The 113678-nt window shown below is 72.5% G+C and carries 106 protein-coding genes, 3 tRNA genes, 1 pseudogene and 1 riboswitch (1 of these 111 running past the window's edge); of the genes and pseudogenes, 29 read left to right on the top strand and 81 right to left on the bottom strand.

From position 1 onward, the window contains the following. From C4U44_RS36720 to C4U44_RS36685, 8 genes are all read right to left on the bottom strand, one after another. Positions 1–539, bottom strand: the 5' portion of a protein-coding gene (locus C4U44_RS36720) for a GNAT family N-acetyltransferase (RefSeq protein WP_103890468.1). 307 nt of this gene lie to the left of the window's left edge; only the first 539 of its 846 coding nucleotides appear in the window; its start codon is at positions 537–539; the stop codon falls past the left edge of the window. 133 nt (positions 540–672) lie between these two features. Beyond that, positions 673–1827 carry a flavodoxin-dependent (E)-4-hydroxy-3-methylbut-2-enyl-diphosphate synthase gene (gene ispG, locus C4U44_RS36715; protein ID WP_103890435.1) on the bottom strand — a complete coding sequence of 385 codons (1155 nt, stop codon included), beginning with the start codon at positions 1825–1827 and terminating at the stop codon, positions 673–675. Between the two features lie 101 nt (positions 1828–1928). Continuing rightward, the gene (locus C4U44_RS36710) at positions 1929–3248 is read right to left on the bottom strand and encodes a M50 family metallopeptidase (protein WP_103890434.1); all 1320 of its coding nucleotides are present in this window, start codon (positions 3246–3248) and stop codon (positions 1929–1931) included. Beyond that, on the bottom strand, positions 3245–4495 hold the full coding sequence (gene dxr, locus C4U44_RS36705) for a 1-deoxy-D-xylulose-5-phosphate reductoisomerase (RefSeq protein ID WP_103890433.1): 1251 nt from the start codon (positions 4493–4495) through the stop codon (positions 3245–3247). Before dxr ends, C4U44_RS36710 begins: the two co-directional genes overlap by 4 nt. Positions 4496–4839: 344 nt before the next feature. Beyond that, complete coding sequence (locus tag C4U44_RS36700) at positions 4840–6762, bottom strand: acyl-CoA dehydrogenase family protein (protein ID WP_103890467.1); 1923 nt, start codon at positions 6760–6762, stop codon at positions 4840–4842. 200 nt (positions 6763–6962) lie between these two features. Then, positions 6963–8423 (bottom strand): aldehyde dehydrogenase family protein, encoded by a 1461-nt coding sequence (locus tag C4U44_RS36695; protein WP_103890432.1) that lies wholly within the window; start codon positions 8421–8423, stop codon positions 6963–6965. A gap of 182 nt (positions 8424–8605) precedes the next feature. Continuing rightward, positions 8606–10171 (bottom strand): PucR family transcriptional regulator, encoded by a 1566-nt coding sequence (locus C4U44_RS36690; RefSeq protein WP_103890431.1) that lies wholly within the window; start codon positions 10169–10171, stop codon positions 8606–8608. 79 nt (positions 10172–10250) lie between these two features. Next, the gene (locus tag C4U44_RS36685) at positions 10251–12263 is read right to left on the bottom strand and encodes a type IV secretory system conjugative DNA transfer family protein (RefSeq protein WP_235032621.1); all 2013 of its coding nucleotides are present in this window, start codon (positions 12261–12263) and stop codon (positions 10251–10253) included. A 421-nt stretch (positions 12264–12684) separates the two neighbouring features. Here C4U44_RS36685 and gabT point away from each other — a divergent pair, with 421 nt between their 5' ends. Beyond that, a complete protein-coding gene (gabT, locus tag C4U44_RS36680; RefSeq protein ID WP_103890429.1) occupies positions 12685–14016 on the top strand; it encodes a 4-aminobutyrate--2-oxoglutarate transaminase in 1332 nt (443 codons plus the stop codon). Positions 14017–14468: 452 nt separating this feature from the next. After that, positions 14469–15167: a phosphatase PAP2 family protein gene (locus C4U44_RS36675; RefSeq protein ID WP_160145183.1), complete on the top strand. Its 699-nt coding sequence runs from the start codon at positions 14469–14471 to the stop codon at positions 15165–15167. A 60-nt stretch (positions 15168–15227) separates the two neighbouring features. Here C4U44_RS36675 and C4U44_RS36670 read toward each other — a convergent pair whose 3' ends face one another. Then, a complete protein-coding gene (locus C4U44_RS36670; RefSeq protein ID WP_103890427.1) occupies positions 15228–16727 on the bottom strand; it encodes a CoA-acylating methylmalonate-semialdehyde dehydrogenase in 1500 nt (499 codons plus the stop codon). A gap of 240 nt (positions 16728–16967) precedes the next feature. On the opposite strand from C4U44_RS36670, the gene C4U44_RS36665 reads away from it, so the two are divergent. After that, positions 16968–17462 (top strand): hypothetical protein, encoded by a 495-nt coding sequence (locus C4U44_RS36665; protein WP_103890426.1) that lies wholly within the window; start codon positions 16968–16970, stop codon positions 17460–17462. Between the two features lie 99 nt (positions 17463–17561). Beyond that, positions 17562–18542: a hypothetical protein gene (locus C4U44_RS36660; protein WP_200823534.1), complete on the top strand. Its 981-nt coding sequence runs from the start codon at positions 17562–17564 to the stop codon at positions 18540–18542. 13 nt (positions 18543–18555) lie between these two features. On the opposite strand, the gene C4U44_RS36655 is transcribed toward C4U44_RS36660, so the two are convergent. Next, positions 18556–19128: a TetR/AcrR family transcriptional regulator gene (locus C4U44_RS36655; protein ID WP_103890425.1), complete on the bottom strand. Its 573-nt coding sequence runs from the start codon at positions 19126–19128 to the stop codon at positions 18556–18558. A gap of 105 nt (positions 19129–19233) precedes the next feature. Between C4U44_RS36655 and C4U44_RS36650 the strand changes: the two genes are divergently transcribed. Both C4U44_RS36650 and C4U44_RS36645 read left to right on the top strand, forming a co-directional pair. Next, on the top strand, positions 19234–19878 hold the full coding sequence (locus tag C4U44_RS36650) for a class I SAM-dependent methyltransferase (RefSeq protein WP_103890424.1): 645 nt from the start codon (positions 19234–19236) through the stop codon (positions 19876–19878). Between the two features lie 66 nt (positions 19879–19944). Continuing rightward, positions 19945–20376: a DUF2218 domain-containing protein gene (locus C4U44_RS36645; RefSeq protein ID WP_103890423.1), complete on the top strand. Its 432-nt coding sequence runs from the start codon at positions 19945–19947 to the stop codon at positions 20374–20376. Here the strand turns inward: C4U44_RS36645 and C4U44_RS36640 are convergent. The 6 genes from C4U44_RS36640 to C4U44_RS36615 form a co-directional block, all read right to left on the bottom strand. Next, positions 20373–20825, bottom strand: coding sequence for a hypothetical protein (locus C4U44_RS36640; RefSeq protein ID WP_103890422.1), 453 nt, complete (start codon positions 20823–20825; stop codon positions 20373–20375). The two genes, C4U44_RS36645 and C4U44_RS36640, sit on opposite strands and share 4 nt — an antisense overlap. 210 nt (positions 20826–21035) lie before the next feature. Next, positions 21036–22430: an NAD(P)/FAD-dependent oxidoreductase gene (locus C4U44_RS36635; RefSeq protein WP_103890421.1), complete on the bottom strand. Its 1395-nt coding sequence runs from the start codon at positions 22428–22430 to the stop codon at positions 21036–21038. 1 nt (position 22431) lies between these two features. Then, entirely contained in the window at positions 22432–23229 is a 798-nt protein-coding gene (locus C4U44_RS36630; RefSeq protein ID WP_103890420.1) for an ABC transporter permease, read from the bottom strand. Continuing rightward, a complete protein-coding gene (locus C4U44_RS36625; RefSeq protein WP_103890419.1) occupies positions 23229–24176 on the bottom strand; it encodes an ABC transporter permease in 948 nt (315 codons plus the stop codon). The genes C4U44_RS36630 and C4U44_RS36625 overlap by 1 nt, the downstream gene beginning before the upstream one ends. After that, positions 24173–25459: an ABC transporter ATP-binding protein gene (locus C4U44_RS36620; protein ID WP_103890418.1), complete on the bottom strand. Its 1287-nt coding sequence runs from the start codon at positions 25457–25459 to the stop codon at positions 24173–24175. The genes C4U44_RS36625 and C4U44_RS36620 overlap by 4 nt, the downstream gene beginning before the upstream one ends. 36 nt (positions 25460–25495) lie before the next feature. Beyond that, complete coding sequence (locus tag C4U44_RS36615; RefSeq protein ID WP_103890417.1) at positions 25496–26725, bottom strand: polyamine ABC transporter substrate-binding protein; 1230 nt, start codon at positions 26723–26725, stop codon at positions 25496–25498. 320 nt (positions 26726–27045) lie between these two features. On the opposite strand from C4U44_RS36615, the gene C4U44_RS36610 reads away from it, so the two are divergent. Beyond that, on the top strand, positions 27046–28146 hold the full coding sequence (locus tag C4U44_RS36610) for an adenosine deaminase (protein ID WP_103890416.1): 1101 nt from the start codon (positions 27046–27048) through the stop codon (positions 28144–28146). A gap of 36 nt (positions 28147–28182) precedes the next feature. Next, positions 28183–28875 carry a glycerophosphodiester phosphodiesterase gene (locus C4U44_RS36605; protein WP_103890415.1) on the top strand — a complete coding sequence of 231 codons (693 nt, stop codon included), beginning with the start codon at positions 28183–28185 and terminating at the stop codon, positions 28873–28875. A 79-nt stretch (positions 28876–28954) separates the two neighbouring features. Here the strand turns inward: C4U44_RS36605 and C4U44_RS36600 are convergent, their stop codons facing one another. After that, a complete protein-coding gene (locus C4U44_RS36600) occupies positions 28955–30400 on the bottom strand; it encodes a gamma-aminobutyraldehyde dehydrogenase (RefSeq protein WP_235032620.1) in 1446 nt (481 codons plus the stop codon). Positions 30401–30606: 206 nt separating this feature from the next. Between C4U44_RS36600 and C4U44_RS36595 the strand changes: the two genes are divergently transcribed. The 5 genes from C4U44_RS36595 (at position 30607) to C4U44_RS36570 (ending at position 35991) form a co-directional block, all read left to right on the top strand. Then, positions 30607–31068 (top strand): Lrp/AsnC family transcriptional regulator, encoded by a 462-nt coding sequence (locus tag C4U44_RS36595; protein ID WP_200823537.1) that lies wholly within the window; start codon positions 30607–30609, stop codon positions 31066–31068. Positions 31069–31070: 2 nt separating this feature from the next. Continuing rightward, a complete protein-coding gene (locus C4U44_RS36590; RefSeq protein ID WP_103890413.1) occupies positions 31071–32450 on the top strand; it encodes an aspartate aminotransferase family protein in 1380 nt (459 codons plus the stop codon). Between the two features lie 245 nt (positions 32451–32695). Further along, positions 32696–33418 carry an ABC transporter ATP-binding protein gene (locus C4U44_RS36580; RefSeq protein WP_103890411.1) on the top strand — a complete coding sequence of 241 codons (723 nt, stop codon included), beginning with the start codon at positions 32696–32698 and terminating at the stop codon, positions 33416–33418. 91 nt (positions 33419–33509) lie between these two features. Next, on the top strand, positions 33510–34622 hold the full coding sequence (locus C4U44_RS36575) for a hypothetical protein (RefSeq protein ID WP_103890410.1): 1113 nt from the start codon (positions 33510–33512) through the stop codon (positions 34620–34622). A gap of 250 nt (positions 34623–34872) precedes the next feature. Then, on the top strand, positions 34873–35991 hold the full coding sequence (locus tag C4U44_RS36570) for an LOG family protein (protein WP_103890409.1): 1119 nt from the start codon (positions 34873–34875) through the stop codon (positions 35989–35991). A gap of 163 nt (positions 35992–36154) precedes the next feature. Here C4U44_RS36570 and C4U44_RS36565 read toward each other — a convergent pair whose 3' ends face one another. The 4 genes from C4U44_RS36565 to rlmN all read right to left on the bottom strand — a co-directional run bounded on the left by C4U44_RS36565 (position 36155) and on the right by rlmN (position 41354). Continuing rightward, complete coding sequence (locus C4U44_RS36565; RefSeq protein WP_103890464.1) at positions 36155–37177, bottom strand: ABC transporter ATP-binding protein; 1023 nt, start codon at positions 37175–37177, stop codon at positions 36155–36157. Positions 37178–37185: 8 nt separating this feature from the next. Next, the gene (locus C4U44_RS36560; RefSeq protein WP_103890463.1) at positions 37186–38946 is read right to left on the bottom strand and encodes an ABC transporter permease; all 1761 of its coding nucleotides are present in this window, start codon (positions 38944–38946) and stop codon (positions 37186–37188) included. Between the two features lie 47 nt (positions 38947–38993). After that, the gene (locus C4U44_RS36555) at positions 38994–40094 is read right to left on the bottom strand and encodes a thiamine ABC transporter substrate-binding protein (RefSeq protein ID WP_103890408.1); all 1101 of its coding nucleotides are present in this window, start codon (positions 40092–40094) and stop codon (positions 38994–38996) included. Beyond that, positions 40087–40223: riboswitch (TPP riboswitch) on the bottom strand. Its footprint overlaps the gene before it by 8 nt. Positions 40224–40247: 24 nt before the next feature. Next, positions 40248–41354 (bottom strand): 23S rRNA (adenine(2503)-C(2))-methyltransferase RlmN, encoded by a 1107-nt coding sequence (rlmN, locus tag C4U44_RS36550; protein ID WP_103890407.1) that lies wholly within the window; start codon positions 41352–41354, stop codon positions 40248–40250. Positions 41355–41633: 279 nt separating this feature from the next. Here rlmN and C4U44_RS36545 point away from each other — a divergent pair, with 279 nt between their 5' ends. Then, positions 41634–42158 (top strand): hypothetical protein, encoded by a 525-nt coding sequence (locus C4U44_RS36545; protein ID WP_146088429.1) that lies wholly within the window; start codon positions 41634–41636, stop codon positions 42156–42158. A gap of 28 nt (positions 42159–42186) precedes the next feature. Here the strand turns inward: C4U44_RS36545 and C4U44_RS36540 are convergent, their stop codons facing one another. From C4U44_RS36540 to rpsB, 6 genes are all read right to left on the bottom strand, one after another. Beyond that, positions 42187–44139 carry a hypothetical protein gene (locus C4U44_RS36540; RefSeq protein WP_146088428.1) on the bottom strand — a complete coding sequence of 651 codons (1953 nt, stop codon included), beginning with the start codon at positions 44137–44139 and terminating at the stop codon, positions 42187–42189. Positions 44140–44388: 249 nt separating this feature from the next. Next, complete coding sequence (locus C4U44_RS36535) at positions 44389–45390, bottom strand: phosphatidate cytidylyltransferase (protein WP_103890404.1); 1002 nt, start codon at positions 45388–45390, stop codon at positions 44389–44391. A gap of 160 nt (positions 45391–45550) precedes the next feature. Next, positions 45551–46108 carry a ribosome recycling factor gene (gene frr / locus C4U44_RS36530; RefSeq protein WP_103890462.1) on the bottom strand — a complete coding sequence of 186 codons (558 nt, stop codon included), beginning with the start codon at positions 46106–46108 and terminating at the stop codon, positions 45551–45553. A gap of 108 nt (positions 46109–46216) precedes the next feature. Continuing rightward, the gene (gene pyrH, locus C4U44_RS36525) at positions 46217–47038 is read right to left on the bottom strand and encodes a UMP kinase (RefSeq protein ID WP_103890403.1); all 822 of its coding nucleotides are present in this window, start codon (positions 47036–47038) and stop codon (positions 46217–46219) included. Between the two features lie 244 nt (positions 47039–47282). Beyond that, on the bottom strand, positions 47283–48119 hold the full coding sequence (tsf, locus tag C4U44_RS36520; RefSeq protein ID WP_103890402.1) for a translation elongation factor Ts: 837 nt from the start codon (positions 48117–48119) through the stop codon (positions 47283–47285). 115 nt (positions 48120–48234) lie between these two features. Further along, complete coding sequence (gene rpsB, locus C4U44_RS36515; protein WP_103890401.1) at positions 48235–49188, bottom strand: 30S ribosomal protein S2; 954 nt, start codon at positions 49186–49188, stop codon at positions 48235–48237. A 782-nt stretch (positions 49189–49970) separates the two neighbouring features. Between rpsB and C4U44_RS43535 the strand changes: the two genes are divergently transcribed. After that, positions 49971–50417: a M23 family metallopeptidase gene (locus C4U44_RS43535; protein WP_322973725.1), complete on the top strand. Its 447-nt coding sequence runs from the start codon at positions 49971–49973 to the stop codon at positions 50415–50417. Between the two features lie 40 nt (positions 50418–50457). Here C4U44_RS43535 and C4U44_RS36505 read toward each other — a convergent pair whose 3' ends face one another. The 18 genes and pseudogenes from C4U44_RS36505 to proS form a co-directional block, all read right to left on the bottom strand. Further along, positions 50458–51330 (bottom strand): LLM class F420-dependent oxidoreductase, encoded by an 873-nt coding sequence (locus tag C4U44_RS36505; protein WP_103890400.1) that lies wholly within the window; start codon positions 51328–51330, stop codon positions 50458–50460. Positions 51331–51358: 28 nt separating this feature from the next. Then, positions 51359–51958: a TetR/AcrR family transcriptional regulator gene (locus tag C4U44_RS36500; protein ID WP_103890399.1), complete on the bottom strand. Its 600-nt coding sequence runs from the start codon at positions 51956–51958 to the stop codon at positions 51359–51361. A gap of 23 nt (positions 51959–51981) precedes the next feature. Further along, the gene (gene whiG / locus C4U44_RS36495; RefSeq protein ID WP_103890398.1) at positions 51982–52821 is read right to left on the bottom strand and encodes an RNA polymerase sigma factor WhiG; all 840 of its coding nucleotides are present in this window, start codon (positions 52819–52821) and stop codon (positions 51982–51984) included. 279 nt (positions 52822–53100) lie between these two features. Continuing rightward, positions 53101–54270: a DNA-processing protein DprA gene (gene dprA / locus C4U44_RS36490; protein WP_235032625.1), complete on the bottom strand. Its 1170-nt coding sequence runs from the start codon at positions 54268–54270 to the stop codon at positions 53101–53103. Positions 54271–54434: 164 nt separating this feature from the next. Next, entirely contained in the window at positions 54435–56114 is a 1680-nt protein-coding gene (locus tag C4U44_RS36485) for a YifB family Mg chelatase-like AAA ATPase (protein ID WP_103890397.1), read from the bottom strand. Next, positions 56114–56516: pseudogene (locus tag C4U44_RS36480) on the bottom strand (YraN family protein). Before C4U44_RS36480 ends, C4U44_RS36485 begins: the two are co-directional and overlap by 1 nt. A gap of 198 nt (positions 56517–56714) precedes the next feature. Beyond that, a complete protein-coding gene (locus C4U44_RS36475) occupies positions 56715–57041 on the bottom strand; it encodes a DUF2469 domain-containing protein (protein ID WP_103890395.1) in 327 nt (108 codons plus the stop codon). 88 nt (positions 57042–57129) lie between these two features. Continuing rightward, on the bottom strand, positions 57130–57873 hold the full coding sequence (gene lepB / locus C4U44_RS36470) for a signal peptidase I (protein WP_103890394.1): 744 nt from the start codon (positions 57871–57873) through the stop codon (positions 57130–57132). Between the two features lie 34 nt (positions 57874–57907). Continuing rightward, entirely contained in the window at positions 57908–58834 is a 927-nt protein-coding gene (gene lepB / locus C4U44_RS43025; protein WP_407642942.1) for a signal peptidase I, read from the bottom strand. A gap of 136 nt (positions 58835–58970) precedes the next feature. Beyond that, the gene (gene lepB, locus C4U44_RS36460) at positions 58971–60119 is read right to left on the bottom strand and encodes a signal peptidase I (protein ID WP_103890393.1); all 1149 of its coding nucleotides are present in this window, start codon (positions 60117–60119) and stop codon (positions 58971–58973) included. After that, complete coding sequence (gene lepB, locus C4U44_RS36455) at positions 60112–60819, bottom strand: signal peptidase I (RefSeq protein ID WP_103890392.1); 708 nt, start codon at positions 60817–60819, stop codon at positions 60112–60114. Before lepB (C4U44_RS36455) ends, lepB (C4U44_RS36460) begins: the two co-directional genes overlap by 8 nt. Positions 60820–60864: 45 nt before the next feature. After that, positions 60865–61215: a 50S ribosomal protein L19 gene (gene rplS, locus C4U44_RS36450; RefSeq protein WP_103890391.1), complete on the bottom strand. Its 351-nt coding sequence runs from the start codon at positions 61213–61215 to the stop codon at positions 60865–60867. Positions 61216–61360: 145 nt separating this feature from the next. Continuing rightward, positions 61361–62182, bottom strand: coding sequence for a tRNA (guanosine(37)-N1)-methyltransferase TrmD (trmD, locus tag C4U44_RS36445; RefSeq protein WP_103890458.1), 822 nt, complete (start codon positions 62180–62182; stop codon positions 61361–61363). A 1-nt stretch (position 62183) separates the two neighbouring features. Continuing rightward, positions 62184–62801: a ribosome maturation factor RimM gene (gene rimM, locus C4U44_RS36440; protein WP_103890390.1), complete on the bottom strand. Its 618-nt coding sequence runs from the start codon at positions 62799–62801 to the stop codon at positions 62184–62186. A 120-nt stretch (positions 62802–62921) separates the two neighbouring features. Then, positions 62922–63161 (bottom strand): RNA-binding protein, encoded by a 240-nt coding sequence (locus tag C4U44_RS36435; protein WP_103890389.1) that lies wholly within the window; start codon positions 63159–63161, stop codon positions 62922–62924. A gap of 2 nt (positions 63162–63163) precedes the next feature. Beyond that, a complete protein-coding gene (gene rpsP, locus C4U44_RS36430) occupies positions 63164–63610 on the bottom strand; it encodes a 30S ribosomal protein S16 (protein ID WP_103890388.1) in 447 nt (148 codons plus the stop codon). Positions 63611–63757: 147 nt separating this feature from the next. After that, positions 63758–64348 carry a hypothetical protein gene (locus tag C4U44_RS36425; protein ID WP_103890387.1) on the bottom strand — a complete coding sequence of 197 codons (591 nt, stop codon included), beginning with the start codon at positions 64346–64348 and terminating at the stop codon, positions 63758–63760. 243 nt (positions 64349–64591) lie between these two features. Beyond that, positions 64592–66004, bottom strand: a complete 1413-nt coding sequence (gene proS / locus C4U44_RS36420; RefSeq protein ID WP_103890386.1) for a proline--tRNA ligase — start codon at positions 66002–66004, stop codon at positions 64592–64594. Positions 66005–66241: 237 nt separating this feature from the next. On the opposite strand from proS, the gene C4U44_RS36415 reads away from it, so the two are divergent. Continuing rightward, positions 66242–67141: a class I SAM-dependent methyltransferase gene (locus C4U44_RS36415; protein WP_103890385.1), complete on the top strand. Its 900-nt coding sequence runs from the start codon at positions 66242–66244 to the stop codon at positions 67139–67141. Positions 67142–67187: 46 nt separating this feature from the next. Further along, entirely contained in the window at positions 67188–67691 is a 504-nt protein-coding gene (locus tag C4U44_RS36410; protein ID WP_103890384.1) for a DUF402 domain-containing protein, read from the top strand. 57 nt (positions 67692–67748) lie between these two features. Here the strand turns inward: C4U44_RS36410 and C4U44_RS36405 are convergent, their stop codons facing one another. The 6 genes from C4U44_RS36405 to nsdA all read right to left on the bottom strand — a co-directional run bounded on the left by C4U44_RS36405 (position 67749) and on the right by nsdA (position 76039). Then, the gene (locus C4U44_RS36405) at positions 67749–68291 is read right to left on the bottom strand and encodes a GNAT family N-acetyltransferase (protein ID WP_103890383.1); all 543 of its coding nucleotides are present in this window, start codon (positions 68289–68291) and stop codon (positions 67749–67751) included. A gap of 120 nt (positions 68292–68411) precedes the next feature. After that, on the bottom strand, positions 68412–69971 hold the full coding sequence (ffh, locus tag C4U44_RS36400; RefSeq protein ID WP_103890382.1) for a signal recognition particle protein: 1560 nt from the start codon (positions 69969–69971) through the stop codon (positions 68412–68414). Positions 69972–70077: 106 nt separating this feature from the next. Continuing rightward, positions 70078–72510 carry a [protein-PII] uridylyltransferase gene (locus C4U44_RS36395; protein ID WP_103890381.1) on the bottom strand — a complete coding sequence of 811 codons (2433 nt, stop codon included), beginning with the start codon at positions 72508–72510 and terminating at the stop codon, positions 70078–70080. A 49-nt stretch (positions 72511–72559) separates the two neighbouring features. After that, the gene (locus C4U44_RS36390) at positions 72560–72898 is read right to left on the bottom strand and encodes a P-II family nitrogen regulator (protein WP_093787538.1); all 339 of its coding nucleotides are present in this window, start codon (positions 72896–72898) and stop codon (positions 72560–72562) included. Next, complete coding sequence (locus C4U44_RS36385) at positions 72895–74217, bottom strand: ammonium transporter (RefSeq protein WP_103890380.1); 1323 nt, start codon at positions 74215–74217, stop codon at positions 72895–72897. The genes C4U44_RS36390 and C4U44_RS36385 overlap by 4 nt, the downstream gene beginning before the upstream one ends. Before the next feature lie 373 nt (positions 74218–74590). Beyond that, on the bottom strand, positions 74591–76039 hold the full coding sequence (gene nsdA / locus C4U44_RS36380; protein ID WP_103890379.1) for a transcriptional repressor NsdA: 1449 nt from the start codon (positions 76037–76039) through the stop codon (positions 74591–74593). Between the two features lie 205 nt (positions 76040–76244). Between nsdA and C4U44_RS36375 the strand changes: the two genes are divergently transcribed. Further along, positions 76245–76967, top strand: coding sequence for a bifunctional DNA primase/polymerase (locus tag C4U44_RS36375; RefSeq protein ID WP_103890378.1), 723 nt, complete (start codon positions 76245–76247; stop codon positions 76965–76967). A 143-nt stretch (positions 76968–77110) separates the two neighbouring features. Here the strand turns inward: C4U44_RS36375 and ftsY are convergent, their stop codons facing one another. The 5 genes from ftsY to C4U44_RS36350 form a co-directional block, all read right to left on the bottom strand. Next, positions 77111–78319, bottom strand: a complete 1209-nt coding sequence (gene ftsY, locus C4U44_RS36370; protein ID WP_103890377.1) for a signal recognition particle-docking protein FtsY — start codon at positions 78317–78319, stop codon at positions 77111–77113. 78 nt (positions 78320–78397) lie between these two features. Beyond that, positions 78398–79828, bottom strand: a complete 1431-nt coding sequence (locus C4U44_RS36365; protein ID WP_103890376.1) for a sugar porter family MFS transporter — start codon at positions 79826–79828, stop codon at positions 78398–78400. Positions 79829–80055: 227 nt separating this feature from the next. Next, positions 80056–83985 (bottom strand): AAA family ATPase, encoded by a 3930-nt coding sequence (locus tag C4U44_RS36360; protein ID WP_103890375.1) that lies wholly within the window; start codon positions 83983–83985, stop codon positions 80056–80058. A 406-nt stretch (positions 83986–84391) separates the two neighbouring features. Beyond that, the gene (locus C4U44_RS36355; protein ID WP_103890374.1) at positions 84392–84595 is read right to left on the bottom strand and encodes a hypothetical protein; all 204 of its coding nucleotides are present in this window, start codon (positions 84593–84595) and stop codon (positions 84392–84394) included. Between the two features lie 310 nt (positions 84596–84905). Beyond that, positions 84906–85187 carry an acylphosphatase gene (locus C4U44_RS36350; protein ID WP_103890373.1) on the bottom strand — a complete coding sequence of 94 codons (282 nt, stop codon included), beginning with the start codon at positions 85185–85187 and terminating at the stop codon, positions 84906–84908. Between the two features lie 144 nt (positions 85188–85331). On the opposite strand from C4U44_RS36350, the gene C4U44_RS36345 reads away from it, so the two are divergent. The 4 genes from C4U44_RS36345 to C4U44_RS36330 all read left to right on the top strand — a co-directional run bounded on the left by C4U44_RS36345 (position 85332) and on the right by C4U44_RS36330 (position 88310). Beyond that, on the top strand, positions 85332–86198 hold the full coding sequence (locus C4U44_RS36345) for a CAP domain-containing protein (RefSeq protein WP_103890372.1): 867 nt from the start codon (positions 85332–85334) through the stop codon (positions 86196–86198). A gap of 172 nt (positions 86199–86370) precedes the next feature. Beyond that, positions 86371–86574 (top strand): hypothetical protein, encoded by a 204-nt coding sequence (locus tag C4U44_RS36340; protein WP_103890371.1) that lies wholly within the window; start codon positions 86371–86373, stop codon positions 86572–86574. Positions 86575–86752: 178 nt separating this feature from the next. After that, complete coding sequence (locus C4U44_RS36335) at positions 86753–87685, top strand: NAD-dependent epimerase/dehydratase family protein (protein WP_103890370.1); 933 nt, start codon at positions 86753–86755, stop codon at positions 87683–87685. A 196-nt stretch (positions 87686–87881) separates the two neighbouring features. Then, positions 87882–88310 carry a winged helix-turn-helix transcriptional regulator gene (locus C4U44_RS36330; protein WP_103890457.1) on the top strand — a complete coding sequence of 143 codons (429 nt, stop codon included), beginning with the start codon at positions 87882–87884 and terminating at the stop codon, positions 88308–88310. Here C4U44_RS36330 and mutM read toward each other — a convergent pair. The 9 genes from mutM to C4U44_RS36285 form a co-directional block, all read right to left on the bottom strand. Next, complete coding sequence (gene mutM, locus C4U44_RS36325) at positions 88265–89131, bottom strand: bifunctional DNA-formamidopyrimidine glycosylase/DNA-(apurinic or apyrimidinic site) lyase (protein ID WP_103890369.1); 867 nt, start codon at positions 89129–89131, stop codon at positions 88265–88267. The genes C4U44_RS36330 and mutM overlap by 46 nt on opposite strands. A gap of 100 nt (positions 89132–89231) precedes the next feature. After that, positions 89232–89990 carry a ribonuclease III gene (rnc, locus tag C4U44_RS36320; protein WP_103890368.1) on the bottom strand — a complete coding sequence of 253 codons (759 nt, stop codon included), beginning with the start codon at positions 89988–89990 and terminating at the stop codon, positions 89232–89234. A gap of 19 nt (positions 89991–90009) precedes the next feature. Then, positions 90010–90183, bottom strand: a complete 174-nt coding sequence (rpmF, locus tag C4U44_RS36315; protein ID WP_069465182.1) for a 50S ribosomal protein L32 — start codon at positions 90181–90183, stop codon at positions 90010–90012. A gap of 2 nt (positions 90184–90185) precedes the next feature. Beyond that, the gene (locus C4U44_RS36310) at positions 90186–90797 is read right to left on the bottom strand and encodes a YceD family protein (RefSeq protein ID WP_322973727.1); all 612 of its coding nucleotides are present in this window, start codon (positions 90795–90797) and stop codon (positions 90186–90188) included. 191 nt (positions 90798–90988) lie between these two features. After that, positions 90989–92257 carry an ATP synthase F0 subunit B gene (locus C4U44_RS36305; protein ID WP_103890366.1) on the bottom strand — a complete coding sequence of 423 codons (1269 nt, stop codon included), beginning with the start codon at positions 92255–92257 and terminating at the stop codon, positions 90989–90991. 11 nt (positions 92258–92268) lie between these two features. Then, on the bottom strand, positions 92269–92748 hold the full coding sequence (coaD, locus tag C4U44_RS36300) for a pantetheine-phosphate adenylyltransferase (protein WP_200823532.1): 480 nt from the start codon (positions 92746–92748) through the stop codon (positions 92269–92271). Positions 92749–92859: 111 nt separating this feature from the next. Beyond that, positions 92860–93441: a 16S rRNA (guanine(966)-N(2))-methyltransferase RsmD gene (rsmD, locus tag C4U44_RS36295; protein ID WP_103890364.1), complete on the bottom strand. Its 582-nt coding sequence runs from the start codon at positions 93439–93441 to the stop codon at positions 92860–92862. Between the two features lie 57 nt (positions 93442–93498). Next, the gene (gene recG, locus C4U44_RS36290; RefSeq protein ID WP_103890363.1) at positions 93499–95724 is read right to left on the bottom strand and encodes an ATP-dependent DNA helicase RecG; all 2226 of its coding nucleotides are present in this window, start codon (positions 95722–95724) and stop codon (positions 93499–93501) included. Positions 95725–95809: 85 nt separating this feature from the next. After that, positions 95810–96754: an AraC family transcriptional regulator gene (locus tag C4U44_RS36285; RefSeq protein WP_103890362.1), complete on the bottom strand. Its 945-nt coding sequence runs from the start codon at positions 96752–96754 to the stop codon at positions 95810–95812. A gap of 159 nt (positions 96755–96913) precedes the next feature. Between C4U44_RS36285 and C4U44_RS36280 the strand changes: the two genes are divergently transcribed. Further along, complete coding sequence (locus tag C4U44_RS36280) at positions 96914–97996, top strand: aldo/keto reductase (protein WP_103890361.1); 1083 nt, start codon at positions 96914–96916, stop codon at positions 97994–97996. Positions 97997–98014: 18 nt separating this feature from the next. Here the strand turns inward: C4U44_RS36280 and C4U44_RS36275 are convergent, their stop codons facing one another. Further along, positions 98015–99865: a DAK2 domain-containing protein gene (locus tag C4U44_RS36275; protein WP_103890360.1), complete on the bottom strand. Its 1851-nt coding sequence runs from the start codon at positions 99863–99865 to the stop codon at positions 98015–98017. A gap of 211 nt (positions 99866–100076) precedes the next feature. On the opposite strand from C4U44_RS36275, the gene rpmB reads away from it, so the two are divergent. After that, positions 100077–100262, top strand: a complete 186-nt coding sequence (rpmB, locus tag C4U44_RS36270) for a 50S ribosomal protein L28 (protein ID WP_093737864.1) — start codon at positions 100077–100079, stop codon at positions 100260–100262. A gap of 111 nt (positions 100263–100373) precedes the next feature. Here rpmB and thiD read toward each other — a convergent pair whose 3' ends face one another. Both thiD and C4U44_RS36260 read right to left on the bottom strand, forming a co-directional pair. Further along, a complete protein-coding gene (gene thiD, locus C4U44_RS36265) occupies positions 100374–101198 on the bottom strand; it encodes a bifunctional hydroxymethylpyrimidine kinase/phosphomethylpyrimidine kinase (protein ID WP_235032619.1) in 825 nt (274 codons plus the stop codon). Further along, positions 101195–102160 (bottom strand): thiamine-phosphate kinase, encoded by a 966-nt coding sequence (locus tag C4U44_RS36260; RefSeq protein WP_103890359.1) that lies wholly within the window; start codon positions 102158–102160, stop codon positions 101195–101197. The genes thiD and C4U44_RS36260 overlap by 4 nt, the downstream gene beginning before the upstream one ends. A gap of 170 nt (positions 102161–102330) precedes the next feature. Here C4U44_RS36260 and C4U44_RS36255 point away from each other — a divergent pair, with 170 nt between their 5' ends. Next, positions 102331–102564: an Lrp/AsnC ligand binding domain-containing protein gene (locus C4U44_RS36255; protein ID WP_103890358.1), complete on the top strand. Its 234-nt coding sequence runs from the start codon at positions 102331–102333 to the stop codon at positions 102562–102564. Between the two features lie 44 nt (positions 102565–102608). Then, positions 102609–103094, top strand: a complete 486-nt coding sequence (locus tag C4U44_RS36250) for a DUF3515 domain-containing protein (RefSeq protein WP_235032618.1) — start codon at positions 102609–102611, stop codon at positions 103092–103094. Between the two features lie 72 nt (positions 103095–103166). Here the strand turns inward: C4U44_RS36250 and C4U44_RS36245 are convergent, their stop codons facing one another. The 3 genes from C4U44_RS36245 to C4U44_RS36235 are packed head-to-tail and all read right to left on the bottom strand — an operon-like array spanning position 103167 to position 106198. Then, positions 103167–104339 (bottom strand): D-alanine--D-alanine ligase family protein, encoded by a 1173-nt coding sequence (locus tag C4U44_RS36245; protein WP_103890357.1) that lies wholly within the window; start codon positions 104337–104339, stop codon positions 103167–103169. Between the two features lie 12 nt (positions 104340–104351). After that, the gene (locus tag C4U44_RS36240; RefSeq protein WP_103890356.1) at positions 104352–105353 is read right to left on the bottom strand and encodes an NAD(P)H-dependent glycerol-3-phosphate dehydrogenase; all 1002 of its coding nucleotides are present in this window, start codon (positions 105351–105353) and stop codon (positions 104352–104354) included. Next, positions 105350–106198, bottom strand: coding sequence for a lysophospholipid acyltransferase family protein (locus C4U44_RS36235; RefSeq protein WP_103890355.1), 849 nt, complete (start codon positions 106196–106198; stop codon positions 105350–105352). The genes C4U44_RS36240 and C4U44_RS36235 overlap by 4 nt, the downstream gene beginning before the upstream one ends. Positions 106199–106373: 175 nt before the next feature. Here C4U44_RS36235 and cofC point away from each other — a divergent pair, with 175 nt between their 5' ends. After that, a complete protein-coding gene (gene cofC / locus C4U44_RS36230; protein ID WP_103890354.1) occupies positions 106374–107039 on the top strand; it encodes a 2-phospho-L-lactate guanylyltransferase in 666 nt (221 codons plus the stop codon). 37 nt (positions 107040–107076) lie between these two features. Further along, positions 107077–107316, top strand: a complete 240-nt coding sequence (locus C4U44_RS36225) for a hypothetical protein (protein ID WP_103890353.1) — start codon at positions 107077–107079, stop codon at positions 107314–107316. Between the two features lie 72 nt (positions 107317–107388). On the opposite strand, the gene C4U44_RS36220 is transcribed toward C4U44_RS36225, so the two are convergent. The 4 genes from C4U44_RS36220 to leuC all read right to left on the bottom strand — a co-directional run bounded on the left by C4U44_RS36220 (position 107389) and on the right by leuC (position 110642). Next, positions 107389–108009, bottom strand: a complete 621-nt coding sequence (locus tag C4U44_RS36220) for an HU family DNA-binding protein (RefSeq protein WP_103890352.1) — start codon at positions 108007–108009, stop codon at positions 107389–107391. Positions 108010–108142: 133 nt separating this feature from the next. Beyond that, positions 108143–108367 carry an SCO5555 family protein gene (locus C4U44_RS36215; RefSeq protein WP_103890351.1) on the bottom strand — a complete coding sequence of 75 codons (225 nt, stop codon included), beginning with the start codon at positions 108365–108367 and terminating at the stop codon, positions 108143–108145. A gap of 229 nt (positions 108368–108596) precedes the next feature. Continuing rightward, positions 108597–109202 carry a 3-isopropylmalate dehydratase small subunit gene (leuD, locus tag C4U44_RS36210; protein WP_103890350.1) on the bottom strand — a complete coding sequence of 202 codons (606 nt, stop codon included), beginning with the start codon at positions 109200–109202 and terminating at the stop codon, positions 108597–108599. A 6-nt stretch (positions 109203–109208) separates the two neighbouring features. Then, positions 109209–110642, bottom strand: a complete 1434-nt coding sequence (gene leuC / locus C4U44_RS36205) for a 3-isopropylmalate dehydratase large subunit (RefSeq protein WP_103890349.1) — start codon at positions 110640–110642, stop codon at positions 109209–109211. A gap of 126 nt (positions 110643–110768) precedes the next feature. Between leuC and ndgR the strand changes: the two genes are divergently transcribed. Next, complete coding sequence (gene ndgR / locus C4U44_RS36200; protein ID WP_093737876.1) at positions 110769–111485, top strand: IclR family transcriptional regulator NdgR; 717 nt, start codon at positions 110769–110771, stop codon at positions 111483–111485. A gap of 72 nt (positions 111486–111557) precedes the next feature. Here the strand turns inward: ndgR and C4U44_RS36195 are convergent. From C4U44_RS36195 to C4U44_RS36170, 6 genes are all read right to left on the bottom strand, one after another. Continuing rightward, positions 111558–111630, bottom strand: a tRNA-Glu gene (locus C4U44_RS36195). Positions 111631–111634: 4 nt separating this feature from the next. Continuing rightward, a tRNA-Glu gene (locus tag C4U44_RS36190) sits at positions 111635–111707 on the bottom strand. A gap of 20 nt (positions 111708–111727) precedes the next feature. After that, a tRNA-Gln gene (locus C4U44_RS36185) sits at positions 111728–111799 on the bottom strand. Between the two features lie 177 nt (positions 111800–111976). Further along, complete coding sequence (locus C4U44_RS36180) at positions 111977–112555, bottom strand: GTP-binding protein (protein ID WP_103890348.1); 579 nt, start codon at positions 112553–112555, stop codon at positions 111977–111979. Further along, positions 112536–113210 carry a DUF742 domain-containing protein gene (locus C4U44_RS36175; protein ID WP_103890347.1) on the bottom strand — a complete coding sequence of 225 codons (675 nt, stop codon included), beginning with the start codon at positions 113208–113210 and terminating at the stop codon, positions 112536–112538. The genes C4U44_RS36180 and C4U44_RS36175 overlap by 20 nt, the downstream gene beginning before the upstream one ends. A 77-nt stretch (positions 113211–113287) precedes the next feature. Continuing rightward, the coding region (locus C4U44_RS36170; protein ID WP_103890346.1) for a roadblock/LC7 domain-containing protein at positions 113288–113678 on the bottom strand (391 nt) is incomplete at its 5' end.

The raw sequence follows: 113678 nt of genomic DNA, 5'->3' as shown, positions 1-113678 counted from the left end.
GCCTGGTAGAGCAGCCCGCCGTCGCCGGCCATCGGCGAGATGCCGACCTCCTCGGTGAACATGGCGACGCAGGCCGGCATGATCACCTCCATCTCGTTGCGCCGGACGCGGCGCACGAGCGGGTCGGGGGCCACGTCGGCGGGCAGCGCGCGGGTGCTCATCAGCGGCTGCCGGGTGCGGACCTCGCGGGCCGGCCCCCAGTACGGCTCGAGCCGCGCCCACAGGTCGGCGGTGGCCTCGGCCGGTCCGACGATGGACGAGCAGCGGCGGCCGGCCCGCCGGGCCCGGTCGGCGAAGGCGCTGACCGCCTCGGGGGTGGCGCAGATCGGTACGAGGTTGGCGCCCGCGTAGCACAGCGAGGTGAGGCGGGTGCCGGAGTACCAGCCCCACATCTCACCGCCGAGCCGCCACGGGTCGAGGCCCGCGATGGTGACCCGGGAGGTGACGAAGGCGTTGGCGACCGGGTCGCTGTCCAAAACCGCGAGGGCGGCGTCGAGGTCGGCCGGTTCGAGGATGCGCGCGGTCGGTTGGGTCAGCACGGGCATCCCTCACCGTACGGGCGGAACTCCCCGGCGGGCGCCGGGTCGTGCGGGGACCCTCCGGGTCGGGGTTGCGGAGTGCCGTGTGCCGCGCCGGACGCGCCGGGCACGGCACACGGCCGGAAGCATGCGGTCAGGAGACGCTCACCTGCGGCTCACCGGACGCGGCGCCGGCCGCCTCCATCTGCTCGGCCAGCTTCATGGCCTCCTCGATCAGGGTCTCGACGATCTGCGACTCGGGCACGGTCTTGATGACCTCGCCCTTGACGAAGATCTGCCCCTTGCCGTTGCCGGAGGCGACGCCGAGGTCGGCCTCGCGGGCCTCACCCGGTCCGTTGACGACGCAGCCCATGACGGCGACCCGCAGCGGGACCTCCATGCCGTCCAGGCCGGCGGAGACCTGGTCGGCGAGCTTGTAGACGTCGACCTGGGCGCGGCCGCAGGACGGGCAGGAGACGATCTCCAGGCGGCGCTGGCGGAGGTTCAGCGACTCCAGGATCTGGATGCCGACCTTGACCTCCTCGGCGGGCGGCGCGGACAGCGAGACCCGGATGGTGTCGCCGATGCCCTCGGCGAGCAGCGCGCCGAAGGCGACCGCGGACTTGATGGTGCCCTGGAAGGCGGGACCGGCCTCGGTGACGCCGAGGTGCAGCGGGTAGTCGCACTGCTGGGCGAGCAGCCGGTAGGCGTTGACCATGACGACCGGGTCGTTGTGCTTGACCGAGATCTTCAGGTCGCGGAAGTCGTGCTCCTCGAAGAGCGACGCCTCCCACAGCGCGGACTCGGCCAGCGCCTCCGGGGTCGCCTTGCCGTACTTCTCCAGCAGCCGGCGGTCGAGCGAGCCGGCGTTGACACCGATCCGGATCGGGACGCCGGCCGCCGAGGCGGCCTTGGCGATCTCCTTGACCTTGTCGTCGAACTGCTTGATGTTGCCGGGGTTGACGCGCACGGCGGCGCAGCCCGCGTCGATGGCCGCGAAGACGTACTTCGGCTGGAAGTGGATGTCGGCGATGACCGGGATCTGCGACTTCTTGGCGATGGTCGCGAGCGCGTCGGCGTCGTCCTGGGTCGGGCAGGCGACCCGCACGATCTGGCAGCCGGACGCGGTCAGCTCGGCGATCTGCTGGAGGGTCGCGCCGATGTCGGAGGTGCGGGTGGTGGTCATCGACTGCACCGAGACCGGCGCGTCGCCGCCCACCGCGACACTTCCGACCTGGATCTGACGGCTTTTGCGGCGTTCGGCGAGTCTGGTCGGAACATCCGGCATACCGAGCGAAATCGCGGTCATTTGCGTGGCATCCCCAAGGTGTGGAACGAGGTCCCGTCGTGGGCGGGCTCCAGCATCGAGATTACGACACCCCGCCCACGACTCTCACCCGGCTCGGGGCATCACGAACTCAGTTTGACCGGGTTGACCACATCCGCGATCAGAACCAGCAGCGTGAAGCACACGAAGATTCCGGCCACGACATAGGCGATCGGCATGAGCTTGGCCACGTCGAACGGTCCGGGGTCGGGGCGGCGGAAGACCCGCGCGGCGTGCCGCCGGATCGCCTCCCACAGCGCGCCCGCGATGTGGCCGCCGTCCAGCGGCAGCAGCGGCAGCATGTTGAACAGGAACAGCGACAGGTTGAATCCGGCCACGAGCAGGACCATCGTCACCACCCGGTCGATGGCGGGCTCCTTCAGCGCGAAGACCTCGCCGCCGACCCGGGCCGCGCCGACCACGCCCATCGGCGAGTCGGCCTTGCGCGGGGCGTGGTGGAAGGCGGCGTTCCACAGGTCGGGGATGCGCTGGGGCAGCGAGACCAGCGAGTCGACGCCCTGCCGGGCCATGTCGCCCATGTGGTCGACGGAGTCGGCGAAGCCGAGCGGCTGGATGTGGCTGGCCGGGCTGAAGCCGAGGAAGCCGGCCTTCACCGGGTCGCCGTCGGTCGGGTTCCCGTCGCTGTCTGTCCTGGCCACCATGTTCGTGGTGATGTCCGGGTGCAGGGTGACCCGCTGGCCGTGCCGGAGCACCACCACGGTGGCGGGCCCGGCGCCCTTGCGGATGTCGTCGGACAGCTGCGACCAGCTCTTCACCGGCTTGCCGTTGAACTCGACGAACTTGTCGCCGGCCTTGAGCCCCGCGGTCTTGGCCGGCGCGACCGGGTCGGTGGGGCGGCACGGGTTGTTCTGGTCGCGGTGCGAGGTGTCGGACTGCGAGATCACGCAGTCGCTGACCTGGCCGACGGAGGTGGTCGACATGTTGACGCCGAAGCCCATGAAGACGGTGAGGAACAGCGCGACGGCCAGCACCAGGTTCATGAACGGCCCGGCGAACATGACGATGACGCGCTTCCACGGCTTGCGGGTGTAGAACATCCGCGTCTCGTCGCCCGGTTGCAGTTCCTCGAACGCCGCGGAGCGCGCGTCCTCGATCATGCTGCGCCACGGGGAGGTGGAGCGGGCGGTGACCCGGCCGTCCTCACCGGGCGGGAACATGCCGATCATCCGGATGTAGCCGCCGAGCGGGATCGCCTTGAAGCCGTACTCGGTGTCGCCCTTCTTGCGCGACCACAGGGTGGGGCCGAACCCGACCATGTACTGCGGCACCCGGATCTTGAAGACCTTGGCCCAGGTGAGGTGGCCCAGTTCGTGCCACGCGATGGAGATCATCAGACCGACGGCGAAGACGACTATGCCGAGGACCGTCATGAGAGCCGTCATACGCCTGCTGCCTCCGATGCTTGCGCCAGTTCCCCGGCCCGGGCCCGCGCCCAGGTCTCCGCTTCGAGGACGTCCTCGACGGTCAGTCGAGTTCCCGATGCCGGCGTGCCGTGCTCCTCGACGACCCGGGCGACGGTGTCCACGATCCCGGTGAACGGCAGCCGGCCGGTGCGGAAGGCTTCGACGCATTCCTCGTTGGCCGCGTTGAACACCGCGGGCGCGGTGCCCCCGAGGCTACCGACATGTCGGGCCAGTGCGACGGAAGGGAACGCGTCGTTGTCGAGCGGGAAGAACTCCCAGGTGGCCGCCTTCGTCCAGTCGACGCCCGGCGCGGCGTCCGGTACCCGCCGCGGCCAGCCCAGGCCCAGCGCGATCGGCATCCGCATGTCGGGCGGGCTGGCCTGCGCGAGGGTCGAGCCGTCGGTGAACTCCACCATCGAGTGAATGTAGGACTGCGGGTGCACGACGACCTCGATCCGGTCGAACGGGACGTCGAAGAGCAGGTGCGCCTCGATGACCTCCAGCCCCTTGTTGACCAGCGTCGCGGAGTTGATCGTCACCACCGGTCCCATGTCCCAGGTCGGGTGCGCCAGCGCCTGCTCGACGGTGACACCGGCCAGCTCGGCGCGGGTGCGGCCGCGGAAGGGACCGCCGGAGGCGGTGACGACCAGCTTGCGGATCTCGCTGCGGCTGCCGCCGGCCATCGCCTGGAACAGCGCGGAGTGCTCGGAGTCGACCGGCACCACCTGGCCGGGCTTGGCGAGGGCCTTCACCAGCGGGCCGCCGACGATCAGCGACTCCTTGTTGGCGAGGATCAGCACCCGCCCGGCGGCCAGCGCGGCCAGCGTGGGGCGCAGCCCGATGGAGCCGGTGATGCCGTTGAGCACCGAGTGGCACTCCAGGCCCGCGGCCTCGGTCGCGGCCTGCGGCCCGGCGAGCAGCCGCGGCTGCGGCCGGCTGCCGTACCGCTCGGACAGGGCGGCGCGCAGCGCCGGCACCGCGCTCTCGTCGGCGACGGCGACGGTGTGCACGTTCAGCTGGTGCGCCTGGTCGGCCAGCAGCGCGACACGGCCGCCCGCGGCGGACACCGCGACCACGCGGAACCGGTCGGGGTTGCGCAGCACCACGTCGATCGCCTGGGTGCCGATCGACCCGGTCGAGCCGAGGATCACGATGTCCCGGGGCCCGTCGTCGGGTCCTGCGGGCTCGTACGGGCGGTAGTGCGGGTCTGCGAGAGCGTCCGTCATGGGGTCATTCTGTCCTGCCTGGAACCCGGTCCACGCACGGGCCCGGGTCGGGCGGCGTCGCGGCGGGTTGCGGGCGGTGTACGGGGGGTGGTCGGAACGCGCCCCCGGGTGCGGGTCGGTGCGCCGGTCCGCGCGGGGGGCGCTGGTCAGGTTACGCCCGGCGGCTGTGTGCTCCCGGGTACGCGGGGAGGGTGCGCGAGCGTGCCCTGCCGGGACGCGCGTGCGGGAGGCGGTGGCGGCACGCCGGGTTGACGGGGCGGCCGCGTGCGGGGCCGCCGTGCCGGTGGGCGGGCCGGCCGCCGGGAGGCGGTCCGGCCCGCGCGCACCGGGTCGGTGCGGCCGGCTCAGCCGAAGGGGCGCCGTACGTTGTCGCCCTGGGACGGTCCGGGGGTCGCGTCGGCGATCCACGCGCCGTCCCGGCTGGGGTCGACGATGCCCTCCTCCAGCCAGCCGACCTTGCCGTCGAGGACGGCCTTGGCCAGCTGCCGGTCGCTGCCGTCGGAGTTGGTCCACAGCCGGGCGAACAGCTCGTCCACCCGGACCCGGGACTGGCGGCAGAACGCGTCGGCGAGGCCGCGCGCGGCCGGGCCGTGCTCGCCCTGGCCGGCCAGGTGCTCCGCGCGCACGCACGCGGCGCTCATCGCGAACAGCTCGGCGCCGATGTCCACGATCCTGGCCAGGAAGTTCTGCTTCAGCTCCATCCGGCCCTGCCAGCGGGACATGGCGTAGAAGGTGCTGCGGGCGAGCTTGCGGGAAGTGCGCTCGACGTACCTCAGGTGTCCGGCGAGTTCGCCGAACTCGGTGTAGGAGGTGGGGAGCTGCCCGGGTCCGGCGACGAGCTTGGGCAGCCAGCGCGCGTAGAAGCCGCCCGCCTTCGCGCCCGCCCTGGCCTTGTCGGACAGGGTGCTGTCCGGGTCGATGAGGTCGCCGGCCACCGACAGGTGGGCGTCGACGGCCTCCCGGGCGATCAGCAGGTGCATGATCTCCGTGGAGCCCTCGAAGATCCGGTTGATCCGCAGGTCGCGCAGCATCTGCTCGGCCGGGATCGCGCGCTCGCCGCGGGCGGCGAGCGAGTCGGCGGTCTCGAAGCCGCGGCCGCCGCGGATCTGCACCAGCTCGTCGGCCATCGTCCAGGCCGCCTCGGAGCCGAAGAGCTTGGCGAGCGCGGCCTCGATCCGGATGTCGTTGCGGTCCTCGTCGGCCATCTGCGAGGACAGGTCGACCACGGCCTCCAGCGCGAAGGTGGTGGCGGCGATGTAGGCGATCTTCGCGCCGACCGCCTCGTGCTCGCCGATCGGCTTGCCCCACTGCTCGCGGGCCGCCGACCACTCCCGGGCGACCTTCAGGCACCACTTGCCCGCGCCGACGCAGCCGGCCGGCAGCGACAGCCGTCCGGTGTTGAGGGTGCTCAGCGCGATCTTCAGGCCGGCGCCCTCGGGGCCGATCCGGTTCGCCGCGGGCACCCGCACCTGGTGGAGGCGGGTGACGCCGTTCTCGATGCCGCGCAGCCCCATGAAGGCGTTGCGGTTCTCCACGGTGACGCCCTCGGCGGTCGCCTCGACCACGAAGGCGCTGATGCCGCCCTTGTGGCCCTCGGACTGCGGCACCCGGGCCATGACCACGAGCAGGTCGGCGACGACCCCGTTGGTGGTCCACAGCTTGACGCCGTCGAGCAGGTAGTCGTCGCCATCGGGCACGGCGGTGGTCGCCAGCCGGGCCGGGTCGGAGCCGACGTCGGGTTCGGTGAGCAGGAAGGCGCTGATGTCGGTCCTGGCGCAGCGCGGCAGGAACGCCTCCTTCTGCTCCTTGGTGCCGAACATCTTCAGCGGCTGCGGCACGCCGATGGACTGGTGGGCCGACAGCAGCGCGCCGACGGCGGGGCTCGCGGAGCCCACCATGGCCAGCGCCTTGTTGTAGTACACCTGGGTGAGGCCCAGGCCGCCGTAGGACTCGTCGATCTTCATGCCCAGGGCGCCCAGGTCCTTCAGGCCGCGCACCACCTCGTCGGGGATGCGCGCGTCGCGCTCGATGCGCGCGCCGTCCACCTGGGTGCGCAGGAAGTCGCCGAGCCGGGCGAGGAACGTCTCGCCCTTCTGCACCGCCTCCGGCGAGGGCAGCGGGTGCGGGTGGATCAGGTCGAGCCGGAAGCGGCCGAGGAACAGTTCCTTGGCGAAACTGGGCTTGTGCCAGTCCTGCTCGCGGGCGGCCTCGGCCACCTGTCGGGCTTCGCGTTCTGAGACCTTGCGTGTTGCGGCGGGTGCGGACACGGTTTGCGTCACCTCCGGGTAGGCCGGCTACCGACCGGTGCTCCTTGTCCGTATTACCCGACATCCGGCAATCCAGCCAGACGACTTCGGCCGGGTCGCTGACGAGGTGTCAACGGCCCGGCCGCGTGTCGCCGGCCGCGCGGGGTGCCCGCCGGCCGTTCCCGGTCGCGGACGCGCCACGTCCGACCTGCTCGGGGGTCCTACAGGTCCAGCCCGGTCAGGACCAGCACCCGCTCGTAGGTGTAGTCCTCCATCGCGAACTTCACGCCCTCGCGGCCGTGCCCGGAGTCCTTCACCCCGCCGTACGGCATCTGGTCGGCGCGGTAGGACGGCGCGTCGCCGATGATCACCCCGCCGACCTCCAGGGCGCGATGGGCCTTGAAGGCGACCTGGAGGTCGTGCGTGAACACACCGGTCTGCAGGCCGAACCGGGAGTCGTTGACGGCCGCGAACGCCTCCTCGGCGCCGTTCACCCGGTGCAGTGACAGCACCGGGCCGAACGCCTCCGCGGTGGCCAGCACCGCGTCGGCCGGCAGGTCCGCGAGCACCGTCGGCGCGTACGTCGCACCCTCCCGGGCGCCACCGGTCAGCAGCTTCGCGCCCTTGGCGACGGCGTCGTCGACCCACTGCGCGACCCGCTCGGCGGCGGCCTCGCTGACCAGCGGGCCGACGTCGGTGGCGGCGTCGGAGGGGTCGCCGGTGACCTGGGCGCGGACCTTCGCGACGACCTTCTCGGCGAGCGCGTCGAACACCGACGCGTCGGCGATCACCCGCTGCACCGAGATGCAGGACTGGCCCGCCTGGTAGTTGGCGAAGGTGGCGATCCGGGAGGCCGCCCACTCCAGGTCCTGCTCGCTCGACCAGTCCGCGAGCACGACCGCCGCCGCGTTCCCGCCCAGTTCCAGCGTGACGTGCTTGCGGGGCACGGAGTCCACGATCTGGTAGCCGACGGTGTCGGACCCGGTGAAGGAGATCACCGGCAGCCGGGGGTCCTGCACCAGCGCGGGCATCTGGTCGTTCGGCACCGGCAGGACGCTCCAGGCGCCCTCGGGCAGCCCTTCGGTCTCCGCGAGCAGTTCACCGAGCAGCAGCGCGGACAGCGGCGTGGCCGGGGCGGGCTTGAGGACGATGGGCGCGCCGACCGCGATCGCCGGGGCGACCTTGTGGGCGACCAGGTTCAGCGGGAAGTTGAACGGGGCGATGCCCAGCACCGGGCCCCGGGTGAAGCGGCGGGTCAGCGCGAGCCGGCCGACGCCGCCCGGGTCGGTGTCCAGGCGCTGTGCCTCGCCGCCGTTGAAGCGCCGCGCCTCCTCGGCGGCGAGGCGGAAGACGGACACCGCGCGGCCGACCTCGCCGCGCGCCCACTTCAGCGGCTTGCCGTTCTCCACGGTGATCAGCCGGGCCACTTCCTCGGCCCGCTCGGCCAGCCGCTTCGACACGTGGTCCAGGGCCGCGGCCCGCACGTGCGCCGGTGTCGCCGCGAACGCGTCCTTCGCCGCGGCGGCCGCCGCGACGGCCTGCTCGACCTGGTCCGCGGTCGGCGTCGAGACCCGGCCGACCAGGCCGCCGTCCCACGGGTTGGTCACGTCGAAGGCGTCCTCGCCGCGGGCCGCGCGCCCCGCGAGCCAGAACGCGTACGGGGCTGCGTCAGTGGTGGTCACGGTCTTTCCGCCCTTTCCTCGGCTGCGGGCTCCAAGGTAGTTCGCGGGGGCGCGGCGCTCCGTTGTCCACGGCGGAGCGCCGCCCGAGCGGTCCGCTCCATGTTGGCCAGGGTGCGCCGGCCCTCCGGGGGGCAGGACGAGCCTCGGACGTCAGGGGTGATCGGGGCCCCGGCGGACCCGGTTCACGACTCCGTCTTGAGGGCGAGCCAGAGCTCCATGCGGACGTCCGGGTCGTCCAGCGAACGGCCCAGGATCTCCTCGACCCGCCGCATCCGGTAGCGGAGGGTGTGCCGGTGGACGCCCAGGTCGGCGGCGGCGGCATCCCACTGGCCGTGATGGGCGAGCCACGCGGAGAGCGAGGCGACGAGGTCGCCGCGGGACGTCGCGTCGTGCTCCCGCAGCGGCCGCAGCAGCCCCTCGGCGAAGGCGCGCACCGCGTCGTCGGCGAGCAGCGGAACGACCGAGCCGACCCCGATCTCGCCGTGCTCGACCAGGTTCACCCCGCGCCGCCGGGCGACCGCGAGGGCGCGTTCGGCCTGGCCGTGGGCGGTGGGCACGTCGGCGGGATCGACCGGCGCGGACAGGCCGAGCGCGACCCCGTCCGCTTCCTCGGCCAGCTCCGCGGCCGAGGTGAGCGCGGCGGCGCCGTCGGCGGCGAGTACGGTCAGCCGCCCGTCCGTGGTGACGACCAGCAGCCGTTCACCGGCGCGGACGGCCGTCGTCTCCGTGCGTTCGGCCAGCCGCGTCAGGACGTCCGGCTGCGAGGCGCCCCCGGTGGTTCCGGGGGTTCCGGGGGCCCCGGTCGGCTCGGCGATGAGCAGCCGCACCGGCGCGTCGAGGAGCGGGCCGTACAGCCGCCCGGCGGTGCTGCGGGCGTGCTCCGCCTCCCCCGCCAGCAGCATCCGCAGCACCGCCGCGGAGAGCCGCCCCTGCGCGTCGACGAGGGCGCGGGACTGTTCCAGCGAGAGCGTGAGCAGCGCGACCGCCGCGTGCACCACGTAGCGGGCGGAGGTGTCGAGGCGCTCCTCCGTGCCGACCGCGAGGAAGCCGCGCGGTCGGCGGCCGGTGCCCAGCGACTGCAGCTCGACCCGGTCCTCGGTGCCCGCGGGCCCGGCCACCGCGGCGCTGGCCGGCGCCGGGAGGTCCCGCAGCCGGTCGATCTCGCCGCCGAGCCGCGCTGCCCTGCGTCCCGCCCACTCCGGCGCCGCGGCCAGCACCGCGCCCGACGCGTCGTACAGCGCCGCCCAGCCGTCCACGTGCGCGGCCAGCCGCGCCAGCAGCCTGCCGGTGCCGTCGGGGGCCAGCGCGGCGCGGGTCAGCTCCCGTTGCGCCTCGAACCCCGCGGTCACCGCCTGGTACTGGTCCGCGGCCACCGCGGCCGACACCGCCTTGCTGATCGCGATGAACGGCGTCGCCCGGGGCACCTCCAGCAGCGGCAGCTGCGCGTCGTCCGCCGCGGCGACCAGCGCCGCCGGCACCTCGTCGTGCCCGACCCCGACACCGAAGCCCAGCCCCACCACACCGGCGGCCGCCAGCCGCCGCACGTACCCGGCCACCGCCGCCGGGTCCCCGGTGGCCAGCTTCAGCCCCGTGGTCAGCAGCAGCTCGCCGCCCTCCAGATACGGCCCCGGGTCCTCCAGCTCGCTGGTGTGCACCCAGCGCACCTCCGAGCCCAGCCGGTCGCCCGCGGCGAGGACGCGGAGCCTGAGCGACGTGTGGTGCGCGAGCGACGCGAGCGTAAGGGGCATACCTACCTGGTGCCGTTCAGAGACGTTCTGCCGACCGGTCGCCGACACCCTCGATTCCCCCGCACCGTACCTCACTCCCTCAGGCCCGCAGGTCGACCAGCACGGGCGGCGCATGCTCCCCCGCGGTCGTCGTCAACGACACCACCGCGTGCCCCGCGGGAACCTGCTGCGCCAGATCCGAGGCGGACCACCGCTCCCGCTCCACACTGCGCACGGTGACGGATTCGGTCGTCGCCCGCTCACCGGTCACCAGCCGCCGCACGCCACGCGTCGTACGGCGCAGCATGCCTCCGGTCTGGTCGGGCGTGCGTGTCACGTCCCTGGCCTCCACCCACGTGGTGCCCCACGCCTCGGCGAAGCGCTTGCCGTCCCATGTGGTGATCCCCGACAACGCCATGCGGCAACCGACCGCGCCGAGCAGCGCGCTGCGCAGGTGGTCCGGCACGTCGTCGAGAGTCCGCAGGGTCAGCACCACGCCGGCGTTCGCCGATCGCAGCCGGGCCAGCCCCCGGACGGCATCCGGACTGATGGTGTGCGTGGCGTCGTCCATGACCAGGCAGGCGAACAGCGAGCGATCGCGGCGGGCGGTGATCGCCGCGGTGAACTGCGCCAGCACCAGCCTGGCCAGGATCCGGGCGGCCTCCGCGTGACCGTGCTCGGGCAGGTTGATGCGGACGCGCAGCGGATGTTCGAGCGCGTACATCGAGAACGGCCGGGTCCGCCCGGTGACGTCGAAGAAACCGGCGAAGGCGGGTCGCTCCAGCAGGGCGACACGATCGGCCAGGCGCGGCCCGATGTCACCGGGCCGGTCGGCCTGTCGTTCCCGCGCGTCGAGCTCCCGGGCCATGCCAGGCTGGCCGGCCGCGTCGAGCGCTTCACGGAGTCCGGCATAGGCGTGCGCGGTGCCGTCGAGGAGCTCCCGCAGCTCGCTCACCGAAGGGAAGCGGCGGTGCGCGGCCGCGTAGGGCCCGAGGATCTGGCTGAGGGCGGTGGTGGCGCGGCGGAGTTCGTCCTGGTCGGCACTGTGGCTGTCGAGCAGGGCCTCCGCCAGGGTCGCGGCCGCCGAGTCGGGGTCGGTTCCCCCGTAGAGGTCGAGGTCGTAGCGGGACGAGGGATCGGCGAGCGTGATGACCACGTCGAAGGCGTCCGCCGGGCCGAGGTCGGCGCCGGCCGTGCCCACCGCAACGACCGCGGCCTGTCCGGTGAGTGCCTGCAGGCACAACGACTCGACGACGGGCCGTACGACCGCGCGGGTCTTCCCCGAGCCGGGCGGGCCCACGGCCAGCAGGCCCGTGCCGAGCAGGCCGGGGTCCAGGGCGACCCCCGAGCCGCGGTGCTGGTACGGATTGCGCTCGTCCTCCGTGCCCCGGCCGATCCGCACCTGCCGGGTGAACAGGTCGTGCAGGGCGCTGCGGGCAGGCAGATCACGCTGCCCGGAAGGGTGCAAGCACGCCGCGGACCCTTCGCGCATCACGCCGTCACCGAACGCCTCCAGGCCCCGAGGAGCCGTCCGTGCCCGCGCCCACGCCTGGTGCACCCGGCTGTAGTCCACGTCGTTCATCCGCCCGGAGCGCACCTCCGCGGTGAGCCGGTCGGCCAGCACGTGCTGTCCCGCTTCTCTCAACTCCGGCCACACGACCGGATCGGACGCGCCCTCGGGCACGGTTCCGGGTGCCGGCTGCTCCTTGAGCTGTTCGACGACGGGACGTCCGTAGCGGCGCCACACCTCGGCCCACTGCCCCTTGCGCCCGAGGACCAGGATCAGTACGGCGAGCACGGCGGCGTACCAGCTGTAGCCGAGCAGGGTGGAGAAGAGAAAGCTGTGGACAACGGCGTGCGGGAGGACCGCCTTGCAGATCGTGTACACGATCTCGAAGGGGAGGTTGACGCCGTTGAACAGCAACGACCACAGGAACACCGCGGCAACTGCGGTCAGGCCCGCCAGGCCGAGGAGCTGGCGCGTGGTCAGCCGGTCGGGATCGGGCTTCGGGCGCGGTGTGTGCCCGTACCCGTAGATCCCGGGTGCGTCGATGGTCCTGGAGGCGCGCAGCCACACCTCCAGCGCCGACGCCGGCGGGGGCTGTGCCGGCATCGGCGGCGGAACCACGGGCCGCGGGACCGGGGTGGTGGGGGGTGGAGGGGACTGAGGGGGGTGGGTGTTGTGGTCCCTGGCATCCATCGCGCGCCCGCCCCTCACCCCTGATCGCCGCCGATGCGCACAATGTAGTCGAGCCGCTACGCCGGTAAAAGGATCTTGGCGTTTTACGGCGCCGCCGTCCGCACTGTCCGAACCGGCGAAACCGCGCCGGGCACTGTGACCGATCGGAGTATGCGGCGCCGCCGGGGCCCGGCCTAGCCTGCGGGAGGACCCGGAAACCGGGAAGGACCGGAGGGGCGGAGGAGCCGGAGGAACCGGACCGACCCGAGGACCGGAGGGCGCCCCGAAGACTCCGGGGGGATCCCGAGGACCCTGAAGAAGCCGCCACGTCGCCGTACGAGGGAGAACACCCGTCATGACCGAAGTGCCCCAGGAGCGCAGGCTCGTCACCGAAGTACCAGGACCGAAGTCGCGGGAGCTGGCGGCGCGGAAGTCGGCCGCGGTGGCCGACGGGGTGGGGGTGACCCTGCCGGTGTTCGTGTCCCGCGCGGGCGGCGGCGTCGTGGAGGACGTCGACGGCAACCGCCTGATCGACTTCGGCTCGGGCATCGCCGTGACCTCGGTGGGCAACAGCGCCGAGGCAGTCGTGCGGCGGGCCTCCGCCCAGCTCGCGGACTTCACCCACACCTGCTTCATGATCACCCCGTACGAGGGCTACGTGGAGGTGTGCGAGGAGCTGGCGCGGCTCACCCCGGGCGACCACGCGAAGAAGTCCGCACTGTTCAACTCCGGCGCCGAGGCCGTCGAGAACGCGGTGAAGATCGCCCGGGCGTACACCAAGCGCCCGGCGGTGGTGGTGTTCGACCACGGCTACCACGGCCGGACCAACCTGACGATGGCGCTGACCGCGAAGAACATGCCGTACAAGGAGGGCTTCGGACCGTTCGCGCCCGAGGTGTACCGGGTGCCGCTGGCGTACGGCTACCGCTGGCTGACCGGGCCGGAGCACGCGGCGGAGGAGGCCGCGGCGCAGGCGATCGACATGATCACCAAGCAGATCGGCGCCCACCACGTCGCGGCCATCGTGATCGAGCCGATCGCCGGCGAGGGCGGCTTCATCGAGCCGGCGAAGGGCTTCCTGCCGCGGATGGCGCAGTTCGCGAAGGACAACGGCATCGTGTTCGTGGCGGACGAGATCCAGACCGGCTTCTGCCGGACCGGCCAGTGGTTCGCGTGCGAGGACGAGGGCGTGGTGCCCGACCTGATCACCACGGCGAAGGGCATCGCGGGCGGGCTGCCGCTGGCGGCGGTGACCGGGCGCGCGGAGATCATGGACGCGGCACACTCCGGCGGCCTCGGCGGCACCTACGGCGGCAACCCGGTGGCGTGCGCCGCCGCGCTCGGCGCGATCGAGACGATGCGCGAGCTGGACCTGCCGGCCAGGGCCCGGCGGATCGGCGAGGTGATGACGCCGCGGCTGCGGGCGATGCAGGAGAAGTTCCCGGTCATCGGCGAGGTGCGCGGCCGGGGGGCGATGATCGCGGTCGAGCTGGTGGAGCCGGGCACGAAGGAGCCGAACCCGGCGGTGACCGCCGCGGTCGCCAAGGCGTGCCACGCGGCGGGCCTGGTCGTGCTGACGTGCGGCACGTACGGCAACGTGTTGCGCTTCCTGCCGCCCCTGGTCATCGGGGAGGATCTGCTGAACGAGGGCCTGGACATCATCGAGGAGGCCTTCGCAGGCGTGTGACCGTGCGATTGTGTGACGAATGGGGCCCGTGGGATGCGGGGGACGGGGTCGTGAAGAAGGTGTGCGAGCCTGATGGCGGACGGGTGATCGACGACCCTGATGGGCCCCCTGTGACGTACGGTTTCCGAGGAACACCCCGCACGTGGCCGAATCCCAGTGAGGAGGCTGCGGGCGACACCGCGCCGATGAATCCCCATCACCGGCGCAGCAGTGCCCTCGCGCACGAAACCGCCGGGACCTTTGGCTCCGGCAATCCTCGCCGATCGGCTGGCCGTTCGTCCCAAACCCCCCGGGACGGACGGTACGGCGGTCGCCCTGGCCGCCCCGGAACTCTCCCCCCTGTTCCGGGGCGGCCGACTCCTTTCCGGCCCTCGTTCCGGCTGCGCCTGCGGCCCCCCTCCGGGTCCGCCGCAAGGACGCTCACCGGGCTCCTCGTCACCTTCGCCCTCGCCGTGACCGCCTTCTGCCTGCTGACCTGGCAGGTGTCCGCCGGCGGCCGGCTGGTCGCCGACGACGGGCGGCTGCTGCGGCACGTACGGAACACCGCCGCCGATCACCCCGGGTACGACACGCTCGCCCACGTCCTGTGCGACCTCGGCGACATCGCGGTGGCGGTACCGGTGCTGCTGGTCGCCCTGGTGCTGGCCGCCCACCTCGGGCGGCGCGCGGGGCTGCCGCGCTGGTGGGTGCCGCCGGCCGCGGCCGCGCTGGCGATGTGCCTGCTGCCGGTGGTGGTGGGCGCGGTGAAGTCCGCGGTGGACCGCCCGGCACCCGGCCGGATCCATCCCGACCCGGACTACGGCTACTTCCCCTCCGGGCACACCGCGACGTCGTCGGTGGGCTTCGGGCTGGCGGCACTGGTGCTGCTGCCGTTCGTCCGGCGCGCGGCGGCCCGGGTCGCGCTGGCCGCCGGCACCGCGCTGCTGGCACTGCTGGTGGGTGCGGCGCTGGTGTGGTGCGACTACCACTGGCCGCTGGACGTGCTGGCGAGCTGGTGCCTGGCGGTGGCCCTGCTGTCCGCCGCGGCGGCCGCGCGGCTGGTGCCGGGAGCGGCCGCCCGCGACGGGGATGCCGAGAGCAGCAGGGACGGCGACGGCGACGGTCACGAAGGCCACGGCGCCCGCGGGGATTCCACGGACGCCGCGGGGTAGGCGCGGGCGGACCGAGATCGAGCAGGGGTCCGAGCACGGAGCCGAAGACGGCGCCGGGACTCAGGAGTTCGTCGGGAAGCCCAGGTTCAGTCCCCCGTGCGAGGGGTCGGGCCACCGCTGGGTGATCGCCTTGCCGCGGGTGAAGAACCGCACACCGTCCTCACCGTACGCGTGCGCGTCGCCGAACAGCGAGGACTTCCAGCCGCCGAAGGAGTAGTACGCGACCGGCACCGGAATCGGCACGTTGATGCCGACCATGCCCACCTCGACCTCGTGCTGGAAGCGCCGCGCGGCCCCGCCGTCGTTGGTGAACAGCGCGGTGCCGTTGCCGTACGGGTTGGCGTTGATCAGTGCCAGGCCCGCGTCGTAGCTGGGCACGCGGACCACGGAGAGCACCGGGCCGAAGATCTCGTCGTCGTACACGGACATGCCGGGCCGGACATGGTCGAAGAGCGTCGGGCCGAGCCAGAAGCCGCCGGGGTCGCCGTCGACGGCGTGCTTGCGACCGTCGGCGGCCAGGACGGCGCCGTCCGCGGTGCCGGAGTCGAGGTAGGAGGTGACCTTGTCGCGGTGCGGACCGGTGACGAGCGGGCCCATGGCGGAGCCCGGCGCCGAACCGGGGCCGACGGTGAGGGTGGCGATGCGCTGCTTGATCCGCTCCACCAGGTCGTCGCCGACCGGGTCGACGGCGACCAGCACGGACACCGCCATGCAGCGCTCGCCGGCGGCCCCGTAGCCCGCGTTGACGGCCGCGTCGGCGGCGAGGTCGAGGTCGGCGTCAGGGAGCACCAGCATGTGGTTCTTGGCGCCGCCGAGGGCCTGCACCCGCTTGCCGTGGCGGGTGCCGTGCTCGTAGACGTAGCGGGCGACGGGGGTGGAGCCGACGAAGGAGACCGCCTTGATGTCCGGGTGCTCCAGCAGCCGGTCGACCGCGGCCTTGTCGCCGTGCACGACGTTGAAGACGCCGTCGGGCAGGCCCGCCTCGCGCCAGAGGCCGGCGAGGTGGTTCGCGGCGGAGGGGTCCTTCTCCGAGGGCTTGACCACGACGGTGTTGCCGGTGGCGATGGCGAGCGGGAAGAACCACATCGGCACCATGGCCGGGAAGTTGAACGGCGAGATGACCGCGACCGGGCCGAGCGGCTGGCGCAGCGAGTAGACGTCGACACCGGTGGACGCCTGCTCGGTGTAACTGCCCTTGGCGAGCTGGGGGATCCCGCAGGCGTACTCCACCACCTCCAGGCCGCGGGCGACCTCGCCGAGGGCGTCGGAGTGCACCTTGCCGTGCTCCGAGACGATCAGCGCGGCCAGCTCGTCGCGCCCGGCGTGCAGCAGTTCGCGGAAGGCGAAGAGCACACCGGTGCGCTTGGCGACGGAGGTGTGCCGCCACTCGCGGAAGGCGTCCAGGGCGGCGGCCACCGCCTCGTCCACGACCTCGGGCCCGGCGAAGTCCACCTGGGCGGTGACGCGGCCGGTGGCCGGGTCGTAGACGTCGCCGTGCCGCTCGGCGGTGCCGGTCCAGGGGCGTCCGGCAATCCAGTGGGTGAGGTGCGAGGTCGTCACGGGGTGAACCCTTCCGTCGTCGTCTGCCGCCAGTGTCGCCACGTGCGGCGCGATGCCACAAGCACCCGGGCGGTGCGAGGGCGTGTCCACGACGAGGCGACCGGTGCGTTTCGCGGGTGGATCGGCCGGGGACCGGTGGTCACGCCGGCGGGGGCGCCGTATACCCGGGCGGGGTACTCTCGCAATCCACCGCGGTCCTCGGACGCGGGCCGGTCGGGACGAGAGCGGGAGGCGCGGGCCGTGGAGGGCAGCAGGCGGGTCGGCAGGTCGGGTATCCCCCGGCTGCTGGCGGTCTGCGCCCTCCTGGCCGGGCTCTTCCTGATGCACGGCTCTCCGGCTGCCGCCGCCGGGGGCTGCCATGGCGCGATGCCGTCCACCATGGCGGCACCGATGTCCGCGGGGGGTGCCTCCGGCGCGGCACCGGCGTCCTTGCCGTCGGGCGGTCACGCACCGGCCGGGCATGCGGCGGGCGGCCATGAACCGGGGTCGCCTTCCTGGACCGGACCGGCCGTACGCGCGGCCGCGCCGTCGATGGCGCACGGCGGCTCGTGCGTGTCCACCCCCGCCCGCGAGCACTCCGCGCTGCCGATCGACGGGCTCGTGGTGGTGGTTGCGGCGCTTGCGGCGGCCGGAATTGCCGAGCTCGTGGTGGTGCGGGGCAGGACGAGGCGCCGCGGGCCACCGCCACCAGGCGGGCGCGGCCTCCTCCTCCAGGTGGGCGTCGCGCGGACCTGATCAGGGCCGCCGTTCCGGCCAGGACGCCGGACGGCCCCTGCCGCCCTGATCACCTCCGCGCGCCGGTCCGGCGCGCCCACCCGGAAAGACCTGATCGCCATGTCAGTTTCTGCACGTTCCGCACGTCCCGCACGTTCCGCACGTCCCGGCCGCCCCGCCCTGCGCCGCCGCGCTCTCGTCTCGGCCGGCCTGTCCGCCGCGCTCGCCCTGACCCTGGCGGCCTGCGGTTCGTCGTCCCAGGGCTCCCCGTCCCTGCCCGGCACGGATCACGGCGCGATGCCGTCGGCCGGCGCCTCGATGCCGTCGCCCGGCGGTTCCGGGCACGAGGACCCGTCCATGCCGGGCATGGACGGGATGCCCGGCGACGACGGTCTGTCCGACTCCCTGGACGGCTACCGCCTCACCAGCAGTGACGCCGCGCTCCCGTCAGGACGGCCGGCCGCCTACCGCTTCGCGGTGACCGGCCCGGACGGCAGGCCGGTGACGGCGTTCGCCGTGGACCAGACCGAGCGGCTGCACTTCTACGCCATCCGCTCGGACCTGACGGGCTTCCAGCACCTCCACCCGACCATGGCCGAGGACGGCACCTGGACCGCGTCGCTGAGCACGCTCGCGCCGGGTTCCTGGCGGATGTTCGCCACGTTCACGCCGGCCGGCGGTCCGGGCGGGAGCAAGGACTTCGTGCTGTCACGAACCGTCACGGTCCCCGGCACGTCCCGGACCACCACCCTGCCCGCGGCCGCCGGCACCACGACGGTGGACGGCTGCACCGTGACCGTCCAGGGCGACTTGACGGCCGGCATGGAGCACCCGCTGACGGTCCGTCTCACCAGGAACGGTGAACCGGTCACCGATCTCCAGCCGTACCTCGGCACCTACGCCCACCTGACGGCCTTCCACGCGGGCGACGCCGCGTTCGCCCACCTGCACCCGACCACGCCGGCGAGCGGGGATGAAGGCGGCCCGGACCTGTCCTTCCACGCGGAGTTGCCGGCTCCGGGGAACTGGCGGCTCTTCCTCCAGTTCCGGACCGCGGGAAGGGTGCACACCGCCGCACTGACCCTCCACGTGGCGGGCTGACGCGGCGGACTCGTCAGGGTGCGGGCCGCAGGCCGGAGAGGGTGACGTCGACGAGCCGGCGGACGGCCGCCTCGGAGGGCATCGCTCCGGCGGCGGACAGCGCGTGCAGGCAGTAGTCCGCCAGCTCGCCGGGGGCGACGTCGTCGCGGACCGCACCCGCCGCGGCGGCCTCCGCGACGGCCTCGCGCACCAGGTCGTGCAACTGCCGCTGGGCCCGGGTGACATGGGGGTCCCGGTGGACGAAAGCGGCGATCTCGCCGTCCTGGGGCCGCCGGTGGGTGATGTGCGCGTACCCGCGCAGGATCGCCCCGAGCCGTTCGGACGGCCCGTGGGCCCGGTCGCGGGCGCCGGCGAGCGCGGCGAGATGGGCGGCGACATGGCGGTCGTGCCAGGCGAGCAGGATCGACGGGACGTCCGGGAAGTACTTGTAGAGCGTCGCGCGCCCGATCCCGGCCTCCTTCGCGATCTGCGACATCGTCACCGACGCCAGGCCGTGCTCGGTCACGAGCGCGACGGTGGTCTCCAGGACCGCGTCCCGCACGGCGCGGCGATGCCCGTCGATCGTCTCGTTCCACAGCTTCGGCATGCCTGGAGGATACACAACGCCAGCACTCCGACACTCTGCCTTGACGAAGACACAGTGTCTCGATAAAGCTGAGGAGGTCGATCCGACCGGAGATGAGGGGTTCCCGTGTCCGACGCACCGCCCACCCATGCCACCGCCCCGCCCGCCGCCGGGCCGGACTCCCTGGATGCCCTGTACGCGGCCCCGCCGCCCTGGGACATCGGCCGGCCCCAGCCGGCCCTGCTCGCCCTCGCCGAGGGCGGCATCCTCCGCGGCCCGGTACTCGACGTCGGCTGCGGGACGGGCGAGCACACCCTGATGGCCGCCCGGCTGGGCCTGGACGCGACCGGGGTCGACCTCGCCGCCACCGCCCTGGCCGCGGCCGAACGCAAGGCGGCGGAGCGCGGCCTGACCGCGCGCTTCCTGCGGCACGACGTGCGGGACCTGGCCGAACTCGGCGAATCGGCGGGGGGTTTCGCGACCGTGCTCGACTCGCTGGTCCTGCACGGGTTCCACGGCGAGGACCGCGCCCGCTACGTGGCCGGTCTGCGCCAGGTGACCGCACCGGGCGGGCAGTGCTTCGTGCTGTCCTTCCGCGACGAACCGCCGAACCGCTCCGGACGCGTGCACCGGCTGACTCCGGACGAGATCCGCGGCAACTTCGCCGACGGCTGGCAGATCCACGCCATCGACCCGGTGACGATCGACAGTTCCCTGCCCGCCCTCAGCGGCGGGATCCGCGGCTGGCGCACCCACCTGACCCGCGGGTGACGCGCCACCACCACGCAGCACCACCACGCGGCACGACCACGCGACACCACCACGAAAGGAGCGGTCATGCCGACCGCCGAAGCCCGCCTCGCCACCGACCGCGCGAGCCGCTACCTCGTCCAACTCTGCAGCCACCTGGGCCGGATGGACCGCATGGACCACCATCCGCACGGCGGCCACGGCGCTCACGGCGGACACGCGCAGGACCCGACCGCGCCCGCGGTCCAGCACGTCGACCACACCGACACGCACGGGATCGTCCGGTTCGCCGACGGCCGGTGGACCCTGCACGCCACCGCGGACACGCTGACGCTGCGCGTCGACGCCGACGACGAAGCGGCCCTGTCACGCCTGCGGGACGGGATCTCCGAGCGGATCACGCGGATCGGCCGACGCGACGGGCTGAAGGCGCACTGGCACCCGGTCGCGGCCGACGACCGGTCGCCGGCCGAGCCCGACGGCGCTGGTGGAACCACGGACGCGAGTCAGTGCGGCTAGGACAGGTCGGAGAGCCGGGCCGCGGCCTCGTGCATCGCCAGTTCCAGCACCACCGGGTCGGTGAGGTGGCCCGAGCCGTCCGGGGGGACCAGCCAGCGCACTCCCCCGGTCGGCCGCCCGGGATACGGCACCACGATCCAGGTGCCGAGCCCGGCCGCCCGCACCCCGGTGCCCAGCCAGCGGGTCGCGGTGCCCGGCGGGACGAAGAAGCCCATCCGCTGGTCACCGAAGTCCGCGAGCACCGGCCCGGACCGGCCCGCCAGCCGGGTCAGCACGTCGAGGGTGGCGTAGCCGATCCGGCCGGCCAGGATCAGCACGTCCCACTGCCGCCCGGCCGGCAGCAGCGCCACCCCGAGCGGGCTGCGCTCCCACTCCCACCTGCACTCCCGAGGGTCGTCCGCGGCCGACGCCAGCCATTCCACCGCGCCCTTCGCGCCCGTGCTCGCCATCCTGTGCCCCCTCCGCTACTCCTGTGACGCATGAGTCGTTCACAGGAGGGACAGGGATGGGGCCGGATCATTACGCGGGTTTCCCTTACCGGCCAGTAGTGATCCGGATCACACTCCGGTCCCCGCCCCCGTCCGCGGACCGCAACGGCAGAACCTGTACGCGGACCGGCACACCCGCGGACCGCACCGACGAACGGCACCCGCGAACCCCTACGAGTCGAAGCCCAACCCCACCCGGTCCAGCGCCCGCAGCCACAGGTTGCGGCGCCCCGCGGAGCGGTCCGCGCGGGCCAGCGACCACTGGGTGAGCCCGATCCCGGCGGTGGCCAGCGGCTCGGGCGGGAAGGGCAGCGGGCGGCCGCGCACCATGGCGAGCGCGGTGCGTTCGGTGGGCCGCCCGGCCAGCAGGTCGAGCATCACCTCCGCGCCGAACCGCGTCGCGCCGACCCCGAGCCCGGTGTACCCGGCGGCGTACGCGACCCGCCCGCCGTACCCCGTGCCGAAGAACGCGGCGAACCGGGTGCAGGTGTCGATGGCCCCGCCCCAGGCGTGGCTGAACCGCACCCCTTCCAGCTGCGGGAAGCAGCGGAAGAAGTGCCGGGCCAGCCGCAGGTACGTCTCCGGGCGGTGCTGGTAGCCCGCGCTCATCCGGCCGCCGCGCGGGTAGACCGCGTCGTAACCGCCCCACAGCACGCGGCCGTCGGCGGTCGGCCGGAAGTAGTGGAAGCGGTTGGCGCTGTCCCCCAGGCCCTGCCGGCCGCGCCACCCGATCGCGGCGCGCTGGTCGGCGGTGAGGGGTTCGGTGGTCAGGGCGTAGTCGTAGACCGGCACGGTGTACTGGCGGGTCCGGCGCAGCAGCGAGGGGAACACCCCGGTGCCGAGGGCGACATGGTGGGCGAGCACCCTGCCGTACGGGGTGCGGGCGGCGAGCGCGGCGCCGTGCCGGGTCAGGGACGTGGCGGGGGTGTGCTCGTAGATCCGCACGCCGGACCGGACGGCCGCGCGCTTCAGGCCCCAGGCGAGCTTGGCCGGGTGCACCAGGGCGACGCCGCGCCGGTCGTACAGCCCGGCGAGGAAGGTCGGCGAGTCGACCTCCGCGCGCACCTGGTCGCGGTCGAGGAGTTCCAGGTCCAGGCCGTGCCGGACGGCGGCCTCGTGCGCCTCGCGCAGTTCGCCGACCTGGTGCTCGGCGGTGGCCACGTCGATCTCGCCGGTCCGCTCGAACTCGCAGTCCAGGCCGTAGTGGTCGACGGCCGCCTCGATGGCGTCGAGGTTGCGCTCGCCGAGCCGCTGCAGCGTCGCGAACTCCCCGGGCCAGCGCGCCAGTCCGTTGGCGGTGCCGTGGGTGAGGCTGGCCGCGCAGAAGCCGCCGTTGCGGCCGGAGGCGGCGGCGCCGATCCTGCCGCCCTCGACCAGCACCACGTCGCGGTCCGGATCGCGTTCCTTGGCCAGCAGCGCTGTCCACAGCCCGCTGTAGCCGCCGCCGACCACCAGCAGGTCGCAGTGCTCGGCGCCGGCCAGCGCGGGTTCAGCGTCCGGCCGGGCCGGGTCGTCGAGCCAGTACGGCACCGGGCGGGCGGCGGCGAGGCTGCGGGCCGGGTCCATCTCAGCCACGGGCCTTCCTGCGTCCGCCGGCCAACTGCCCGGCCAGCACCAGCAGGACGGCGATCACGAACATCGCGGTCCCGATCACGTTGACCTGGACCGGGGTGCCGCGCTGCGCCGAGCCCCAGACGAACATCGGGAAGGTGACGCTGTTGCCGGCGTTGAAGCTGGTGATGATGTAGTCGTCGAAGGACAGCGCGAAGGACAGCAGCGCCCCCGCCGCGATGCCGGGTGCGGCCAGCGGCAGCGTGACCCGCAGGAAGGTCTGCGCCGGGGTGGCGTAGAGGTCCTGCGCGGCCTGCTCCAGGCGCGGGTCCATGCTCATCACGCGGGCCTTGACCGCGGTGACCACGAAGCTCAGGCAGAACATGATGTGCGCGATGAGGATGGTCCAGAAGCCGAACTGGATGCGCATGTTGAGGAAGAGGGTGCCGAGCGAGGCGCCCATCACCACCTCGGGCATCGCCATCGGCAGGAAGATCAGCATGTTGGTGGCGCCCCGGCCGCGGAAGCGGTAGCGGGCGAGCGCGAAGGCGGTCATGGTGCCGAGCACGGTCGCGGCGACGGTCGCGTAGACCGCGATCTTCAGGCTGAGGGTGAGCGAGCCGCACATGCCGGCGACGCCGCAGGGATGCTGCCAGGCGTCGGTGGAGAAGTGGTTCCAGGTGTAGTTGAAGCGGCCCTTGGGCTGGTTGAAGGAGAACGCGAGCACCACGAGGTTGGGCACGATGAGGTAGACGAGGGCGAGGACGCCCGCGATCACCACGAGGTTGGCGCGCAGCCGGCGGATCAGTCGCATCAGACCAGCTCCTCCGTTCCGGCCCGGCGGATGTAGAGGGTGACGACGGCCAGGATGACCGCCATCAGGATGAAGGACAGGGCCGCCGCCGTCGGGTAGTCCAGCACCCGCAGGAACTGCGACTCGATGACGTTGCCGATCATCTGCTGGTTGGTGGAGCCCAGCAGTTCGGCGTTGATGTAGTCGCCGGAGGCGGGGATGAAGGTGAGCAGGGTGCCGGCCACCACGCCCGGCATGGACAGCGGGAAGGTTACCTTGCGGAAGACGGTGAACGGCGTGGCGTACAGGTCGCCGGCGGCCTCGTGCAGGCGCCCGTCGACCCGCTCCAGCGAGGTGTAGAGCGGGAGGATCATGAACGGCAGGAAGTTGTAGGTCAGCCCGCACACCACGGCCAGCGGGGTGGCCAGCACCCGGTCTCCCTCGGTGATGCCGAGCCAGGACGTCACGTCCAGCACGTGCAGGTCGTTCAGGAAGGACACCACGGGGCCCTGGTCGGCGAGGATCGTCTCCCACGCGAGGGTGCGGATCAGGAAGCTGGTGAAGAACGGCGCGATCACCAGGATCAGCACCAGGTTGCGCCAGCGCCCGGCCCGGAAGGCGATGGTGTACGCCAGCGGGTAGCCGATCACCAGGCACAGCACGGTGGCGATCCCGGAGTAGACCAGGGAGCGGACGAAGTGCGGCCAGTACTCGGTCAGCGCGTCCCAGTAGGTGGCGAAGTGCCAGGTGACCTTGAAGCCGTCCTCCAGGGTGCCGGTCTGCACCGAGGTCGACGCCTGGTAGACCAGCGGCGCGACGAAGAAGACCAGCAGCCAGGCCACGCCGGCGAGCAGCAGCAGGTACGGCACCCGCCGGCGGCGGGCGGCGGCCCGGCGCTGCGCCTTCCCCGGCTCGGCGGGCGCCGGGGCGGCGGGCGGTGACAGGGGTCCGGCGGCGGCAGCGGTCATACGGCGGCCCCCTCGGCGCTGTCGGTGCTGTCCGTGCTGCCGGTGCTGTCGCCGGGCCCGGTCCCCGGTTCGGTACGGCCGCGGGCCGCCCCGCCGCCGTGGCCGGAGCCGCTGCCGGTGTCGGTGTCGGAACCCGCGTCGAGACCGGCGTCGATGTCCTGCTCCGCGTCGAGCCCGAAGGTGTGCTCGGGGTTCCAGTGCAGGACGACCGGCGCGCCCGGCACCAGCCGGGTGTCGCGCTCCACGTTCTGCACGAACACCTCCAGGTCCGGGCCGACCGGGCTGTCGACCACGTACTGGGTGGACACGCCGATGAAGCTGGACGCCGTGATCCGGCCGGATATCCGGTTCCGGCCGGCGGGCACCGCCTCCGCGTCGTCGCCGTGCACGAGGGTGATCTTCTCCGGGCGGACCCCCGCCAGCACCCGGTCGCCGGGGGCGGCCCCGGTCCGGCAGCGGGCCGCGGGCAGGGTCAGTTCCTGCCCGGCGCGGGTGAGCCGCAGGATGCCGTCGGCGGCGCCGGTGACCTCGGCCTCGATCAGGTTCGACGTGCCCAGGAAGTTCGCGACGAAGGTGGAGGCGGGGTTCTCGTAGAGGTCGGCCGGCGCGCCCATCTGCTCGACCCGGCCGGCGTTCATCACCGCGACGGTGTCGGCCATGGTCATCGCCTCCTCCTGGTCGTGGGTGACGTGGACGAAGGTGATGCCCACCTCGGTCTGGATGCGCTTGAGTTCGAGCTGCATCTGGCGGCGCAGCTTCAGGTCGAGCGCGCCGAGCGGCTCGTCGAGCAGCAGCACCTTCGGGCGGTTGATCAGCGCGCGTGCCACCGCGACGCGCTGCTGCTGCCCGCCGGAGAGCTGGTGCGGCCGGCGTCGCGCCAGGGGGCCCAGCTGCACCAGGTCGAGCATCTCGCCGACCTGCTTCCGCACCGACTTGATGCCGCGCCGGCGCAACCCGAACGCGACGTTCTCGTAGACGTCCAGGTGCGGGAAGAGCGCGTAGTTCTGGAAGACGGTGTTGACCGGGCGCTTGTACGGCGGGAGGGCGGTGACGTCCTGGCCGCCGAGGTGCACCGTCCCGGTGCTGGGCGTCTCCAGCCCGGCGATCATCCGCAGGGTGGTGGTCTTGCCGCAGCCGGACGCGCCGAGCAGCGCGAAGAAGGAGCCGGCCGGCACGGCCAGGTCGAGCGGGTGGACGGCGGTGAACGCGCCGTAGGCCCGGCTGATCCCGGTGAGGCGGACGGCGTCGTCGGACTCTGCTGTGCTCGTGCTGGGGGTCGTCATGGAGGTGTCCTCGGGGGGTGCGGGGAGCAGACCGGGTCAGGCGCCGATGAGCTTGGAGAACGTGTCCTCGTACCGCGAGTCCTCGGCGTCGCTGAGCGAGCGGAACTCGTGCGTCTTGGCGTCCATGGCCGCGTCGGGGAGGATCAGCGGGTTGCTCGCCAGCCCGGGGTCGATCTTCGCCAGGTACGGCTTGACCCCGGCGACCGGGCACACGTAGTTGATGTACGCCGAGAGCTGGGCCGCGACCGGCGGCTCGTAGTAGTAGTCGATCAGCCGCTCGGCGTTCGTCTTGTGCCGGGCCTTGTTGGGGATCAGCAGGTTGTCGGTGGACGACAGGAAGCCCGAGTCGGGAAAGACGTACTCGATGTCGGGGTCGTCGATGCGCAGTTGGACCAGGTCGCCGGCCCAGGCGACGCAGGCGGCGATGTCGCCCTTGCTGAGGCCGTCGGTGTACTCGTTGCCGGTGAACTTCCGGATCTGCTGGCTGTCGACGGCCTTCTGGATGCGGGCGACGGCCGCGGCGAAGGTGTCGTCGGTGACCTTCTCGGGCAGCTCGCCCATGTCGAGCAGGGTCATCCCGATGGTGTCGCGCATCTCGGAGAGCATGGCGACCTTGCCCTTGAGCGAGGTGTCGTCGAGCAGTTGGGAGATCGAGGTGACCTTCCGCCCGCCGGTGGCCTTCTTGTTGTAGGCGATGCAGGTGGCGATGCCCTGCCAGGGATAGGAGTAGGCGCGGCCCGGGTCCCAGTCGGGGCTGCGGAAGCGCTGCTCCAGGTTCGCGTAGGCGTGCGGCAGGTTCGCGGAGTTCAGCTGCTGCACCCAGCCGAGCCGGATCATCCGGCCGGCCAGCCAGTCGGTGAGGACCATCAGGTCGCGGCCGGTGTCCTGGCCCGCGGCGAGCTGCGGCTTGATCTTGCCGAAGAACTCGATGTTGTCGTTGATGTCCTCGGTGTACTTGACCTTGATGCCGGTGCGCCGGGTGAAGGCGTCCAGGGTCGGACGGTGCTTGCCGTCGTCGCTGACGTCGATGTACTCGGTCCAGTTGGAGAAGTCGACCACCTTCTCCTGCGCCGAGTGGTCGGTGGAGACCGTGCCGCCCTTGCGGCCGGCCGCGGGTATGCCGCACGCGGTGAGCCCGGCGGTGCCGATCACGCCGAGCCCGGCGGCCCGCAGCAGCGAGCGGCGGGCGAGCGCGCCCCGGCCGCTGGTCATGCTGCGCGCCATGGCCGCGCGCTGGGGCGGGGAGAGGGTCTCGAACTGCTCCATGGGTGGTGCCCTTCCGAGGGATCGGCCGGGGGACGCCGGGCGGGGTGAGCCGGAGGGGTCGGCCGGGAGGACCGGCCGGGGGGGTGGCCGGGGCGCCTTGCCGGGGTCGCGAGTCCATGCACCAGCGTGGTCAAAGCCTGGATTGATGGCCGATCCTGGCAGAGCGGACCGCCTCCAACAAGGGATTCCGTTGTTGCCTTTTGGTTACGCGACGAAATCTGTGCTCTGACCATCACGGAGTGGCCGGAGGGGATCGCGGGCGGCGCACATTACGATGAACGCCACTGGCCCAACGCCCCGCGCACCACCGGAGGACCCGCATGCCCGAGACCGCACCCGGCCGCTCCCCCGTCGCCGCCCCGGGCGGCGGCTCCGGCCTGGACGCCTTCATCGCCGGGCTGCCGAAGGCCGAACTCCACGTCCACCACGTGGGTTCCGCCTCGCCCCGGATCGTCTCGGAGCTGGCCGCCCGCCACCCCGACTCGAAGGTGCCGTCCGACCCGGCCGCGCTCGCGGAGTACTTCACCTTCCGGGACTTCGCCCACTTCATCCAGGTCTACCTGTCCGTGGTGGACCTGGTCAGGGACGCCGAGGACGTACGCCTGCTGACGTACGAGGTGGCCCGCGACATGTCCCGGCAGGCGATCCGCTATGCCGAGTTGACCGTCACGCCGTACTCCTCGACCCGGCGGGGCATCCCCCCGCAGGCGTTCATGGAGGCGATCGAGGACGCCCGCAAGGCCGCCGAGGCGGAGCTGGGCGTGGTGCTGCGCTGGTGCTTCGACATCCCCGGCGAGGCGGGCCTGGAGTCGGCCGAGCAGACCGCCCAACTCGCCGTGGACCTGCGGCCGGAGGGCCTGGTCTCCTTCGGGCTCGGCGGGCCCGAGATCGGGGTGCCGCGGCCGCAGTTCAAGCCGTTCTTCGACCGGGCCAGGGCGGCCGGGCTGCACAGCGTGCCGCACGCCGGGGAGGCCACCGGACCGCAGACCGTCTGGGACGCGCTGAACGTCCTGGGCGCCGAGCGGATCGGGCACGGCACCAGCTCCGTGCAGGACCCCCGGCTGCTGGACCATCTCGCGGAGCACCGCATCCCGTTGGAGGTCTGCCCGACCTCCAACATCGCGACCCGGGTGGTGCCCACCATGGAGGAGCACCCGATCCGGCAGATGGTCGAGGCGGGCGTCCTGGTCACCGTGAACAGCGACGACCCGCCGATGTTCGGCACCGACCTGAACACCGAGTACGCGGTCGCCGCCCGGCTGCTGGAGCTGGACCGCGCCGGTGTCGCCGACCTGGCCAGGAACGCGGTGCACGCGTCCTTCCTCGACCCGGCGGGCAAGGCGCGGCTGGCGGCGGAGATCGACGCCTACACGGCGTCGTTCGACGGGTCCGGTGGCGCCGTCCCCGCCGCTCGGGGCTGACGCGTGGCTCCGCGCCGGTCCGGTCCGCTGGGCGGGATGAGCCCGGTAACGGTCGTCGCCCACAGAGGCGACCCTTACGTGCACCGGGAGAACACCCTCCCGTCGGTCCGATCCGCGCTGCTCAAGGGCGCCGACGTGGTCGAGGTGGACATCCGCCTCACCGCGGACGGCGTGCCGGTGCTGCTGCACGACGCGACGCTGGAGCGGCTGTGGGGCCACCCGGTGCCGGTGACCTCGCTGACCCGCGAGGAGCTGGTCGAGACGACCGGCGGCGGCGTGCCGGCCTTCGCCGACGCGCTCGCCGAACTCCTCCGGCACGACGTCCCGGCCCGGATGCTGGTCGACCTCACCGAGCCCGCGCAGGTGGCGGCCGCGGTCGCGGCGGTACGGGACGCGGGCGCGGCCGACCGGGTCTACTACTGCGGGGCGCTGGCCGCGATGCGCGAGGTGCGCGCCCTGGAGCCGTCGGCGGAGGTCGCCATGACCTGGAAGACCTCCTCGCGTCCCGCCGACGCCCTGCTCGACGGCCTCGCCCCGCGCTGGCTCAACCTCCGCTTCGGCCTGGCCGATCCGGCGACCGTCGCCTGGGCCCACGACCGCGGACTGCTGGTCGCCGTCTGGACCGCGGACTGGCAGCGCTCGATGTCCCGGCTGATCGCGGCGGGCGTGGACTCGATCACCACGAACCGGCTGGACACCCTGCTGCGACTGGTCGCCCACCGCTCCTGACGGCCCGGCCGAGCGGGCAGGGCGGGCGGGCCGGGAAGCCCCGGCTCCGCCCCGGCCCGTGCGCTCGGCCGAGACCCGATCAGGCGTCGAGCGACGTCATGACGTGCTTGATGCGGGTGTAGTCCTCGAAGCCGTACGCGGACAGGTCCTTGCCGTAGCCGGACTGCTTGAAGCCGCCGTGCGGCATCTCGGCGACCAGCGGGATGTGGGTGTTGATCCACACGCAGCCGAAGTCCAGGCTCCTGGACATCCGCATGGCCCGGCCGTGGTCCTTGGTCCACACCGAGGAGGCCAGCCCGTAGTCGATGTCGTTGGCCCAGGCGACCGCCTGCTCCTCGTCGGTGAAGGACTGGACGGTGATGACCGGGCCGAACACCTCGCGCTGGACCGCCTCGTCGTCCTGCCGCAGCCCGGAGACCACGGTCGGTGCGTAGAAGTAGCCCTCCTCGCCGACCCGGTGGCCGCCGGCCTCGACCTTGGCGTGCGCGGGCAGCCGCTCGATGAAGCCGGCGACCTGGGCGAGCTGGTTGGCGTTGTTGAGCGGGCCGAAGAGCACGTCCTCGTCGTCGGGCAGGCCGGTCCTGGTGCCGGCGGCCACCTTGGCGAGGGCCTCGGTGAACTCCTGGCGGACGCCTTCCTGCACCAGCACCCGGCAGGCGGCGGTGCAGTCCTGGCCCGCGTTGAAGAACCCGGCGACTGCGATGTCCTCGGCGGCCTTGGCGAGCGCGGCGCTGTCGAGGTCGTCGAAGACCACCACGGGCGCCTTGCCGCCCAGCTCCAGGTGCACCCGCTTGACGTCCTTGGCGGCCGATCCGGCGACCTCGATGCCCGCGCGGACCGAACCGGTGATGGACGCCATCGCCGGCACCGGGTGCTCCACCATCAGCCGCCCGGTGTCGCGGTCGCCGCACACCACGTTGAAGACGCCCTTGGGCAGGATCGCGGCCATGATCTCGGCGAGCAGCACCGTGGAGGCCGGGGTGGTGTCGGACGGCTTGAGCACCACGGTGTTGCCGGCCGCGATGGCCGGGGCGAACTTCCACACCGCCATCATCATCGGGTAGTTCCAGGGCGCGACCTGTGCGCACACCCCGACCGGCTCGCGCCGCACGATGGACGTCAGGCCCTCCATGTACTCGCCGGCCGAGCGGCCCTCCAGCATCCGGGCGGCGCCGGCGAAGAAGCGGATCTGGTCGACCATCGGCGGGATCTCCTCGCTCGCGGTCAGCGCGAGCGGCTTGCCGGTGTTCTCGCTCTCCACCGCGACGAGCTCGTCGGCGCGGGCCTCGACGGCGTCGGCGATCTTGAGCAGCGCCTTCTGCCGCTCGGCGGGTGTGGAGTCGCGCCAGCCCGGGAACGCCGCCTTCGCGGCGGCCATGGCCGCGTCCACGTCGGCCTTGCCGGACAGCGGAGCGGTCGCGTACGCGCGGCCGGTGACCGGGCTGACCACCTCGGTGGTACGCCCGTCGGCGGCGTCGCGGAATTCTCCGTCGATGTGGTTGCGCAGAGTACGGAGTTCGGTCACGGCGCTTGCTCCCTGGTCCTTCTGGTCCTTGTCCATGTGCTGAGACGCAGCCCAGCTTAGCGCCAGAACTGCCGTATTCGACACACCTGCCCGGTCACAACAACCGATTCGGTGTTACAGCCGCCTTGACGCAACGGAATTCATCGTCCAGGGCTTGCGGGACCGTCGACCTCTCCTGCACAGTGGTGCGCGTGGCCACTCGTGACATGAACGGCGCCTCCGCGTCGATCGACGCCGTGTCGAAGGCGATCATCGAACAGCTCCAGGAGGACGGCCGGCGCCCCTACGCGGCGATCGGCAAGGCGGTGGGGCTGTCCGAGGCCGCGGTGCGCCAGCGGGTGCAGAAGCTGCTCGACCAGGGCGTGATGCAGATCGTCGCGGTGACCGACCCGCTCACCGTGGGCTTCCGCCGCCAGGCGATGGTCGGCGTCAACGTCGAGGGCGACCTCGACCCGGTCGCCGACGCCCTCGCGGCACTCGACGAGGTCGAGTACGTCGTGCTCACCGCGGGCTCCTTCGACCTGCTGGTGGAGATCGTCTGCGAGGACGACGACCACCTGCTGGAAATGATCAACAAGCGCATCCGCGCGCTGCCCGGCGTCCGCACGACCGAGACCTTCGTCTACCTCAAGCTCCGCAAGCAGACCTACACCTGGGGAACCAGATAGCCATGACCGCTCCGAACCCTGATCTGCCCGATCTGTCGAGGTCCGCGTACGACCACCTGTGGATGCACTTCACCCGCATGTCGGACTACCAGGACGCCCCGGTGCCGACCATCGTCCGCGGTGAGGGCGCCTTCATCTACGACCAGCGCGGCAAGCGCTACATCGACGGCCTGTCCGGGCTCTTCGTGGTGCAGGCCGGGCACGGGCGGCACGAACTGGCCGAGACCGCCTACAAGCAGGCGCAGGAACTGGCGTTCTTCCCGATCTGGAGCTACGCCCACCCCAACGCGGTCGAACTCGCCGAACGGCTGGCCGGCTACGCCCCCGGCGACCTCAACAAGGTCTTCTTCACCACCGGCGGCGGCGAGGCGGTGGAGACCGCCTGGAAGCTGGCGAAGCAGTACCACAAGCTGACCGGCAACCCCGGCAAGTACAAGGTGATCTCGCGGGCCGTCGCCTACCACGGCACCCCGCAGGGCGCCCTGTCCATCACCGGACTGCCCGCGCTCAAGGCCCCGTTCGAGCCGCTGGTGCCCGGCGCCCGCAAGGTGCCCAACACCAACATCTACCGCGCCCCGATCCACGGCGACGACCCCGAGGCGTTCGGCCGCTGGGCCGCCGACCAGATCGAGCAGGAGATCCTCTTCGAGGGCGCCGAGACCGTCGCCGCGGTCTTCCTGGAGCCGGTGCAGAACGCCGGCGGCTGCTTCCCGCCGCCGCCCGGCTACTTCCAGCGGGTCCGCGAGATCTGCGACCGGTACGACGTCCTGCTCGTGTCCGACGAGGTGATCTGCGCGTTCGGGCGGCTCGGCACGATGTTCGCCTGCGACAAGTTCGACTACGTGCCCGACATGATCACCTGCGCCAAGGGCATGACCTCCGGGTACTCGCCGATCGGCGCGTGCATCATCTCCGACCGGCTCGCCGAGCCCTTCTACAGCGGCGACAACACCTTCTTGCACGGCTACACCTTCGCCGGCCACCCGGTCTCCGCCGCCGTGGCGCTGACCAACCTCGACATCTTCGAGCGCGAGGGGCTCAACCAGCACGTGCTCGACCACGAGGCCGGCTTCCGCGCCACCCTCGACCGGCTGCGCGACCTCCCGATCGTCGGCGACGTCCGCGGCAACGGCTTCTTCTACGGCATCGAGCTCGTCAAGGACAAGGCGACGAAGGAGACGTTCACCGACGAGGAGACCGAGCGGGTCCTGTACGGGTTCCTGTCCAAGGAGCTGTTCGACAACGGGCTGTACTGCCGCGCCGACGACCGCGGCGACCCCGTCGTCCAGCTCGCCCCGCCCCTCATCTCCGAGCCGCCGCTCTTCGACGAGATCGAGTCCATCCTGCGCGGCGTCCTCCAGGACGCCTGGGCCAAGCTCTGAGCCACCCCGCGGCCGGCCGGGCACCGCGCCCGGCCCCGCGGAGGACGGCGCGCCCCGGTCCGGCCCGCGCCCGGGCCGCGCTCGGCCGAACGGGGGGCGCGCCGTCGTGTCTGCGCCGTGCCGGGGGCGCGGCATGCCTACCGTGCCGGGGAGTGACCGCACACTCCCCCGGCTCGTTGCCCGAGTGAACGCTCAGCGCAGCGCACCGCGCCGGGGGAACGACTCGCGACTCGCGGAGGTACGGCATGGAGGCCCCGCCCGACAACGACGTGCTCTGGGCCCGCGCATTGCGCCACTCCTACCAGGGCTCGCCCGCACTGCTCGGCGTGTCGATCAACGTGCGGGCCGGCGAGATCCTCGCACTGGCCGGCCCCCGCGGCTCCGGGAAGTCGACGCTGCTGCGCTGCCTGTCCGGGCAGCTCGTCCCCGACGAGGGCGAGGTGTGGTTCAACAGCGGCCCGGTGCACACGCTGCCCGAACCCGCCCGTGAACGGCTCCGCCGCGACCGCTTCGGCTGGATCGGCGCCGACCCGCAGCTGCTGCCCGAGCTGAACGTGTGGGAGAACGCCGCGCTGCCTTTGCTGCTGCGCGGCGAGGGAAGCAGGACCGCCCGCGCCGCCGCCCGCGAGTGGCTGGACCGCCTCGACATCGGCGACATCGCCCGCCGCCGCCCGGCCGGGCTGCCCGCCGCCAAGCGCCAGCGCGTCGCCGTGGCCAGGGCGCTGGTCACCGCTCCCGCGGTGGTCTTCGCCGACGAGCCGACCGCGCCGCTGCACCACAGCGACCGCGCCCAGGTGCTCCGCACCCTCACCAGCGCGGCCCGCACCCACGGCATCACCGTCATCCTCGCCACCAGCGACCCCGACATCGCCCGCCACGCCGACCGCGTCATCCCCTTCAGCGACGGCCGCGCCGGCACCCCCGCCCAGGACCAGGATCTGTCCGCTCCCCGCCCGGCCGTCGTATGAAGGGCCGCGACGGAGGCGCCGGCGACGCAGGCGCGCACGGCAGACGGGCCGAGCCGGGCCGGCGTGCGACCGCCGCACCGCGGAGCGGATCGTGCTGAGCCTGCGGCTGCTGCGCGGGGCGCGTCCGGCCGCACTGGCCCGCTGGGCCCTGGTGGCGCTCGCGTCGTGGGGTACGGGCCTGCTCCTGCTGGCCGCGCTCGGCTGGGCCCTCGCGCACCCGAAGGGCGGCGCGTCGGACGCGGTCGTACGGCTCGGCTGGTGCGTGGTGCCCGTCGTCGTCACGGTGCAGCTCGCCGTCGCGGTGGGCCGCGCGCAGCCCGGTGCCTGGCCGCGCCCGGGCCTTGCCGCGGTCGGCCTCGGCCGGACCGGCGTGGTGCTGCTGGCCGCGGCGACCGCGACCCTGGTGTGCGCGTTCGGCAGTGCCCTGGCCCTGGTCACCTTCCTCCAGTTGCGCGGGGACATCACCGGCGTCCCGTATCACGGTGTCGGGCCCGGGCTGCTCGCGACGGGCCGCAGCCTGCCGGCGGCCGGGGCGGTGACGCTGCTGGCGCTGGTCCCGGTCGCGACCGGCGCCGCCAGCGCCGCGCGGCTGCGCACCGGCGGCGAGGCCGCCGACGGGGTGCCGGGCGGGCTGCCCTGGGGCGTCGCGCTGGTCGCGACCGGCCTGGCGATCGAGGTGACCGCGCCCGACGGGCACACCCTCGCGCTGCCCAGCGGCATGGGCGCGATCGCGCCGGCCGCCGTCGGCGGCTGGGTGCTGACCGCCGCCGGACTGGTCCTGGCCGGCCCCGGCCTGGTCCACGGGTGCGGCCGGCTGCTCGCGGCCTTCCGCCCCGGCGGGCTGCGGCTGCTGTCCGGCCGCGGCCTCCAGCACGAGGCACGCCGGCTCGGCCGCCCGCTCGGCCTGCTGTCGGCGACCTCGGCGGCGGCCCTGTCCGGGTACGGCCTGCAGCAGCACACCGGCCGCACCCTCGGCCCGGTGACCACCTTCGCGGCGACGCTGGTCGCGGTGTGCGTGCTGGCCTCGGCCGCGGTGGCCGCCGTCGAGTCCCGCAGCGCCCGCATGCCGTCCAACACCGCGCTGCGCGAGCTCGCGGCCCCGGCGTCCCTGCTGCGCGCGTCCGCGGCGATCCGGGTGGGCATCCTGGTGGTCGCCTTCCTCGCCCCGACACTGCTGGTCGCCGCGCTGTCCCCGCGGCCGTAGACCCGCTGCCCGTCGCCTGATGCGCCGCCGACGCGGCGCCGTGTGCGGTCCCCGTGCACGGCGCCACGTCAACGGCCTGGACCCGAGGTCAGCCCCCTCCCGCCACCTCGTGCTCACCTGACCGCGCTATCGTGCAGGCGTGCCCGTACCCACTCCCCCCGATTCGCCCCATCCACCCGTTCCGCACCTGCCCCGCCCGGCGCGCGCGTCCCAGCTCCCGCAGCAGTGGCCCGAGCCGCCCGAGGCACCGGTGGATGCCGCGCCGCCGGAGGGGAACCGCCGGCCCCGCGACGTGGAGACGCTGGAGGAGTTCGACGCGGTGGCGATCAGCGGGTCGTTCGCGGGCTGCCGGCTCCAGGCCGTGGACCTGACCTCGCGGACCTTCGCGCTGCTGGTCACCGACACCTCCGAGGCGGTGTTCCTCGGCTGCCCGATGGAGCCGCAGGCCCTGGCGCATGTACGGGCAGGCGGCGCGCTGGTCTTCCCGCCGGTGCCCGGCCTGCCCTTCGACCCGTACCGCGCGGCACCGTACCGGCCCGACGAGCTGTACGCGGGCCTGGCCGAGCACGGCTACCGGGCGACCCCCGACGCGCGGACCCACGCCTGGTCGCTGCGGACCGCGGAGGACGGCGACGTGTTCGCCTCGATGCTCCGCTCCATCCACGACGACGCGGTCTCCGACGCGCTGGACGAGCGGCTCGGCGGCCTCCAGGTCGTCGGGGTGATGGGCGGCCACGCCATGGAGCGCGGCACGGACGCCTACGCGGGCGCCGCGCGGCTGGGCCGCTCGCTGGCCCGGGCCGGACTGACAGTGGCGACCGGTGGTGGCCCCGGGGCGATGGAGGCGGCCAACTTCGGCGCGTACGCCGCCCCGTACGACGACGTGATGCTCGGCAAGGCGCTGGACGTGCTGGCCGGCACCCCGACGTTCGGCCCCTCCGTCGACGCGTGGGCGGCCACCGCGTTCGACGTGCGCGACCGGTGGCCGGACGGCGGGCCGTCCTACGGCCTGCCCACCTGGTTCTACGGCCACGAACCGACGAACCCGTTCGCCGCGCACATCGCGAAGTTCTTCGCCAACGCCACCCGCGAGGACGGGCTGCTGTCGCGCTGCTCGGCGGGAGTGGTGTTCCTGCCGGGGGCGGCCGGGACGGTGCAGGAGATCTTCGACGCCGCCACCGCCAACTACTACGGCTCGCGCGGCGAGCCGGCACCGATGGTCCTGGTGGACCGGGCGCACTGGACGGACGAGTTGCCGGCCTGGCCGCTGCTGCAGACGCTGGCGGCGGGGCGCGCGATGAGTCGGCGGATCGCCTTGGTGGACGGTGTGGACGAGGTGCCTGCGGCGCTGGAGCAGCTCAGCGTGTAGCGGGCTGCTTTCGGGGCGGGCCGCCCGCACGGCCCGACGCGGTCGCGCCCGGGCCTTCCCCCGTCGGGGGCCGGCCGCGCGGCTCCCCGCGCCCCTGTGTGCTGACGTCCTCCGTGTCACTGGCCGACCGACCACCGGGCCGGCCGGGCGCACCCGGCGGACGTCACTCGCGGTCGAGCACGACCACGTCCTCGGCCGCGAAGCCCGCCCCCACCACCGCACCCTCCTCCGGGGTCTCGCGCAGCACGCACTCCGCTTCGAGGTCGGGGCCGCGCTCGGGTCGCAGCAGCACGCCGACGTGGCCGCCGCGGAAGGTCCGGGAGACCACCTCGCAGCGCAGCCCTCCCCCGGGCGGGCCGAGCCGCACCCCGGAGGGCCGGACCAGGAGCTGGTGCTCGCCCTCGGGGGTGCCGGCGGGAACCGGCAGCGTGCCCCAGGCGGTGTCGGCGACCGCGCCGTTGACGGTGGCTGCGGTGATGTTGTCGAAACCGAGGAAGCGGGCCACGAACGCCGAACCGGGTTTCTGCCAGACCTCAAGAGGCGTGCCGCTGCGCTCGATCCGCCCGTCGCGCATCACCACCACCCGGTCCGCGAGCGCGAACGCCTCGCCCTGGTCGTGCGTGACGGCCAGCACGGTGGTGCCCAACGTCCCGAACAGCCGGCGGAGTTCCACCACCAGGCGCTCGCGCAGCGAGCGGTCCAGCTGGCCCAGCGGCTCGTCGAGCATCAGCAGCCGGGGTTCGGGGGCGAGCGCGCGGGCCAGTGCGACCCGCTGCTGCTCGCCGCCGGACAGCGTGGCGACCGGCCGGGCGGAGGCGCCGGGCAGGCCGACCAGGTCGAGGAGTTCGGCGGTGCGCCTGTCGCGCGCGTCCCGCGGCATCTTGTGCATGCGCGGCCCGAAAGCCACGTTGCCGCCGACGTCGCGCTGCGGGAAGAGCTGGTGGTCCTGGAACATCAGCCCGACCCCCCGGCGGTGCGCGGGCACGCCGTCCTGGTCGGCGCCATCCAGCAGCACCCGGCCGCCGTCGAGCTGTTGGAGCCCGGCGACGGCCCGCAGCAGCGTGGACTTGCCGCTGCCGCTGGGCCCGAGCACGCAGACGATCTCGTGCGCGGCGGCGTCCAGGCTCACGGCGTCCAGCGCGGCGCGCGCCCCGAACCGTACGGTGACGGCGTCCAGGCGCAGCAGGGGATCGGTCATCGGTGGCTCTCCGAGCGGGCGGGGACGGAGGGGGTCGCGGGGAGTTCCGGGTCCCCGGCGCCGGGCCTCTCCCCGGCGGACGGGACGGCACCGGCAAGGGCGCTGCCCTCGCTGGGCGCGACGGGAAGCACCTCCTTGCGGCCGGTGGCCCGGCGGCGCCGCCCTGACAACGGGTACTCCAGGAGGAGCAGGCTGGCCGCGCACACCACCATGAGGATGGTGCTCAGGGCCATCGCCTGGCCGTAGTTCATCGCGCCGGCCCGCCCGAGCAGGCGGGCGACGGCCACCGGCAGGGTCGGGCTGTCGGGGCGGGCGATGAAGACCGTCGCGCCGAACTCGCCGAGCGACACGGAGAACGCGAACCCGGCGGCGATGCCCAGCGCCCGCCCGACCAGGGGCAGTTCGACCTCACGCCAGACCCGCAGCGGGGACGCGCCGAGCACCGCGGCGGCCTCCCGCAGCCGCTGGTCGACCGCCCGCAGCACCGGGAGCATCACCCGCACCACGAAGGGCGCGCCCACCAGCGCCTGCGCCAGCGGCACCAGCAGCCAGGAGTCGCGCAGGTCGAGCGGCGGCCTGTCGAGGCTGATCAGGAAGCCGAAGCCGACGGTGACCGCCGAGGTGCCCAGCGGCAGCATCAGCAGCCCGTCGAAGCCGCGCATCAGCCGCCCGGTGCGGCGGGTGAGGGCGGCCGCGGCCAGCCCGCCGACCACCAGGGCGATCACGGTGGCGGCCGCCGCGTAGCGCACCGAGTTCGCGACCGTGTGCAGCGGCGAGACCAGGAAGGTGCCGTCGGCGCTGGTGGAGCCGAGCGCGCGGTAGAAGGTGAGGCCGTAGCCCGTCGGGCCGTCGAACGAGCGGGCGGCGAGCACGCCGAGCGGCAGCAGGATCAGCAGCGCGATCACCGCGAGCACGCCGGCCAGCAGGGCCCGCTCGCCGATCCCGCGTGGACGGTGCGCGGTGCCCGCCGGATCGACCAGCCGCAGCGCGGACTCGCGGCGCCGCGCCGTCCACGCGTGCACGGCCAGGATCGCGACGACGGCGAGGAGTTGGAGCAGGGTGAGCACGGCGGCGGTCGGCAGGTCGAAGATCTCGGCGGTCTCCCGGTAGATCTCGACCTCCAGGGTGGCCCGGGTGGGGCCGCCGAGGATCTGGATCACGCCGAAGGAGGTGAAGGTGAACAGGAAGACCATCACCCCGGCCGACGCGACGGACGGGGCGAGGGCGGGCAGCGTCACGCGGCGCCAGGCGGCAAGGCGGCCCGCGCCGAGCATCCGGGCGGCCTCCTCCTGGCGCGGGTCGAGCTGCGCCCACAGCCCGCCGACGGTGCGGACGACCACCGCGTAGTTGAAGAAGACGTGCGCGATGAGGATGGCCCACACCGAGGTGTCCAGCCGCACGCCGAACAGGCTGTCGGTGAAGCCGCCCTGCCCGAGCAGCGCGAGGAACGCCGAGCCGGCGACGACCGTCGGCAGCACGAACGGCACCGTGACCACGGCCCGCAGCAGCCGCTTGCCGGGGAAGTCCAGCCGGGCGAAGGCGTACGCCCCGGGCAGCGCGACCGCGAGGGTCAGCGCGGTGGAGGCGGCGGCCTGCCAGCAGGTGAACCACAGCACGTGCCGCACCGAGCCGTCGCCGAGCACGTCGCCGATCCGGCCGAACCGCCAGTGGCCGCCCTCGTGGAGGCCGCGGCCGACGATGGACGCGACGGGGTAGGCGAAGAAGGCGGCGAAGAACGCCGCCGGCAGCGCGGCCAGGGCGAGGCCGGTCGCGGTCGCGCGCCGGTGCCCCGCCCCGCGAGCCGTTACAGGACGATGGAGTTCCACGACTTCACCCAGTCGTCACGCTTCGCGGCGATCTTGTCGGGCGGGAGCGTCGTCGGATGCGCGACCTTCGCGCCGTACGTGGTGAACAGCGACGGTTCCTTGGCGCCGTTCACGACCGGGTCCACGTACATCTGGAGCGGCATGTCCTGCTGGAAGGTCCGGGTGAGCATGAAGTCGATGAAGGCCTTGGCGCCCGCCGGGTTCTTCGCGCCGTGCAGCACCCCGGCGAACTCGATCTGGCGGAAGCAGGTGCCGGTGGCCACCCCGACGGGCGACTGCGCGGGCGGCGGGTTGACGCCGACCACCTCGGCGGGCGGGCTGGAGGCGTACGAGACCACCAGCGGCTTGCTGCCCTTGGCCTTCTTCCCGGCGGCCGACCCGGAGAACGCGCTGTCGTACGCCTGCTCCCAACTGTCCACGACCTGGACCCCGTTGGCCTTGAGCTTCTTCCAGTACGCCTGCCAGCCCGAGTCCCCGTAGGTGGCCGCACTGCCCAGCAGGAAGGCCAGGCCGGGCGAGGAGGTGGAGACGTTCTCGGTGACCAGCAGGTTCTTGTACTGCGGCTTGACCAGGTCGGCGAAGGTCTGCGGCGGGGCGAGGTGGTGCGAGGTGAAGTAGGCGCGGTCGTAGTTGACGCACACGTCGCCGGAGTCGATCGGCGTCACGCGGTGCTTGCTCGCGTCGAGTTGGACATCGGTGGCCACCTGGTCGAGGCCCTTGGCGGTGTACGGGTCGAACAGGCCGTTGTCGAGGGCGCGCGAGAGCAGGGTGTTGTCGACACCGAAGAAGACGTCGCCGCGCGGGTGGTCCTTGGTGAGGATGGCCTGGTTGACGGCCGCGCCCGCGTCGCCGCCGCGCAGCACCTTGACGGTGTAGCCGGTCTCCTTGGTGAACTCCGCCATCACGGACTTGGAGGCGGCGAACGAGTCGTGGCTGACCAGGGTGACCGTCTTCGACGGCTTGCCGTCGGCCTTCCCGCCGGAACCGGACCCGGAACCGCCGCAGGCGGCGAGGAGGGTGGCGCCCGCGGTGGCGAGGACCAGCGTGCTCACGGCACGCCGACGGGTGGTGTTCTGCACTGTGCTGACTCCCTACGCCGGTATGACCCGGATCAGGTGGGAGGGTCTGCGGCCTGGGCTCCTCGACGGTTCTCCCGTCGCCCCAGCCGCACTCTCAGCGCCGTCTCAGGCGCTCCCCTGTCGGATGTTCGGTTGTCCTACCAGCGCACCGTATCAGCGCGCCGACGCGGCGAGCTGACCGCAGGCCCCGTCGATCTCCTGGCCGCGGGTGTCCCGGACGGTGACCGGCACGCCGTGGGACTCCAGGGCGGCCACGAACGCCCGCTCGTCCTCCGGGCGGGACGCGGTCCACTTCGAGCCGGGGGTGGGGTTGAGCGGGATCAGGTTGACGTGCACCCGGTGGTTCTTGAGCAGCTTGCCGAGCCGGTCGGCGCGCCATGCCTGGTCGTTCACGTCGCGGATCAGGGCGTACTCGACGGAGACGCGGCGCCCCGAGACGTCGGCGTAGTGCCAGGCGGCGTCGAGGACCTCGCGGACCTTCCAGCGGGTGTTGACCGGCACGAGGGTGTCACGCAGCTCGTCGTCGGGGGCGTGCAGGGACACCGCGAGGCGGCACTTGAAGCCCTCGTCGGCGAACCGGTGCATGGCGGGGACCAGGCCGACCGTGGAGACGGTGATGCCGCGCTGGGACAGCCCGAGGCCGTCGGGCGCCGGGTCGGTGAGGCGGCGGATCGCGTCGACCACCCGGCGGTAGTTCGCCAGCGGCTCGCCCATGCCCATGAAGACGATGTTGGACAGCCGGTCCGGGGCGTCCGGCACCTCGCCGTCGCGCAGCGCGCGCATCCCGGCGACGATCTGGTGCACGATCTCCGCGGTGGACAGGTTCCGGTCCAGCCCGGCCTGCCCGGTGGCGCAGAACGGGCAGTTCATCCCGCAGCCGGCCTGTGACGAGATGCACATCGTCACCCGGTCCGGGTACCGCATCAGCACGGACTCGACGAGGGTTCCGTCGAACAGCCGCCAGAGCGTCTTGCGGGTCGCCCCGTCGTCGCAGGCGGCGTGCCGGACGACCGTCATCAGTTCCGGCAGCAGGTCACCGGCCAGCCGGTCCCGCGAGCCCGCCGGAATGTCGGTCCAGGCCGCCGGGTCGTCGGCGTACCGCGCGAAGTAGTGCTGCGACAACTGCTTGGCCCGGAACGGCTTCTCCCCCAGCGCCGCCACCGCCTCCCTCCGCTCCGCGGGCGAGAGGTCGGCAAGATGCCGCGGCGGCTTCTTGGCCCCGCGCGGCACGGCAAACGTCAGTTCTCCGGGTACAGGCATGATGCGTACCAGTGTCGCAGACATGAGCTGGTGCCCAGCCCGGCCGCGATGGTGACGGTCGTCTCCGGTGGTCCGCGGCGGAGCGGACTGTGGCCGGGCGGCCCAGGGACGGTCTCCGCGCCGTCTCGCCGACGCAGCGTTGCAAGGGGGCCGGCAAGTGGAGCCATCGCCGCCGGTCCCCATAGATCCGTTTGGCAAAGGGGGCGCCAAGAAAGTCCGGCTGCCGTCCTGGCACGTCCCACCCGCCACTAGCGTGACCGCGTCGATAGGAAGGTGCCGATGCCCAGAGTTGCTTCCACCCGGTGGCACGCCACTGCCGGTGCCGGTGTGCTCGCCTTGGTACTCGGTGCGACGGCGTGCAGTGCGTCGAAGGACAACGGACTCTCCTCGTCCGCGGCCGGCACGCGCCTCCGCTCCGACGCGACCGCGGTCCTGAACGCCATGGCATCGAACGCCGGGGCCAAGCTGCCCGCCTATACCGTCACGGAGAACGGGACCTCCGCTATCCCGTGTGGGGACGGAAAGGCGAGGCGCACGTTCTCCGCCCGGCAGGTCAGACCGTGGAAGGGGACGCCCACCGCGTCGGACATGCACGGCCTGCTCTCCATAGGGGACTCGGTCCTCGAGAACGCCAGCCGCGGATACGAGCAGGACACCGGAGTCGCGCAGCAGACCGGCCCGTCCGTCGTGGCCTGGCCCCTGGTCAACAACAAGTCCGGCACCCACATCACCCTCACCGCCCGACAGGGGGCGGACAACTTCACCGTCACGGTGACCGGCCGGACCGACTGCCTGAAGCGGTGACCCGGCCGAATGCAACGGCCTCCACAGATCACTTTCCGTCAACCTCACTGGCGACCAGATCGGACTGGGTACTGGTCAGATCACCCGAAGCGGCCTCCTCCTCGCCGTGGAACGTGTCGGTCCCGGTCGGGAGATTCTGGTCGCCCAGCCATGCGGAGAACTTCGCCAATTTGGCCTTGTCCCCGGCGAACTGCTCGAACTCCAGAAGCTTCCCGTCCTTGTCCCTGAGTTCCGGTGGGATGGGCGTGGTCTTCCAGCCGGCGTCGATCAGCGGTCGTGCAATGCTGTAGCGAGCACTCTCCTGGATGATTCTCTGATTCTCGCCAAGCTCCTCCGTTTCCTCGGGACCCTTGAAGAAATCAGCCAGGGGGAACTCTTTGCCCCACCACATGCCCGACCGCCACATGAGCTTCCGGTTCACCGGTTCCAGCAGCTTGACCTCCGGTTCACCGGCCAGCTCCAGGCCCAGGAAGAGCGCCCGCTTCTCGTTCTCCATGAACGTCTCCTGAGACTTGTCCGTATCACCTCGAACCTTGGCCATGGCGTCGTATTCGAGCCGGGAAAATCCGCCGAACGCCTTCGCGGCGTCGGTGAAGTTCTGGGCGTACCCGCTCTTGGCGTCAAGAGCCTTTCGGTCGGCCACGGCGGCGGCGGTCAAAGTCCTGCGCTGGAGATCACCCATCGCGGTGTCCAGCGGATCCGACCAGCTGTCGTCACCGGCAAAGGTCTTCAGGAAGCGATAGGTATCGGAAGCACTCAGATAGAACCCGGGTTTGAGCCCCGGAAGGTCTTTGAAGGCTGCGGCCTGCGGTGGCCCCATGGACGAGTCGGGGTCACCGAAGCCGTTCTGGGTGTACGAGCCGGTGACCATCTCCGGTGCGTACGAGGCAGCGAGCCGCCCCATGTCCTGCTTGAACCAACCGTCGAAGTTCTGCACGTCGCCGTTACCCACCAGGCGGATCGTCTCGTAGGCGAAGAGATTCTCGTATGCGCTGTGGGTGGTGCGGTCCGCCTCCCACTTCCCGTCCGGGCCGTCGTGACCCCGTACACCGGAGGCCACGTCGAACACCTTGCCGAGCGCCGTCTGCGTGGCGGCGTCCTGGCGCGCGTAATCGAGCAGTAACTTCATGTGAGCCTCAAGGTCCGGGGCCTTGGGATCGCCCATCTGCGAGAGTGCGACGAAGGATGCCTGGCCGCTGTGCGCCAGCGCTTGAAGGTTGAGGGCAACGCTGTCGATCGGCAGCCCGAGCGTCCTTGCTGCCGTCGCGTCGCCCGAGAACGTGGAGCCCTTGCCCTGGGCGAGTCTGTCGAGCACGTTGGCCCGAGTGCACTCCTCCAGGAACTCATCAGGAAAGTTGCCGTACTGGAGCATCGCCGCGCGATCCCAGCCCGGCTCGTTCCCGCCCTTGGATTCCTCCACGAGGTACGACTTCTTGACGCTGTCGAATCCCTTCGCCGGCGAGAGCGCGCTCACGGCGGTGCCGAAGGCATGGCTGTAGATCTTCAGGTCTTCAGCACCGGTCTTGGTGCCCGTCGCGGCGAGCAGGCTGGGTAGCCCCGTCGCCGCGGCGGGCGAGAGGCCCGCGTAGAAGGCCGAGCAGAAATCAGGGTCGTCCTTGTGTGCAGCAAGCAGCAGCGCCAGTTGGTGGTATCTGGCAGCTGCCTTCGCGTCGCCACCGGCGTTCTCGTTGAATTCTTTGGCCAACGCTTTTCCGTTGGCCTGCGCCTGCGCAGACGTGAGGATCACCGGTTCGGGCAGGTGCACCATGTGGCCGGCGGGCTGCCCATGGTCCAGCGCTGCGGCCAGACCCTGCCGCCTTTTGAGCATCGGGAGCTGATCATCCATCCAGCTGCAGAGATGCAGGATCTTATTCAGCTCCGACGTATCAAGGCCCATATGAGCGAAACGTGACCTCATCGACGATACGCCTCGCCGCAGGTCATCCTTGTCTCCCGTGAATGACGTGATCATCAGAAGCATCGCTTCAGGATCTATCCCCGAAAATTCGCCCATGCCGCCCCCTGTGTCCGGCTTTGCCAATGTTGAGTCCACTCCACCAGTCGAGAAGTGGATCGCATGGGGATTTTGCCTGCTCTATGCATGCAGCACTAGGGATTGCCGATTGCGGCGCTCCGGGCTCCGGGATGGAGAGGCCGGACACGAGGGCTCGGTTCTCCCGGGCAGGCAGAGCGGGACCGCCCGCGGGTGGGCGTCGGGGGGAGGTGGTCGCTAGCCCTGGCCGACGAAGGCGACCAGGAGGAGCCAGACGACCGGGGCCGTGGGGAGGAGGGAGTCGAGGCGGTCCATGATGCCGCCGTGGCCCGGGAGGAGGGTGCCCATGTCCTTGATGCCGAGGTCACGCTTGATCATGGACTCGCCGAGGTCGCCGAGGGTGGCGCTGACCGCGGCCGCCAGGCCGAGCAGCAGGCCCTGCCACCACCGGCCGTCGTCGATGAAGTACTGCATGAGCAGCGCTCCCGCGACCATCGCGAAGGCGATCGCGCCGATCAGGCCCTCGCGGGTCTTGCCGGGGCTGATCCGGGGAGCGAGCTTGTGGCTGCCGAAGCGCCAGCCGACCGCGTAGGCGCCGGTGTCGCTGATCACCGTCAGCAGCAGGAAGACGAGTACCCGGCGCGGCCCGTCGTCAGCGGCGAGCATCATGACGACGAAGGTGGCGAGGAAGGGCACGTAGAACGCCGCGAACACCGCGGCCGTGACGTCGCGCAGGTAGTCCTCGGGCGGCTTGGCCATCCGCCAGACCAGGACCGCGAGCGCGGTCAGCGCCATCGCGATCCACGCCCCGTCGGCGCCGTCGACGTATCCCGCGATCACCATCGCGATGCCGCCGGCCGCCAGCGGGATCAGCGGCGCCTGGATCTGCTTGCGCTCGGCGAGCCGGGAGGTCAGCTCCCACAGGCCCACGACGACCGCGACCACCACGATGCCGACGAAGACGGCCTTGACGATGAACAGCGCCGCGACCACCACCACGCCGAGGCCGACACCGACCCCTATCGCGGCCCGCAGGTCGCGCCCGGCGGACTTCTTCGCGGGCGGCGCGGCCGGCGGCTCGGAGCCGTACGGTCCGGAGCCGGGACCCGGTGGCGGCGGGTCCTGGGGTGGCGCGGGTGGTGGCGGCATGGTGGAGATCTTCCTCCTGACCCCGGGTTCCGAGGCGGAACCCGCCGCGTGACCGGCGCGTGGCGAAGCGCCCCAGGAAGAATCGTTCACGGAGCGTCGCCTCGCGTCGTCGTCAGGGTGGTGGTCGGCCGGGGAGAGATTGCGCGGTCCGGGGCGGGGACGGTACGGAAGGGACGGCGAACGGCGCGCAAGGGTGCGGTACCGCGCCGGGGCGCGGCACATCGCGAACGGTACGGCGTACCGCGGGAGGTCAGACCTCCAGCAGTTCCGCTTCCTTGTGCTTGAGCAACTCGTCGATCTGCGCCACGTACTTCGACGTGGTGTCGTCGAGTTCCTTCTCCGCGCGGCGCACCTCGTCCTCGCCGGTCTCGCCGTCCTTGACGAGCTTGTCGAGGGTCTCCTTGGCCTTGCGCCGGACGCTGCGGATCGAGATCTTCGCGTCCTCGCCCTTGGTCTTGGCGACCTTGATGTACTCGCGCCGGCGCTCCTCGGTGAGCTGCGGGAACACCACCCGGATGATCCGGCCGTCGTTGCTGGGGTTGACGCCGAGGTCGGAGTTGCGGATCGCCTCTTCGATGTTGCGCAGGCTGCTGCTGTCGAAGGGGGTGATCACCGCCATCCGCGGCTCGGGCACCGCGAAGGAGGCGAGCTGGTTGATCGGGGTGACCGCACCGTAGTACTCGGCGACGATCTTGTTGAACATCGCCGGGTGCGCACGGCCGGTGCGGATCGCCGCGAAGTCGTCCTTGGCGACGACGACGGCCTTCTCCATCTTCTCCTCGGCCTCGAGGAGGGTCTCTTCAATCACCATGTGCTCCTGGTATTCAGAAGGCAGAGCCGTCGGATGGGGCCCCTGCGCACGTCTTTCTGCACGGTGTCGGACCGGGCAGCCTGTTGTCCAGACCGGCCGCGCCGGTCATGCTCTGGTGCCCTGGTCGTTGACCAGCGTGCCGATCTTCTCACCCTTGACGGCCCGGGCGATGTTGCCTTCGGCGAGCAACTCGAAGACCAGGATGGGCAGCTTGTTGTCCTGGCAGAGCGTGATCGCGGTGAGGTCGGCCACCCGCAGGTCGCGGGCGATCAACTCGCTGTACTCCAGGGCGTCGAAGCGGACCGCGTCCGGGTTGTGCTTGGGGTCGGAGTCGTAGACCCCGTCCACCCCGTTCTTGCCCATCAGCATCGCCACCGCGTCAATCTCCAGGGCACGCTGGGCGGCGGTGGTGTCGGTGGAGAAGTAGGGCATGCCCATACCGGCGCCGAAGATCACCACGCGGCCCTTCTGCAGGTGCCGGACCGCGCGCAGCGGGATGTAGGGCTCGGCGACCTGGCCCATGGTGATGGCGGTCTGCACCCGGGTCTCGATGCCCTCCTTCTCCAGGAAGTCCTGGAGGGCGAGGCAGTTCATCACGGTGCCGAGCATGCCCATGTAGTCGGAGCGGGCCCGGTCCATGCCGCGCTGCTGGAGTTCGGCGCCGCGGAAGAAGTTGCCGCCGCCGAGCACGACCGCGATCTCGTAGCCCTCGCGGACCACCGCGGCGATCTCCCGGGCGATGGCGTGCACGACGTCCGGATCGACGCCGAGACCGCCGCCCCCGGCGAACGCCTCACCGGAGAGCTTGAGCAGGTAGCGGCGGGGAGCGGCCCCGTCGCGGTCGACCCGCGCGGTCGCCCCGCGGGCGTCGCCGTCGTCGTGGGTGTGGTCGTGGGCCTTGCCGGCGCCTTCGGCACCATCATCCATGGGAGATCTCCTCGTGCACGTACCGAGGAGGCCATTGCCGTGGGTCCTTGTCGGTTCCCGGTACGGCAATGGCCTCCTCGTCACCTCTGCGGCCGACCGGCGGGCGGCCGGCCGCGTACGGCCCCAACGGGACCGTCTGTCTTTCGCCGTGCGGCCGCCGGGGCGACCGCACGGGCGGGGATGGCGGCCCGCGGCGGCCGGATACTGCCGGCGGCCGGCCGGCGGGCGCCGGTACGGACGGTCGTCAGACGCCGACGCGGAAGCGCGCGAAGTGCTTCAGCGTGACACCGGCCTCGTCCAGCACCTTCTGCACGGTCTTCTTCGCGTCCTTGGCGAACGACTGCTCCAGGACGACGTTCTCCTTGAAGAAACCGTTGACCCGTCCTTCGACGATACGCGCCAGGGCGGCCTCCGGCTTGCCCTCCTCGCGCGCGGTCGCCTCGGCGACGCGGCGCTCGTTGGCCACCGTCTCCTCGTCGATCTCGTCGCGGGTGAGGAACTTCGGGGCGAAGGCGGCGATGTGCTGCGCGACGTCCTTGGCGGTCTGCGGGTCGGCCTTGTCCAGCTCGACCAGCACGCCGACCTGCGGGGGCAGGTCCGGGCTGGTGCGGTGCAGGTAGGACGCGACGTAGCCGCCGGTGAACTGCGCGAAGCGGTCCAGCACGATCTTCTCGCCGAGGGTGGCGTTGGCCTCGTCGACGAACGCCTGGACGGTCTGGCCGTCCTTGATCTCGGAGTCGAGCAGCACGTCGAGGCCAGCCGGCTTGGTGGCGGCGACGTGCGCGGCGATCGCGTCGGCGACCGCGACGAACTTGTCGCCCTTGGCGACGAAGTCGGTCTCGCACTTCAACTCGACGAGGACGCCCTCGGAGTTGTCGGCGGCGATGAGGGAGACGACGGCACCGTTGGAGGCCGAACGGCCCTCGCGCTTGGTGACGCCCTTCTGGCCCTTCACGCGGAGGATCTCGACGGCCTTGTCCAGGTCGCCTTCGGCCTCGGTGAGGGCGTTCTTGCAGTCCATCATGCCCGCGGCGGTGAGCTCGCGGAGCTTCTTGACGTCGGCGGCGGTGAAGTTCGCCATGGGTGTGAGTCTCTTCCCGGATGGTCGGTGGATCTACGGGTGAACGGCGGGGGCCCTGGGCCCCCGCCGTCGTCACGCGTGGTGCTGTTCCCGGACGCTCGCGGTCCGCGGGCGATCAGCTCTGGGCGGAGTCGTCGCCCTCGGTGGCCGCGGGCGCGGCCGGAGCCTCGGCGTCGGCAGCCGGGGCCTCGGGGGCTTCGGTGACCTCGGCGGCCTCGGTGGCCGCGGGGGCCTCGGTGGCGGGGGCCTCGGCAGCCGGAGCGGCAGCGTCGGTCGCGGGCTCGGAGTCCGCCTTCTTCTCGCCCTCGAGCAGGTCGCGCTCCCACTCGGCGAGCGGCTCGGCGACGCCCTCGGCCTTCTTGTCGCCGGTGGCGGCGCCGGAACGGGCGATGAGGCCCTCGGCGACGGCGTCGGCGATCACGCGGGTGAGCAGCGTGACGGAGCGGATCGCGTCGTCGTTGCCCGGGATCTTGTAGTCGACCTCGTCGGGGTCGCAGTTGGTGTCGAGGATCGCGACGACCGGGATGCGGAGCTTGCGCGCCTCACCGACGGCGATGTGCTCCTTCTTGGTGTCGACGATCCAGACGGCGCTGGGGACCTTCTGCATCTCGCGGATGCCGCCGAGGGTCTTCTCCAGCTTGTCCTTCTCGCGGGAGAGGACCAGCAGCTCCTTCTTGGTGAGGCCGGAGGCGGCCACGTCCGCGAAGTCGATCTCCTCGAGCTCCTTCAGGCGCTGCAGGCGCTTGTAGACGGTCGAGAAGTTGGTGAGCATGCCGCCCAGCCAGCGCTGGTTGACGTAGGGCATGCCGACGCGGGACGCCTGCTCGGCGATGGCCTCCTGCGCCTGCTTCTTGGTGCCGACGAACATGATGGAGCCGCCGTGCGCGACGGTCTCCTTGACGAACTCGTAGGCGCGGTCGATGTACGACAGCGACTGGAGCAGGTCGATGATGTAGATGCCGTTGCGCTCGGTGAAGATGAAGCGCTTCATCTTCGGGTTCCAGCGGCGGGTCTGGTGCCCGAAGTGGACGCCGCTCTCCAGCAGCTCCCGCATCGTGACGACGGCCATGGCCGTACTCCTTGATGTGCTCGGTTATCGCGGCCACCGGACGGCGGCCGCGCCTGACGCCCCGACGCGCCGTGCCACGAGGGACCGAGGGGCGCGGCCACCGCCCGTGACCGTCAAGGTCCGGGGTTGATGGCGGGGCGTGCGAAGTCGACCCGGTGACCCGAGTCGCCAGAGAAAGTGTACGGGACCCGCGGAGCCACAGGCGACACCCGAGTTGTCCACAGGCTGCCGACCAAGATCATCGCGAGGTGGACGCGGTGCGACAGGGTGGCTGCATGGCGTACACGGTGGGGCGGTTGACGATGTCGGTGACGGCGAGGGTCTGGAGGAGAGGGGGTGCACGGGCAAGGGTGCAGGCACGGCTGCGGGCGATGGTGGCCGTGGCTGCGGCACTGCTGGCCGCGGGCGGGAGTGCGGTGCCGGCTGCGAGGGCGAGTGCGGGTGCGGGCGCCGGTGGTGGGCTCGCTGCGAGGGTGCGGGGCGATCCGGGGGCGGGGCTTGCCGCGAGGGCGCGGGTCGCCGCGGGGGGACGGGGCGGTGCGGAGTCCGGGCCGGGGGCGAACGCGCGTCCGGCGGGTGGATCGGGTGCGGGACCGGATGCTGCGGGTGCGGGATCGGGTGCCGCGGGTGCGGGATCGGGTGCGGCAGGTGCGGGGTGTACGGGGCCGCCGGGGCCCGCCGCGCGGTGCTGGCCGGTCGCCGGGCCGGGGGCGCGGGGGCGCCCGCTGGTCCTGCGCGGGTTCGAGCCGCCGGCGACCCCGTGGGCGGCGGGGCACCGCGGGGTGGATCTGGCCGCGGCTGGGTCGGCGGCCGTGCGGGCGGCGGCCGCGGGCGAGGTGGCCTTCGCCGGATCGGTCGCCGGGGTGCCGGTGGTGGTCGTGGCGTTGCCCGGCGGCCTGCGCACGACGTACGAGCCGGTGCGGAGCACGGTCGCGAAGGGCGCGCGGGTGGCCGCCGGGGACGAGGTCGGCACGCTCGCCGCCGGAGGTCTGCCGCACTGCCCGGGGGCGTGCCTGCACTGGGGACTGCTGCGCGGCGACGCCTACCTCGACCCGCTCACCCTGCTTCCCGCGTCGCTGCGCCGGGCCGGACCGTCCCGCCTGCTGCCCGTTGACGGTGCGGCCGGCGCGGTGGGACGGGCCGCCCCGGCCCGCACGGTCGGGGCGGACCGTGCGGGCGGGGCGGACCGTGCGGGCGGGGCGGAACCCGCCCGGGGAAGGAGGACATGAGCGGGCGCCTACCGACGGACTCAGCCCAGCCGAACTCGGCTCAGCTCAGTGGCACCGCCGCGGCCAGCTCGCGCCACTCCTCGCGCGGCAGGGCGCCGTCGTGGCGGAGTGCCTGGAGGGCGACGTGGTCCGCGCCGGCCTCGTGGAAGGCGGCGACGCGGGTGCGGACGGTGGTGGTGTCGCCGATCGCGAAGAGCGCGTCGAGCAGCCGGGTGCTGCCGCCGTCGGCGAAGTCCTCGTCGGTGAAGCCGAGCCGCCGCCAGTTGTTGACGTAGTTCGGCAGCCGGAGGTAGACCGCGAGGGCGGCGCGTGCGGTCGCGTGGGCCCGGGCCCGGTCGGGGTCGAGGATGACGCCGAGTTCGGGTGCGAGCAGCTTGCCCGGGCCGAGCGCGGCGCGGGACTGGGCGACGTGCTCGACGGTGACCAGATACGGGTGGGCGCCGGCGCTGCGGTCCGCGGCGAGCGTGAGCATCCGCGGGCCGAGGGCGGCCAGCACCCGCCGGGCGGGCGGGACCGGTGCGGCGGCGGAGTCCAGGCCGTCCAGGAACTCGACCATCTTCGCGTAGGGGCGGGCGTATCCCTCCGTCATGGGGGCGTGGCTGACCCCGAGACCGAGGACGAACCGCCCGGCCTGGTCCGGGTCCAGGCCGGCGACGTCCTGGGCGACCTCGTCCGCGGTCTGGTTCCAGATGCTGAGGATGCCGGTGGCCACGCTGATCCGGCGGGTCGCGGCGAGCAGCGGGACCGCGCGGGCGACGCCGGGCGAGCCGCCGAGCCAGATCGCGCCGTAGCCGAGTTCGTCCAGCTCCGCGGCGGCCTCGCGGTTCTCGTCCTGGAACTCGCGGTCGTCACTGCTCAGCCGAGAGTTCCACACGCCGACCCGGCCGATGCCCTGCTCTGCTTCTTGAGTCATACAAGGGGAAGCGGACGTTCCGTGCGGGCTATTCCGGGCTGCCCGCCGACCGGGTGACACCGTGCAGCGCCATCGCGACGGCGGCCTCGGTGATCTCGGTGGGGAGCTCGGCCGCGCCCAGTTCGATGCGGCGGACGGCGGCGTCGACCACGCCCTGCAGGAGCATGGCGGTCAGCCGGGGCTCGGGGTGGCCGATGCAGGACAGCGCGGCCACCACCATGGCCACCAGACCGCCGTGCGCCGCGCGGATCTTCTCCCGGGCGCCGGTGTCCAGCTCACCGGCCGAGATCGCCACCACCGCGCGGTGCCTGCGGTCGCCGACCAGGGTGAGCTGGCTGCGGACGTACGCCTCGATCTTGTCCGCGGGAGTCTCGGCGGCCTGCATCGCGGCCTCGACCTCGGCGGCCCAGACCGGGAAGTCGACGGCGCACAGTTCCTCCACGACCGCGGCCCGCGAACGGAAGTACTCGTAGACCGAGGAGCGGGCCAGTCCGGTCCGCTCGGCGAGCGCGGGGAAGGTGAGGGCGTCGGTTCCGCCCTCGGACAGCAGGGTGCGTGCGGCGTCCAGCAGGGCACGGCGCTGCATCGTCCGGTGCTCGGCCACCGAGGCCGCTCGAATTCTCGGCATGCCCCCACTGTAGACAGTCCGGCTCAGCGTGCTCCCATGTCAGCGAGCTTTGCCCGGAGTTGAAGAACGGACTTGGTGTGGATCTGGCTGACCCGGCTCTCGGTCACGCCCAGGACCTGGCCGATCTCGGCGAGGGTGAGCCCTTCGTAGTAGTAGAGGGTGACGACGGTCTTCTCCCGCTCGGGGAGGGTGTTGACCGCGCGGGCCAGCAGGCGGCGCAGCTCGCGGTCCTCGGCGACCTCGGACGGATTGTCCGCGCCGGTGTCCTCCAGGGTGTCGACCAGGCTGAGCCGGTCACCGCTCTCGGCGCCCACGTGCAGCAGCTCTTCCAGGGCGACCACGTTGGCGAGGGACAGCGCGCTGAACACGCCGTGCAACTCCTCCAGGCCGACGCCCATCTCCGCGGCCACCTCGGGCTCGCTGGGAGTGCGGCGCAGCTTCGCCTCAAGGGTGGCGTAGGCACGCTCGACGGCCCGGGCCTTCTGCCGTACCGAGCGCGGGATCCAGTCCAGCGCGCGCAGCTCGTCGATCATCGCGCCGCGGATCCGGGTGATCGCGTAGGTCTCGAACTTGATCGCGCGGTCCGGGTCGAACTTCTCGATCGCGTCGATCAGCCCGAACACCCCGGAGGACACGAAGTCGGCCTGCTCCACGTTGGCCGGCAGCCCGACGCTGACCCGGCCGGCGACGTACTTGACCAGCGGCGAGTAGTGCAGGATGAGCTGCTCCCGCAGCCGAGCGTCCCCCGTGGACTTGTAGGTCCGCCACAACGCGTCGAGCGAGGTGGGTGCGGCAGGCCGGGGGGTGGCCCGGGCGGTGGTCACTGCCGCCGCCCGTTCGGACCCGGGGGTGTGCTGGGGCATGCGTCGTCGTGAGCCGTTCTGCCTTGGCGTGGGCGGGAGATCGAACCTCCGCGAGCGTAGCGTGACCATAGTGTCGCTGATTGCTACGGCATCCGTGTGGGACATGCGCAGATACGTTCCTCTACGGGTGCGGGTGGGCCGGCGAGGGCGCGGGGAGCCGCACCGGTCCATGTGGGGGTGTGAGGGCAATAATGCGCCGCATCCCACCTGCTCGCCGTCCACCCTGTGAACACCGCAGGTCAGCGCGCTCTCCTGTCACCTGATGGGGTGTCGGCAACGTCAACCGGCGCCACCTCGCGGCCCATCGCGCGGGGTACGGACCAATCGCCAGCGGCCGCACGCACGTACGACGAAGCCGAGCGCCTGCAATTCGTGCAGCCTGCCCAGCGTGTCGGCCGCCGAGAGGCCGGCCGTGTCGGCGATGTCCTGCTCGGCGGCGTCACCACGGCCGGGCAGCGCCTCCAACACCCGCGCGGCGGCCGGGCGCAGCAGATCCCTGGGCAGCACGGGGCCCCGCCGGACCGGGGCCAGGTCGGCGCCGATCTCCCCGACCAGCTCGACCACTTCGGCCGCGTCGGTGACCATCGCGGCGTCGCCGCGCAGCAGTTCGTGCACGCCTTCGGACATGGCACTGGTGCAGGGCCCGGGCACGCCCATGGCGATCCGGCCCAGCTCCGCCGCCCGCCGGGCCGTGATCAGGGACCCGCTGCGGTAGCGGGCCTCGACCACGACGGTGCCCCGGGTCAGCGCGGCGATCACGCGGTTGCGCAGCACGAACCTCGACCGGGTCGGATGGTCGCCCGGCGGCAACTCCCCCACCAGCAGGCCGCGTTCCGCGATCCGCTCGATCAGGCCGGAGTTGCCCCGCGGGTAGGCCACGTCGATCCCGCTGGCCACCACGCCGATTGTCGCCCCGTCGGCCTCCAGCACGGCCCGGTGCACGGCGCCGTCCACGCCGTACGCCGCGCCCGACACCACCACCCAGCCGGCACCCGCGAGTCCCGCGCCGAGTCGCACCGCCATGTGCCGGCCGTAGTCCGTGCAGGCCCGGGCGCCGACCACCGCGACCGACCGCAACGCCCACATCCGCAGCGACCCCCGTCCGCGCACCCACAGTCCGTACGGCCGCTCCGCCGCCAGGTCGTCGAGCTGTGCGGGCCAGTCGCCGTCGCCCGGGCAGAGGAAGCGGCCGCCGGCCCGGTGCGCGGCGGCCAGGTCCGCCACCGGGTCGACCCGCGCGGCCCTGGCCGCGTATCTCGCCGCCTTCTCCACGCCGGACCCGGGCAGCCGCTGCCCGTCCAGCACCGCGCGCACCACCGCCTGAGCATCCTGGTTCCGCAGCGCGCGGCCCATCACCACGTCGCCGGGCTCGGCGACCCGGGTCAGCGCGACCCGGGCCAGCCGCTCCTGCCAGCCGACCGCCGCGCCGGCCCCTCCCGCGCCGGTCACCTCACCTCCCGCGTACGCGGCCCGCAACTCCTCCTCCCGCTCGGCGCCGTCCCCGCCGTCGGAACCGGGCCCGCCGCCGCCCCCTCCTCCCGCATCACCATCCGGGCAGACCTCCGCGGCGCCCGGCCACCCGCACCGCGCGGCGGCTTCCTCCTCCACCGCCCTCACCCCCCGCCTGCCACCGCGGACACTCCCCTGCTCACCCCGGTGCGCAACTGGAGGGCCAGCAGGACGTGTTCGGGGCTGGGCCGGTCGGCGCCGCCGAGATCGGCGAGCGTCCACGCCACCCGTAGCACCCGGTCCAGGCCGCGGGCCGTGAGCAGGCCGCGCTCCATGTCGCGCTCGACCGCGCGCAGGGCTCCGGCCGCGACGTGCCACCGGGTGCGCAACTCGTGGCCCGGGACCTCGCTGTTCAGCCGCCAGGGGGTGTCCTGGTAGCGGGCGGCGGCCCGGGCCCGGGCGTCGATGACCCGGGCGGCCACCACCGCGGAGGACTCACCCCCGGCGCCCCGGCCGCCCGGCCCCATCAGCTCGGCGCGGCTGACGGGCTCGACGTCCACCCGCAGGTCGACCCGGTCGAGCAGCGGGCCGGACAGCCGCGCCTGGTACCGCCGCACCGCGCTGGGCGAGCAGTCGCAGCCTCCGCCCAGCACGGAGTACCGCCCGCACGGGCACGGGTTCGCCGCCAGCACCAGCATGAAGCGGGCCGGAAGCCGTATCACCCCCGCGGCCCTGGCCACCACGACGTGTCCCGACTCCAGCGGCTGCCGCAGCGCGTCGAGGGACTGCGCGGTGAACTCAGGCGCCTCGTCGAGGAAGAGGACTCCGCGGTGGGCGAGGGAGACCGCACCCGGTCTCGGCAGCCCGCTGCCGCCGCCGACCAGCGAGGGCATGGTGGCGGAGTGGTGCGGTGCGCAATAGGGCGGGGTGTCGACCAGCGGGCGGTCGGCCGGGAGGATGCCGGCCACCGAGTGCACCGCGGTGACCTCCAGCGACTCCTGCCGGGTGAGCGGCGGCAGCACGCCCGGCAATCGCTCGGCGAGCATCGTCTTGCCCGCCCCTGGCGGGCCGTTGAGATAGAGGTGGTGGCCGCCGGCTGCGGCGACCTCCAGCGCGAGCCGGGCCCCGTGCTGCCCCGCGACGTCGGCCAGGTCGGGAGCGTGCTTGCCGCCGTCGACGGTGCCGCGCCCGGAACCGGTGAAGTCCGCGCGGGCGAACCCGCCGCCGAGCCCGGACCCGATCGCGCCGCCGGGCACCGCGAGCCCCGCCAGCATCGCGTCCGGCCGCTCCCGCCCGGCCGCGGAGTCCGTTTCCGGCTCCTCGGGCACCGCCTCGTCGTTGAGCACCGCGACGAGCTGGCGCAGGCTGCGCACGCCCAGCACCGAGACACCGGGCACCAGGGCCGCCTCGGACGTGCTGCACTCCGGCACGACCACCTGCCGGTACCCCGCGTCGGCCGCGGCGAGCACGGCCGGCAGCACGCCCCGCACCGGGCGGACCCGGCCGTCCAGGCCGAGCTCGCCGATCATCATCAGGTCGGCGATGGCGCCGGGCGCGATCCGGCCGCTCGCGGCCAGCACCGCGCAGGCCACCGCCAGGTCGAAGCCCGACCCGCCCTTGGGCACCGACGCGGGGCTCAGCCCCACCGTGAGCTTCTTCTGCGGCCAGGTCTCCCCGCTGTTCACGATCGCCGCACGCACCCGGTCGCGGCTCTCCACCAGGCTCTTGTCCGGCAGCCCGACCAGGGCGAAGGCGGCCACGCCCGGCTCCAGGTCGGCCTGGACCTCGACGGCCACGCCCTCCACTCCGACCAAGGCGACCGAGCAGGTACGCGCGAAGCCCATCACGCCACCCCCCGGACATGCTCGACCCGCGGCGCTCCGCGCGCGGGCAGCACGACACCGACCAGGTCGATCCGGACGCCGCCCGGCGGCGCCCCGCCGTGCTCGGCGGTCCACCGCTCGGCGAGCGACCGCAACCGCGCCGCCTTGGCGGGGGTGAGTGCGGCCATGGGGTGCTGGGGGCCGCCCTCCCGGCGGGTCTTCACCTCGCAGACGACCACCGCGTCACCGTCGGCCGCGACGATGTCGATCTCGCCCCGACGGCCCCACCGCCAGTTCTGCTCCAGGATGGCCAGGCCGGCGTCCCGCAGCGTGCGGGCGGCCACGCTCTCTCCGTACCGCCCCAGCGCACCTTGTGCGTTCATGAGTACCACCTCCGTCACTCACTGTGACAGAAGGCGGCATCTCGAAGATGATCTTGGAATACGGCCTGTGGACAACTCGTCGGGCCGAGCCGGGACCGGGCCCCAAAGCCACGACCGGACCCCGACCACGCGCCAACCGAGCTCCGACCAGACCGGGACCGGGCCCCAAAAACCACGCCCGGGCCCCGACCGGGCCGGCGGACGAATCCAGGCCGGGCCCGGGAGGGCCCGGCCGGACTCAGTTGTTGAAGCCGGAGTCGTCGGACGGCAGATCCAGATCCGCCTTGTTCAGCTCCTCGATGTTCACGTCCTTGAACGTGAGCACCCGGACCTGCTTGACGAAGCGGGCCGGCCGGTACATGTCCCAGACCCATGCGTCGGCCATCGACACCTCGAAGAACACCTCGCCCTGGACCGAGTGCACCTGCATCTCGTAGTCGTTGGTGAGGTAGAAGCGCCGCTCGGTCTCGATCACATACTTGAACAGGCCGACGACGTCGCGGTACTCCCGGTAGAGCTTCAGCTCCATCTCGGTCTCGTATTTTTCGAGGTCCTCGGCGCTCATGGCATGTTCCCCTTCAGCCGTACGTGACCCCATTGTGCGCTACCGGGAGAGTGCCGGAGCCGCACACCGCCGTATCGCGCCGGGAGCGTCAGCCGGCCCGCCGCCGGACACGGTTGGACAGCGGCGTGTAGGCGGCTCCGCCCAGGATCAGCACCACGCCGGCCACGATCGCCGCCAGCAGCCAGCGCAGCGGGCCCTGGGCGGACGCTCCGCCGCCGGTGAGCGCGTCGAAGGCGGAGGTTCGCCCCACCGTTCCCACGCGGCTCAGCGGCCACGCGGTGGCCTCCACCCGGCCTCGTACGTCCGAGACCGGCACGGCGCCCTGCTGGGAGTCGTCCAGGCGCAGCCGGGAGTCCTGGGAGACGGCGCGGTTGTCACCGACCAGGAAGAGTGCGCCGGCCGGCACCTTCGTGTCGAACTTCGTCCCCGACGCCTGGCCGGGGTCGGCCAGGTAGGGCTCGTCGACCGCCTTGCCGTTCACCATCAGCCGGCCGTGCGCGTCGCAGCAGGCGACCGTGTCACCGCCGACCCCCACCACCCGCTTGACCTCGGGCAGGTCGCCCCACTGCTTGTCCTTGAAGACCACGATGTCACCGCGGTGCACCTGGTCCCCCGAGACCTTCTGGGCGAGCACCTTGTCGCCGGGGCGGACGGTGGGCTCCATCGAACTGGTCGGCACCGTGTAGGGGCGGTAGACGACCGCGGCCCATGCGAAGCCGCCGAGGAAGAGCACGCAGCCGAGGGCCACGGCGATCCCGGACAGACGCTGTCCGGTCCCGCCGCGGTCCCCGCGGATCGTCTCGCTGCCGGTGCTCGTACGTGTCGCACTCATGGAGCCGAACCCTACCCGCCGGTATGCGCCGTGGTCAGCCCTCTGCACCCTCGGAAGCATCTGCCGCCTCGAGCTTGCGCAGCAGCCTGCGGCGCCTCAGCAGCACCAACGGGACCGCACCGGCCACTCCGACCACGGCCGGACCGGCGGTGCCCGCCGCATTGATCCCCGGCTGGGAGAAGGTGCTCGGGACGCCGAGCCAGTCCCAGCGGTTGATCGGCCAGGCGACCACGATGGCGCGGCCGACGACCTGCTTGGTCGAGACGGTGCCGTCGGTGTGCTTGCCGTCGAAGGTCCCCACGTGGAAGCGGGAGTCGAGGGAGTCCTGCCGGTGGTCGCCCATCACCCAGATCCGGCCCTTGGGCACGTGCACGGTGAACGGCTTGTCGGGGCTGCACGGGGTGTTCCCCGGGAAGACGTACGGCTCGTTGAGCGGCTTGCCGTTGACCATCACCGGGCCAGTGCCCTTGCAGCTCACCGTGTCGCCGCCGACCCCGATGACCCGCTTGATCAGGTCCTTCTCCTCCGCCGACGGCATCAGGCCGACGAAGCTGAGGGTCTTCTGGAGACCGCGGACCGCCGGGTTGCTGCTCGGCGGCGGGTTCTCCGGCAGCCAGCCGCCCGGGTCGTGGAAGACCACGACCTCGCCACGGCCGGGAGTGGAGCCGAACCACGGCGTCAGTTTGTCGACCAGCACCCGGTCGCCCTGGAGCAGGGTGTTGTTCATCGAGTCGGACGGGATGGAGAACGCCTGCACCAGGAAGGTCTTGATCAGCAGCGCCAGGACCAGCGCGATGCCGATCAGCAGCGGCAGTTCCTTCCAGAAGGAGCGGGGCTTGCGCTCCGCGGCGTGCGCGGGCTCGCCACCGGACGAGCCGTCGCCGCCACCGGAGCCGCCTGGATCGCCGGGCCCGCCGGAGTCGTGGCGGTGCGCGCCGCCGCCCCCGGTCACGCCGCCCACGTCCTCGGGGCGGGTGCTCGCCACCGGGACGTAGCCGGGCTCGTAGGGCGCGCTCTGCCCGTAGCCCGGGTCCGGGTCGTACCCGGGCTGGTATCCGTTGGCGGCAGCGGGTTGGTACCCGCCGCCCGCTCCGGGGTCATAGCTGCCGTCGGCAGGTCCGGGGACCCTGCCGGCGGACGGACCGCCCTGCGCACCGTTCCGCGACGCCTCTTCGGGGACCACGCCATCGGCCTCCGTGCCGCCCGCAGGGGACACCGGGCCGTCCCCCTTCTCGGGCTCGCCGGAACCGGACCGTGCGCCGACCACCAGGTCCCCCACATCCACTCCTCATTCGATATCGTCGCCTGCCCCGAGATCGGCGCAGGCCCACCATTCCCATAACGAGCGGGAGTTCCGCAGGAGTCGGGAGCGGGTCCGTCCTTTGACCGTTGTTGGCCGAACTGTCGGCCCGGTCCACCATAGCCGTGCCCGCTGTGCCGGCCGGGATCGCCGCGTCCGCCCGCGGCACGGATCCGAAGGTCGACGGCTCCGACAGCCGCGTCCAGTGGCCGATCGGCCAGCCGATCACGAAGGCCCGCCCGACCACCAGGCTCTGCGCGATGGTGCCCTCGGTCCGCTTGCCGTCGATGACCTGCGCCATGTGGTACCGCGAGTCCGCGGAGTCCTGGCGGTGGTCGCCCATCACCCACAGCCGCCCCAGGGGCACGTGCACGGTGAAGGGGGCGTCGGCGCTGCACGGGGTGTTGCCGGGGTAGACGTACGGCTCGTCCAGCGGCTTGCCGTTGACCGTCACCGGGCCGGTGCCCTTGCAGCTCACCGTGTCGCCGCCGACGCCGATGACCCGCTTGATCAGGTCCTGCTCGCCGGAGGCCGGCAGCAGGCCGATGAACGTGAAGACCTGCTTGACCTGCTTGACCACCACCGGGTCGGGCTTGGGCGCCGGCTCTCCCTGGAGCCAGCCGCCGGGGTCCTTGAAGACCACGACGTCCCCGCGGTGCGGCTCGGCGCCGAACCAGGGGGTGAGCTTGTCCACCAGCACCCGGTCGCCGATCCTGATGGTCTGCTCCATCGACCCGGACGGGATGACGAACGCCTGGATCAGGAACGTCTTGAGCACCAGCGCGATGCCCAGCGCCACCAGGATCAGCAGCGGCACCTCCCTCGCCCGCGAGCGGCGCCGCTTGCGCTTCACCTTGCGGGCGAGCTTGCGCCGCTCCACCCGGCTGCCGCTGACCAGGGGCGCGGGCGGCGCGTCCGTGCCGCGGGGGCGGCCCCGGTTACCCATGGGAGCCGGCCGGGTGCGCGGGCACCCCGGAGAAGGCGGCAGGGCGGCGCAGCCGGGTCCAGTGGCCGGGCGGCCAGGCGATCCACTCGGCCCGGCCGATCACCTTGCCGACCGGGACGGTGCCGCCCCCGGGGTCGCCGAGGTGGTCGCGGGAGTCGGCGGAGTCGGCGCGGTGGTCGCCCATGACCCACAGCCGCCCCGGGGGCACCACGATGTCGAACGGGTCACGGGAGGGCGCGTCGCCGGGGTGCAGATAGATCTCGTCGAGGGCGTGGCCGTTGACGGTGATCCGGCCCTGGGCGTCGCAGCAGGTGACCCGGTCGCCTCCGACACCGATCACGCGTTTGACGTAGTCGGTGCCGCCGGTCGTGGAGAAGGAGTCCTTGCCGTCGAACACGATCACGTCCCCCCGCTGGGGCGAGCCGCCGAAACGGTACGCCAGCTTGTCGACCAGCACCCGGTCGCCGACCCGCAGCGTGTTCCGCATGGACGAGCTGGGCACCTGGAAGGGCTCCACCACGAAGTGGCTGACCAGCAGCAGGGCCGCGCAGCAGGCGAGGGCGAGCAGGAGCGTGCGGTTCCAGTCGGCCCACCAGCCGGCGAGGCGCTCGCTCACGACGGAACGCGACCGCTCCTCCGGTTCCGCCTCGTCGGCGGTGGGGGAACGGTCGCGTTCCGGGGTCACTGCTTCGCTGTCCATCGGGGCGGAAGCTTATCCGGCCCGCCCCAAGGGAAGGTCAAACGCTCAGTTGTCGCGCTTCTCCTTGATCTTCGCGGCCTTGCCGCGCAGCTCACGGAGGTAGTACAGCTTCGCGCGGCGGACGTCGCCGCGGGTGACGACCTCGATCTTCTCCACGATCGGGGTGTGCACCGGGAAGGTGCGCTCGACGCCGACGGAGAAGCTGACCTTGCGGACCGTGAAGGTCTCGCTGACGCCCGCGCCCTGGCGGCGGATGACGACGCCCTTGAACTGCTGCACACGGGAGCGGTTGCCCTCGATGACGCGCACGTGGACGTTGACGGTGTCGCCGGGGCGGAAGGCCGGCACGTCGGTGCGCAGGCTCGCGCTGTTGACGCCCTCGATCAGGTTGGTCATGGTCGTTCGTCTCTTCCTCGCCGATGCCACAGGTCATCGACGGCATTCGTCTCGGGTGTTCGGATGGTCCTACGGGTGGTCGCCCCGCACCGGGCGGCGGCTGTCCCCCTGTGGCAGGGGCGCGCGCCGGGCAGGCAACAGCGGGTCATTCTTCCACGGCGTCGGGGTTGCGCCCAAATCGGCCGTCCGGGCCGGGCTGCCAGCCCAGGATGCTGAGCATCTCGCGGTCCTTCTTGTCGAAGGCGGCGGGGTCGGCGCGCTCGATCAGGTCGGGCCGGTGCGCGACGGTACGGCGGAACGCCTCGTCGCGGCGCCAGCGGGCGATCTTCCCGTGGTGGCCGCTGAGCAGCACGTCGGGGATGCCACGGCCGCGCCAGGTCGGCGGCTTGGTGAAGACCGGTCCTTCCAGCAGGTCGGCCATCGCGCCCGGGGCGAAGGAGTCGTCGGCGTGGGACTGGGCGTTGCCGAGCACGCCGGGCAGCAGCCGGGCCACCGCCTCGGTGACGACGAGGACGGCCGCCTCGCCGCCGGCCAGGACGTAGTCGCCGATGGAGACCTCGTACACGGGCAGCCTGGTGGCGTACTCGGCCGTGACACGGCTGTCGATGCCCTCGTAGCGGGCCGGGGTGAAGATCAGCCAGGGGAGCCGGGACAGCTCCACGGCGACCTCCTGGGTGAAGGGCCGGCCGCTGGGGGTGGGGACGACCAGGACGGGCTCGTGGGCGCCCTGTTCGTACCCGTCGGCCAGCGTCTGGTCGAGGGCGTCGCCCCAGGGGCCGGTCATCATCACCATGCCGGGCCCGCCGCCGTACGGGGTGTCGTCCACGGTGTGGTGCCGGTCGCGCGCCCAGCCGCGCAGGTCGTGCACGCGCACGTCGAGCCGGCCGGCCGCGCGGGCCTTGCCGACCAGGGAGACGTTCAGCGGCTCCAGGTACTCGGGGAAGATCGTGACGACGTCGATCCGCATCTCAGGCGCCGCCGCTCTCGCCCCGGGCGCCACCGTCGCCGTCCCGCGCCGCGCCGCTCCCGTCCTTCGCAGCGCCGCTCTCGTCCTTCGCGCCGGCCACCTGTGCGTCCGCCTCGTCGAGCAGGCCGGGCGGCGGGTCGATCACGGCCCGCTGCTCGTCCAGGTCGATCTCGGGCACGATCTCGGTGACGAACGGCACCATCACCTCGCCGCCGTCGGTCCGACGGACCACCAGCAGGTCCTGGTACGGCAGGTGCGCGACCTCGGCGATCCGCCCGACCTCGCGGCCGTCCACCGTCACCACGTCGAGGTCGATGAGCTGGTGGTCGTAGAACTCCTCGGGGTCCTCCGGGGTCTGCGTCGGGTCGACCTCGGCGATCAGCAGGGTGTTGCGCAGCGCCTCCGCGCCGTTGCGGTCGCTGACGCCCTCGAAGCGCAGCATCAGGCGGCCGCTGTGCACCCGGCCGGTGGCGATGGTGAGGGGTCCGGCGGCCGCCGGGTCGGTGGCGAGTACGGCGCCGGGGGCGAGCCGCATTTCCGGCTCGTCGGTGCGCACTTCCACGCTGACCTCGCCCTTGATGCCGTGGGCGCGGCCGATCCGGCCGACTACGAGCTGCACGTCCTGCTCAACTCCCGCTGTGGGAACGGTGGGACCCGCGCCGGCGGACGCGGGGGAAACACATCGGGCCGGAGGCGTTGTAGCCGCCTCCGGCCCGGTGCAACGAAAACCCGATCCGACTCAGCGCATCTGGTCCACGTCGACGAGGTCGACACGGACACCCCGGCCGCCGAGAGCGCCGACGACGGTGCGCAGCGCGCGGGCCGTACGGCCGTTGCGTCCGATCACCTTGCCGAGGTCGTCGGGGTGCACCCGGACCTCCAGCACGCTGCCTCGGCGCAGGTTCCGCATGCCGACCTGCACGTCGTCGGGGTTGTCGACGATGCCCTTCACGAGGTGCTCAAGGGCCTCCTCAAGCACGCTCAGGCCTCGGTGGACTCGGCCGGGGCGGCCTCGGCGTCATCGGCCTTCTTCTCGGCCTTGTCGGCCTTCTTCGCCTTGGGGGTGATCGCCTCACCCTTCGGCTCGTCGGCGGTGTCCTTGGCGGCGGCCTCGAACAGCACGCGCTTGTCGGCCTTCGCCTCCGGCTCGAGCAGCGGGGCCGGGGCGGGCTCGCCCTTGTACTTCTGCCAGTCGCCGGTCAGCTTCAGGATGGCGAGCACGGGCTCGGTCGGCTGCGCGCCGACCGAGAGCCAGTGCTGCGCGCGCTCGGAGTCGACCTCGATGCGCGAGGGGTTCTGCACGGGGTGGTACAGGCCGATCTCCTCGATGGCCCGGCCGTCACGGCGGGTACGGGAGTCGGCGACGACGATGCGGTAGTGAGGCGCGCGGATCTTGCCCAGGCGCTTCAGCTTGATCTTGACTGCCACGGGAGTGGGTTCTCCTGAAGTTGACGTGGTTGGGCACTCGGACGGCCACGTGGGGTTGTGGAAGTCGTGCGCCCGACGGACGCGTCAGCCGAAGGAGAGAGGGTTCCTGCACGGCTGTCGAGTTCTCAGCTAAACATTGTGCCACAGTCAGCCGACCCCAACGACCTCCGGGATGCGGAACGGCTGCCCGCACGCTCCGCACATGATCGGGGCCTGGGCGAGGACCGAGGGCACCACCCTGACATTGCGCCCGCATTCGCAGACGGCCTTCACGCGCACGCCGCCGCCGGAGGAGCCGTGCCGGGCGGCAGGTCCGCGGAAGGAGCGGGCGGTGTCGGCGGTGGTGGCCACGGTGTGCGCCTTGAGCGCGCGCTGCAGCCGGTCGATGGTGCCTCGGTAACGCTTACGGGTCTCGGGTCGCATGACCACGAGCGAGAAGCCACTGCTCGGATGCGGCTCGTCGGCGTGGTCCAGGCCCATCTCGTCGGCGATGGCCAGGAATCTGCGGTTGTGGTAGCGGCCGGCGCGCGAGGTGTCGCGGATGCCGCGGGAGGCGGCGATCCCGTGCACGGCCTCGTGCAGCAGCCTTTCGAAGGAGAGCTCGGTACCGCAGGCGGACGAGGACTCTCCGATCAGGGACTCGGGCGCGGCCAGGTCGGGCAGCTCGGGGTGGTGCCGTTGAATATCGGCCCACGCGACTGCCAGCTCGGCGGCGAGAACAGGTGGTGTCGTGCTCACGCCGTGACAACGAGCCGGACGCCTCAGGTGTTCCGATTCCGGGCTAGCCCAATTAATTTGCACTGATCGGTCAGTTCCGGATGTTGCGCATGGATACGCATGACGCAGGGCGGGTGCGGAGGGACCGGTGAAACACCGGTGAACTCGTAGCACCCGCCCCATGCGTGGACGTATGAACACATTCCGTACGCGACCGATCGGTCAGCGGACGCCGGAACAGGGCGGATGTGCCCGGGCGGACGCCTAGTAGGCGCGGGCCACGACCGCCAGGGTTCCGGGAGCGTCGTCCGCGACCGGCACCGAGCCGTCCTCGGCGACCAGGCAGCGCACCGAGACGCCCTGCTCGGCCAGCACCGCCTCGCCCGCGGGGCCCAGGTCCGCCCACGGGATGCGGGCCCAGCCGGTGGCCGCGGCCTCGGCGGCCTCGTCGATCGTCGAGACATCCACGGTCCGCGCGAGCCTGCGGTCGCGGGACTCCTGGAGCAGCCGCTCCTGGTCCTCCTCCAGCACCTTGGGCAGCACGGTGTCCAGGGTGTCGAGGGCGACCGGCTCCTTGCCGCCGGGGATGCGGCGGGCCAGCATCGCGGTGCCGCCGGCCAGGTCGCGCGGGCCGATCTCGACCCGCACCGGGACGCCCTTGAGCTCCCAGTCCACCGCACGCCGCCCGAAGGGGGTGTCGGTGCGGTCGTCCACGACCACCCGCAACCCGGCCGCGCGCAGCTTGTCGCCGACCTCGCGCACCTTCGCCACGACCGCCTCGTCGTCCTTGATCGCCAGCACCACGACCTGCACGTGCGCCAGCCGCGGCGGCACCCGCAGCCCGTTGTCGTCGCCGTGCATCATCACCAGCGCGCCGATCATCCGGGTGGTGCTGCCCCAGGACGTCTGCCAGACGTGCTCCTGGTTGCCCTCCTTGGACAGGTAGGAGGTGTTGAACGCCTTCGCGAAGTTCTGCCCCAACTCGTGGCTGGTGCCCAGCTGGAGCGCCTTGCCGTCACCCATCATCCCTTCCAGGGTGAGGGTGTTGATCGCACCGGCGAACCGCTCCTTGGCGGTCTTGCGGCCGGCCACGGTGTCCATCGCGAGCACGTTCTCCATGAAGTCGCGGTAGACGTCGTGCTGGATGCGGCTGGCGAACTCCCGGGCGTCCTCCTGGGTGGCGTGGGCGGTGTGCCCCTCCTGCCACAGGAACTCCGTCGTGCGCAGGAACAGCCGCGGCCGCAGCTCCCAGCGCACCACGTTCGCCCACTGGTTGATGAGCAGCGGCAGGTCGCGGTAGCTCTGCACCCACTTGGAGAAGTACTCGTTGATGATCGTCTCGGACGTCGGCCGGACGACGATCGGCTCCTCGAGTTCCTTGCCGCCGCCATGCGTCACCACGGCCAGCTCCGGGGCGAAGCCCTCGACGTGCTCGGCCTCGCGGGTGAGGTACGACTGCGGGATGAACAGCGGGAAGTAGGCGTTCTGCGCGCCGACGGACTTGATCCGCGCGTCCATGTCGGCCTGCATCCGCTCCCACAGGCCGTAGCCGTACGGCCTGATCACCATGGTGCCGCGCACCGGGCCGTTGTCGGCCAGTTCGGCCTTGTTGATCAGGTCCTGGTACCAGCGCGGGAAGTCGTCCGCCTGGGGGGTGAGAACGGGAGCCTTAGCCATGGGCCGATGGTAAGGCCCCGTGCGACCGCAGCGTGAATCGGCCGCCACCCGGCGCACACCGGCGCACTCGGGTCGCGCGAAACACGGGTGTCGCCGGAAGTTCACGAGAACGCGTCCCCCGCCCTCTGGACGGGGCGGCGAAACGGCAGTTGTCTGGCATGTGGGGACGAGTTCGGCCCCGGGCACCACAGCACGGGGAACACACGGCGGTTCCGGTCGGCTGAGGGGAGCTTCTCCATGACAGCTACGCTCCATCGCGACTCCAGGCCCGGCACACAGGGCCGGGCGCGGGACTGGGCAGAAATCCAGGAACGGATGCTCGTTCCGCTCTACGACACGGTGTACGACCGGCTGGAGGTCGGGGCCGGCACCCGGCTGCTCGGCCTGGCCTGCGGCACCGGCCTGGCCCTGATGCTCGCCTCCGCCAGGGGCGCGACCGTCACCGGCCACGACCGCGACACCGGACGGCTGGCGGTGGCCGGCGATCGTCTCGCGGCACGGGAACGCGACCGCCCACCGGGCACCCGTACCCGGCTGCTCGCGGGCGACCCGGCCGCGCCGGAACCGGTCGCGGCGACCCTGCGATCCGGGCGGCCGCGCGGCACGACGACGCTCATCCCCGGCTCCCGCGGTCCCGACCGCGGACCGGACGGGGGCCACGGCTACGACGTGATCACCGCGTTCGAGCCCACCGTGCCCGCGGACGAACTCGGCGCGCAGCTGGCCGCGGTGGCCCGTCCCGCGCCGCACGGCAGCACCGTGGTCCTGGCAGGCTGGGGGCCGCCCGAGCGCTGCGCCACCTCCCACGTGCTCAAGGTCGCCGCCAGGCTGGCGGAGCCGCGCGGCGCGAGCACCCCCGCCCTGCGGCTCAGCGGGAGGGACGACCTGGAGGACCTGGCGCGCAAGGCCGGACTGCGGCCCGACGGCTCGGGTCGCGTCTCGTGCCCCTTCGGGTACGCCGATCTGCCCAGCGCGGTCCGCGGGCTGGTGTCCACCGGGCTGTTCGACGCGGCCGTCGCCGCCACCGACCGGCAGCAGGTCGACAAGGAGATCGCCGAGGCCCTGCACCCCTACCGCCGGCCGGACGGGTCCGTGCGGATGGAGAACGTCTTCCGCTACCTGATCGCCCGCACCTGAGGAAAACGGCTGGCCGCGCCCGGCCGGTCCGGGCGACAGTGGCCCCATGCCGACGCGACCCGCTCCCCTGACCCCCGAGACCCCCGCCGTCGTCCGCCTGGTCAAGGCCGGACGCGAGAAGGTCCGCTACGACGCCACCGTGCGCTACGACGACGGCGTCCGCGTGACCGTCACCGCGCCCTGGTCGCTGCCCACCGTCCGCGACTTCGGCTTCGTCCGCTTCGAGCCGGGCGACCTCTTCACCGAGCACTACTGGCGCGACCGCTGGTACGCGATCAAGGAGGTGCACGACCCGGCCGGCGCGCTGAAGGGCTGGTACTGCGACATCACCCGTCCGGTCGCCGTCGAGGACGCCACCCTGCTGTCCGAGGACCTGGACCTCGACCTGTGGGTGTCCGCCGACGGCGGCGACGTACTGCGCCTGGACGAGGACGAGTTCGAGGCCAGCGGGCTGGCGGCGCGGGACCCGGACGCGGCCGGGGCGGCGGTGCGCGCGCTGGACGAACTGGAGCGGGTGGCCCGGGGCGACGGGCTCGCGTCGCTGCTGTGAAGGCGGGTGGGGCGAGCGGGGCGCGCCCTCACCCGCCCCGACAGCGTCCCGGGACGCTCAACCGGCCTGCGCCGGCCACTCGTCGGCGGTCAGCGCGAAGCGCTCGTGGTCGCGCCAGGCGTCGTTGATGAACAGCATCCGGGGTGAGAAGCCCTCGTGGCGGAAGCCCAGCCGCCGGGCCATCGCGATCGAACGGACGTTGTCCGGCTGCACGTTGATCTCCAGGCGGTGCAGGCCGAGCCCGTGCGGCTGCACCGCGAAGCACTGCGCCACCACCAGTCGCAGGCCGCGGCTCATCCGCCCGGTGCCCGCGTAGGGCAGGTAGCTGTCGTAGCCGAGGGCGGCATTGCGGAACCTGCCGAGCACGATGTTGGCGACGTTGCAGGTGCCGACGAGCCCGCCGTCCCCGCCGGCGTTGCGCGCCTCGTCGTCGTCGACGATCAGATACGTCCGAAGGCCGTCGCCCTGCCGCCGCAGCAGTCCGGGCAGGGCGTCCGGCTCCACCGGGTTCCACGGCCGCAGATGCGCACCCGAGCGCAGGATCGCGGCGCGATGGTTCTCGGCGTCACCGGCCCGGGGCTCGCGGATCGAAATACGCATGATCACATCATCGCAGGAAGCGCCCCGCTGCCGCGCGCCGTGGAGCGCGCCGCCACCTGCGGGCGACCGGCCCGGAAGCCGGCCGCGCGCGCGTCCCCCTGCTCGGCCCCGGCCCGGGCCTCAGCCCATGAACTTCTTGAACTCGTCCGGCAGCTCGAAGTCCTTGCCGCCGCCGGGCAGTCCGAGGGGCCCGCCGTCGCCGGAGTCCACCTGCTCCTGTTGCTGGTCGCGCCGGGCGGCGGCCGCGGCCGCGTCGGCCTTGCGCTTCATCGGGTTGCCCGACTGCCGCTTGCCCTTGGCCTGCTTCTGCTGCTTCTTCTGCCGGCCCGGACCGCCGCCCATGCCCGGCATCCCGGGCATCCCCGGCATGCCGCCGCCCTGCGCCATCCGCGACATCATCTTGCGGGCCTCGAAGAACCGCTCCACCAGGCTCTTGACCGCGCTGACCTCGACGCCGGAACCCTTGGCGATCCGGGCCCGTCGCGAGCCGTTGATGATGTGCGGGTCGGCCCGCTCCGCGCGCGTCATCGACTTGATGATCGCGGCGGTGCGGTCGACGTCCTTCTCGTCCAGGTTGTTGATCTGTTCCTTGATCTGGCCCATGCCCGGCAGCATGCCGAGCAGCTTGGAGATGGAGCCCATCTTGCGGACCTGCTCCATCTGGGCCAGGAAGTCGTCGAGGGTGAACTCCTTCGGGCCCTTCGCCAGCTTGGCGGCCATCTCCTCGGCCTGGGCCTGGCTGAAGGTCTGCTCGGCCTTCTCGATCAGCGACAGGACGTCGCCCATCCCGAGGATCCGCGACGCCATGCGGTCCGGGTGGAAGGTGTCGAAGTCGTCCAGCTTCTCGCCGTTGGACGCGAACATGATCTGCTTGCCGGTCACGTGCGCGATCGACAGGGCGGCGCCACCGCGGGCGTCGCCGTCGAGCTTGGACAGCACCACGCCGTCGAAGCCGACCCCGTCGCGGAACGCCTCCGCGGTGTTCACCGCGTCCTGGCCGATCATCGCGTCGACCACGAACAGGATCTCGTCGGGGCGGGAGACGTCGCGGATGTCCGCGGCCTGCCGCATCATCTCCTGGTCGACACCGAGCCGCCCGGCGGTGTCGATCACGACGATGTCGTACTGCTGGCTCTTGGCGAACTCGATGGAGTCCTGGGCGACCTTGACCGGGTCGCCCACGCCGTTGCCCGGCTCGGGCGCGTAGACCGCCACCCCGGCCCGCTCGGCGACGACGGAGAGCTGGTTCACCGCGTTCGGCCGCTGGAGGTCGCAGGCGACCAGCAGCGGGGTGTGGCCCTGCTTCTGCAGCCACTGGCCGAGCTTGCCCGCCAGCGTGGTCTTGCCCGCGCCCTGAAGGCCGGCCAGCATGATCACGGTCGGCGGCTGCTTGGCGAAGCGGAGGCGCCGCGTCTCGCCGCCCAGGATGGTGACCAGCTCGTCGTTGACGATCTTGATCACCTGCTGCGCGGGGTTCAGCGCCTGGGAGACCTCGGCGCCGAGCGCACGCTGCTTGACGTTGGCGATGAAGGCCCGGACCGCGGGGAGCGCCACGTCCGCTTCCAGCAGCGCGATACGGATGTCGCGTGCGGTGGCGTCGATGTCCGCCTCGCTCAGGCGGCCCTTGCCCCGGAGGCTCTTGAAGGTATTCGCGAGGCGATCAGACAGAGTGTCGAACACGGTGGTCGCAGGTCCTCAGGGGTCGGGGGCGGTGACAGTCGCCTTCCAGGGTATCCGGACAGCGGCCCGGGCCGGGATGCCCGGGCACCGACGGCTGGAATCGCGCTCACCGCAGGGCCGCCTCCACCTGCTTGGCCACCTCGGCGGCGCGGGCCGCGGGCAGCGGGTTGCCGTCCTTGCCGACGAGGTAGAAGGCGTCGACCGCGTTGGCGCCCAGGGTGGAGATGTGCGCCGAGCGCACGGTGACGGCGGTCGCGGTCAGCGCGAGGCCGATCCGGTGCAGCAGCCCCGGGGCGTCGTGCGCCCGCACCTCCAGGACCGTGGCGGTCTGCGAGGTGTGCCCGGGGGCGATGCTGGCCCGGGGCGGCGGCGGCACGATGCCCCGGCGCCGCGGGTAGGCGGACTCGCGCTCGGCCAGCCGCGCCTCGATGTCCAGGGAGCCGTCGAAGGCGCGGGCCAGGTCGGCGCGCAGCCGGGCCGCCTCCGGCAGCGCGCCATACTCCGCGGACACCCGCCAGCTCAGCAGCGCCACCTGGCCCTCCCCCACCGGGTCGACCGACCGCAGGTCGGCGGCCCGGACGGTGAGCCGGTGCAGCGCGAGCACGCCGGCCGCCTGGGCGAGCAGCCCGGGCCGGTCGGGCACCGCCACGAGCAGCTCGACGCCCAGCGCCTCGTGCTGCGCCTCGCCCTCGGGTTCCGGCTCGGCGTGGGCGTGCAGGGCCAGCACGGGGCCGCCGATGCGGGCGGCCTCGATCGCCAGCCGCTCCTCCTCGGCGGTGGGCGCGCTGTCGCCGGTCTCGGGCAGGGAACCGGTGTCCAGCGCCCCGGCGACGCGCTCGACCAGGTCGGCCAGGAGGGAGGCGCGCCAGGTGCTCCACGCGGCCGGGCCGGTGGCCAGCGCGTCGGCCTCGGTGAGGGCGGCGAGCAGTTCGAGCGTGGAGGTGTCCCGGACGGCCTCGGCGACCATGCGTACGGTCTCGGGGTCGTCCAGGTCGCGCCGGGTGGCCGTGTCGATCAGCAGCAGATGGTGCCGCACCAGCAGGGCGACGGTGTCGACGTCGGCAGGGCCGAAACCGATCCGGGTGGCGACGTCGCGGGCGATCACCTCACCGGCCGCGCTGTGGTCGCCGGGCCAGCCCTTGCCCATGTCGTGCAGGAGGGCCGCGGTCAGCAGCAGGTCGGGGCGGCCGACCCGGCGGGTCAGGCCGGACGCCTGGACGGCGGCCTCCACCAGGTGCCGGTCGACGGTGAACCGGTGCACCGCGTTGCGCTGCGGGCGGCAGCGGACCCGCTCCCAGTCGGGGATGAGCCGGGTGACCAGCCCCTCGGCCTCCAGGGCCTCCCAGACCGGCACGGTGGACTCGCCCGCGCCGAGCAGGGTGAGCAGCTGCTCGCGGGCCTCCGCGGGCCACGGCACGGGCAGCGGACGGGCCGCCGCGGCGAGCCGCCGGACGGCGTGCAGGGACAGCGGCAGGTCGGCCTGCGCGGCCGCGGCAGCGGCGCGCAGCGGCAGGACGGGGTCCCGGTCGGGCTTGGCGGCCAGCGCGAGCACCGCCTCGCCCTCCTGCTCCACGACGCCCTCGGCGAGCGGGACCCGCTCCCCGGCGGGCTGGGACGCAGGTGTCCGGCCGCGCCCGAGCAGGCCGCGGCGGCGGGGGCGGGACTCGCGGGCGCGCAGCACCCGGCCGACCTCGCGCCAGGTGACGTCGGAGGCGTAGGAGATGCGGCGGGCCGCCTCGTAGACCTGGCGGAGCAGGGCGTCGGCGTCGAGCAGGCCGAGCGCGTCGGCGATCTGGTCCTGCTCCTGGAGGGCGAGCCGGTCGGTGGCGCGCCCGGTCACCAGGTGGAGGGCGTCGCGGGTGTCCAGCAGGCGGGAGCGGGCCTCCTCGAGCCCTTCACGGGGGGCGTCGGCGAGCCAGGACGCGGCGACGGCGCGCAGCGCGGTGGCGTCGCGCAGGCCGCCGCGGGCCTCCTTGAGGTCGGGTTCGAGCAGGTACGACAGTTCGCCCTGGCGCTCGGCGCGCTCGGCGCACAGCTCGCGCAGGGCGGGCAGCCGCTTGGGTGCCTGGTTGCGCCAGTCCGCCAGGACCGCGCTGCGCAGGCCGGAGGTGAGGGCGGCGTCGCCTGCCAGGTGCCGCGCGTCCAGCAGGCCGAGCTGGACCTTGAGGTCGTCGGCGGCGGTCGCGCGGGCCTCCGCGGGGGTGCGCACCGAGTGGTCCAGGGCCAGGCCGAGGTCCCACACGGGGTACCAGACGCGGTCGGCGAGGGCGGCGACGGACTTCGGGGAGTCGTGCAGGAGCAGCAGGTCGAGATCGCTGCGCGGGGACAGCTCGCCGCGGCCGTAGCCGCCGACGGCGATCAGCGCCCAGTCGGTGGTGCCGGCCGCGGCGGCGGCCTCGGTGGCCAGCGAGGCCAGCCATCGGTCGGTGAGGGTGGACAGGGCCGCACGGCGCGGCGGCCCGGACTGCTCCTCCTCGGTGAGGAGGCGCAGCCGGGCCGCCGCGTAACCGTGGCCTTGCGCTTCGACGCTGTCGGTCACTCGTGCTCCGCTGTGTTGTCGTCAGGCCGCGGCTCGGGGTGGCCGGGGCTCAGAGCGCGTCGGGGCCGCGCTCGCCGGTGCGGACCCGGACGGCCGTGTCGACCGGCAGGCTCCACACCTTGCCGTCTCCGATCTTGCCCGTCCGGGCCGCCTTGACGACAACCTCGATGAGCTGGTCGGCGTCGGCGTCCTCGACCAGGATCTCTATCCGGATCTTCGGCACCAGGTCGACGGTGTACTCCGCGCCCCGGTAGACCTCGGTGTGGCCGCGCTGGCGGCCGTAGCCGCTGGCCTCGGTGACGGTCAGGCCCTGCACGCCGAACGCCTGGAGGGCTTCCTTGATCTCGTCGAGCCGGTGCGGCTTGACGACGGCGGTGATGAGCTTCACGCGTCCACCTTCTTGGTCGCGACGGACGAGATCCCCTCACCGCGGACAGCGCTGCCGACCCCGGTGAAGTCGTATGCGGTCTCCGCGTGCTCGGCCTGGTCGATGCCGCTGATCTCGATCTCCTCGGGCACCCGGAAGCCCATCGCCATGTCGATGAGCTTGGCGAGGATCGCCGCGCACACCAGGGAGTAGCCGAGGACGGAGAAGACCCCGATCGCCTGGATGCCGAACTGGTGCCATCCGCCGCCGTAGAAGACGCCCTTGACGTCCGCGCCCACGTGGCCGGTGGACAGCAGGCCGATCAGCAGGGAGCCGACGATGCCGCCGATCATGTGGACGCCGACCACGTCGAGCGAGTCGTCGTAGTTGAAGCGGTACTTCAGGCCGACCGCCGCCGCGCAGATGACACCGGCGATGACGCCGACCGCGATGGCGCCGAGCGGGCTGACGGAGGAGCAGGACGGCGTGATCGCGACCAGGCCGGCGACCGCGCCGGACGCGGCGCCCAGGGTGGTGAAGGAGCCGTGCCGCCACCGCTCGTAGAGCAGCCAGCCGATCATGGCCGCGGCGGTGGCGATCTGGGTGTTGATGAAGACCAGCGACGCCAGGCCGTCCGCGGTGATCTCCGAGCCGGCGTTGAATCCGAACCAGCCGAACCACAGCAGGCCGGCGCCGAGCATCACCCAGGGCATGCTGTGCGGGCGCATCGGGTCGCGCTTGAAACCGACCCGCTTGCCGATGACGAGGATCACGCCGAGGGCGGCCGCGCCCGCGTTGATGTGGACCGCGGTACCGCCGGCGAAGTCGATGACGCCCTTCTTGGCCAGCCAGCCGCCGCCCCAGACCCAGTGGGCCACCGGGAAGTAGACCACGGTCGCCCACAGCGCGATGAAGACCGACCACGCCGTGAACTTGACCCGGTCGGCGAGCGCGCCGCTGATCAGGGCCGGCGTGATGATCGCGAACATGAGCTGGAAGGCGGCGAACGCGAAGACCGGAGTGCCGGTCGCGCCCCACAGGTCGTTGTTCGCGATGTGCCGCAGACCCAGCCAGCTGGTACCGCCGAGGAAACCGCCGTTGTCGCCGTCGAAGGCGAAGCTGAATCCGTAGCCGGTCCACAGCAGCGTTATGATCCCGAGGCTGATGAAACTCATCATCAGCATGTTCAGGGCGCTCTTCACGCGGACCATGCCGCCGTAGAAGAATGCCAGACCCGGTGTCATCAGCATCACGAGCGCGGAGCTCAGCAGCAGAAACGCGGTGTTACCAGGGTCGAGCGGGGGCGTTTTCTCGGCCAGCATGATGATGGCTGGTGCCATCGGCGTCTCCTCGTCATCCGAACGGCCCGTGCGGGCGGTGCAGGGGTGGGCCGGTATTGGCCTTGAGGTTGGTCGATACGAGTTTCACCCGATGCCGCACGATGTTTCGCGACCGTGACGAAGAAGTCGCGCGTGTTACGCCGAGATGAACCGACCGCAGGTTCGGTGAGAGATGTATACGGGTGGGAAAGAAGACGATCAGCCTGGCGTCGTGGAAGTTCGTACGCGCATGGGCCGCACCCGATTTACGGTGCCGGGCCGCGCGGGGCGGCACCGTGTCCGTCGGCTGTACCGGGTCCGCGTCTGTCGGGTGTACCGGGTCCGCCGGGGCCGCTGAGGATACCGAAACCGCTGAAGGAAGAGCGGCTGCGCCTTATGCCGACTCGGCGACTTCCGGGAGTTCCTCGGAAAGCCGCTCGGCGAGCTGGACGACCGCGGGGACGTCGCCGAAGTCGTGCAGAGCGACGTGGGTGGTCTTGCGGATGCGCGTGTTGACCCGCTCGGAGCGCACCCGCTTGGCGACTCCTATGGCCTGGTCCGTGAAGTGCGCGGCCTGCTCGGGCTCGCGCATCAGGAGCTGCACGGTGCCCATGCCGACCAGGTTGAGCGCGTAGGCGCGCTGGTGGACCGGGTCGTCGCGGAAGCCGTCGACGGCGTGCCGCATCTCGGGCTGGGCGAGCGACGCGTAGGTCGGGCTGCGGCCGGCGACGTAGGCGAGATCGCGGTAGGAGTGCGCGTTCTCCGCGTGCAGTTCGGCCTCGGTGAAGAAGCTGATCCAGGCCGGCTCCTCGCCGGGGCGGGCGTCGGCGAAGGTGTCCTCGGCCATCCGGACCGCGCGGTGGCACTTGTTGACCTGGCCCATGTTGGCGTAGGCGCGGGCCTCCAGCGCGTAGAGCATCGCCTGGGTGGTGGCGCCGGCCTCGTCGCGGCTGCCGTACTGGGCGAGATGGATGAGCTCCAGGGCGTCGTCCGGGCGCTCCAGGTGAATCATCTGGCGGCTCATGGAGGACAGCACGAACGCGCCGAGCGGGCGGTCGCCGGCCTCCTTCGCGGCGTGCAGCGCGAGGACCAGGTACTTCTGGGCGGTGGGCTGGAGCCCCACGTCGTAGCTCATCCAGCCGGCGAGCGCGGCGAGGTCGGCGGTGATCCGGTAGAGCCGGCGGGCGACGGTCTCCGGGTGCGCCTCCTGGAGCAGGTCGGTGACCTCGTGCAGCTGGCCGACGACGGCCTTGCGGCGCAGCCCGCCGCCGCACTGGCTGTCCCACTCGCGGAACATCGCGGCGGTGGACTCCAGCAGTTGCAGCTCCTGCTCGGACAGCCGGGACGGGCGGCCGGTGTCGCGGCCCGCGGCCGCCGGTTGCGGGGTGGACGCGGTGGGCACCAGCCAGCGCTGCATGGGCTCCAGCAGGGCCGGGCCGGCGGACAGCGCGAGGGAGGCGCCGAGGAAGCCGCGGCGGCCGAGCATGAGGTCGCTGCGGGAGAACTCGTTGATCAGCTGGACGGTCTGCGGGCCGGCCCACGGGAGGTCGATGTCGCCGCCGGCGGGGGACTGCTGGGCCGAGCGCAGCCCGAGGTCCTCGACGGGGACGACACACCCGAAGCGCTCGGAGAACAGCTCGGACAGGATGCGCGGAATGGGCTCGCGGGGCTGCTCGCCGTCCAGCCAGCGCCGCACCCTTGACGTGTCCGTGCTGACGTGGTGGGCGCCCAACTGCCGTGCCCTGCGGTTGACCTGGCGCGCGAGCTCGCCCTTGGACCAGCCGCTGCGCAAGAACCACGAGGTCAACTGCGCGTTGGGCTGCTTGTCCGCTGTACCGGTCACGGCCGCACCCCCATCCCGCCTCTGCTTCAAACGTAAAGTAGTGCCACGGTCACCCGTCCGGCGACCGCAATTGCGGAAACGCCACCATTCGCCACCCCTTCGGATGAACTCCACCGCGCCCATTGGCGATTCACTTGACACATGCCGCTGGGACAGGCGCGTGCGGGTGCGTAACCAACGGCGGGCGCGATCCGTTGGAGGGGTCATGGTGTTCACGATCGGCAGCATGCGCGAGATGCGGCAACACCGGACCGTGGTGCAGCGCGCCGCCAAGGTGGCAGCGCTCCCCGGCGTGTGGAGTTCCGCGCGCCGCAGGACGCACACCGCGGTGTGCGGAAAGGTCGCCGAGTACACGGGGCTGTGCGGATGGGCGGTCGTGCCCGGGGCCAGGGCCGCGCGCGGCGGCGCGGCGTGCTCCTGCGGGGAGCCGCGCTGCAAGGAGCCGGGCGCGCACCCGCTGGACCCCGCGGCGGAGGTACCGGCGGGCGCCGGGCCGGAGTTGGCCGCGCAGGTGTGGGACCGGATGCCGGGCGCGTCCGTCCTGCTGCCGGCCGGGCGGTCCTTCGACGTGATCGACGTGGCGGAGGCGCCGGGACGCAGGGCGCTGGTCCGGCTGGAGCGGATGGGGTTGCACCTGGGGCCGGTGCTGCTGACGCCGGCGGGGCGGGCGCAGTTCTTCGTCGCACCCGGTGCCGCGGCCGAACTGCCGCACCTGCTCTACCGGATGGGCTGGGACGACGCCCGGCTGGACCTGCGCTGCCTCGGCCCGGGCGACCACGTCACCGCTCCCCCGTCGGACTTCGGCGGGCTGGGCCCGGTCCGGTGGCTGCGCGAGCCGAGGCTGGACTCGATGCCGCAACTCCCGGAGGCACGCCTCCTGCTGGGCACCCTGGCGTACGTGGCCCACCGGGCGCGGGCGTGCGCGTAGGACGCCCGCGCGGCTGACGGCGTCGCCCGCCTCGCGCCGCACCCCCGCACCCCCGGGCACAGGTAAGGGGCGCCCATGTGGAGTGGGCGCCCCTTACCTGTGCCCGCGACCGCAGCGCGGGCCGCACGGCGTACGCGATGCGGTTACTCCCCGATCAGCGCGTCCACGAACGCCTCGGGCTCGAAGGGGGCCAGATCGTCCGCCCCCTCGCCGAGGCCGATGAGCTTGACGGGAACGCCGAGTTCACGCTGGACGGCCACCACGATGCCGCCCTTGGCGGTGCCGTCGAGCTTGGTGAGCACGATGCCGGTGATGTCCACGACCTCCGCGAACACGCGGGCCTGCACCAGGCCGTTCTGGCCGGTGGTGGCGTCGAGCACGAGCAGCACCTCGTCGACCGGGCCGTGCTTCTCGACCACGCGCTTGACCTTGCCCAGCTCGTCCATCAGGCCGGTCTTGGTGTGCAGGCGTCCGGCGGTGTCGATGAGCACGGTGTCCGCGCCCTCGGCGATGCCCTCCTTGACCGCGTCGAAGGCGACCGACGCGGGGTCGCCGCCCTCGGGGCCGCGCACGGTGCGTGCACCGACCCGCTCGCCCCAGGTCTGGAGCTGGTCCGCGGCGGCGGCACGGAAGGTGTCGGCGGCACCCAGCACCACGCTGCGGCCGTCGGCCACCAGGACGCGGGCGAGCTTGCCGGTGGTCGTGGTCTTGCCGGTGCCGTTGACACCGACGACCAGCACGACGGCCGGGGACTCCTCGTGGCTCTCGGTGTGCAGCTCCCGGTCGAGGCTCGGGTCGACCAGGGCGACGAGCTCCTCGCGCAGCAGGGCGCGCAGCTCCTCGGGGGTGCGGGTGCCCAGCACGCGCACCCTGGTGCGCAGCCGCTCGACGAGTTCCTGGGTCGGGGTCACGCCGACGTCGGCGGTGATGAGGGTGTCCTCGACCTCCTCCCAGGTGTCGTCGTCCAGGCGCTCCCTGGACAGCAGGGTGAGCAGGCCCTTGCCGAGGGAGTTCTGCGAACGGGACAGGCGGGAGCGCAGCCGCACCAGCCGCCCGGCGGTCGGCTCGGGCTGCTCGATGACGACCTGTTCGGGGACCCCCACCTCCTCGGGGGCCTCGGGCGCGGCGGTCGCGCCGGGGAGTTCGACCTCCTCGACGGTCCTGCGGGGCTCCTCCCGCGGGGTGACGGCCTCGTCCCCGACGTGCGGTTCGGCTGGAGGCTTGGTGATCGTCGGGGCGCTCGGCGGCGTGGGCGGCAGCTGCTTCTTCTTACGGCGGCTGCCGACCACGAGCCCGCCGGCCGCGAGGACCACGACCAGGGCAATGACGACGACAAGGATGACGGTTTCCATAACCCCCCCAGTATCAGGCCTGTGCGGCCGGCTCCTCGCCCGGCCCTCGAAGGCCGGGCGGGCTGGCGATAAGTGATCTCATCCCATTTCTTCGAGGGACTTGCCCTTGGTCTCCTTCACGAAGAGCAGCACGAACGGGATCGAGGCCAGCGCGAAGAACGTGTAGATGACGTACGTACCCGAGAGGTTCCAGTCCGCGAGGCTCGGGAAACTCGCGGTGATGGCCCAGTTGGCGATCCACTGCGCGGAGGCGGCGACGCCCAGGGCGGCGGCACGGATCTTGTTGGGGAACATCTCGCCGAGGAAGACCCACACCACGACGCCCCACGACAGGGCGAAGAAGAGGACGAAGCAGTGGGCAGCGACGAGGGCGACGGTGCCCTGGGCGTTCGGCAGGGTGTCACCGTGCTTGGAGGAGAACGCCCAGGCTTCGAGCGCGAGGGTGACGGCCATGCCGGCGGAGCCGATCAGCGCGAGCGGGCGGCGGCCGACCCGGTCCACGAAGATCATCGCGATCACCGTGCCGATGATGTTCACGATCGACGTGGTGAAGGAGTAGAGGAACGAGCTGGTCGGGTCGATGCCGACGGACTGCCAGAGCGTGGAGGAGTAGTAGAACGCCACGTTGATGCCGACGAGTTGCTGGAAGGCGGACAGGCCGATACCGATCCAGACGATCGGCAGGAAGTTCGGCAGCCGGCCGGGCCGGGAGGTGAGCAGGTCGCGGAAGCTCGCCTTGTGCTCGCGGTGCATCGCGGTGCGGATCTCGGTGACGCGCTTGTCGAGGTCGATGTCCTTGCCCTCGACGTCGGCGAGGACCACGCGGGCCTCCTTGTCCCGGCCGACGGTGAGCAGGAAGCGCGGGGACTCGGGGATGGCGAAGGAGAGCAGCCCGTAGATCACCGCGGGGACGACCATGACGCCGAGCATGACCTGCCAGGCCTCCACGCCGAACAGGTGCCCGCGCTGGTCGCCGTTGGCGGCCTGGAGGATGCCGTAGTTGACCAGCTGGGAGATCGCGATGCCGAGCACGATGGCGCCCTGCTGGAAGGACGCGAGCCGGCCGCGGTAGGCGGGCGGCGAGACCTCGGCGATGTAGGCCGGGCCGATCACCGAGGCCATGCCGATGGCAAAGCCGCCGATGATCCGCCAGAACGCCAGGTCCCACAGCGCGAAGGGCAGCGCGGAGCCCACCGCGCTGATGGTGAAGAGCACCGAGGCGATCTGCATGCAGCGGATGCGGCCGATCCGGTCGGCGATCCGGCCCGCGGTGGCGGCACCGATCGCACAGCCGATCAGCGCGATCGCGATCACCTGGGCGAGCGCGGCCGATCCGATGTCATATCTGTCACGGATCGCCTCCACGGCGCCGTTGATCACCGAGCTGTCGTAGCCGAAAAGGAAGCCGCCCATCGCGGCGGCTGCGGTGATGAAGACGACATGGCCGAGGTGCTGGCTGGACGGCGGGACCTGTCCCGATGTCCCGGTCGCTCGCGCGGTGCTGGTCAAGGTGTGCTCCTCGGGCTCGGCAGTGAGCCCTCACATGAGGGTCCGGATCTTCCAGTGTTGGCCGACGGTGTATCGGCCACCACTCGAACGTATGGGCAAACGTTCAGAGAATATGCATACAAGTTTCGAACACAAAAATCCTCGAACGCCCGCAACGGCTCGCCAGTGGCACATGTCACCCGGGGAAACGATCGATCTCACGGCTCATGTGTTCACCTTGTGAACGATCAAACGGCGGGCGCGGTCGCTCGCTTACCGTCCCGGAGCCGCTGGCTGATCACCTTGGACACACCGTCGCCCTGCATCGATACGCCGTACAGGGCATCGGCGACCTCCATCGTCCGCTTCTGATGCGTGATCACGATGAGCTGCGAACTCTCCTGGAGCTCCTCCATGATCCGGATCAGCCGTTGCAGGTTGGTGTCGTCCAGCGCCGCCTCGACCTCGTCCATCACGTAGAACGGGCTCGGCCGGGCCTTGAAGATCGACACCAGCATCGCCACCGCGGTCAGCGAGCGCTCACCACCCGACAGCAGCGACAACCGTTTGACCTTCTTCCCGGGCGGGCGCGCCTCAACCTCCACACCTGTGGTGAGCATGTTGTCCGGGTCGGTGAGCAGCAACCGGCCCTCGCCGCCGGGGAAGAGCCGCGAGAAGACACCCTCGAACTCCCGCGCCGTGTCGTGGAAGGCCGCGGTGAAGACCTGCTCCACCCGCTCGTCGACGTCCTTGATCACCTGGAGCAGGTCCGCGCGGGTCTTCCGCAGGTCCTCCAACTGCTCGGTGAGGAACTTGTGCCGCTCCTCCAGCGCCGCGAACTCCTCCAGCGCCAGCGGGTTGACCTTGCCGAGCTGGGCGTACGCCTTCTCCGCCGCCTTGAGCCGCTTCTCCTGCTCGGAACGGACGTAGGGCACGGGCTGGTTGCGCGGGTGCTCCGGGTCCTCGGGCAGCACCTCTCCCTCGGCAGGCGGCGACGGCGGCACCAGCAGTTCGGGGCCGTACTCGCCGATCAGGCCGGCCGGCTCCATCCCGTGCTCCTCCAGCGCCTTCGCCTCCAACTGCTCGATGCGCAGCCGCTTCTCGGCGCCCAGCACCTCGCCCTTGTGCACGTCGCCGGTGAGCCGGTCGAGTTCGGACTTCAGCTCCCGGCCGCGCCGCCGCTCGGCGCCGAGTCCGGCCTCCCGCTCGGCCCGGGCCTGCTCGGCCGCCACCCGCTCGGCCTCGGCCCGGCCCAGCGAGACCTGCACGCACTCCAGCAGCCCGCGCGCACCGGCCAGTACGGCCGCCGCCACCGACGCCTCGTACGCCAGCCGGGCCCGGCGCCGCTCGGCCCGCGCCCGGGTCTCGCGCTCGGCCCGGGCCGCCCGGTCCAGCCCGTCGGCCCGCCCGGCGAGGCTCTTGACCCGCTCCTCGTGGGTACGGACCTGCAGGCGCGCCTCCATCTCCGTCTGCCGCGCGTTGGCACCGTCGGCGGCCAGCCGGTCCCGCGCGAAGGTGTCCGGCTCCTCCTCGCCCGGCTCCTCCTGAGCCTCGCTCAGCCGGTACGACAGCTCCTCCAGCTCCTCGCGCGCCGCGGCCAGCGACTCCTCGGCACGTACGACGGCCGCCGCCGCGCGGTCCGCCTCGCCCGCCGCCGCCCGCGCCTGGCCTCCGTACCTGCCGAGTTGCTGCGCGACCGACGACTTCGCCTTCTCCGCCGCCCTGCGGCGCTGCCCCAGCTCGTCCACCTCGCGCGACGCCGCCGCGCGACGCTCCTTGGCCGCCTGCTGGCGCTCCGCCAGCTCCTCGCACTCCGCCGCGAGCCGCTCCAGCTCCGCGCCGGCCTCGTCGACCTGCGCCTGCACCTCCAGGACGCTGGGCGCCTTCGCCGAACCGCCCTGCGCCAGGTGCGCGGCCAGCACGTCGCCCTCCGCGGTCACCGCGGTCAGCTCCGGGCGGGAGGCGACCACCGCCTCGGCGTCCTCCAGCGTCGGCACCACGACAATCCCGTGCAGCAGCCGGCGCACCGCGGGCAGCAGGTCGGCGTCCGCCGCGACCAACTCCACGGCGTGGCGCGCCCGGCCGGGCAGGGCCGCGGCCTCGGGTGCGGCGACCGCCTGCGCCTGGCGGGTTTCCTGCGGGGCCGCTCCCGGTGCGGCACCGGTTTCGGGGCCCGCGGATCCGGCAGTCCCGGCGGGCCGGGCGGGGCCGGGCACCCGGCCGAGGTCGCGGCCGTCGGCGGGCGGGGCGCCGGGGTCGGCGGGCGGCGGGGCGGCCGGACCCGCCGGTCCCGGCACCCGGCCGTGCTGCGGGTCGCGGTCGGCGCCGGCATAGGTACGGTCCCCCGCCGACTGACCGGGAAGCACCGCCGCGTCGCCACCCGAGCGGGACGGTCCGGGTCCGGGCCCATCCGCGGTCCCGGCCGGACCCGTTGCCGATACCGACGCCGGAGCCGCCGCGAGGATCAGTGCCGCCCGCCCGCCGTCCTCCTTGCGCAGCAGCCGCAGCGCCTCGGCGGCCGCGGCCGGGCCGGTGACGGCGACCGCGTCGGCGGCGACGCCCAAGGCCGCGGCGACGGGGACCTCGTAGCCGGGGGCGACCCGCAGCAGGGTGGCCGCCGAGCCGAGGACACCGGCCAGGCCGTCCGGGGTGCCGGCTCGCGCGAGCAGCGCGCCGGTGCCGTCCTTGCGGCGCAGCGACGGGGCGAGCGCGTCGCGGCGGGCGGCGACGGCGGCGCGGCGGCGCTCCGCGGTGGTGGCGGCGTCCCGCGCGGCGCTGAACTCCTCCTCCGCCGCGGCCTGCGCGGACCGGGCGGCCTCGAAGCGGGCCTCCAGCTCGGTGTCGTCGGCGTCCAGACCCTCGACCTGCGCGCGCAGTTCCTCGTACTCGGCCTGCGCGGACTCGGCGCGGTCGCGGGCCTCGTCGCGGGCCGAAGCGAGCCGGCCGATCTCCGCCTCGGCAGAACCAGCCTTGGAGCGGGCCGCGTTGACCTGCGCGTTCAGCCGGGCCAGGCCCTCCCGGCGGTCGGCGATGGCCCGGGCCGCCGCTCGGAGCCGGGTCTCCTCCTCGGCGAGCCGCCGCTCCAGCTCCGCACGGTGGCCGACGGTGTCCTCCAGGGCGCGTTCGGCCGCGTCGAGTGCCTCGGTGAGTTCGGCCTCCTGCTCGCGGATGCGGGCGGCCTCCCGCTCCATGTCCTCCGGGTCCCGGCCGCGGCGCTCCTCGGCCGGCTGGCCGACCGCGTGCCGGTGGCGCTGCTCGGCCAGCCCGATGGTGCCGCGGACCCGCTCGGTGAGCTGGGACAGGGCGTACCACGTGGCCTGGGCGTCGTTGACCCGCGGGGTCAGCGCCCGTACCTGCTCCTCCAGCCGGGCCTCGCGCTGGACGGCGGCGGTGAGTTCGGTCTCGACGGCGTCCTTGCGCTCCTTGAGCGCGGCCTCGTCGGCGACCTCCGCGCGCAGTGCCTCGCGCAGCGCCACCAGGTCGTCCGCGAGCAGCCGCAGCCGGGCGTCGCGCAGGTCGGCCTGGATGACGGCGGCCCGGCGGGCGACCTGTGCCTGGCGGCCGAGGGGCTTGAGCTGGCGGCGCAACTCGCCGGTGAGGTCGGTCACGCGGGCCAGGTTGGCCTGCATCGCGTCGAGCTTCCGGAGCGCCTTCTCCTTGCGCTTGCGGTGCTTGAGGACGCCGGCCGCCTCCTCGATGAAGGCCCGGCGCCCCATCGGATCCGCGTGCAGGACGGAGTCGAGCTGGCCCTGGCCGACGATGACGTGCATCTCGCGGCCGATACCGGAGTCGGACAGCAGTTCCTGGATGTCGAGCAGCCGGCAGGCGTCACCGTTGAGCTGGTACTCGCTGCCGCCGTTGCGGAACATGATCCGGGTGATGGTCACCTCGGCGTACTCGATGGGGAGCACGCCGTCGGTGTTGTCGATGGTCAGCGACACCTCGGCGCGGCCCAGCGGCGGGCGGCCGGTGGTGCCGGCGAAGATGACGTCCTCCATCTTGCCGCCGCGCAGCGACTTGGCACCCTGCTCGCCCATCACCCAGGACAGCGCGTCCACCACGTTGGACTTGCCGGAGCCGTTGGGCCCGACGACGCAGGTGATTCCGGGTTCGAAGCGCAGCGTCGTCGCGGAGGCGAACGACTTGAAGCCGCGCAGCGTGAGGCTCTTGAGATGCACGCCGGTCGACTCTACCCGCCGGGTGCGGTTTCACCGAGGAATGTGCAGGGCACATCAGACGTAGAGCTGGGGCAGCGGGTGATCGTAGAGCAGATGAAGGGCTCGTGAAGGGCCTTGGGGAGGCGAAGGGCGGGGCAGCGGAACAGCAGGTGGTTCGGACACGACGAAGGGACGCCGCGAAGGCGTCCCTTGAAGTGCCGCAGTCATATGCCGCGATGATACGCGGGGTGATGTCGTGCGGTCAGACGTCGTGCCGTCACCGTCCTGCGGTGAGAACAGTCGAGTGACAGCGTGCTGGTGGCTGCTGAGGGCCGTTGATGTCTGCTGACAGCAGCCGACTGACAGGCGGGTCCCGAGGACGCCGTCCGGCAAGAGAGGTGTGGGAAAAGACCCGTCACCCGCCGGATCAGGCGAGCGCGGGCTCCGCGCGAGTGACGTCGATGCTGCTGAGCAGCGACTCTTCACGCGATGCGACAGACAGCGCGTCGTTCTCCGCCTGCATGCGGATCAGCTCGGACTCGAGGTCCTGGACGCGCTGCTGAAGCCTTCGCATCTCGGCGAGGAGTCGCGGGTCGGGACCGCCGACGTAACCGAGAAGCGCCTTTGCCATGATGGATGGTCCTCCACGCTGAGTGACCGACCGGGGCGGGTGGGTCGTGGGTGAGGGGTGCACTCCCGCACAAGCTCAATGTCGTGGCGGCTTCCATATCATTCATTGGTGCCACGATGCGCGGGGCTTCCAGCGTCTCACCAAAACGGGGGACGGTCAACACGATCACAGCCCAGCCGCCGGGTCCGCCTCGGAAAACACGGCGCCGACTGTGCGCCGCGGGCTGCCCGCGTGGTGTGTCGGGGCTTGGCGATCATCCCCGCTTGGGGGCAGCCTGGCACGTCGGTCGCCGGAAGGCAACGGGTTCTGGTCATCGGATCTCGAATCCTTCGTATCCGCCCCGGGTGACCCCCCAGATTTCCGTCACCCCGTCGACCCGCCCGGGCGTGTCGCCGTGCCGCAACCACTCCAGCAGCCGCTCGCACTGGTCGAAGGCGCCCTCCGCGACCACCTGGACCCGGCCGTCGCCGAGATTGCCCGCGTACCCGGCCAGGCCGCCGATCTCCAGCGCGGTCGCCCGGGTCCACCAGCGGAATCCGACGCCCTGCACCCGGCCGCGCACCCACGCGGTGAGCCGGACATTCTCGTTCATGAGGGCACGTTATCCCGCCGCGATCCGCCCGGTCGCGGCCAGTTGACCTCCGGATCTCGTCCGCCGCACACATCATTCGCTACAGTCCCCCGCAACAGCTTCACCCGTTCGGAGTAGTTCAGGCGAGCAGTGAGGAGTGCGGCGATGGGGCGTCACAGCCGACATGCCCAGCCCGCGGCCCCGCAGCCCGGGCCGCGCGGCCACCGTGGCCGCCGCAGGCACCACCCGGTCCGTACGGGGCTGCTGGCCTCGTCGGCGGCGCTGGCGGTGGGAGCGGTCGCCGCGTCCTCCGGCCTGCTGTCCGAGGTGAGCAGCGAGTTGGGCCACCTCGACGGTGACGGGGGCGCGACCCAGGCGGCCGGACCCGGGCCGTCCGGCGGCACGCCGTCGTCCCTCACCGACACCAACAGCCCGAGCTCCGACGGCACCAGCACCGCCGCGCCCGGCTCGTCCGCCACGACCACGCCCGGCGGCACACCCTCGACGACCCGGGCGGCCTCGCCGTCGCACCCGGCCACCACGAAGGCGGCGGCGCCCACTCCCACCCGCACCACGGCGGCGCCCACCACCCCGGTGAAGACGATCACGCAGCACACCTCCGCGCCGACCACGAGCGCGGCGGTCACCGACGCGGTCAGCTCGGCGCGGGCGCAGATCCTCACCCTGGTCAACCAGCAGCGCGCCACCGCCGGCTGCCAGCCGCTCACCGCCAGCTCCTCGCTGGACACCCTCGCGCAGAACTTCAGCGACGAGATGGCCGCGCGCGGCTTCTTCGACCACACCGACCCCGACGGCAAGGACCCCTGGGACCGGGCGAAGGCACTCGGCATCACCAACCTGGGCGGCGAGAACATCGCCATGGGTCAGGCCGACGCGCAGGCCGTGATGACCGCGTGGATGAACAGCCCCGGCCACCGCGCGAACATCCTCAACTGCGAGTACAAGACCCTCGGCGTCGGCATCCACTTCGGCACCGGCGGCCCCTGGTGGACCCAGGACTTCGGTTACTGAGATTTCCGCAGGTCAGAGGGCCAGCCACTCCCCTCGGGCAAGTGCGTGTACGTGCGGAGCGAAGCCGAAATCGCGCGTGCCCGAGTCGCGGCAAGCCCACGAGCCCCGATCTCTCGCTCCATGGCAGCTCCCGCCCGAAGCCGCCCCACTGACCTCGCGATAGCTTCGCGCCATGGTTGACGGGTCAGACAGGAACGGTCGCCTGAGCGACGAGGAGTTCGAGCAGTTCAAGGCCTTGCTGAGGCGGTTCTGCCAGCACGACCTGGATCAGTGGGAGGCGTGGAAGCTCAGGATGGACACGGGCCACGTTGCCTACGTGAGGATGCAGTGGGGCCCCATGCCAGACGCGGACGACGCCATTTTCCGTGACATCTGATCGGCGGCCCCCGCGTCACTTCTTCGGCTGCTGACCTCCCCCGGCCCACCCGCGGCTCAGGGGTCACCCGCCCGGGCTGACCCCGTCCGCGCCGATCCCGCAGGACCGTGTCACGGATCGGGGGGCTGTCTCGTCCCAGGGGGTGGAGAGAGCCTCCGGAAGCGGGAAGGTGAGGGACATGCGGGTTTTCGTGGCAGGGGGGACCGGGGTTCTGGGGCAGCGGCTGGTGCCGCAACTCGTGGCTCGCGGGCATGAGGTGACGGCGACGACGACCGGGGCGGGCAAGCTCGGCGTGCTCGCGGGGCTCGGCGCGCAGGGCGTCGTGATGGACGGGCTGGACGCGGTGTCCGTGGGCGAGGCGGTGGCGGCCGCCCGGCCGGACGTCATCGTGCACCAGATGACCGGGATCAGCCGGGCGCATGCCGGCAAGCCCGACCTGAAGCACTTCGACCGGTGGTCCGTCCCGACCATCCGGCTGCGCACCGAGGGGACGGACCACCTGCTGGCCGCGGCCGAGGCGACCGGCGTCCCCCACTTCGTCGCGCAGGGCTACGCCAACTGGAACGGGATCGGCACGGACGGGTGGGTGAAGACCGAGGAGGACCCACTCGACCTGCACGAGGGGACGGCCGCCCACCCGGCGATGGAAGCCCTCCGCCATGTCGAGGAGGTGGTCGCGGCGGCGGGCGGCGCGGTGCTGCGCTACGGCGCGTTCTACGGGCCGGGTGCCACCGACGACCAGGTCGAGCTGGTCCGCAAGCGGCAGTTCCCGCTGATCGGCGCGGGCACGGGCTACGCCTCGTGGGTGCACCTCGACGACGCGGCGAGCGCCACCGTGCTGGCCGTCGAGCAGAAGGCGAGGGGCGTGTTCAACATCGTCGACGACGAGCCGGCCCCGGCCTCCGCGTGGCTGCCGCTCCTGGCCTCGTGCGCCGGGGCGAAGCCGCCGATGCGGGTTCCCGTGTGGCTGGCCCGGCTGCTGGCCGGGGAGGTGGTGGTGACGATGATGACCGAGGGGCGGGCCTTCTCCAACGCCAAGGCGAAGCGGGAACTCGGCTGGGAGCCGCGGTACCCGTCGTGGCGCCAGGGCTTCGCGGAAGGGCTGAACTGAGCCGGGGCGCCGCCGCGGGCCGGCCCGGTCCCAGGTGACCGCGAAGGGGCTGTCGATGCGAAAGCGCTTCCCCGCAGGCAGCGCTTTCCGGCGATACGCTGGGCGAATGAGCCAGCTCTCGGAGGAGACGGCATCGGGCGGAACCGGTGCGACCGGCCCCGGCACGACCGGTGCGGGCGCGTTCGCCGCGGACGTCATGAACGGCGGCGCGGACGACCCGACCGCCACGGACGCCGGCGTGGACGCCTTCGACGTGTTCTCCCGCGACTGCCCCTCGCGGGTCGCCCTGGAGCACATCACCGGTCGCTGGGGCGGCCTGACGCTCTCCGCGCTCGCCGACGACCCGCTGCGCTTCAACGCGCTGCGGCGCCGGGTGGACGGGGTCAGCGAGAAGATGCTCTCCCAGACCCTGCAGGCGCTGGAGCGCGACGGGCTGGTGATCCGGGAGGCGCAGCCGGTCAACCCGCCGCACGTCGAGTACCGGCTCAGCCCGCTGGGACGGCAGGCCGCGGCCCGGCTGCGCGACCTCATCGCGCTGGTCGAGGAACAGATGCCCGAGGTGCTGGCCGCGCGCGGCCGTTACGACGAGGGGCGCGGCGCCGGCTGGCAGCGCGGGCAGAAGTAGCTGGAGCGGTTCATCCACGCCCGCCGCCGGATCGGGGTGCCGCACCGGCGGCAGGGCTCGTCCTCGCGGCCGTACGCGTCCAGCGAGCGGTCGAAGTAGCCCGACTCGCCGTTCACATTGACGTACATGCTGTCGAAGCTGGTGCCGCCCGCGGCGAGCGCGTCGCCCATCACCTCGCGGATGTGGGTGAGGAGTTCCGCGGTGCGCGGGCGGGTCAGCGACGCGGTCGGGCGGTCGTAGTGCAGCTTGGTGCGCCACAGCGCCTCGTCGGCGTAGATGTTGCCGACCCCGCTGATCAGGCTCTGGTCGAGGAGCGCCCGCTTGATGGTGGTCTTCTTGCGGCGCAGCGCGGCGTGGAAGGCGTCGTCGTCGAAGGCGGGGTCGATCGGATCGCGGGCGATGTGCGCGAGCGGCTGGGGCAGTTGCTCGGGGTCACCGGGGACGGTCTCGTGCAGGGACAGCCCGCCGAAGGTGCGCTGGTCCACGAACCGCAGGTCGGTGCCCTCGGTGTCGTCGAAGACGAAGCGGACGCGGAGGTGCTTCTCCGCGGGCGCGCCCTCGGGCCGGATCAGGAACTGGCCGCTCATGCCGAGGTGAGCGACCATCGCGGTGTCCTGGGCCAGCGGGATCCAGAGGTACTTGCCCCGGCGGTGCGGGGCGGCGAGGGTGGCGCCGGTGAGGCGGTGCGTGAAGTCGTCCGGCCCGGCCGGGTGGCGCCGGACGGCGCGGGGGTGCAAGACGGTGGCGCGGGCGACGGTCCGGCCCGCGGCCCACTTCGCCAGGCCGCGGCGGACGACCTCCACCTCTGGGAGTTCGGGCACGTCTTCCTTCCCCGCCCGCCCTTCCGTGGTGCGCGGTCGCCGGGCGGGCCGATACTGCCGAACGGGCGGGCCGGCGTGTGCCGGCCCGCCCGTGTGTCGATCACCCCGCGGACGAGGGGGACGCTTCCCGGATGGAGCGCCAGGCCGATTCGGCGGCCTGCTGCTCCGCTTCCTTCTTGCTGCGGCCGGTGCCGGTGCCGTACTCGACACCACCGACGCGGGCGGCAGCCGTGAAGGTCTTCTCGTGGTCGGGGCCTGCCTCGGAGACGACGTACTCCGGGACGCCGAGACCTTCGGCGGCGGTGAGTTCCTGGAGTGAGGTTTTCCAGTCCAGGCCGGCGCCGAGGTTGGAGGACTCCTCGATCAGGGGATCGAAGAGCCGGTGGACAAGAGCCGAAGCCGCGTCGAGGCCCTGGTCGAGATAGACCGCGCCGATGACCGCTTCGAGGGTGTCCGCCAGGATCGATGCCTTGTCCCGCCCACCGGTTCCCTCTTCACCCCGGCCGAGCCGGATGAACGCGCCCAGGTCGAGCCCGCGACTGACCCCGGCAAGGGCCCGCGAGTTGACCACCGCTGCCCTGAGCTTGGCCAGTTGGCCCTCGGGGAGGTCGGGGTGGGTGCGGTAGAGGGTGTCGGTGACCACCAGGCCGAGCACGGAGTCCCCGAGGAACTCCAGCCGCTCGTTGGTGGGCAGCCCGCCGTTCTCGTACGCGTACGAGCGGTGGGTGAGCGCGCGCACCAGAAGGGCGGGCTCGAGGTGGTACCCGAGCCGCCCTTCCAGAAGCGTGTGGGACGAGGCTTTGTCCGTGGCGGCCTTCTTCGACGCCGGGGCGTCGGGCGTGGAGGACGTGGAGGACATTGAGCCTGTCACCTGCCGATCAGACCTCGAGGACCTGACGGCGGTTGTAGGTGCCGCAGCTCGGGCACGCGATGTGCTGGAGCTTCGGCTCGTGGCAGCGCTCGCATGCCACCAGGCTCACGGGCGCAGCCTTCCACTGCGAACGGCGGTGGCGCGTGTTGCTGCGCGACATCTTCCGCTTCGGAACAGCCACGGCTACTTCTCCTGGTTCTCGTCGGCACCGTCTCCGGTGCCGTTCTGCTGGAAGTCCTGCAAGGCGGCCCAACGGATGTCGGTCGCCTCGTGGTGGTGGTCCGGGTCGTCCGCCAGCCGCGCTCCACACTCGGAGCACAGGCCAGGGCAGTCCTCCCGGCACACCGGCTGCATGGGCAGTGCGAGCACCACCGCGTCCCGCAGCACGGGTTCGAGGTCGAACAGGTCGTCCTCGAGGTACAGCACATCCTCCTCGGAGGCCGCGGCGTCGTCACCGGCTTCGTCCTTGCGGGCGGTCCGGGTGTCGGCGTCGGGGTAGGAGAACATCTCCTGGAACTCCGCGTCGAGCTCGCGCTCCAGCGGCTCCAGGCACCTGATGCACTCCCCTGTCACCGGCGCGTGGATGGTGCCGGTGACCAGCACACCCTCCATGACCGACTCCAGGCGGAGTTCCAGCTCGACGTCGGCCCCCGCGGGCACCCCGATGACCCCGGCGACGCCGAGCTCCTCGGGCGCGAGGACCGTGCGGGAGACCTTCTTCATCGCACCAGGACGCCGACCCAGCTCGTGCGTGTCGAACACGAGGGGGTTGCGGTGGTCGAGGCGGGTGTTCAGGGCTTCCTGCTTTCATCGGTACGGCCTGCAACGTTACGGCCACGTCCACGCGGGCCCGGATGAGGGCCCGTGCTGACGGGCAGGCCGAAGCGCCGGTGCGTGACACGGCTGGAGCCAACAGGATACTGGACAGTCCGCCCGGGCCCAAACACGGCCGGCGCGGGCGGCTCAGCCCCTGCTCACAGGCCCTCTCACAGGCCCTGCTCCAGCTCCCGGAGCCGGTTGAGGTCGATCATCCCGGTGTCGAAGAAGCTGGTCTCGTCCAGCGCGGCGGGCTGCTGTCCCGGCTGCTGCGGCACGCCCTGCTGGCCGTAGCCGGGGGCCTGCTGCTGGTAGGGGATCTGCGGCTGCTGCGGGTACGGCTGCTCGTACCCCCCTGCCTCCGGCGGGAGCTGGCCGTAGTCGTAGCCCTGCTGCTGCCCGCCGTACGGGTCGTACCCGCCCTGCTGGTAGTCCTGCTGCGGCGGCAGCGGCTGCGGGACCTGCGGGTAGCCCTCGTCCTGCGCGGGGTAGCCGCCCGCCTCGGCCGCGGCGACCCCCACCTGCGGGTAGCCGCCCTGCTGGGGGTACGGCTCCTGCTGCGGGTAGCCGTAGCCGGGGTCCGGCTCGTACCCGGGGTCGGGCTGCTGCTGCGGCGGGGCGGCGCCGGCGTCCGCGGTGGCGGCGGCCGGGTCGTATCCGTAGCGGGACAGGTCGGCCGGGCCGTCGGCGCTCGGTGCGGCGAGGCCGGCCATGAACTCGTCGTCGGACTGCCCGTGGATCTCGCCGCCGCCGCCCGCCGCGTCGGCGGCGGCCATCTGCGCGGCGAGGTCGTCGATCGGGTTGTGGCCGGTGAGCTTGAGCCGCCCGCGGCCGACCGCCTCGAGGGTCTTGCTGAGCACCGCCTCGAAGGCGCGCATCTTGGTATCCACGTACTCGTCCGCACGCCGGCGCAGGGTCTCCGGGTCCGAGCTGCGCTCGGGGGCCTCCGGGTCGTCCTCGCCGTATCCCGCGCCGCCCTGGCCGTCCGCGTACGGGTCGCGGCCGAGCAGCTTCTCGCGGCCGCGGTCGACCGAGCCGATGGTCTTGGTGAGGACCACCTCGAAGTTGGCGAGCTTGCTGTCGACGTAGTCGTCCGCCTCGGCCCGGATCTCGTCCGCTTCGCGGCGGGCCTCGGCGAGGATCCGCTCGGCCGCGTCCTGGGACTGCCGGGCGATCTGCGTGTCGGAGACGAGGGAGCCGCGCTCGGCGTGCGCGGACTCGATGATCCGCTGGGCCTCGGTACGGGCCTCCTGGACCATCTGCTCGCGGTCGCCGAGCAGTTCCTGGGCCTGGGACAGCGAGTCGGGGAGCGCGGCGGCGACCTCTTCGAGCATCGCCAGCAACTCGGCCCGGTTCAGCACGCAGGAGGCCGACATCGGCATGGACCGGGCACTGCTGACGGTCGCCGCGATCTCATCGAGCTTCTTCTGGACGTCCACAGCGCCAAAGCCTACTGCTGCCGGAGCCGGGCGTTGAGCGCCTCCAGGACCGGCGGGGGAACCAAGTGGGAGATGTCACCGCCCCATTGGGCGACTTCCTTGACGAGGCTGGAGGACAGGAAGCTGTAGGCGGGGTTGGTGGGGACGAAGAGCGTCTCCACGCCGGACAGCCCGATGTTCATCTGGGCCATCTGCAGCTCGTAGTCGAAGTCGCTGACCGCCCGCAGTCCCTTGACGATGGCGGGGATGTCGTGCTGCTTGCAGAAGTCGACCAGCAGGCCGTGGAAGGACTCCACCCGGACGTTGCCGAGGTCGGCGGTGACCTCCTCGATCAGGGCGATCCGCTCGTCGATGTCGAACAGCCCCTTCTTGGACTGGTTGATCATCACGGCGACGTGGACGGTGTCGTACAGCCGGGAGGCGCGGGCGATGATGTCGAGGTGTCCGTTGGTGATGGGGTCGAAGGACCCCGGACAGACTGCGCGGCGCAAGTGTGGCTCCTCGCTCTCCGTACCGGTGGGGCGGGTGCTGCGGGTCATGACGGGCTCACAGGGGCTCGTACGGGCCGGGTCGGCCCGCGACGACACCACCGGGGCACGGCCTCATGACCCGGCGGTAACTTCGGCGGCGCGACCGTACCAAAGAGTCGCCTCGCCGTACGTGCGCGAGCGCACGGCCGCGAAGCCGTCGGGCCAGCCGAAGGCACCGCCGCGCGTCCTGCGTTCCACGGTGACCAAGGCCTCCGCCGCCAGCCAGCCGTTGGCCACGAGTGTGAGCAGGATCTCGCGCAGCTCCGCGTCCGGGACGTCGTAGGGCGGGTCGAGGAAGACCGTGTCGTAGGCGGGCCCGGACGGCGCCGCGGCCACCGCCTTCTCGGCGCGGGCCGGACGCACCTCGGCGCCGGGCAGCTTCAGGGCGGCGGCGTTCTCGCGGACGATCCGGGCGGCGCGCGGGTCGGACTCGACCAGCAGCACGTGCGCGGCGCCCCGGGACAGCGCCTCCAGGCCGACCGCACCGGAGCCCGCGTACAGGTCGAGCACCCTGGCCCCCTCCAGGGTGCCGCGCAGCGACTCCCAGGTGGAGAAGAGGGCTTCCTTGGCCCGGTCGGAGGTGGGCCGGGTGCCGTTGCCCGGGGGGACGGCCAGCCGCCGTCCACCGGCCGCTCCGGCGATCACACGGGTCATGACTTGCTCACGGCCACGACCCTACCGCCAGGCCGGCGGGGCGGCCCGGGGCGGGCGTCAGCCCTTGTCCAGGAACTCCTCCCGGTCCGCGTCCAGCAGGCTCTCCAGCGCGCTGCGCAGATCGGGATGGGCGGCGAGTTCGGGGTCGGCCGCGACCAGCGCGGTGGCCTCGTCGCGGGCCGCCGCGATCACGTCCTCGTCGTCGATGACGGTCAGCACCCGCAGGCTGGAGCGGCTGCCGGACTGGGCCTGGCCGAGCACGTCGCCCTCCCGGCGCTGCTCCAGGTCGATCCGGGACAGCTCGAAGCCGTCGAGGGTGCGGGCGACCGCGTCCAGCCGGGTGCGGGCCGGGCTCGCCTCGGGCGCCTCGGAGACCAGCAGGCACAGCCCGGGGGCGCTGCCGCGGCCGACCCGGCCGCGCAGCTGGTGGAGTTGGGAGACGCCGAAGCGGTCGGCGTCCATGATCACCATCGCGGTGGCGTTCGGCACGTTGACGCCCACCTCGATGACGGTGGTGGCCACCAGCACGTCGACGTCGCCGGCGGCGAACCGGCGCATCACGTCGTCCTTGGCGTCGGGCGCCATCCTGCCGTGCAGCACCTCCACCCGCAGGCCGCCCAGCGGGCCCTTGGCGAGGTGGTCGGCGACGTCGAGCACGGCGAGCGGGGGGCGGCGCTCGCCGTCGTCGGCCTTCGGGGCCGTGCCCTTCGCGGCGGCCTTCGCGTCCTCCTCGTCGCCGATCCGCGGGCACACCACGTACCCCTGGTGGCCCGACTCCACCTCCTCGCGGACCCGCTCCCAGGCGCGGGCGAGGAAGTGCGGCTTCTCCGCGGCCGGCACCACGTGGCTGGCGATCGGGGACCGCCCGGCGGGCAACTGGTCGAGCACCGAGGTCTCCAGATCGCCGAACACCGTCATCGCGACCGTGCGCGGGATCGGGGTGGCGGTCATCACCAGCAGGTGCGGCGGCTGCTCGGCCTTGGCCCGCAACGCGTCCCGCTGCTCCACCCCGAAGCGGTGCTGCTCGTCGACGACCACCAGCCCGAGGTCGCGGAACCTCACCTTGTCCTCGATCAGTGCGTGGGTGCCGATCACGATGCCCGCGTCGCCGCTGACCAGGTCGAGCAGCGCCTGCCGGCGGGCCGCGGCGCCCATCGAACCGGTCAGCAGCACCACCTTGGTGCCGAGATCCGAGCCGCCGAGCATGCCGGACTCCGCGAGGTCGCCCATCATCTCGGTGATCGAGCGGTGGTGCTGCTGGGCCAGTACCTCGGTCGGCGCGAGCATCGCGGCCTGACCGCCGGTGTCCACCACGCCGAGCATCGCGCGCAGTGCCACCAGGGTCTTGCCGGAGCCCACCTCGCCCTGGAGCAGCCGGTGCATGGGGTGGTCGGTGGCCAGATCCGCGAAGATCTCCGCCGAGACCGCCTGCTGGCCCTCGGTCAGGGTGAACGGCAGCCGCCGGTCGAACGCCGCCAGCAACCCGTCGGCGCCCGGCACCCGCGGCACCGCGGGCAGCGCCGACTCGTCGGCCCGGCGCCGGGCCAGCGCGACCTGGAGCACGAACGCCTCGTCCCACTTCAGCCGCTGCCGGGCCAGCTCGATGTCCTGCTTGCTGCGCGGCCGGTGCACCTTCTCCAGTGCCTCGGGCAGCGCCACCAGCTCCCGCCCGGCGCGCAGTTCGGCCGGCAGCGGCTCGCCGACCCCGGCCCAGCCGATCGCGCCGAGCGAGTCGATCGCGGTGTCCACGGCCTGGGCGATCCGCCAGGACGTGATCTGCTTCACCGCCGGGTACAGCGGGATCAGCCGGTTGGCGAACGCGTCGACCGCTTCCTTCGCGTCCGGGCCGTCGTCGGCCTCCGCGTCGAGCAACTGGTAGTCGGGGTGGGCGAGTTGCCGGGTCCGGTTGAAGACCGAGACCTTGCCGGAGAACATCCCCCGGCGGCCCGGGATCAGCCGGTGCGCGTGGGCGTGCGCCGCCTTGCTGAAGAACACCAGGGTGAGCGAGCCGCTGCCGTCGGTCACCACGACTTCGAGGCGCACCCCGGACCCGCCGCGCCCGTACGTCCGCTTGTCCGCCTTGGCGATCTGCGCGACGACCGTGACGTACTCGTCGACCGGCAGGTCCGCCAGCCGGGTCAGCTCGCCGCGCTCCGCGTACCGCCGCGGGTAGTGGTGCAGCAGATCGCCCGTCGTCCGCAGCCCGAGGTGCTCGGACAGCACCTTGGCCGTCCGGTCACCGACGAGCTTGCGCAGCGGGTCGTCCAGCGGGTTCCCAGTCATCACGGCCCATCTTTGCGCACGGCGCCGACATTCCCCAGGAGGGCGGCGCGGCCCGCGGAGGGCGGCCCGGCGTGCCCCGCCGCCCTCACAGCGGGGAACCCGCGAAGGCGCCCTCCGATGCCTCCCGGCGCAGCCGCGCGGCGTCCTGGCCCGGCGGCACCCCGAACTGGCGCCGGTACTCGCGGCTGAACTGCGACGCGCTGTCGTAGCCGACCGCGAACCCGGCGGCGGCCACGTCGCCCGGCCCGCTGACCAGCAGCAGGCGGGCCTCCTGCAACCGGATCCGCTTCTGGTACTGGATCGGCGTCATCGCGGTGACCGCCCGGAAGTGCCGGTGGAAGGCCGACAGGCTCATCGCCGACATCCGGGCCAGGTCCTCCACGCGGACCGGGTCGGCGTGGTGGGACCGCAGCCAGCGGATCGCCCGGGCGACGTGGGAGAGCCTGCTGTCGGCGAGACCGATCTGCCGGACCATCGCCCCCTGCTCGCCGGTGACCAGCCGCCAGAGGATCTCCCGCTCCACCATCGGCGCGAGCACCGGCGCGTCCCGCGGCTGCCCGAGCAGCGCGACCATCCGGACCACCGCGTCGAGGAGTTCGTCCGGCGCGTCGCTCACCGCCAGGCCGGGCGGCGTGGCGGACCGGGCGGGGCGGACCGCCCCGCCACGGTCCGGCCCCGCGGAGGCGGCGGGCCCCGCGTCCAGCAGGAGCGAGGCGATCACGCCGGGGCGCAGCGTGAGGCCGAAGGCGAGGAAGGGCCGCTCCGGGCTGGCCTGCGTGTAGTGACCGGTGACCGGCAGGTCGACCGAGACCACGAGGTACTGGCCGGCGCCGTAGTCGTGGATGCGGTCGCCGAGGACGATCCGCTTGGCACCCTGAGCGACCACGACCAGGACGGGGTCGGCGATGTCCGACGACGGGGCGGCCGACGGGGTCGAGGACAGCAGCACGCCGTCGATGCCGGGGCCGGAGCGCCCGGCGTAGCGGGTGATCAGGGTGCGCAGTTCGTCCAAGGACGCGTTCGGGGACACCTTCGATTGAACCACCTCCGGGTGGCGCCTGGTGTCGGCCGGTTGTCCTACCTGACAGGATCAGGCAAGGACCAGGCAGGATCACTCTCACGTTCCCGCAGGTCATTGGCGTCTACTTGACAGCAGAGGATCGACACCACTGACCACGGGAGCATCATCATGACACTCGATTCCTACGTCGGCCTGGGCCGCTCCGGCCTCAAGGTGAGCCCGTTCTGCCTCGGCGCGATGAACTTCGGCGAGGACGGCGGGGCGGGATGCGGCGTCGAGGAGGCGCACGCGATCCTCGCGAGCTATCTCGACCGCGGCGGGAACTTCGTCGACACCGCCAACTTCTATACCAACGGCCACTCGGAGAAGATCGTCGGCGACTTCTTCGCCCGGCGCCCCGGGAGCCGCGACCGGGTCGTCCTGGCCACCAAGTTCTTCGGCAACCTGCACCTGGGCGACCCCAACGGCGGCGGCGCCGGGCGCAAGGCGATCGTCGGGCAGCTGGAGGAGTCGCTGCGCCGGCTCGGGACCGACTACGTCGACCTGTACTGGCTGCACAACCACGACTGGTCCACGCCCGTCGAGGAGACGCTGCGCACGCTGGACGACCTGGTGACCGCGGGCAAGATCCGCTACGTGGGCTTCTCGGACACCCCGGCCTGGTTCACGGCCAAGGCGCACACCATGGCGCTGCTGCGCGGCTGGACCCCGGTGACCGCCTTGCAGATGGAGTACTCGCTGCTGGAGCGCACCATCGAGGGCGAGCTGATCCCGCTGGCCCGGGACGAGGGCATGGGGCTGCTGCCCTGGAGCCCCCTGAAGAGCGGTTTCCTCTCCGGCGCGTACCGCCGCGGTGAGGGACCCCCCGCCGGCACCCGGCGCTCCGCGGTGCTCGGCACGCCGAGCGAGGCGCAGTTCACCGTGATCGACGCGCTCCTCGGTGTCGCCCGGGAGATCGGCGCGAGCCCCGCGGCGGTCGCGCTGTCCTGGGTCCGGAACCGTCCCGGCGTCACCTCGACGCTGATCGGCCCCCGCACGGCCGAGCACCTCGAAGCGAACCTCGCCGGCCTCGACGTCCGGCTCACCGACGAGCAGACCGCCGTCCTCGACGAGGTGTCGGCGCCGGCGCTGAACTTCCCGGCCGCGCTCAACCGCCAGGTGGGCCCGATGCTCAAGTACGCGGGCGCCACCGTCGACGGGCAGCCCTCCACGGTCTACCCGCCGCTGCTGGCGAGCCCCACACGGTACTGAGCGGGCCCGGCCGACCGCCTACTCGACGCCGATCAGCAGCGGTGCGGCGGTGTCGCCGCTCTCGTAGCTGACCGTGTCGACGGCGAGGTGGTGCTCGTGGACGTGGGCGCGCAGGCGGTCGGCGAGGTCGGGCGGCGCGGTCGGGCCGAGGACGAGGGTGACGAGTTCGCCGCCGGCCGCGAGCATCCGCTCCAGGGTGGTGACCGCGGTCTCGACGAGGTCGGCGCCGATCACGGCGACGTCGCCCTCGATCAGGCCCAGGACGTCGCCGGCCTGGCAGATCCCGGCGGTGGTCCAGGACTGGCGCTCGGCGACGGCGAGTTCGGCGTAGCGGGTGGCGCCGGCCGCCGCGGTCATGGCGACGACGTCCTCGTCGAAGCGGCGGCCCGGCTCGTGGACGGCGAGCGCGGACAGGCCCTGCACCGGCGAGCGGGTGGGGATGAGGGCGACCCGCACGCCGTCGGCCCGGGCCTGTTCCGCGGCCGCGCCCGCGGCGTGCCGCACCTCCGTGTCGTTGGGGAGCAGGACGACCTCCCGCGCGTGCGCGCGGCGGATGGCGGCGGCGATCTCGCCGCTGGCCGGGCGCTCCCCCGGCCGCACCGCGACCACGGTCGCCCCGGCCTCCCCGCACAGCGCGACGAGGCCGTCGCCGCGGACGACGGCCACCACGGCCCGCACCGCGCGCTCGGCCCGCTCGGCGCGCGGCCGCCGGGTCTGCTCGCCGAAGTGCGTGACCCTGATCCGGTACGGCCGTCCCGCGTCGATCGCCGCCTCCACGGTGGCGCCGACGTCGTCCACGTGGACGTGCACGTTCCACAGCCCGTCCCCGCCGACCACGACCAGCGAGTCGCCGAGCGCGTCCAGCCGGGCCCGCAGCGCCCGCACGGCGGCGTCGTCCGCCTCCAACAGGAAGATCACCTCGAACGCGGGCCCGTCCCCGCCGGCGTGCGCTCCGTCGGCGCACGACTCGAGGGCGGCAGCGTCCCCAGGGTGCGCGGGGTCCCCGGGGCTCAAAGGGCCTCCGGGGACAGCCCCTTCCGCCGCGGAGCCCGCGCCGGAGGCGTCCTTCCCCGCGGCACCCGGACCGCCGCCGGAACCGGAGCCCCCGGGGCCGTGACCGTGGCGGAAGGACGTGCCCGTGCCGGCGGTGGGGCGGTCCGCGGGACGTTCGCCGGTGACGACCTCGTACAGCGCGCCGAGGAGGGCGACCAGGCCGAGGCCGCCCGCGTCGACCACACCGGCCCGCCGCAGGACGCCGAGCTGGCCTGGGGTGGCGGCCAGCGCGGCCAGGGCGGCGGCGTGGGCGGCGCGTACGACCTCGGGCAGGCCGCCGTCCGTGCCGCTTGCGGCGTCGGCGGCACGGGTGGCGACGGTGAGCATGGTGCCCTCCACCGGCCGCGCCACCGCCTCGTACCCGGAGTCCGCGGCGGCCACGAGCGCGCGGCGCAGGTCGTCGGCCCCGATCCGCCCCTGCGGCGCCGCGTGCTCGTCGTACTCCGCGGCGAACCCGCCGCCCACGGTCAGCTCGGTGTTCATGCCGCGCAGCAGCTGCGCGAGGATGGTGCCGGAGTTGCCGCGGGCGCCGATGAGGGCGCCGTGCGACAGGGCGCGGAATGCCTCCTCGAAGGTCGGCGCGCGGTCCTCGTCCGAGGCGTCACCGGAGGCGGCACCGGTGGTGGCGTGCGCGTCGAAGACCGCCTCCACGGCCTGGGCGGCGGACTCGACGGTGAGGTAGAGGTTCGTGCCGGTGTCCCCGTCGGCGACCGGATAGACGTTGATCGCGTCGATCTCCTCGCGGGCCCGCCCCAGGGCCCGTAGCGAGAGCCGGCACCAGGAACGCACCGCGGTCGCGTCGAGGGTGGGGGGCAACAGGTCCTCCTTGCCGGGCGGGACGAGGGCTGCTGGTGAGCGTACTGCCGGGCGGCGGTGCGGGCGGGGGTCGGCGGCCCGGGAGGGTGCCCGGACCGTGGTAGTTTCGTTCTACGGGAGCGGTCGTTGTATGCTGCTCCGGTTGCCTGGGGCTCTCCCGGGTTTTCTCACCGTCAATGCATCTGAGCATCTGAAGTCTTTGGAGTGACCCGTGGCTGCTAACTGCGACGTCTGCGGCAAGGGGCCGGGCTTCGGCAACAGCATCTCCCACTCGCACCGCCGTACCCCGCGTCGTTGGAACCCCAACATCCAGCGCGTGCGTGCGGTCGTCGGGAAGACGCCGAAGCGCCTCAACGTCTGCACCTCGTGCATCAAGGCCGGCAAGGTCACGCGCTGACCTCAGCGCAGTCCTGGGTGGCCACCTGAAGCCGATCCACCTCACGGTGGGTCGGCTTTTCAGCGTGCCCGCGGCGCGGCTCCCGCCGCTCCCGCGCTGCGGTCCCGGCGCTCACCCGGCCGCGCGGGTGCGCCAGGCGTGGTCGACCGGGCCGATGCCCGCGCCGAGCGGGAAGCCCGCCTCGATGGCGCCGCGGACGTACTCCTTGGCATGGCCGACCGCGCCCGGCACGTCGTGGCCGAGGGCCAGGTACGAGGCGAGGGCGCTCGCCAGGGTGCAGCCGGTGCCGTGCGTGTGCCGGTTGGGGTACCGGGGCGAGTGGTACCAGTGCTCGGTGCGGCCGTCCGAGAGCAGGTCGACGGCCTCGACGTAGCGGTCGGCGTCGGGCAGGTGGCCGCCCTTGACCAGCACCCAGCGCGGTCCGTACCCGAGCACCGCACGGGCCGCGTCCCGCATCCCCGCCTCGTCGGCGACCACGACGCCGGTGAGCCGGGTGACCTCGTCGAGGTTCGGGGTGGCGACGGTCGCCAGCGGCAGCAGCCGGCCGCGCATCACGTCGAGGGCCTCGTCGTGCAGCAGCGGGTCGCCGTGCTTGGAGACCGCGACCGGGTCGACCACGACGGGTACCCCGCGGTCGAGCCCGGCCAGCAGGTCGGCGACGGTGCCGGCGAGTTCCGCGGAGGAGAGCATGCCGGTCTTGACCGCCTGCACCCCGATGTCGTCGACCACCGCGCGGAACTGGGCCCGCACCGCGTCGGCCGGCAGCTCCCACGCGCCCTGCACGCCCAGCGAGTTCTGCGCGGTGACCGAGGTGAGCACGCTCATCCCGTGCACGCCGAGCGCCAGCATCGTCTTGAGGTCGGCCTGGATCCCCGCGCCGCCGCCGGAGTCGGAGCCGGCGACGGTGAGCACCCGCGGCGGCGCGGGCACGCTCACGCCTCCGACCCGAAGTGGTCCCAGCCGCCGGCCTTCTCCCAGGCCGCGCCGTCGACCGTGACCCGCGGGGTGCGGGTGGCCGGCGCGGTGACGTCGCCGATGATCCGCCAGCGGGCCGGGAGTTTCACGTCGCGCGGGAAGGCGGCCACGATCGCGTGGTCCTCGCCGCCGCTGAGCACCCAGTGCATCGGGTCGACGCCGACGGCCTGGCCGATGTCGGTCATCTGCGCGGGAACGTCGATGGCGGCGGAGCGCAGGTCGATGTCGACGCCGCTGGCGGCGGCGATGTGGCCGAGGTCGGCGACCAGGCCGTCACTGACGTCGGTCATGGCGGTGGCGCCGAGATCGGCGGCGGCGGGGCCCGCGTGGTACGGCGGCTCGGGCCGCCGGTGCGCCTCGACGAAGGCGCGCGGCGAGCGGAACCCGCGGGAGAGCACGGCGAGTCCGGCGGCGGACCAGCCGAGCCAGCCGGTGACCGCGATCAGGTTGCCCGCGCGGGCGCCGGACCGGGTGACGGCGGTGCGGTTGCGGAGGTCGCCGAGGGCGGTGACGGACACCGTGATGGTGTCGCCGCGCACCACGTCGCCGCCGACCACCGCCGCACCGGCCACCTGGCATTCGTCCCTGATGCCGTCCATCAGCTCGACCGGCCAGGTGGCGGGCAGTTCGGCGGGCACGACCAGCGCGAGCAGCACCGCGGTGGGCACCGCGCCCATGGCGGCGATGTCGGCGAGGTTCTGCGCGGCCGCCTTGCGGCCGACGTCGTAGGCCGTGGACCAGTCGCGGCGGAAGTGCCGCCCTTCGAGGAGCACGTCGGTGGTGGCCACCACCCGGCGGTCGGGCGCGGCGACCACGGCGGCGTCGTCGCCGGGGCCGATCTGCACCGCGGGGGTCGAGGTGAGGCGGGAGGTCAGTTCCCTGATGAGCCCGAACTCCCCCAGCTCGCCCACAGTCCCCTTCATAGCGTCGTCCCCTCGATTCTCGGCCGGTGTACGGTCCCCGGTCCGTTCCGCTGCGTGTTTCCCGTCAATACGGGAGTCCGGTACCGCGCGGGTCTCCCCGCTGCGCGCGGCGACGCGATAACGTGGCGTCCCCCCTCCCACATGATCCTCGAAGCCGCCCTGGAGGTTCCGTGGTACAGGCGTACATCCTGATCCAGACCGAGGTCGGGAAGGCCTCGGCAGTAGCGGAGGTGATCTCCAAGATCGACGGAGTCATCCAGGCCGAGGACGTCACAGGTCCCTATGACGTCATCGTCCGCGCCCAGGCCGACACGGTCGACGAACTCGGCCGCATGGTGGTCGCGAAGGTGCAGCAGGCGGAAGGCATCACCCGCACACTGACCTGCCCGGTCGTCCATATATAGCCCCCCGCCGAGCCCGTGGGCCGGGCTCTTCATATGCTCACCCGGTGAAGTTCTCCCGCCGGACCGCCCTGATCACCGTGTCCGCCGTCGCGTGCCTGTCCGCGGCGGCGGTCTACGTGTTCGCCGTCTCCGGTAGCGACGACGAGTCCGTTGCCGTTCCGGTTCCGAACGCCCGGGTGACCGCCTACTGCGAGGCGCTGCACGCGCGGTTGCCGAAGAAGGTCGACGGGCTGTCCGGTCATGATCTCAAGCCGGCGTCTCCGCTGACCGCCGGATGGGGTGATCCTACGATCGTGCTGCGCTGCGGGGTGCCCCGGCCCGCCGAGGACGACGACGTCAACACCCCCGGCGCGGAGGTCGGCGGGGTGGGCTGGTCGTTCGAGCAGCAGTCGGACGGCGGCGCCCGGCTGACGACGACGCTGCGCAAGGCGTACGTGGAGTTGACGCTCCCGCCGAAGTACGCGCACGACGCGACGCCGCTGACCGAGTTGGCCGCGGCGGTCAAGGCGACGATCCCCGCCGGGATCTGAGCGCTCCCGGCGGGGGTTCCGCGGACGTCTGCGGGGTTTCTGCGGGGTTCGGGGAGGCGCCGCGGCAGCCGGTCAGCGCAGGCCGGTGGAGCGGCGCAGCGCGGCCTGGATCAGCAGGTCGATCAGCTCGGTGTAACCGATGCCGCTCTCCTGCCACATCCGCGGGTACATCGAGATCGGCGTGAAGCCGGGCATGGTGTTGATCTCGTTGATGACGAACTCGCCGCTGTCCAGCAGGAAGAAGTCGGCACGCACCAGCCCCTCGCAGGACGCGGCCTCGAACGCCTCGACGGCGAGCCGCCGCACCCGCTCGGTCTGCTCCTCGGTCAGCGGGGCCGGCACGACGCCCTCGGCGGAGTCGATGTACTTCGCGTCGAAGTCGTAGAAGTCGCTGCTCGCGGCGGGCGGGATCTCGGCGGGGACCGAGGCGCGGGGGCCGTCGGCGAACTCCAGCACGCCGCACTCGATCTCGCGGCCGCGCAGCAGCGCCTCGACCAGGACCTTCGGGTCGTGCCTGCGGGCTTCGGCGAGGGCGGCGTCCACCTCGTCGGGGCCGTCGACCTTGCTGATGCCGATGGACGAGCCGGCCCGGGTCGGCTTGATGAACAGCGGCCAGCCGTGGATCTGGGCGAACTCCTCCACCTTGCGCCGGGCGGCGGCCGGGTCCTGCTCCCACTCGCGCGGCCGGATCACCGTGTACGGGCCGACCTTGAGCCCGAACGAGGTGAAGATCCGCTTCATGTACTCCTTGTCCATGCCGACGGCGGAGGCGAGCACGCCCGCGCCGACGTAGGGGACACCGGAGAGTTCCAGCAGGCCCTGCAGGGTGCCGTCCTCGCCGTACGGGCCGTGCAGGAGCGGGAGGACGACGTCGACCTCGCCGAGCGCCTTGGGCACGGCGCCCGCCTCGGTGTAGACGACCTCGCGGCTGGCCGGGTCGACGGGCAGCAGTACGGCGCCGTCGTGGTCGGTGACCTGTTCCACGCTCGGCATCCGGCGGTCGGTGATCGCCATCCGCTCGGGTTCGTCGGCGGTCAGCGCCCAACGGCCCTCGCTGGTGATGCCGATCGGCAGGACGTCGTACTTGTCGCGGTCGATGGCGCGCAGCACGCTGGCCGCGGTCACCACGGACACGCCGTGCTCGGAGCTGCGCCCGCCGAAGACGACGGCAACGCGCGGCTTGCGGCCGTACTGCGGCCGCTCGGAGTGCTGGTCCGGGCTCTGGGGCGATGGCAGGTTGCTCATGTCGCGTTGACCTTACCGTTCGGGCTTCGCAGAACGTGACATCAACTCCTTGACGGCCACGACGGGCGGTTTCCCGTTGTGCACGATGTCGACCACGGTCTCGGTGATCGGCATGTCGACGCCGTGCCGGCGGGCCAGGTCCGCGACGGACTCGCAGGACTTGACGCCCTCGGCGGTCTGGCTGGTGGCGGCGATGGTCTCGGCGAGGCTCATGCCGCGGCCGAGGTTGCGGCCGAAGGTGTTGTTGCGGGACAGCGGTGAGGAGCAGGTGGCCACGAGGTCGCCCATACCCGCGAGTCCGGCGAAGGTGTACGGGTCGGCACCCATCGCCAGGCCCAGCCGGCTGGTCTCGGCCAGGCCGCGGGTGATCAGCGACGCCTTGGTGTTGTCGCCCATGCCCATGCCGCCGGCGATCCCGACCGCCAGCGCGATCACGTTCTTGACCGCGCCGCCGAGTTCGCACCCGGTCACGTCGGTGTTGGTGTACGGGCGGAAGTACGCGGTGTGGCAGGCGGTCTGGATCCGGCGGGCCGCGGACTCGTCGCGGCAGGCGACGACGGCGGCGGCGGGCTGGCGGGCGGCGATCTCGGGGGCGAGGTTGGGCCCGGTGAGCACGGCGACCCGGCCGGGTTCGACCTTGGCGACCTCCTCGATCACCTCGCTCATCCGCTTCGCGGTGCCGAGTTCGACACCCTTCATCAGGCTGACCAGCACCGCGTCCGAGCGCAGCAGGGGCGCCCACTCGGCGAGGTTGGCGCGCAACGACTGGGAGGGCACCGACAGGAACACGAACTCGGCGCCGGCGGCGGCCGCGGCCGGGTCGGTGGTCGCCGTCACGGCCTCCGGCAGCGTGATGCCGCTGGAGTACTCCGGGTTGGTCCGGGTGCTGTTGATGGCGGCGACGAGTTCGGGGCGGCGTCCCCACAAGGACACCTCGCACCCCGCGTCGGCCAGCACCATCGCGAACGCGGTGCCCCAGGACCCGGCGCCGAACACGGCACAGCGAGCCGTCACGCCGCCCCCTTGCCGTTGTCGCCGCCGGGGACGTCGGCCGCAAGGCCGTTGTCGCCGTTGTCGCCGGCGGTCCCGGCACCGGTGTCACCGGCGCCCTTCGCGCCGTTGCCGTCCTTGCCGCCGGCCTCCTTGTCGGCCTTGTCGGCCTTGCGCGGGTCGTACAGGCCGTCGGGGGCGGGGATGCCGCGGACTTCTGCCAGGAGTTGCTTCACATCCGCCATGATGGCCCCGGTCACCTCGCGCAGCACCTCGGCGGTCGGGTCCTTCCCCTCCCAGGCGCTGAGGTCGACCGGCGTACCGACCAGGACACGGTGGGTCTTGCGCGGCAGGAAGCTCGGCTTCTTCGCGTACGGCGGGAGGAACTCGTTCGCGCCCCACTGCGCGATCGGGATCACCGGAGCGCCGGTGAGCAGCGCGACGCGGGCGATCCCGGTCTTGCCGACCATCGGCCACAGGTCCGGGTCGCGGGTGAGGGTGCCCTCGGGGTAGAACGCCACGCACTCGCCGTTGTTGACCGCCTCGACCGCCGAGCGGTACGCCGCGGCGGCGTCGGCGGTGGCCCGCACCACCGGGATCTGCCCGGTGCCGCGCATCACCGCGCCCACGAAGAACGGCTTGAACAGCGCCGCCTTGGCCAGGAACCGCGGGAGCCGGCCGGTGTTGTACTGGAAATGCGCATAGAGCAGCGGGTCGAGGTAGGAGTTGTGATTCACCGCGGTGAGGAATCCGCCCTCGGCCGGAATGTTCTCCATTCCGCGCCAGTCCCGCTTGAACAGCACGATGAGCGGCGGCTTGGCGATGGCGGCCGCCAGGCGGTACCAGAAACCGATTCTGCGGCGGGACACCTGGGACTCCTCTTCGTTGCTGTCGGCGCCGCTCGAGCGTCGCGGCTACGGGAGAGGTTAACGCCAGAGCTTCACATGCGGCGGGGCACCTCTGCCACCGGTTCCGTTGGTGCTGCCGGCGCGGCAGGGTCCACTGGCCCCACGAGGGGCGGCGTTGTCGGCGGCGGCCCGCACAATGGACGGCGTGGATGAGGCGAGATGGTCGCTGGTGGTGCCGTTGAAGCCGCTCGCGGTCGCCAAGAGCCGGCTGGCAGCGGCCGGTGCGGTGCGTCCGGCGCTGGCGCTGGCGTTCGCGCTGGACACCGTGGGCGCCGTGCTGGCGTGTTCCGAGGTCGAGGACGTGACGGTGGTCACCGACGATCCGGCCGCGGGCGCGGAACTGGCCGGGATCGGCGCCTTCGTGGTGGCCGACTCCCCGGCCGCCGGGCTGAACGCCGCGCTGCGGCACGGGGAGGCCGTGGTCCGGGCCCGCCGGCCGCACGCTCCGATCGCGGCGCTGAACGGCGATCTCCCGGCCTTGCGGGCGGCGGAACTGGCGGAAGTGCTGCGCGCGGCCGCGGGGGCGTGTGAGCGGGCGTTCCTCGCGGATGCGGCCGGAGTGGGAACAACGTTGCTCACCACCGTTGCCCCGCTCCCGCTCTCCCCCGGGTTCGGCGGCGCCTCCCGCGCCCGTCACCTCGCCTCCGGGGCGGCCGAGATCACGCTCCCCGCGGCGCCCTCGGTGCGCCAGGACGTGGACACCCTGGAGGACCTCGTGGCCGCGATGGCACTGGGCGTGGGGCCCTTCACCGCCGCGGCGGCCGCCGCGGTGCCGCTGCCCGCCCGGGCCTGCCCGTCCTGACGCTCCCGCCGCAGCGAGCGGGGCCTAGGCTTGCCCCATGCAAGCCACCGCGTTCACGTACGACCCGGCCACCCGGAGCGGCAGTGTGCTGCTGGACGACGGCACCCCGCTGGAGTTCGACACGGCGGCGTTCGACGCGGGGCAGCTGCGGCTGCTGCGGCCGGGCCAGCGGGTCAGGATCCGCACCGAGGGCGCGGGGTCGGCCCGCCGCGTGGTCTTCCTGACCCTGACGACGCTGCCCGACCCCGGCGCGGAGCAGGCCCCGGACGCGAAATAGCGCGGGCCGGGCGCCCCGTGGAAGGGGGCCCGGCCCGGCGCGGTGGTGCGGGTGGAGCGGTGGGAAGGCCTATCACCTGGCGGCGGCGCGCTTCGCGGTCTTGCGGGCCGATCGCTTGGCCGGGGCCTTCTTGGCGGTGGCCTTCTTGGCGGGAGCCTTCTTGGCCGCGGACTTCTTCGCGGTGGTGGCCTTCTTGGCGGCCGACTTCTTGGCGGTGGTCGCCTTCTTCGCGGTGGCCTTCTTGGCCGTGGCGGTCTTCTTCGCGGCGGCGGTCTTGGCGGTGGCCGCCTTGCGCGCCGTGGTCGCCTTCTTCGCGGCGGCCTTCTTCGTCGCGGTGCGCGCGGTGGTCGAGGCACCGCCGCTCAGGCTGCCCTTGGGCGCCTTCTTGACCGCGACCTCGCCGCCACGCGGAAGCTTCTTCGACCCGCTGACCAGGTCCTTGAAGCCCTGACCCGCACGGAACCGCGGCACGGAGGTCTTCTTGACCCGGACCCGCTCCCCGGTCTGGGGATTGCGAGCGTAACGGGCGGGTCGCTCCACCTTCTCGAACGAACCGAACCCGGTGACCGAGACCCGGTCACCGGAGACCACCGCGCGGACGATCGCGTCGAGAACCGCGTCAACCGCGTCCGCGGCGGCCTGCCGGCCGCCCACCTTGTCGGCAATCGCTTCTACGAGCTGCGCCTTGTTCACGTCTTCCCCTTCGGAAACTTGCCCGGCGAATGAGTACGGGCTGATTTCGCACGCTAGGCGGATATATACCGCAAATCAAATACGAAACGGGCGAATCACCCTTGTGCCGCAACGAACTCGGTACTCCGCGTGATCACTGATCGGGGATTCCGAGCTCGTCCAACTCAGCCGTTAACACCTCCAGGCGCCGTGCCGCGTCGGCGAGATCGTGCTTCGCCACGGCGGTCACCACGAGCAGCCGACGGGTCAACTCCCGCCTTGTCCCGTCCGGGACTTCGGGGTTGGCGACGCGCGCGTGCACCTGCTTCAAACGGGCGGCGAGGAGCTCGTAGAGGTCCAGTTGGCCGTCGCGTTCCATGCGTCGATTGTGCCATCTGCGGCGAGTTGTCGAGCATGACAGGGCCAACCGGGTGTTCCGAGCCTGTTTTCCGGTACCCATGGCGGGGTGGAGGACGGGTCGTCCGGACATGCACGAGCGCCCCCCACGAGGACGTGAGGGGCGCTGCGCGGTGCGATACCGGCCGATCCGGACCCGAATTCGGGCCCAACAGAGGCCGGCGGAGGCCGACGAGACGCCGGCGGGAGCCTCAGACCTGTGCGGTGCTGGGCTTCCAGGACGGCCGGGTGCTCTCGAACGCGGCGATGTCCGGCTCGTTGGCGAGCGTCAGGCTGATGTCGTCCAGCCCTTCCAGCAGCCGCCAGCGGGCGTTGTCGTCCAGTTCGAACGGCGCGGTCAGCGGGCCCTGCGGGCGGTCGGCGCGAACCTCGCGGGCGACCAGGTCCACGGTGATCTCCGCGGTCGGGTCGGCCTCGACGAGCTGCCACAGCTCCTCGACGGTCTGCTGCGGCAGCACCACCGTCAGCAGGCCGTTCTTCAGCGAGTTGCCGCGGAAGATGTCCGCGAAACGGGACGAGATCACCGTCTTGAAGCCGTAGTTCTGCAGCGCCCAGACGGCGTGCTCGCGGGACGATCCGGTGCCGAAGTCGGAACCCGCCAGCAGGACCGTGGCGCCCGCGTACTGCGGGGCGTTGAGCACGAAGGACTCGTCCTTGCGCCACGCCTCGAACAGGCCGTCCTCGAACCCGTTGCGGGTGACCTTCTTCAGCCAGTGCGCGGGGATGATCTGGTCGGTGTCCACGTTGCTGCGGCGCAGCGGTACGGCCCGGCCGGTGTGGGTGGTGAAGGCTTCCATGGCTGCTCAGGCTTCCTCGAGGACAGAGGCGTCAGGGGCGTCGGACAGGTCGGCGGGCGAGGCGAGGTGGCCGAGCACCGCGGTGGCGGCGGCGACCTGCGGGGAGACCAGGTGGGTACGGCCGCCCTTGCCCTGCCGTCCTTCGAAGTTGCGGTTCGAGGTGGACGCGGAGCGCTCGCCGGGCGCGAGTTGGTCGGGGTTCATACCCAGGCACATCGAGCAACCCGCGTGCCGCCATTCGGCGCCGGCCGCGGTGAACACCCGGTCCAGCCCCTCCTCGACGGCCTGGAGCGCCACGCGTACCGAGCCGGGTACGACGAGCATCCGCACCCCGTCGGCGACCTTGCGGCCCCCCACGACGGCGGCCGCGGCGCGCAGGTCCTCGATCCGGCCGTTGGTGCAGGAACCGACGAACACGGTGTCCACCGCGACCTCGCGCAGCGGCTGCCCGGCGGTCAGGCCCATGTACTCCAGGGCCTTCTCCGCGGCGAGCCGGTCGCTGGGGTCGTCGTAGGAGGCCGGGTCCGGCACGGACGCGCTCAGCGGCGCGCCCTGGCCCGGGTTGGTGCCCCAGGTCACGAACGGCGTCAACTCGCCCGCGTCGATCCGCACCTCGTGGTCGAAGGCGGCGTCGTCGTCGGTCCTGAGCGTCTTCCAGTACGCCACGGCCGCGTCCCAGTCGGCGCCCTTGGGGGCGTGTGCGCGCCCTTCCAGGTAGTCGAAGGTGGTCCGGTCCGGGGCGATCATGCCCGCCCTGGCGCCCGCCTCGATCGACATGTTGCAGACGGTCATCCGGGATTCCATCGACAGCTTCTCGATCGCCGAGCCGCGGTACTCGATGACGTAGCCCTGGCCGCCGCCGGTGCCGATCCGGCTGATCACCGCGAGGATCAGGTCCTTGGCGGTGACGCCGTCGGGCAGTTCACCGTCGACGGTGACCGCCATGGTCCGGAACGGGGCGAGCGGCAGCGTCTGGGTGGCCAGCACGTGCTCGACCTGCGAGGTGCCGATGCCGAACGCCAGCGCGCCGAACGCGCCGTGCGTGGAGGTGTGCGAGTCCCCGCAGACCACGGTGGTGCCGGGCTGGGTCAGGCCCAACTGCGGCCCCACCACGTGCACCACGCCCTGCTCGATGTCACCGAGCGGATGCAGCCGCACCTCGAACTCGGCGCAGTTCTTGCGCAGCGTCTCCAGCTGGGTGCGCGAGACCGGGTCGGCGATCGGCTTGTCGATGTCGAGGGTCGGGGTGTTGTGGTCCTCGGTGGCGATGGTGAGGTCCGTACGGCGCACCCGCCGGCCGTTCATCCGCAGCCCGTCGAACGCCTGGGGGCTGGTCACCTCGTGCAGGAGGTGAAGATCGATGAAAAGCAGATCGGGCTCGCCTTCGGCGCGGCGGACGACGTGGTCGTCCCAGACTTTTTCCGCGAGTGTCCTACCCATCGCTGTCCCTCCGGCCCGCTTCGTCGCGGGCCCACTAGGTGTTGGTCCTGCGCTGTGCTCCCAGCGTGACGCGTTCCGGGGAAAATTGAACTTGCGTTTCACACTCTGAGACGCGAGTATCGTTTCATGGACAACTCTAGCGGCGTCGGCGTTCTCGACAAGGCGGCTCTGGTGCTCAGCGCGCTGGAGTCGGGCCCGGCCACCCTGGCCGGGCTTGTCGGTGCCACGGGCCTGGCCCGCCCCACCGCGCACCGGCTGGCGGTAGCGCTCGAACACCATCGCATGGTGGCTCGCGACATGCAGGGCCGCTTCATCCTGGGCCCGCGCCTGTCGGAGCTGGCCGCGGCGGCCGGCGAGGACCGGCTGCTGGCCACCGCGGGGCCGGTGCTCACGCACCTGCGCGACGTGACCGGCGAGAGCGCCCAGCTCTATCGCCGCCAGGGCGACATGCGGATCTGCGTCGCCGCCGCGGAGCGGCTGTCGGGGCTGCGGGACACCGTGCCGGTGGGCTCCACGCTGCCGATGAAGGCCGGCTCGGCCGCGCAGGTGCTGATGGCCTGGGAGGAGCCCGAGCGGCTGCACCGCGGCCTGCAGGGCGCCCGCTTCACCGCCACCGCGCTGTCCGGGGTGCGCCGCCGCGGCTGGTCGCAGTCGATCGGGGAGCGCGAGCCCGGTGTCGCCTCGGTGTCGGCACCGGTGCGCGGGCCGTCCAACCGCGTGGTCGCCGCGGTCTCGGTGTCCGGGCCGATCGAGCGGCTCACCCGGCACCCGGGCCGGATGCACGCCCAGGCCGTGGTCGACGCCGCCGGCCGCCTCAGCGAGGCGCTGCGCAGGACCGGCTGAACGACGAAGCCCGCCGCGGGGAGCGGCGGGCTTCGATCGGACGTCTCGCGCGGAATGCTTCGCGCACTTGCGTACCCCCGACCGGATTCGAACCGGCGCTACCGCCTTGAGAGGGCGGCGTGCTAGGCCACTACACAACGGGGGCAAAGTACCCCCGACCGGATTCGAACCGGCGCTACTGCCGTGAGAGGGCAGCGTGCTAGGCCGCTACACAACGGGGGCTCGCACTTGCTGAAGTGCTGCTGGGGTACCAGGACTCGAACCTAGAACAACTGAACCAGAATCAGCCGTGTTGCCAATTACACCATACCCCACCAAAACGCAACCCCAGTAAGGGATCTTGTTCGGATGACGCCCTCGGCTCGGGCTTTGACCCTCTCCGGCGGCGCAGGAAGAACATTACCCGATCCGGGACAGCGCTCCAAAACGAGTATCGCCAAGTCCCCCCGGAACCGGGCCGGTGCGCCGCGCAGCGCGCCGGTGGGGGACCGCTAGCGCAGCCGGGCCATCAGCGCGTGCTCGACGAGCGTGATGAGCGCGCTCTTGGCCTCGCCGCGGTGCCGGGCGTCGGTGGTGATGATCGGCGCCTCCGGGCCGATCTGCAGCGCCTCACGGACCTCCTCGGGGCCGTAGGGCTGGTGGCCGTCGAAGCCGTTGAGGGCGATCACGAACGGCAGGCCGCTGTTCTCGAAGTAGTCCACCGCCGGGAAGCAGTCCGCCAGCCGCCGGGTGTCGACCAGGACGATGGCGCCGATGGCACCGCGCACCAGGTCGTCCCACATGAACCAGAAACGGTCCTGCCCCGGCGTGCCGAACAGGTAGAGGATCAGGTCCTCGTCGAGCGTGATGCGGCCGAAGTCCATCGCCACCGTGGTGGTGGTCTTGTCCGGCGCGTGCGTGAGGTCGTCGATGCCGGCCGACGCCGACGTCATCACGGCCTCGGTGCGCAGCGGATTGATCTCCGAGACGGCACCGACGAACGTGGTCTTGCCCACGCCGAATCCGCCCGCCACCACGATCTTCGCGGAGGTGGTGGCGCGGGTCGGACCGCTAGAGCTTCCGAAGTCCACTGAGCACCCTTTCAAGCAGCGTCACATCTGGCTGACCGCCCGCCGACTCGTCGCCGCCGGGCTGGTGGATCGCGACCAGTCCTGCCTCGGCCAGGTCGGCGACAAGAATGCGGACCACCCCGAGCGGGATGGTCAGCAGCGCGGAGATCTCGGCCACCGACTTGACCTCGCGACACAGCAGGCAGATCCGCTGGTGCTCGGGGAGCTGCCCGCGCAGGCGCTCCGGGTCGGCGGAGGTGCTGACCAGCGCCTCGATGGCGAGCTGGTAGCGCGGCCTGGTCCGCCCACCGGTCATGGCGTAGGGACGGACCAGTCCTGAAGGCGTGCGTGAGCGGCCGCCGGCGTTCCGGCCCTGCCCCTGGTCGTATCCCTGACCCGCCTGGCTCCCCTGGCTTCCCGGGCCCCCCTGGCCCTGGGACGGCGGGCGGCCGTACGTACCCTGGTGCCGGCCGTGGCCGTGCTGCTCCTGACCCGGGACGGGACCCTGCGGCGGTGGCGCCTGCGGTGGGGCGTACGGCTGGATACGCGGCTGGCGGTAGGGCGAACCGGGCTGCCCGGGCTGCTGCTCCGGGTCGGGCGCCGACGGGTAGGTGTACGGGTTCGCCGGTTGCTGGTGCGGGTTGCCGTACGGGTCTCCACCGGGGGAAGTGCTCACGGGTCCTCCTCCTGAAACGGCCCCGCCGTCGTCCGAGCACCTGGCAGGTGCCCGGACGCGCCGCGCCGCCCACTGCGTTAGTTGAGCAGACTGCCCTGAAGTTCGGCCCGAAGGTCGGGGGTGAGTACGCTTCCTGCCCGGTCGACGAGCAGGGCCATTTCGTAGCCGACCAGACCGATGTCGCACTCCGGATGCGCCAGCACCGCCAGCGACGAACCGTCGGACACCGACATGATGAAGAGGAAGCCCCGCTCCATCTCCACCACCGTCTGGTTCACACTGCCCCCCTCGAAAATCCGGGAGGCACCAGCCGTCAACGACGTCAGCCCGGAAGCCACCGCCGCCAACTGATCGGCACGGTCACGCGGAAAACCATCAGACATCGCGAGCAGCAGGCCGTCGGCGGAGACCACCACCGTGTGGGACACCCCCGGGGTGTTGTCCACGAAGTTGGTGATCAACCAGTTC

Origin of the sequence: Actinacidiphila yanglinensis, from assembly GCF_900107965.1 — a bacterium.
Taxonomy (GTDB): domain Bacteria; phylum Actinomycetota; class Actinomycetes; order Streptomycetales; family Streptomycetaceae; genus Actinacidiphila; species Actinacidiphila yanglinensis.
This window is presented reverse-complemented; position numbering and strand designations above follow the sequence as displayed.

Coding starts and splice junctions, on each gene's coding strand:
- ispG (WP_103890435.1), bottom strand. CDS start 1,827: ATGACCGCGATTTCGCTCGGTATGCCGGATGTTCCGACCAGACTCGCC.
- C4U44_RS36710 (WP_103890434.1), bottom strand. CDS start 3,248: ATGACGGCTCTCATGACGGTCCTCGGCATAGTCGTCTTCGCCGTCGGT.
- dxr (WP_103890433.1), bottom strand. CDS start 4,495: ATGACGGACGCTCTCGCAGACCCGCACTACCGCCCGTACGAGCCCGCA.
- C4U44_RS36690 (WP_103890431.1), bottom strand. CDS start 10,171: ATGCCCCTTACGCTCGCGTCGCTCGCGCACCACACGTCGCTCAGGCTC.
- C4U44_RS36685 (WP_235032621.1), bottom strand. CDS start 12,263: ATGCCGGCACAGCCCCCGCCGGCGTCGGCGCTGGAGGTGTGGCTGCGC.
- gabT (WP_103890429.1), top strand. CDS start 12,685: ATGACCGAAGTGCCCCAGGAGCGCAGGCTCGTCACCGAAGTACCAGGA.
- C4U44_RS36660 (WP_200823534.1), top strand. CDS start 17,562: ATGTCAGTTTCTGCACGTTCCGCACGTCCCGCACGTTCCGCACGTCCC.
- C4U44_RS36655 (WP_103890425.1), bottom strand. CDS start 19,128: ATGCCGAAGCTGTGGAACGAGACGATCGACGGGCATCGCCGCGCCGTG.
- C4U44_RS36645 (WP_103890423.1), top strand. CDS start 19,945: ATGCCGACCGCCGAAGCCCGCCTCGCCACCGACCGCGCGAGCCGCTAC.
- C4U44_RS36640 (WP_103890422.1), bottom strand. CDS start 20,825: ATGGCGAGCACGGGCGCGAAGGGCGCGGTGGAATGGCTGGCGTCGGCC.
- C4U44_RS36635 (WP_103890421.1), bottom strand. CDS start 22,430: ATGGACCCGGCCCGCAGCCTCGCCGCCGCCCGCCCGGTGCCGTACTGG.
- C4U44_RS36630 (WP_103890420.1), bottom strand. CDS start 23,229: ATGCGACTGATCCGCCGGCTGCGCGCCAACCTCGTGGTGATCGCGGGC.
- C4U44_RS36625 (WP_103890419.1), bottom strand. CDS start 24,176: ATGACCGCTGCCGCCGCCGGACCCCTGTCACCGCCCGCCGCCCCGGCG.
- C4U44_RS36620 (WP_103890418.1), bottom strand. CDS start 25,459: ATGACGACCCCCAGCACGAGCACAGCAGAGTCCGACGACGCCGTCCGC.
- C4U44_RS36615 (WP_103890417.1), bottom strand. CDS start 26,725: ATGGAGCAGTTCGAGACCCTCTCCCCGCCCCAGCGCGCGGCCATGGCG.
- C4U44_RS36610 (WP_103890416.1), top strand. CDS start 27,046: ATGCCCGAGACCGCACCCGGCCGCTCCCCCGTCGCCGCCCCGGGCGGC.
- C4U44_RS36605 (WP_103890415.1), top strand. CDS start 28,183: ATGAGCCCGGTAACGGTCGTCGCCCACAGAGGCGACCCTTACGTGCAC.
- C4U44_RS36595 (WP_200823537.1), top strand. CDS start 30,607: ATGAACGGCGCCTCCGCGTCGATCGACGCCGTGTCGAAGGCGATCATC.
- C4U44_RS36590 (WP_103890413.1), top strand. CDS start 31,071: ATGACCGCTCCGAACCCTGATCTGCCCGATCTGTCGAGGTCCGCGTAC.
- C4U44_RS36580 (WP_103890411.1), top strand. CDS start 32,696: ATGGAGGCCCCGCCCGACAACGACGTGCTCTGGGCCCGCGCATTGCGC.
- rlmN (WP_103890407.1), bottom strand. CDS start 41,354: ATGCCTGTACCCGGAGAACTGACGTTTGCCGTGCCGCGCGGGGCCAAG.
- C4U44_RS36545 (WP_146088429.1), top strand. CDS start 41,634: ATGCCCAGAGTTGCTTCCACCCGGTGGCACGCCACTGCCGGTGCCGGT.
- C4U44_RS36540 (WP_146088428.1), bottom strand. CDS start 44,139: ATGCTTCTGATGATCACGTCATTCACGGGAGACAAGGATGACCTGCGG.
- pyrH (WP_103890403.1), bottom strand. CDS start 47,038: ATGGATGATGGTGCCGAAGGCGCCGGCAAGGCCCACGACCACACCCAC.
- tsf (WP_103890402.1), bottom strand. CDS start 48,119: ATGGCGAACTTCACCGCCGCCGACGTCAAGAAGCTCCGCGAGCTCACC.
- rpsB (WP_103890401.1), bottom strand. CDS start 49,188: ATGGCCGTCGTCACGATGCGGGAGCTGCTGGAGAGCGGCGTCCACTTC.
- C4U44_RS36505 (WP_103890400.1), bottom strand. CDS start 51,330: ATGACTCAAGAAGCAGAGCAGGGCATCGGCCGGGTCGGCGTGTGGAAC.
- C4U44_RS36500 (WP_103890399.1), bottom strand. CDS start 51,958: ATGCCGAGAATTCGAGCGGCCTCGGTGGCCGAGCACCGGACGATGCAG.
- whiG (WP_103890398.1), bottom strand. CDS start 52,821: ATGCCCCAGCACACCCCCGGGTCCGAACGGGCGGCGGCAGTGACCACC.
- C4U44_RS36485 (WP_103890397.1), bottom strand. CDS start 56,114: ATGGGCTTCGCGCGTACCTGCTCGGTCGCCTTGGTCGGAGTGGAGGGC.
- C4U44_RS36475 (WP_103890395.1), bottom strand. CDS start 57,041: ATGAGCGCCGAGGACCTCGAAAAATACGAGACCGAGATGGAGCTGAAG.
- lepB (WP_103890394.1), bottom strand. CDS start 57,873: ATGAGTGCGACACGTACGAGCACCGGCAGCGAGACGATCCGCGGGGAC.
- lepB (WP_103890393.1), bottom strand. CDS start 60,119: ATGGGTAACCGGGGCCGCCCCCGCGGCACGGACGCGCCGCCCGCGCCC.
- lepB (WP_103890392.1), bottom strand. CDS start 60,819: ATGGACAGCGAAGCAGTGACCCCGGAACGCGACCGTTCCCCCACCGCC.
- rplS (WP_103890391.1), bottom strand. CDS start 61,215: ATGACCAACCTGATCGAGGGCGTCAACAGCGCGAGCCTGCGCACCGAC.
- trmD (WP_103890458.1), bottom strand. CDS start 62,182: ATGCGGATCGACGTCGTCACGATCTTCCCCGAGTACCTGGAGCCGCTG.
- proS (WP_103890386.1), bottom strand. CDS start 66,004: ATGGCTAAGGCTCCCGTTCTCACCCCCCAGGCGGACGACTTCCCGCGC.
- C4U44_RS36415 (WP_103890385.1), top strand. CDS start 66,242: ATGACAGCTACGCTCCATCGCGACTCCAGGCCCGGCACACAGGGCCGG.
- C4U44_RS36410 (WP_103890384.1), top strand. CDS start 67,188: ATGCCGACGCGACCCGCTCCCCTGACCCCCGAGACCCCCGCCGTCGTC.
- C4U44_RS36405 (WP_103890383.1), bottom strand. CDS start 68,291: ATGCGTATTTCGATCCGCGAGCCCCGGGCCGGTGACGCCGAGAACCAT.
- C4U44_RS36385 (WP_103890380.1), bottom strand. CDS start 74,217: ATGGCACCAGCCATCATCATGCTGGCCGAGAAAACGCCCCCGCTCGAC.
- C4U44_RS36375 (WP_103890378.1), top strand. CDS start 76,245: ATGGTGTTCACGATCGGCAGCATGCGCGAGATGCGGCAACACCGGACC.
- ftsY (WP_103890377.1), bottom strand. CDS start 78,319: ATGGAAACCGTCATCCTTGTCGTCGTCATTGCCCTGGTCGTGGTCCTC.
- C4U44_RS36355 (WP_103890374.1), bottom strand. CDS start 84,595: ATGGCAAAGGCGCTTCTCGGTTACGTCGGCGGTCCCGACCCGCGACTC.
- C4U44_RS36350 (WP_103890373.1), bottom strand. CDS start 85,187: ATGAACGAGAATGTCCGGCTCACCGCGTGGGTGCGCGGCCGGGTGCAG.
- C4U44_RS36345 (WP_103890372.1), top strand. CDS start 85,332: ATGGGGCGTCACAGCCGACATGCCCAGCCCGCGGCCCCGCAGCCCGGG.
- C4U44_RS36340 (WP_103890371.1), top strand. CDS start 86,371: ATGGTTGACGGGTCAGACAGGAACGGTCGCCTGAGCGACGAGGAGTTC.
- C4U44_RS36335 (WP_103890370.1), top strand. CDS start 86,753: ATGCGGGTTTTCGTGGCAGGGGGGACCGGGGTTCTGGGGCAGCGGCTG.
- C4U44_RS36330 (WP_103890457.1), top strand. CDS start 87,882: ATGAACGGCGGCGCGGACGACCCGACCGCCACGGACGCCGGCGTGGAC.
- rnc (WP_103890368.1), bottom strand. CDS start 89,990: ATGTCCTCCACGTCCTCCACGCCCGACGCCCCGGCGTCGAAGAAGGCC.
- rsmD (WP_103890364.1), bottom strand. CDS start 93,441: ATGACCCGTGTGATCGCCGGAGCGGCCGGTGGACGGCGGCTGGCCGTC.
- recG (WP_103890363.1), bottom strand. CDS start 95,724: ATGACTGGGAACCCGCTGGACGACCCGCTGCGCAAGCTCGTCGGTGAC.
- C4U44_RS36280 (WP_103890361.1), top strand. CDS start 96,914: ATGACACTCGATTCCTACGTCGGCCTGGGCCGCTCCGGCCTCAAGGTG.
- C4U44_RS36260 (WP_103890359.1), bottom strand. CDS start 102,160: ATGAAGGGGACTGTGGGCGAGCTGGGGGAGTTCGGGCTCATCAGGGAA.
- C4U44_RS36245 (WP_103890357.1), bottom strand. CDS start 104,339: ATGAGCAACCTGCCATCGCCCCAGAGCCCGGACCAGCACTCCGAGCGG.
- cofC (WP_103890354.1), top strand. CDS start 106,374: ATGGACGGCGTGGATGAGGCGAGATGGTCGCTGGTGGTGCCGTTGAAG.
- C4U44_RS36225 (WP_103890353.1), top strand. CDS start 107,077: ATGCAAGCCACCGCGTTCACGTACGACCCGGCCACCCGGAGCGGCAGT.
- C4U44_RS36215 (WP_103890351.1), bottom strand. CDS start 108,367: ATGGAACGCGACGGCCAACTGGACCTCTACGAGCTCCTCGCCGCCCGT.
- leuD (WP_103890350.1), bottom strand. CDS start 109,202: ATGGAAGCCTTCACCACCCACACCGGCCGGGCCGTACCGCTGCGCCGC.
- leuC (WP_103890349.1), bottom strand. CDS start 110,642: ATGGGTAGGACACTCGCGGAAAAAGTCTGGGACGACCACGTCGTCCGC.
- ndgR (WP_093737876.1), top strand. CDS start 110,769: ATGGACAACTCTAGCGGCGTCGGCGTTCTCGACAAGGCGGCTCTGGTG.